The sequence below is a fragment of the Natronorubrum sulfidifaciens JCM 14089 genome (assembly GCF_000337735.1).
In the GTDB taxonomy this organism is placed as follows: Archaea; Halobacteriota; Halobacteria; order Halobacteriales; family Natrialbaceae; genus Natronorubrum; species Natronorubrum sulfidifaciens.
Map to the genome: position 1 here is coordinate 110,486 of NZ_AOHX01000025.1, position 112,030 is coordinate 222,515.

The 112,030-nt window shown below is 61.9% G+C and carries 116 protein-coding genes, 5 tRNA genes and 1 pseudogene (1 of these 122 only partly in view); 70 read left to right on the forward strand and 52 right to left on the reverse strand.

Annotated features, from left to right (window positions below):
- Positions 1 to 906, forward strand: partial view of a beta-CASP ribonuclease aCPSF1 gene (locus tag C495_RS01720; protein ID WP_008159438.1) — the end only. Its footprint begins 1,032 nt before the window's first position; only the last 906 of its 1,938 coding nucleotides appear in the window; its start codon lies beyond the left edge, outside the window; it ends in the stop codon at positions 904 to 906.
- Between the two features lie 18 nt (positions 907 to 924).
- Here C495_RS01720 and bluB read toward each other — a convergent pair whose 3' ends face one another.
- Positions 925 to 1,593, reverse strand: a complete 669-nt coding sequence (bluB, locus tag C495_RS01725; RefSeq protein WP_008159440.1) for a 5,6-dimethylbenzimidazole synthase — start codon at positions 1,591 to 1,593, stop codon at positions 925 to 927.
- Positions 1,594 to 1,676: 83 nt separating this feature from the next.
- A complete protein-coding gene (locus C495_RS01730; RefSeq protein WP_008159442.1) occupies positions 1,677 to 2,489 on the reverse strand; it encodes an endonuclease III domain-containing protein in 813 nt (270 codons plus the stop codon).
- 96 nt (positions 2,490 to 2,585) lie between these two features.
- On the opposite strand from C495_RS01730, the gene C495_RS01735 reads away from it, so the two are divergent.
- Positions 2,586 to 3,290, forward strand: a complete 705-nt coding sequence (locus C495_RS01735) for a DUF2270 domain-containing protein (protein ID WP_008159443.1) — start codon at positions 2,586 to 2,588, stop codon at positions 3,288 to 3,290.
- A 29-nt stretch (positions 3,291 to 3,319) separates the two neighbouring features.
- Here the strand turns inward: C495_RS01735 and C495_RS01740 are convergent, their stop codons facing one another.
- The 4 genes from C495_RS01740 to C495_RS18450 all read right to left on the reverse strand — a co-directional run bounded on the left by C495_RS01740 (position 3,320) and on the right by C495_RS18450 (position 6,379).
- Positions 3,320 to 3,733: a DUF371 domain-containing protein gene (locus C495_RS01740; protein ID WP_006064368.1), complete on the reverse strand. Its 414-nt coding sequence runs from the start codon at positions 3,731 to 3,733 to the stop codon at positions 3,320 to 3,322.
- A gap of 151 nt (positions 3,734 to 3,884) precedes the next feature.
- Positions 3,885 to 4,577, reverse strand: a complete 693-nt coding sequence (locus C495_RS01745; RefSeq protein ID WP_241430572.1) for a DUF6498-containing protein — start codon at positions 4,575 to 4,577, stop codon at positions 3,885 to 3,887.
- A 139-nt stretch (positions 4,578 to 4,716) separates the two neighbouring features.
- Positions 4,717 to 6,060 (reverse strand): alkaline phosphatase family protein, encoded by a 1,344-nt coding sequence (locus C495_RS01750; RefSeq protein WP_008159446.1) that lies wholly within the window; start codon positions 6,058 to 6,060, stop codon positions 4,717 to 4,719.
- Between the two features lie 190 nt (positions 6,061 to 6,250).
- Positions 6,251 to 6,379, reverse strand: a complete 129-nt coding sequence (locus C495_RS18450) for a hypothetical protein (protein ID WP_008159448.1) — start codon at positions 6,377 to 6,379, stop codon at positions 6,251 to 6,253.
- Between the two features lie 344 nt (positions 6,380 to 6,723).
- On the opposite strand from C495_RS18450, the gene C495_RS01760 reads away from it, so the two are divergent.
- A complete protein-coding gene (locus C495_RS01760; protein WP_008159450.1) occupies positions 6,724 to 7,083 on the forward strand; it encodes a PadR family transcriptional regulator in 360 nt (119 codons plus the stop codon).
- Between the two features lie 23 nt (positions 7,084 to 7,106).
- Here C495_RS01760 and C495_RS01765 read toward each other — a convergent pair whose 3' ends face one another.
- Both C495_RS01765 and rnhA read right to left on the reverse strand, forming a co-directional pair.
- Complete coding sequence (locus C495_RS01765; RefSeq protein ID WP_008159451.1) at positions 7,107 to 7,739, reverse strand: DUF7108 family protein; 633 nt, start codon at positions 7,737 to 7,739, stop codon at positions 7,107 to 7,109.
- 67 nt (positions 7,740 to 7,806) lie between these two features.
- A complete protein-coding gene (gene rnhA, locus C495_RS01770) occupies positions 7,807 to 8,400 on the reverse strand; it encodes a ribonuclease HI (RefSeq protein WP_008159453.1) in 594 nt (197 codons plus the stop codon).
- 162 nt (positions 8,401 to 8,562) lie between these two features.
- Here rnhA and C495_RS01775 point away from each other — a divergent pair, with 162 nt between their 5' ends.
- Positions 8,563 to 9,525, forward strand: coding sequence for a transcription initiation factor IIB (locus tag C495_RS01775; protein WP_049890092.1), 963 nt, complete (start codon positions 8,563 to 8,565; stop codon positions 9,523 to 9,525).
- A 72-nt stretch (positions 9,526 to 9,597) separates the two neighbouring features.
- Here the strand turns inward: C495_RS01775 and gfcR are convergent, their stop codons facing one another.
- Complete coding sequence (gene gfcR / locus C495_RS01780; protein WP_008159458.1) at positions 9,598 to 10,254, reverse strand: transcriptional regulator GfcR; 657 nt, start codon at positions 10,252 to 10,254, stop codon at positions 9,598 to 9,600.
- A 276-nt stretch (positions 10,255 to 10,530) separates the two neighbouring features.
- Here gfcR and C495_RS01785 point away from each other — a divergent pair, with 276 nt between their 5' ends.
- Positions 10,531 to 11,820 carry an HAD family hydrolase gene (locus tag C495_RS01785; RefSeq protein WP_008159459.1) on the forward strand — a complete coding sequence of 430 codons (1,290 nt, stop codon included), beginning with the start codon at positions 10,531 to 10,533 and terminating at the stop codon, positions 11,818 to 11,820.
- Between the two features lie 81 nt (positions 11,821 to 11,901).
- On the forward strand, positions 11,902 to 12,441 hold the full coding sequence (locus C495_RS01790) for an HAD family hydrolase (protein ID WP_008159460.1): 540 nt from the start codon (positions 11,902 to 11,904) through the stop codon (positions 12,439 to 12,441).
- 16 nt (positions 12,442 to 12,457) lie between these two features.
- Here C495_RS01790 and C495_RS01795 read toward each other — a convergent pair whose 3' ends face one another.
- The gene (locus tag C495_RS01795) at positions 12,458 to 12,691 is read right to left on the reverse strand and encodes a DUF5822 domain-containing protein (protein ID WP_008159463.1); all 234 of its coding nucleotides are present in this window, start codon (positions 12,689 to 12,691) and stop codon (positions 12,458 to 12,460) included.
- Between the two features lie 123 nt (positions 12,692 to 12,814).
- Here C495_RS01795 and panB point away from each other — a divergent pair, with 123 nt between their 5' ends.
- Positions 12,815 to 13,627 (forward strand): 3-methyl-2-oxobutanoate hydroxymethyltransferase, encoded by an 813-nt coding sequence (panB, locus tag C495_RS01800; RefSeq protein WP_008159464.1) that lies wholly within the window; start codon positions 12,815 to 12,817, stop codon positions 13,625 to 13,627.
- Between the two features lie 173 nt (positions 13,628 to 13,800).
- Positions 13,801 to 14,025 (forward strand): DUF7511 domain-containing protein, encoded by a 225-nt coding sequence (locus C495_RS01805; protein ID WP_008159465.1) that lies wholly within the window; start codon positions 13,801 to 13,803, stop codon positions 14,023 to 14,025.
- 33 nt (positions 14,026 to 14,058) lie between these two features.
- Here the strand turns inward: C495_RS01805 and C495_RS01810 are convergent, their stop codons facing one another.
- Positions 14,059 to 14,841 (reverse strand): alpha/beta fold hydrolase, encoded by a 783-nt coding sequence (locus C495_RS01810; protein ID WP_008159466.1) that lies wholly within the window; start codon positions 14,839 to 14,841, stop codon positions 14,059 to 14,061.
- A 176-nt stretch (positions 14,842 to 15,017) separates the two neighbouring features.
- Between C495_RS01810 and C495_RS01815 the strand changes: the two genes are divergently transcribed.
- Positions 15,018 to 15,314, forward strand: coding sequence for an Hsp20/alpha crystallin family protein (locus tag C495_RS01815; RefSeq protein WP_049890094.1), 297 nt, complete (start codon positions 15,018 to 15,020; stop codon positions 15,312 to 15,314).
- The gene (locus C495_RS01820; protein WP_008159472.1) at positions 15,311 to 17,575 is read left to right on the forward strand and encodes a CDC48 family AAA ATPase; all 2,265 of its coding nucleotides are present in this window, start codon (positions 15,311 to 15,313) and stop codon (positions 17,573 to 17,575) included. Before C495_RS01815 ends, C495_RS01820 begins: the two co-directional genes overlap by 4 nt.
- 146 nt (positions 17,576 to 17,721) lie before the next feature.
- On the opposite strand, the gene C495_RS01825 is transcribed toward C495_RS01820, so the two are convergent.
- The 5 genes from C495_RS01825 to C495_RS01845 all read right to left on the reverse strand — a co-directional run bounded on the left by C495_RS01825 (position 17,722) and on the right by C495_RS01845 (position 22,364).
- Complete coding sequence (locus tag C495_RS01825) at positions 17,722 to 19,005, reverse strand: MFS transporter (RefSeq protein ID WP_008159474.1); 1,284 nt, start codon at positions 19,003 to 19,005, stop codon at positions 17,722 to 17,724.
- A 101-nt stretch (positions 19,006 to 19,106) separates the two neighbouring features.
- Complete coding sequence (locus C495_RS01830) at positions 19,107 to 19,586, reverse strand: peroxiredoxin (protein WP_008159476.1); 480 nt, start codon at positions 19,584 to 19,586, stop codon at positions 19,107 to 19,109.
- A gap of 62 nt (positions 19,587 to 19,648) precedes the next feature.
- Positions 19,649 to 20,617 carry a DNA replication complex subunit Gins51 gene (locus C495_RS01835; RefSeq protein ID WP_008159477.1) on the reverse strand — a complete coding sequence of 323 codons (969 nt, stop codon included), beginning with the start codon at positions 20,615 to 20,617 and terminating at the stop codon, positions 19,649 to 19,651.
- A complete protein-coding gene (priS, locus tag C495_RS01840) occupies positions 20,614 to 21,789 on the reverse strand; it encodes a DNA primase small subunit PriS (protein ID WP_008159478.1) in 1,176 nt (391 codons plus the stop codon). The genes C495_RS01835 and priS overlap by 4 nt, the downstream gene beginning before the upstream one ends.
- 98 nt (positions 21,790 to 21,887) lie before the next feature.
- Positions 21,888 to 22,364, reverse strand: coding sequence for a GNAT family N-acetyltransferase (locus tag C495_RS01845; RefSeq protein ID WP_008159481.1), 477 nt, complete (start codon positions 22,362 to 22,364; stop codon positions 21,888 to 21,890).
- Positions 22,365 to 22,481: 117 nt separating this feature from the next.
- Here C495_RS01845 and C495_RS01850 point away from each other — a divergent pair, with 117 nt between their 5' ends.
- Entirely contained in the window at positions 22,482 to 22,931 is a 450-nt protein-coding gene (locus C495_RS01850; RefSeq protein WP_008159487.1) for an archease, read from the forward strand.
- Between the two features lie 183 nt (positions 22,932 to 23,114).
- Here C495_RS01850 and C495_RS17920 read toward each other — a convergent pair whose 3' ends face one another.
- Positions 23,115 to 23,483: a hypothetical protein gene (locus C495_RS17920; protein ID WP_008159488.1), complete on the reverse strand. Its 369-nt coding sequence runs from the start codon at positions 23,481 to 23,483 to the stop codon at positions 23,115 to 23,117.
- Between the two features lie 177 nt (positions 23,484 to 23,660).
- On the opposite strand from C495_RS17920, the gene C495_RS01860 reads away from it, so the two are divergent.
- Positions 23,661 to 25,127: an RtcB family protein gene (locus C495_RS01860; protein ID WP_008159489.1), complete on the forward strand. Its 1,467-nt coding sequence runs from the start codon at positions 23,661 to 23,663 to the stop codon at positions 25,125 to 25,127.
- 48 nt (positions 25,128 to 25,175) lie between these two features.
- Here C495_RS01860 and C495_RS01865 read toward each other — a convergent pair whose 3' ends face one another.
- Positions 25,176 to 25,388: a hypothetical protein gene (locus C495_RS01865; RefSeq protein ID WP_008159490.1), complete on the reverse strand. Its 213-nt coding sequence runs from the start codon at positions 25,386 to 25,388 to the stop codon at positions 25,176 to 25,178.
- Positions 25,389 to 25,540: 152 nt separating this feature from the next.
- Between C495_RS01865 and moaA the strand changes: the two genes are divergently transcribed.
- From moaA to C495_RS01950, 18 genes are all read left to right on the forward strand, one after another.
- Positions 25,541 to 26,530, forward strand: a complete 990-nt coding sequence (gene moaA, locus C495_RS01870) for a GTP 3',8-cyclase MoaA (protein ID WP_008159491.1) — start codon at positions 25,541 to 25,543, stop codon at positions 26,528 to 26,530.
- Between the two features lie 203 nt (positions 26,531 to 26,733).
- Positions 26,734 to 26,816 (forward strand) — tRNA-Ser (locus C495_RS01875).
- Positions 26,817 to 26,889: 73 nt separating this feature from the next.
- Complete coding sequence (locus C495_RS01880) at positions 26,890 to 27,411, forward strand: 30S ribosomal protein S13 (RefSeq protein ID WP_008159492.1); 522 nt, start codon at positions 26,890 to 26,892, stop codon at positions 27,409 to 27,411.
- Positions 27,411 to 27,932, forward strand: coding sequence for a 30S ribosomal protein S4 (locus C495_RS01885; RefSeq protein WP_008159493.1), 522 nt, complete (start codon positions 27,411 to 27,413; stop codon positions 27,930 to 27,932). The genes C495_RS01880 and C495_RS01885 overlap by 1 nt, the downstream gene beginning before the upstream one ends.
- Position 27,933: 1 nt before the next feature.
- A complete protein-coding gene (locus tag C495_RS01890; RefSeq protein ID WP_008159494.1) occupies positions 27,934 to 28,323 on the forward strand; it encodes a 30S ribosomal protein S11 in 390 nt (129 codons plus the stop codon).
- 4 nt (positions 28,324 to 28,327) lie between these two features.
- On the forward strand, positions 28,328 to 29,077 hold the full coding sequence (locus tag C495_RS01895) for a DNA-directed RNA polymerase subunit D (protein WP_008159495.1): 750 nt from the start codon (positions 28,328 to 28,330) through the stop codon (positions 29,075 to 29,077).
- Between the two features lie 130 nt (positions 29,078 to 29,207).
- Positions 29,208 to 29,292, forward strand: a tRNA-Leu gene (locus C495_RS01900).
- Between the two features lie 147 nt (positions 29,293 to 29,439).
- The gene (locus C495_RS01905) at positions 29,440 to 29,793 is read left to right on the forward strand and encodes a 50S ribosomal protein L18e (protein ID WP_008159497.1); all 354 of its coding nucleotides are present in this window, start codon (positions 29,440 to 29,442) and stop codon (positions 29,791 to 29,793) included.
- Complete coding sequence (locus C495_RS01910; RefSeq protein ID WP_008159498.1) at positions 29,790 to 30,239, forward strand: 50S ribosomal protein L13; 450 nt, start codon at positions 29,790 to 29,792, stop codon at positions 30,237 to 30,239. The genes C495_RS01905 and C495_RS01910 overlap by 4 nt, the downstream gene beginning before the upstream one ends.
- Complete coding sequence (locus C495_RS01915) at positions 30,233 to 30,631, forward strand: 30S ribosomal protein S9 (protein WP_008159499.1); 399 nt, start codon at positions 30,233 to 30,235, stop codon at positions 30,629 to 30,631. The genes C495_RS01910 and C495_RS01915 overlap by 7 nt, the downstream gene beginning before the upstream one ends.
- A gap of 12 nt (positions 30,632 to 30,643) precedes the next feature.
- Positions 30,644 to 30,838 carry a DNA-directed RNA polymerase subunit N gene (locus C495_RS01920; RefSeq protein WP_008159500.1) on the forward strand — a complete coding sequence of 65 codons (195 nt, stop codon included), beginning with the start codon at positions 30,644 to 30,646 and terminating at the stop codon, positions 30,836 to 30,838.
- Position 30,839: 1 nt separating this feature from the next.
- Positions 30,840 to 31,019, forward strand: a complete 180-nt coding sequence (locus C495_RS01925) for a DNA-directed RNA polymerase subunit K (protein ID WP_008159502.1) — start codon at positions 30,840 to 30,842, stop codon at positions 31,017 to 31,019.
- A complete protein-coding gene (gene eno / locus C495_RS01930) occupies positions 31,016 to 32,221 on the forward strand; it encodes a phosphopyruvate hydratase (protein WP_008159503.1) in 1,206 nt (401 codons plus the stop codon). Before C495_RS01925 ends, eno begins: the two co-directional genes overlap by 4 nt.
- Positions 32,218 to 33,015: a 30S ribosomal protein S2 gene (gene rpsB / locus C495_RS01935; RefSeq protein WP_008159504.1), complete on the forward strand. Its 798-nt coding sequence runs from the start codon at positions 32,218 to 32,220 to the stop codon at positions 33,013 to 33,015. Before eno ends, rpsB begins: the two co-directional genes overlap by 4 nt.
- A gap of 93 nt (positions 33,016 to 33,108) precedes the next feature.
- Positions 33,109 to 33,234 (forward strand): hypothetical protein, encoded by a 126-nt coding sequence (locus C495_RS18455; RefSeq protein WP_008159508.1) that lies wholly within the window; start codon positions 33,109 to 33,111, stop codon positions 33,232 to 33,234.
- 262 nt (positions 33,235 to 33,496) lie between these two features.
- Positions 33,497 to 33,997 (forward strand): DUF7285 family protein, encoded by a 501-nt coding sequence (locus tag C495_RS01940; protein ID WP_008159511.1) that lies wholly within the window; start codon positions 33,497 to 33,499, stop codon positions 33,995 to 33,997.
- Positions 33,998 to 33,999: 2 nt separating this feature from the next.
- Positions 34,000 to 35,178: a DUF7284 family protein gene (locus C495_RS01945; protein ID WP_241430573.1), complete on the forward strand. Its 1,179-nt coding sequence runs from the start codon at positions 34,000 to 34,002 to the stop codon at positions 35,176 to 35,178.
- The gene (locus C495_RS01950; RefSeq protein ID WP_008159513.1) at positions 35,175 to 38,195 is read left to right on the forward strand and encodes a DUF7286 family protein; all 3,021 of its coding nucleotides are present in this window, start codon (positions 35,175 to 35,177) and stop codon (positions 38,193 to 38,195) included. The genes C495_RS01945 and C495_RS01950 overlap by 4 nt, the downstream gene beginning before the upstream one ends.
- Positions 38,196 to 38,275: 80 nt before the next feature.
- Here C495_RS01950 and C495_RS17145 read toward each other — a convergent pair whose 3' ends face one another.
- Positions 38,276 to 39,529, reverse strand: a complete 1,254-nt coding sequence (locus C495_RS17145) for an outer membrane protein assembly factor BamB family protein (protein WP_161605548.1) — start codon at positions 39,527 to 39,529, stop codon at positions 38,276 to 38,278.
- 94 nt (positions 39,530 to 39,623) lie between these two features.
- Here C495_RS17145 and mvk point away from each other — a divergent pair.
- Positions 39,624 to 40,613, forward strand: a pseudogene (mvk, locus tag C495_RS01955) (mevalonate kinase); the annotation flags it as partial.
- Positions 40,610 to 41,344, forward strand: coding sequence for an isopentenyl phosphate kinase (locus tag C495_RS01960; protein WP_008159515.1), 735 nt, complete (start codon positions 40,610 to 40,612; stop codon positions 41,342 to 41,344). The pseudogene mvk and the gene C495_RS01960, both read left to right, overlap by 4 nt.
- Positions 41,345 to 41,658: 314 nt before the next feature.
- Here C495_RS01960 and C495_RS01965 read toward each other — a convergent pair whose 3' ends face one another.
- Positions 41,659 to 43,962, reverse strand: coding sequence for an amino acid permease (locus C495_RS01965; RefSeq protein WP_008159516.1), 2,304 nt, complete (start codon positions 43,960 to 43,962; stop codon positions 41,659 to 41,661).
- Positions 43,963 to 44,415: 453 nt separating this feature from the next.
- Between C495_RS01965 and C495_RS01970 the strand changes: the two genes are divergently transcribed.
- Entirely contained in the window at positions 44,416 to 45,768 is a 1,353-nt protein-coding gene (locus tag C495_RS01970; RefSeq protein WP_008159518.1) for a ribonuclease J, read from the forward strand.
- Position 45,769: 1 nt separating this feature from the next.
- Positions 45,770 to 46,867 (forward strand): geranylfarnesyl diphosphate synthase, encoded by a 1,098-nt coding sequence (idsA3, locus tag C495_RS01975; protein WP_008159519.1) that lies wholly within the window; start codon positions 45,770 to 45,772, stop codon positions 46,865 to 46,867.
- 286 nt (positions 46,868 to 47,153) lie between these two features.
- Here idsA3 and C495_RS01985 read toward each other — a convergent pair whose 3' ends face one another.
- Entirely contained in the window at positions 47,154 to 48,350 is a 1,197-nt protein-coding gene (locus C495_RS01985) for a Cdc6/Cdc18 family protein (RefSeq protein WP_008159522.1), read from the reverse strand.
- A 629-nt stretch (positions 48,351 to 48,979) separates the two neighbouring features.
- Here C495_RS01985 and C495_RS01990 point away from each other — a divergent pair.
- Complete coding sequence (locus C495_RS01990) at positions 48,980 to 50,710, forward strand: glutamate--tRNA ligase (protein WP_008159524.1); 1,731 nt, start codon at positions 48,980 to 48,982, stop codon at positions 50,708 to 50,710.
- A gap of 100 nt (positions 50,711 to 50,810) precedes the next feature.
- Here C495_RS01990 and C495_RS18010 read toward each other — a convergent pair whose 3' ends face one another.
- Both C495_RS18010 and C495_RS01995 read right to left on the reverse strand, forming a co-directional pair.
- The gene (locus C495_RS18010; protein ID WP_169330512.1) at positions 50,811 to 50,984 is read right to left on the reverse strand and encodes a zinc ribbon domain-containing protein; all 174 of its coding nucleotides are present in this window, start codon (positions 50,982 to 50,984) and stop codon (positions 50,811 to 50,813) included.
- A gap of 93 nt (positions 50,985 to 51,077) precedes the next feature.
- Positions 51,078 to 51,563 (reverse strand): DUF456 domain-containing protein, encoded by a 486-nt coding sequence (locus tag C495_RS01995; RefSeq protein WP_008159527.1) that lies wholly within the window; start codon positions 51,561 to 51,563, stop codon positions 51,078 to 51,080.
- 170 nt (positions 51,564 to 51,733) lie between these two features.
- Here C495_RS01995 and C495_RS02000 point away from each other — a divergent pair, with 170 nt between their 5' ends.
- Positions 51,734 to 52,453: an SDR family NAD(P)-dependent oxidoreductase gene (locus C495_RS02000; RefSeq protein WP_008159529.1), complete on the forward strand. Its 720-nt coding sequence runs from the start codon at positions 51,734 to 51,736 to the stop codon at positions 52,451 to 52,453.
- 21 nt (positions 52,454 to 52,474) lie between these two features.
- Here C495_RS02000 and tmcA read toward each other — a convergent pair whose 3' ends face one another.
- Positions 52,475 to 54,751 carry a tRNA(Met) cytidine acetyltransferase TmcA gene (gene tmcA, locus C495_RS02005; protein WP_008159532.1) on the reverse strand — a complete coding sequence of 759 codons (2,277 nt, stop codon included), beginning with the start codon at positions 54,749 to 54,751 and terminating at the stop codon, positions 52,475 to 52,477.
- Positions 54,752 to 55,137: 386 nt separating this feature from the next.
- On the opposite strand from tmcA, the gene rpl7ae reads away from it, so the two are divergent.
- The 11 genes from rpl7ae to C495_RS02060 all read left to right on the forward strand — a co-directional run bounded on the left by rpl7ae (position 55,138) and on the right by C495_RS02060 (position 63,499).
- A complete protein-coding gene (rpl7ae, locus tag C495_RS02010; RefSeq protein ID WP_008159534.1) occupies positions 55,138 to 55,500 on the forward strand; it encodes a 50S ribosomal protein L7Ae in 363 nt (120 codons plus the stop codon).
- An 11-nt stretch (positions 55,501 to 55,511) separates the two neighbouring features.
- Positions 55,512 to 55,736, forward strand: coding sequence for a 30S ribosomal protein S28e (locus C495_RS02015; RefSeq protein ID WP_008159535.1), 225 nt, complete (start codon positions 55,512 to 55,514; stop codon positions 55,734 to 55,736).
- On the forward strand, positions 55,736 to 56,056 hold the full coding sequence (locus C495_RS02020; protein ID WP_008159537.1) for a 50S ribosomal protein L24e: 321 nt from the start codon (positions 55,736 to 55,738) through the stop codon (positions 56,054 to 56,056). The genes C495_RS02015 and C495_RS02020 overlap by 1 nt, the downstream gene beginning before the upstream one ends.
- Positions 56,053 to 56,517, forward strand: a complete 465-nt coding sequence (ndk, locus tag C495_RS02025) for a nucleoside-diphosphate kinase (protein WP_008159539.1) — start codon at positions 56,053 to 56,055, stop codon at positions 56,515 to 56,517. The genes C495_RS02020 and ndk overlap by 4 nt, the downstream gene beginning before the upstream one ends.
- 336 nt (positions 56,518 to 56,853) lie before the next feature.
- The gene (locus C495_RS02030; protein ID WP_008159541.1) at positions 56,854 to 57,234 is read left to right on the forward strand and encodes a DUF7344 domain-containing protein; all 381 of its coding nucleotides are present in this window, start codon (positions 56,854 to 56,856) and stop codon (positions 57,232 to 57,234) included.
- Positions 57,235 to 57,429: 195 nt separating this feature from the next.
- Entirely contained in the window at positions 57,430 to 58,032 is a 603-nt protein-coding gene (sod, locus tag C495_RS02035) for a superoxide dismutase (protein ID WP_008159543.1), read from the forward strand.
- A gap of 189 nt (positions 58,033 to 58,221) precedes the next feature.
- Positions 58,222 to 58,488, forward strand: coding sequence for a DUF5827 family protein (locus tag C495_RS02040; RefSeq protein WP_008159545.1), 267 nt, complete (start codon positions 58,222 to 58,224; stop codon positions 58,486 to 58,488).
- Complete coding sequence (locus C495_RS02045; protein WP_008159547.1) at positions 58,485 to 59,315, forward strand: hypothetical protein; 831 nt, start codon at positions 58,485 to 58,487, stop codon at positions 59,313 to 59,315. The genes C495_RS02040 and C495_RS02045 overlap by 4 nt, the downstream gene beginning before the upstream one ends.
- A 141-nt stretch (positions 59,316 to 59,456) precedes the next feature.
- The gene (locus tag C495_RS02050; protein ID WP_008159549.1) at positions 59,457 to 60,542 is read left to right on the forward strand and encodes a thiamine ABC transporter substrate-binding protein; all 1,086 of its coding nucleotides are present in this window, start codon (positions 59,457 to 59,459) and stop codon (positions 60,540 to 60,542) included.
- Positions 60,543 to 60,551: 9 nt separating this feature from the next.
- A complete protein-coding gene (locus tag C495_RS02055; protein WP_008159550.1) occupies positions 60,552 to 62,447 on the forward strand; it encodes an ABC transporter permease in 1,896 nt (631 codons plus the stop codon).
- On the forward strand, positions 62,444 to 63,499 hold the full coding sequence (locus C495_RS02060; RefSeq protein ID WP_008159552.1) for an ABC transporter ATP-binding protein: 1,056 nt from the start codon (positions 62,444 to 62,446) through the stop codon (positions 63,497 to 63,499). The genes C495_RS02055 and C495_RS02060 overlap by 4 nt, the downstream gene beginning before the upstream one ends.
- Before the next feature lie 56 nt (positions 63,500 to 63,555).
- Here C495_RS02060 and C495_RS02065 read toward each other — a convergent pair whose 3' ends face one another.
- Positions 63,556 to 64,134, reverse strand: a complete 579-nt coding sequence (locus C495_RS02065; protein WP_008159554.1) for an MBL fold metallo-hydrolase — start codon at positions 64,132 to 64,134, stop codon at positions 63,556 to 63,558.
- 157 nt (positions 64,135 to 64,291) lie between these two features.
- On the opposite strand from C495_RS02065, the gene C495_RS02070 reads away from it, so the two are divergent.
- Entirely contained in the window at positions 64,292 to 65,545 is a 1,254-nt protein-coding gene (locus tag C495_RS02070; RefSeq protein ID WP_008159555.1) for a helix-turn-helix transcriptional regulator, read from the forward strand.
- A 103-nt stretch (positions 65,546 to 65,648) separates the two neighbouring features.
- Positions 65,649 to 65,723, forward strand: a tRNA-Glu gene (locus C495_RS02075).
- A 55-nt stretch (positions 65,724 to 65,778) separates the two neighbouring features.
- Here the strand turns inward: C495_RS02075 and C495_RS02080 are convergent.
- Positions 65,779 to 67,287, reverse strand: a complete 1,509-nt coding sequence (locus C495_RS02080) for an amidase (protein WP_152418846.1) — start codon at positions 67,285 to 67,287, stop codon at positions 65,779 to 65,781.
- A 60-nt stretch (positions 67,288 to 67,347) separates the two neighbouring features.
- Positions 67,348 to 68,871 (reverse strand): amidase, encoded by a 1,524-nt coding sequence (locus tag C495_RS02085; protein ID WP_008159559.1) that lies wholly within the window; start codon positions 68,869 to 68,871, stop codon positions 67,348 to 67,350.
- A gap of 319 nt (positions 68,872 to 69,190) precedes the next feature.
- On the opposite strand from C495_RS02085, the gene C495_RS02090 reads away from it, so the two are divergent.
- Both C495_RS02090 and ppc read left to right on the forward strand, forming a co-directional pair.
- Positions 69,191 to 69,475, forward strand: a complete 285-nt coding sequence (locus C495_RS02090; RefSeq protein WP_049890095.1) for a hypothetical protein — start codon at positions 69,191 to 69,193, stop codon at positions 69,473 to 69,475.
- 425 nt (positions 69,476 to 69,900) lie between these two features.
- Positions 69,901 to 72,591 carry a phosphoenolpyruvate carboxylase gene (gene ppc, locus C495_RS02095; protein ID WP_008159564.1) on the forward strand — a complete coding sequence of 897 codons (2,691 nt, stop codon included), beginning with the start codon at positions 69,901 to 69,903 and terminating at the stop codon, positions 72,589 to 72,591.
- On the opposite strand, the gene C495_RS02100 is transcribed toward ppc, so the two are convergent.
- On the reverse strand, positions 72,592 to 73,125 hold the full coding sequence (locus C495_RS02100) for a DUF7097 family protein (RefSeq protein WP_008159567.1): 534 nt from the start codon (positions 73,123 to 73,125) through the stop codon (positions 72,592 to 72,594).
- Between the two features lie 350 nt (positions 73,126 to 73,475).
- On the opposite strand from C495_RS02100, the gene C495_RS02105 reads away from it, so the two are divergent.
- On the forward strand, positions 73,476 to 73,868 hold the full coding sequence (locus C495_RS02105) for a DUF192 domain-containing protein (RefSeq protein ID WP_008159568.1): 393 nt from the start codon (positions 73,476 to 73,478) through the stop codon (positions 73,866 to 73,868).
- Positions 73,869 to 73,875: 7 nt separating this feature from the next.
- On the opposite strand, the gene hpt is transcribed toward C495_RS02105, so the two are convergent.
- A complete protein-coding gene (gene hpt, locus C495_RS02110; protein ID WP_008159571.1) occupies positions 73,876 to 74,436 on the reverse strand; it encodes a hypoxanthine/guanine phosphoribosyltransferase in 561 nt (186 codons plus the stop codon).
- Positions 74,437 to 74,675: 239 nt separating this feature from the next.
- On the opposite strand from hpt, the gene C495_RS02115 reads away from it, so the two are divergent.
- A complete protein-coding gene (locus C495_RS02115; RefSeq protein WP_008159572.1) occupies positions 74,676 to 76,208 on the forward strand; it encodes a (R)-citramalate synthase in 1,533 nt (510 codons plus the stop codon).
- 38 nt (positions 76,209 to 76,246) lie between these two features.
- Here the strand turns inward: C495_RS02115 and C495_RS02120 are convergent, their stop codons facing one another.
- The 4 genes from C495_RS02120 to C495_RS02135 all read right to left on the reverse strand — a co-directional run bounded on the left by C495_RS02120 (position 76,247) and on the right by C495_RS02135 (position 78,748).
- Positions 76,247 to 76,444, reverse strand: a complete 198-nt coding sequence (locus tag C495_RS02120; RefSeq protein ID WP_008159575.1) for a hypothetical protein — start codon at positions 76,442 to 76,444, stop codon at positions 76,247 to 76,249.
- A 67-nt stretch (positions 76,445 to 76,511) separates the two neighbouring features.
- A complete protein-coding gene (locus C495_RS02125) occupies positions 76,512 to 78,095 on the reverse strand; it encodes a 4Fe-4S ferredoxin N-terminal domain-containing protein (RefSeq protein ID WP_008159576.1) in 1,584 nt (527 codons plus the stop codon).
- A 268-nt stretch (positions 78,096 to 78,363) separates the two neighbouring features.
- Positions 78,364 to 78,448 (reverse strand) — tRNA-Ser (locus C495_RS02130).
- A gap of 102 nt (positions 78,449 to 78,550) precedes the next feature.
- Positions 78,551 to 78,748: a DUF5800 family protein gene (locus tag C495_RS02135; protein ID WP_008159579.1), complete on the reverse strand. Its 198-nt coding sequence runs from the start codon at positions 78,746 to 78,748 to the stop codon at positions 78,551 to 78,553.
- Between the two features lie 126 nt (positions 78,749 to 78,874).
- Here C495_RS02135 and C495_RS02140 point away from each other — a divergent pair, with 126 nt between their 5' ends.
- Together C495_RS02140 and C495_RS02145 are read left to right on the forward strand one after the other, a co-directional pair.
- Positions 78,875 to 79,729, forward strand: a complete 855-nt coding sequence (locus C495_RS02140) for a polymer-forming cytoskeletal protein (protein WP_008159581.1) — start codon at positions 78,875 to 78,877, stop codon at positions 79,727 to 79,729.
- A 164-nt stretch (positions 79,730 to 79,893) separates the two neighbouring features.
- The gene (locus C495_RS02145; protein WP_008159583.1) at positions 79,894 to 80,115 is read left to right on the forward strand and encodes a hypothetical protein; all 222 of its coding nucleotides are present in this window, start codon (positions 79,894 to 79,896) and stop codon (positions 80,113 to 80,115) included.
- Between the two features lie 57 nt (positions 80,116 to 80,172).
- Here the strand turns inward: C495_RS02145 and phoU are convergent, their stop codons facing one another.
- From phoU to C495_RS02175, 6 genes are all read right to left on the reverse strand, one after another.
- Positions 80,173 to 80,844 carry a phosphate signaling complex protein PhoU gene (phoU, locus tag C495_RS02150; protein WP_008159585.1) on the reverse strand — a complete coding sequence of 224 codons (672 nt, stop codon included), beginning with the start codon at positions 80,842 to 80,844 and terminating at the stop codon, positions 80,173 to 80,175.
- 175 nt (positions 80,845 to 81,019) lie between these two features.
- Positions 81,020 to 81,883 (reverse strand): phosphate ABC transporter ATP-binding protein PstB, encoded by an 864-nt coding sequence (gene pstB, locus C495_RS02155; protein ID WP_008159587.1) that lies wholly within the window; start codon positions 81,881 to 81,883, stop codon positions 81,020 to 81,022.
- A 231-nt stretch (positions 81,884 to 82,114) separates the two neighbouring features.
- Positions 82,115 to 83,818, reverse strand: a complete 1,704-nt coding sequence (locus tag C495_RS02160; RefSeq protein WP_008159589.1) for a sensor histidine kinase — start codon at positions 83,816 to 83,818, stop codon at positions 82,115 to 82,117.
- A gap of 69 nt (positions 83,819 to 83,887) precedes the next feature.
- The gene (gene pstA / locus C495_RS02165) at positions 83,888 to 84,790 is read right to left on the reverse strand and encodes a phosphate ABC transporter permease PstA (RefSeq protein WP_008159591.1); all 903 of its coding nucleotides are present in this window, start codon (positions 84,788 to 84,790) and stop codon (positions 83,888 to 83,890) included.
- Positions 84,787 to 85,707 (reverse strand): phosphate ABC transporter permease subunit PstC, encoded by a 921-nt coding sequence (pstC, locus tag C495_RS02170; RefSeq protein WP_008159593.1) that lies wholly within the window; start codon positions 85,705 to 85,707, stop codon positions 84,787 to 84,789. The genes pstA and pstC overlap by 4 nt, the downstream gene beginning before the upstream one ends.
- A complete protein-coding gene (locus C495_RS02175) occupies positions 85,704 to 86,738 on the reverse strand; it encodes a PstS family phosphate ABC transporter substrate-binding protein (protein WP_008159595.1) in 1,035 nt (344 codons plus the stop codon). Before C495_RS02175 ends, pstC begins: the two co-directional genes overlap by 4 nt.
- Before the next feature lie 194 nt (positions 86,739 to 86,932).
- Between C495_RS02175 and C495_RS02180 the strand changes: the two genes are divergently transcribed.
- A complete protein-coding gene (locus tag C495_RS02180) occupies positions 86,933 to 87,928 on the forward strand; it encodes a phosphate uptake regulator PhoU (RefSeq protein WP_008159598.1) in 996 nt (331 codons plus the stop codon).
- Between the two features lie 88 nt (positions 87,929 to 88,016).
- On the opposite strand, the gene C495_RS02185 is transcribed toward C495_RS02180, so the two are convergent.
- Positions 88,017 to 88,388 carry a 30S ribosomal protein S8e gene (locus C495_RS02185; RefSeq protein WP_008159600.1) on the reverse strand — a complete coding sequence of 124 codons (372 nt, stop codon included), beginning with the start codon at positions 88,386 to 88,388 and terminating at the stop codon, positions 88,017 to 88,019.
- A gap of 230 nt (positions 88,389 to 88,618) precedes the next feature.
- Between C495_RS02185 and C495_RS17810 the strand changes: the two genes are divergently transcribed.
- Both C495_RS17810 and C495_RS02190 read left to right on the forward strand, forming a co-directional pair.
- On the forward strand, positions 88,619 to 88,765 hold the full coding sequence (locus C495_RS17810; protein ID WP_161605549.1) for a hypothetical protein: 147 nt from the start codon (positions 88,619 to 88,621) through the stop codon (positions 88,763 to 88,765).
- A 2-nt stretch (positions 88,766 to 88,767) separates the two neighbouring features.
- Positions 88,768 to 90,267 carry a right-handed parallel beta-helix repeat-containing protein gene (locus tag C495_RS02190; RefSeq protein WP_008159601.1) on the forward strand — a complete coding sequence of 500 codons (1,500 nt, stop codon included), beginning with the start codon at positions 88,768 to 88,770 and terminating at the stop codon, positions 90,265 to 90,267.
- A 5-nt stretch (positions 90,268 to 90,272) separates the two neighbouring features.
- Here C495_RS02190 and C495_RS02195 read toward each other — a convergent pair whose 3' ends face one another.
- Positions 90,273 to 92,528, reverse strand: coding sequence for an NADP-dependent malic enzyme (locus tag C495_RS02195; RefSeq protein ID WP_008159603.1), 2,256 nt, complete (start codon positions 92,526 to 92,528; stop codon positions 90,273 to 90,275).
- Positions 92,529 to 92,678: 150 nt separating this feature from the next.
- Here C495_RS02195 and C495_RS02200 point away from each other — a divergent pair, with 150 nt between their 5' ends.
- Positions 92,679 to 93,164 (forward strand): phosphopantetheine adenylyltransferase, encoded by a 486-nt coding sequence (locus C495_RS02200; RefSeq protein ID WP_008159605.1) that lies wholly within the window; start codon positions 92,679 to 92,681, stop codon positions 93,162 to 93,164.
- 111 nt (positions 93,165 to 93,275) lie between these two features.
- Here the strand turns inward: C495_RS02200 and C495_RS02205 are convergent, their stop codons facing one another.
- Positions 93,276 to 93,584 (reverse strand): transcription initiation factor IIB family protein, encoded by a 309-nt coding sequence (locus tag C495_RS02205; RefSeq protein ID WP_008159606.1) that lies wholly within the window; start codon positions 93,582 to 93,584, stop codon positions 93,276 to 93,278.
- A 259-nt stretch (positions 93,585 to 93,843) separates the two neighbouring features.
- Here C495_RS02205 and C495_RS18020 point away from each other — a divergent pair, with 259 nt between their 5' ends.
- The 4 genes from C495_RS18020 to C495_RS02225 all read left to right on the forward strand — a co-directional run bounded on the left by C495_RS18020 (position 93,844) and on the right by C495_RS02225 (position 96,048).
- The gene (locus C495_RS18020; RefSeq protein WP_169330513.1) at positions 93,844 to 94,017 is read left to right on the forward strand and encodes a hypothetical protein; all 174 of its coding nucleotides are present in this window, start codon (positions 93,844 to 93,846) and stop codon (positions 94,015 to 94,017) included.
- 46 nt (positions 94,018 to 94,063) lie between these two features.
- Positions 94,064 to 94,148 (forward strand) — tRNA-Leu (locus tag C495_RS02210).
- Between the two features lie 321 nt (positions 94,149 to 94,469).
- The gene (gene dacZ, locus C495_RS02220) at positions 94,470 to 95,282 is read left to right on the forward strand and encodes a diadenylate cyclase DacZ (RefSeq protein WP_008159608.1); all 813 of its coding nucleotides are present in this window, start codon (positions 94,470 to 94,472) and stop codon (positions 95,280 to 95,282) included.
- A 1-nt stretch (position 95,283) separates the two neighbouring features.
- Positions 95,284 to 96,048 carry a mechanosensitive ion channel domain-containing protein gene (locus C495_RS02225; protein ID WP_008159609.1) on the forward strand — a complete coding sequence of 255 codons (765 nt, stop codon included), beginning with the start codon at positions 95,284 to 95,286 and terminating at the stop codon, positions 96,046 to 96,048.
- Positions 96,049 to 96,056: 8 nt separating this feature from the next.
- Here the strand turns inward: C495_RS02225 and C495_RS02230 are convergent, their stop codons facing one another.
- The 5 genes from C495_RS02230 to C495_RS02250 form a co-directional block, all read right to left on the reverse strand.
- The gene (locus tag C495_RS02230) at positions 96,057 to 96,881 is read right to left on the reverse strand and encodes a nucleoside phosphorylase (protein ID WP_008159610.1); all 825 of its coding nucleotides are present in this window, start codon (positions 96,879 to 96,881) and stop codon (positions 96,057 to 96,059) included.
- Between the two features lie 282 nt (positions 96,882 to 97,163).
- Entirely contained in the window at positions 97,164 to 97,385 is a 222-nt protein-coding gene (locus tag C495_RS02235; RefSeq protein ID WP_008159611.1) for a hypothetical protein, read from the reverse strand.
- Positions 97,385 to 99,172 carry a b(o/a)3-type cytochrome-c oxidase subunit 1 gene (locus C495_RS02240; RefSeq protein ID WP_008159612.1) on the reverse strand — a complete coding sequence of 596 codons (1,788 nt, stop codon included), beginning with the start codon at positions 99,170 to 99,172 and terminating at the stop codon, positions 97,385 to 97,387. Before C495_RS02240 ends, C495_RS02235 begins: the two co-directional genes overlap by 1 nt.
- On the reverse strand, positions 99,165 to 99,962 hold the full coding sequence (locus C495_RS02245) for a cytochrome c oxidase subunit II (RefSeq protein WP_008159613.1): 798 nt from the start codon (positions 99,960 to 99,962) through the stop codon (positions 99,165 to 99,167). Before C495_RS02245 ends, C495_RS02240 begins: the two co-directional genes overlap by 8 nt.
- The gene (locus C495_RS02250; protein ID WP_008159615.1) at positions 99,962 to 100,156 is read right to left on the reverse strand and encodes a hypothetical protein; all 195 of its coding nucleotides are present in this window, start codon (positions 100,154 to 100,156) and stop codon (positions 99,962 to 99,964) included. The genes C495_RS02245 and C495_RS02250 overlap by 1 nt, the downstream gene beginning before the upstream one ends.
- Positions 100,157 to 100,255: 99 nt before the next feature.
- On the opposite strand from C495_RS02250, the gene C495_RS02255 reads away from it, so the two are divergent.
- Together C495_RS02255 and C495_RS02260 are read left to right on the forward strand one after the other, a co-directional pair.
- Entirely contained in the window at positions 100,256 to 100,459 is a 204-nt protein-coding gene (locus tag C495_RS02255) for a hypothetical protein (RefSeq protein WP_008159617.1), read from the forward strand.
- Between the two features lie 173 nt (positions 100,460 to 100,632).
- Positions 100,633 to 103,092: a heavy metal translocating P-type ATPase gene (locus C495_RS02260; protein ID WP_008159619.1), complete on the forward strand. Its 2,460-nt coding sequence runs from the start codon at positions 100,633 to 100,635 to the stop codon at positions 103,090 to 103,092.
- 33 nt (positions 103,093 to 103,125) lie between these two features.
- Here C495_RS02260 and cdd read toward each other — a convergent pair whose 3' ends face one another.
- The 3 genes from cdd to C495_RS02275 all read right to left on the reverse strand — a co-directional run bounded on the left by cdd (position 103,126) and on the right by C495_RS02275 (position 105,828).
- On the reverse strand, positions 103,126 to 103,518 hold the full coding sequence (gene cdd / locus C495_RS02265) for a cytidine deaminase (RefSeq protein ID WP_008159621.1): 393 nt from the start codon (positions 103,516 to 103,518) through the stop codon (positions 103,126 to 103,128).
- A 46-nt stretch (positions 103,519 to 103,564) separates the two neighbouring features.
- Positions 103,565 to 104,989, reverse strand: coding sequence for a phosphohexomutase domain-containing protein (locus C495_RS02270; protein WP_008159623.1), 1,425 nt, complete (start codon positions 104,987 to 104,989; stop codon positions 103,565 to 103,567).
- A 203-nt stretch (positions 104,990 to 105,192) separates the two neighbouring features.
- Positions 105,193 to 105,828: a MaoC family dehydratase gene (locus C495_RS02275; RefSeq protein WP_049890097.1), complete on the reverse strand. Its 636-nt coding sequence runs from the start codon at positions 105,826 to 105,828 to the stop codon at positions 105,193 to 105,195.
- 268 nt (positions 105,829 to 106,096) lie between these two features.
- On the opposite strand from C495_RS02275, the gene C495_RS02280 reads away from it, so the two are divergent.
- The 5 genes from C495_RS02280 (at position 106,097) to C495_RS02300 (ending at position 109,958) form a co-directional block, all read left to right on the forward strand.
- Positions 106,097 to 106,408 (forward strand): AbrB/MazE/SpoVT family DNA-binding domain-containing protein, encoded by a 312-nt coding sequence (locus tag C495_RS02280; RefSeq protein ID WP_008159629.1) that lies wholly within the window; start codon positions 106,097 to 106,099, stop codon positions 106,406 to 106,408.
- 4 nt (positions 106,409 to 106,412) lie between these two features.
- A complete protein-coding gene (locus C495_RS02285) occupies positions 106,413 to 106,898 on the forward strand; it encodes a hypothetical protein (protein ID WP_008159630.1) in 486 nt (161 codons plus the stop codon).
- A gap of 52 nt (positions 106,899 to 106,950) precedes the next feature.
- Positions 106,951 to 107,499, forward strand: coding sequence for a poly(R)-hydroxyalkanoic acid synthase subunit PhaE (locus C495_RS02290; protein WP_008159632.1), 549 nt, complete (start codon positions 106,951 to 106,953; stop codon positions 107,497 to 107,499).
- On the forward strand, positions 107,496 to 108,977 hold the full coding sequence (gene phaC / locus C495_RS02295) for a class III poly(R)-hydroxyalkanoic acid synthase subunit PhaC (protein ID WP_008159633.1): 1,482 nt from the start codon (positions 107,496 to 107,498) through the stop codon (positions 108,975 to 108,977). The genes C495_RS02290 and phaC overlap by 4 nt, the downstream gene beginning before the upstream one ends.
- 237 nt (positions 108,978 to 109,214) lie before the next feature.
- Entirely contained in the window at positions 109,215 to 109,958 is a 744-nt protein-coding gene (locus tag C495_RS02300; protein ID WP_008159634.1) for a beta-ketoacyl-ACP reductase, read from the forward strand.
- A gap of 86 nt (positions 109,959 to 110,044) precedes the next feature.
- On the opposite strand, the gene moaC is transcribed toward C495_RS02300, so the two are convergent.
- Positions 110,045 to 110,554 carry a cyclic pyranopterin monophosphate synthase MoaC gene (moaC, locus tag C495_RS02305; RefSeq protein ID WP_008159635.1) on the reverse strand — a complete coding sequence of 170 codons (510 nt, stop codon included), beginning with the start codon at positions 110,552 to 110,554 and terminating at the stop codon, positions 110,045 to 110,047.
- Positions 110,547 to 111,974, reverse strand: a complete 1,428-nt coding sequence (locus tag C495_RS02310) for a bifunctional ADP-dependent NAD(P)H-hydrate dehydratase/NAD(P)H-hydrate epimerase (protein ID WP_049890119.1) — start codon at positions 111,972 to 111,974, stop codon at positions 110,547 to 110,549. The genes moaC and C495_RS02310 overlap by 8 nt, the downstream gene beginning before the upstream one ends.
- Between the last annotated feature and the right edge of the window lie 56 nt (positions 111,975 to 112,030).

Below are 112,030 nucleotides of genomic sequence, written 5' to 3' on the forward strand. Positions count from 1 at the left end.
GGCCTCTACAACGTCGCGTTCTCCGGCGACATTCATTACGACGACACCCGCCTGTTCAACGGTGCCGTCAACGACTTCCCCCGCGTCGAGACGCTCGTCCTCGAGTCGACCTACGGCGGTCGCAACGACTATCAGACCGATCAAGCGGATTCCGAAGAGCACCTCAAGAAAGTCATCAACGAGACCTACGAGAAAGGCGGCAAGGTCGTCATTCCCGCCTTCGCTGTCGGCCGATCACAGGAGATCATGCTCGTCATCGAGGAGGCGATGCGCAGCGGCGACATTCCCGAGATGCCGGTCCATCTCGACGGGATGATCTGGGAGGCCACCGCGATTCACACGACCTATCCCGAGTACCTGCGAGACGACCTCCGCGACCGGATCTTCCACGACGACGAGAACCCCTTCCTCGCCGAAGAGTTCAACCACATCGACGCCGGTGAGGAAGAGCGCCAAGACGTCGCCGACGGCGAGCCCTGTATCATCCTTTCGACGTCAGGGATGGTCACCGGCGGCCCGATCATGTCCTGGCTCGGCCACATCGGCCCCGACCCGGACTCGACGCTCGTCTTCGTCGGTTACCAGGCCCAGGGAACCCTCGGTCGCCGCATCCAGAACGGCTGGGACGAGATCCCGACCAGCGAAGTCGGTGCCATGGGTAACAACGGCGGTGGACGTGGCACCCTCTCGCTGAACATGGACGTCGAAACCGTCGACGGCTTCTCCGGCCACGCCGACCGAGCCGGCCTCGAGAACTTCGTCAAGACGATGAACCCGCGCCCCGAGAAGGTGCTCTGTGTCCACGGCGACGAACGCTCGACACAGGACCTCTCGAGCGCACTGTACCACGACTACAACATTCGGACGTTCGCGCCGAAGAACTTAGAGACGTTCCGCTTCCTCTAACGCTGCGGAGGCGACCGGTCACTCGTTTTCGGCAGACTCCATCGACTCCCAGCGGCCCTCGTGGACGAGCGCGTCGACGTCTATGCGCTCGCGCCACCCTTCCTGCTGGAGCACGGGCTCCTCGGGGAAGCCGTCCTCGGGGTAGCCCAGACAGAGGTACGCGACCGGTTTGACGTGGGGCGGAATCCCGAGTACCTCCTGTACCTCGTAGGGGTAGAGCACGCTCACCCAGCCGACGCCGACGCCTTCTGCGCGAGCGGCCAGCCAGAGGTTCTGGACTGCCAGACACGTCGAGTAGACGTCCGTCCGTTTCATCGAACTCCGACCGAGCACGTGGGGTGCCCCGCGGGTCGGGTCGCAGGTCACGCAGATGTTGATCGGCGACTCGCGGATCCCCTCGAGTTTCAACGCGGCGTACTCCGATCGCGTCGGCTCTTCGTACCCCTCTCGGGCGGCCGCGATGGCGCGGTCGGCGATCTCGGCGATCTCGGTTTTCGTCTCGTCGTCTCGGACGACGATAAGGTCCCAGGGCTGTGAGAAGCCGACGCTCGGGGCGTGGTGGGCCGCCTGAATGAGTCGCTCGAGGATATCCTCGGGGATCGGGTCGTTTCGAAACCGGCGAATGTCCCGACGGGCGTAGATGGTCTTGTAGACTGCGTCTCGCTCGTCGTCGGTGAATGAAACCATCGTTTCAGCGGACAAATCAGAGTTGCATAAAGACAGTGATCGGGTGCGGACAGCGACGGAGGACCCCGAACGCGGGAACGCGTTCAGTCCGCCGTCTCGGAGGGATCGACGACCGCCCCCGTTTCGGGGTAGACGCCGACTTGCTCGCAGATATCGCCCATCGGACAGGCGTCAGGGTCCTCGAGGCAGGCGGGCGTGCGGGCCGTACAGTACTCGCGGCCGAACTGAATCGACGCCGTGTGGCCGAAGCCACATTTGGCCGCGGGCACGTCTCGCTCGAGGACGGCGCGAACGGCCTCGTGGTCGGCATCGGGTGGGGCGATCCCCATGCGTCGATAGATGCGGTGGACGTGCGTGTCGACGGGAAAGACGCCGCCGCGACCGCCCGCAAAAAGCAGGACACAGTCGGCGGTCTTGGGACCGACACCCCGGACGGAGAGGAGCGTATCACGAACCGTCGACGGCGCTTCGTCTTTGACGAACGTATCGAACGCGGCGGCAGAGCCGAACTCCTCGAGGACCCACGCTGCTGTGTCGATGATCGTCTCGGACTTTTGGTTGTACAATCCGGCACCACTGATCGTTTCGGCAAGGATTGACTGCTCGGCGCTTGCAAGCGACTCGGCGAGGTCGATGTCGTCGCCCCCGTATGTACTCATCAGTTCGTCGTGGGCCGGCTGGCTCGCCTTGTCGCTCGTGTTCTGACTCAGGATCGTCCGGACGAGACAGACGAACGCATCCTGGCTGCCGCCGGTCTGGTCCCAGAATATCGACTCATCATCGTCGATCGTGACGGCGTTCTGTCCGCCGTCGATATTGTGTTCGGGAAAGCCACGATCGCCATAGCGATGGGCGAGGCGATTCACGACGGTTTCTGCGCGAGAGTCTGTGGCCATCAGTAGAAGGTCGTGGATCGGTCGAACTAACGGTTGTGATCGACTGGCCGACAGGATCACCACGTTCTTTCGCCCTCGAGTCGCACGTAGGAGACGATGGCGAAGCGATCCGCAAAAGACATCGATCCAACCGACGCCGAACACCGCGAGGTCGGCGCGGGCCTGCTCGAGGAACAGATGGGGCCGAGTTCGTCGCTGGCACACCTCTACCGCGGCGAAGTCCACCGGATGCAGGTCTGGCGGGAACGGCTCGATCAGACGACGAACTGGGCGGTAATCGTCATGAGTGCAATTCTTACGTGGGCGTTCTCGAGTCAGAACAACCCCCACTACATCATCTTGCTGGGTACGACGGCACTCGTCGCGTTCCTGTTCATTGAGGCCCACCGCTATCGTGGCTACGACATCTGGCGGGGGCGAGTCCGTATGTTCCAGCGAAACGTCTTCGCGTACGGCCTCGACGCCTCCGGCGGACTCGAGGACCCTGACTGGCGGAGCAAGCTCGGCCAGGACTACCGCAGACCGGTCATCAAGATCTCCCTCGAGGAATCGATCGCACACCGACTGCGACGGATCTACCTGTTTCTGTTCACAGTCATGCTCGGGGCCTGGGGGACCCACGTCGTCTCGTTCGCGCCCCAGCCGTGGCCGGACAGCGCAGCGATCGGCCCGCTGCCAGGGCTACTGGTGACTGGCATCATCGTCGCACTCTACCTCGTCGCCGTCGGAATTGCGTTCCGACCCCGCACGTGGCAGGCAGAAGACGAACTCCACGAACAGGCCGTGGGCAGTCATCGGTGACAGCACCGAAATATCGACCTAAATCGCGCTCACTCCACGGTGATCGTCACCGTCGCCTCGGCCCCGTCGGCGAGAGCGGCGACGAGGTCGCGGTCGAATCCCTCGGCCGCGAAGGGGGCGTCGTTCATGATCGTCCGGTCGTCGACGTACTCGCTCGTTCGGCCGACCAGACTCCGCTCGTTCGTCAACTCGAGGTCGGGATCGCCCCGTCCCGACACCGAGTCCGTGTGGCCGCCGGCCTCGATCGTAACCGTAATCGTCGCCTCCCGATCCTGGCAGGCCGCAATAAAGTCGGGATCGAAGTCGGCGGGTGCGCGGTCGGCCTCGATTGCGAGGATGCAGTCTCCGGCGGGAGTGAGAAAGTCGTCGGTCGTGACCTCGAACGTGCTCGAGTGCTCGGCGGTGACGTGCTCGTGACCTCGAGCGTGGATAATTTCTTCCATGCTCGAGGGTTCGGTGCCGGGCGGAAAACGGACTCGAATCACGGCCGCCCTGCTCGAGGCCGGGCACACCGATCTCGGACGTGTCTGTCAGTGCCGGTGCGATCGCGACCCGTCTCCCGGTTGTGCCGACACATCGGTACAGGAGTCCGTCTCAGTTCGCCGTGGACGCCGTCGCTGTCCGCTGGCGGGCTCGTTCGTGCTCCCGCCGGTGGGCCTCGAGGTCGAAGGACGTCTTCACGAGCACCATCACGGCGACAGCGCCGGTCGGTGCGCCGAACCACTCGAGCGGGATCGAACCGAGGACGATCGTCACGTGCAAGACGACGATGCGCTCGAGAGGGTCGACCATGAGCGTTACCGGGCCGTTCCGCTCGAACTCCCGTGCACCGAGATAGTTGAGGCGGTAGGAGAGGACATGGTAAATGGCGAGGGAGACGGCCGCGACAACGACCGCGGACGGCGACGCGGTTGCCATATCCGGAAACTCGCTTGGCAGTCCGTACAACACGAACACGCCGTGGAAGAGCCAGAACGCGCCGAAATAGGTCCCAAAGTATCTCGCGATCGCCCGATTCGGCTTCCCGACGAACGACTCGAGCGTCCGTGGGGCCGTGTCGCCGACCGAACTGATCTCCCACGCGGGCAGTTCGTCGGGATCGTCCGTACCCTCAGCACGACGGATCTTCGCGACGTAGGCCATCCCCAAGACGCCGCTCTCGAGCCAGTAGATCACCAGCAGCGAGTGCAGCGTCCAGCCGAAGAAAACGACGCCGACCAGTGAAACCAGATTCGCGACGACCACTCCGGCGGCGGCGATCCGAGAGCCGGTCCGGGACGAGCGCATAGCGATCGATTCCCGTTCCTGAATGATAAACGGTCCGCCATGTTTCTGAGACTGCCGAAGCCGCTGTCGTCGAACACGGTGGGCTCGAGTCGAGAGCATTCCAAGCCCGAACGGCAAGGGTCGAGTCGGCGGGCGGGTACTAGACCAGGCTCGCGCCGTCGAAATCCCCGCGGCTGTACTCGATGTCCATCAGCTCGAGAATGGTTGGCGTGATGTCGAACAGGTCGGCGTCATCGATCGTCACATCGGCGTCGTCGATGTACAACGACGTGTTGTCGAAGCTGTGCATCCCGTTTCGGGGGCCGGTGGTGAAAATCTCCGAATCGGCTTTGAACCCGGATTTGAGGTCGAAGCCGTTGTTCGGGATGACGACCAGATCCGGCGCGATATCGTCGTGGTCACCGCGGAACGCGGCTTCCTTTTCGACGACTCGGTCGACGACTGTGTTCCCGTTTGGCCCTTCAAGTGCCTCGAGGTCGGCTTTGAGCTGATCGCGAACCTCGTCGTACTCCTCCTCGGGGACCGAGCCACGGGGTTCGCGTCCCTCGAGGTTGATGTAGAACCGACCGGGGATGAACGAGTAGGCTTTGGTGTCGTCGGCGATGTCGCCGAGTTCTTCGGGCTCGTCGGTCGCAAACGAGAGCCAGCCCTCCTCTCGGAGCCACTCGTTGAAGTGGACTTCATAATCGAGGCTGGTAAAGCCGTGGTCGGAGGCGACGATCATGGTGACGTCCTCCGGCAGCAACTCACGCAGCCGGCCGATGTAGTCGTCGATTTTCTGATAAAACTCGAGGAACTCGTCTTTGTACTCGCCGTCGCGCTCGTAGTCTTTGAACAGGAAGTGGTTGACCCGGTCGGTCGTCATGAACACGCCGAAAAACAGGTCCCAGTCGTCTTCCTCGATGTAGTGTTTAAAGGCCTCGAAGCGGGCGTCGACCGTCGCGTGGGCGTCCTCGATGAACTCGGCTTTCTCTTCTTGATGGCCGAGTTTCGGATTGACGTCGATCCGGTAGTCCAGCGTCTCGAGGTAGTCACGGACGTCGTCCGGATACGCTGCCTTGTCGAGTCCGGGAGAGAGAAAGCCCGAGACCATCCGCTGGACGTTTCGCTGTGGTGGAAAGGTCACGGGGACGTTCATGACGGTCGCCCGACGACCCGCCTCCTGAACGCGGTCCCAGACGCGGTCGGCCTGCACTTCACGACCCATTGGGACGTAGGTGTCGTAGGTGCCAACCTCGCGGTCCTGAAAGCCGTAGACGCCCGTCTCTCCGGGATTCATTCCGGTCGTCAACGACGGCCAGCAGGCGCTGGATTCGGGCGGCACGATACTCGAGATCTCGTTTGCCGTCCCGTCGTCGGCGAGGGCAGCGAAGTTCGGAAACAGTTCTTCGTTCTCCGAGAGGAGACTGTACGGCACGCCGTCGACCCCGATAAATGCGACTCTGGGGTCGCCGTCACCCCGTAATCGATCGAACAGACCCATGGACGGACGTAGTTCAACCGCATACAAGAAGGTTCGTTTCGAGACACTCTGTTGAGAATATCTACGACAGGACCACGACCACAGTGGCGATCAAACGGTGTCGACGCGACGGGGAGCCGCGACTCTGAGCAGTTGCCGACGTGGTGACTGCGACCCAGACGGCCGCGATATCTGCCACCTTCGAGTTCGCTTACTGGTCTCGTTCGTCGTCTTCGGTGGCGTCGAAGTTCGTGGGGACGACCGTCAGGTGGGCCATCCCGACGCCGGCGTCGGCGTCGTCCGCTCGAGGCGTTCGTGGGGACCGGTTGCGTGCTGCCATTACAGGTCAGTGTAGCACGTCGACCCAAATAAAATTACTCATGCTCATAATGCATGAGGCCAACGGCTGTAGATAACTCCCGTGAATCAGAGGGGCTGTTGTCCGATTTACCGCCGATCATGCAAACTGTTCACCCGTTTGCCGTTCCGTTTCAGTCCACGATCGATCAAAAAGTACTTTCATAATCGAGTTTCACTTTCGAGATGAGGGTCACCAGATGCGAACCCGTGAACCGAGTCCACCAGCGGTATTCGGTAGACAGCGGTCGATTAGCCACTGCTCGTTCGACGCGGCTGAACGAATAGTTGGCAAGTCTTAAATAGTCTGGTGACATTTACGAAACTATGTCAGAGGCACAATCAATCAGCGGTGAACAGAGTATTGCACGCGAACTTACCGCGTTCCAGAACAACATCCTCGTTATCCTCGCCAAAGAGCCGATGTACGGGCTGGCGATCAAACGCGAACTCGAGGACTACTACGGGACGGAAGTAAACCACGGGCGACTCTACCCTAACCTCGACGAACTCGTCGATCTCGGACTAGTCGAGAAAAGCGAACTCGACAAGCGAACCAACCAGTACTCGCTGACCGACGACGGCTACGAGGCCGTCCTCGACGGCATCCAGTGGACGCTCTCGAAGGTCGTCACGGGCGACGACCGCGCAGACGAGATCAGCGAGATCGTCGAAAACAGCTACTAACGACTCCACCAGATTCGTTTTCGTTACCGGACCTGCGCGTCAGGCTCCGGCTCGCCGGCCGTTTCGTAGACAAGCGTGATCGACTCGTCGAGCACCGCTTGTTGCTCGTCCGACGGCCAGCTATTCCGTACGAAGTACTCCGTTCGGAACTCCTCGAGTTCCGCGTTCGTTAGGTCTTCGACCTGCTTCGCGTAGTGGTTTCCGACGAAGTCGGCGAGCGCCGCCGCGTTGTCGCCGTGGACGTCGCCGTGGGCTGTTCGCACCTGTGCGACGAGTTCTCGGTTGTGTGTGTCGACGACATCCCAGTCGTCGGGGTCGGCAGTTCCCTCGAGTGGGATCTCGACCGCACGCGAGATGTCTTCGATGCGATCGGTTCTGATGACGCCCTCGTGGTCGTCGTGCCACTTCTCGGGATGGAGCACGAGCACGTCGTCACCGTCGTCGTCGCGGATTCGGGACGTGAACTCGTAGTCCTCGAGGAGTTCGTCCCGTCGCTGTGTGTGTGCCTGTGCCTCGCTGTCGTCGGGTACCGTTCGCTCGAGTCGCGTGAGGCGTTCGGCCTCGTCGACGACGTCATCGGGAAGTTCGTGGCTACCATCGGTCGGGTCGTCAGCTGCCGTCGCAGGATCAGCGTGGGACTCGTTCGAGTCGGTCATACCGACCCGTACGCACTCGAAGACTTTTCGCTTGCTGGTCTCGAGTCGACATCGGCCTCGAGTTCCGTCAGCCCTGATCCAGCACGTCGTTTGCGAGTCGGTCTGCACGGCCATTGACCTCACGTGGCACGTGCTCGAGTGTCCACTCGTCGAAGGAGGTGAGCAGTTCGTGGACGGTGACGCGCAGTTCGCGCAGTTCGGGGTTGTTCGTATCGTACTCTCCGTGGACCTGCTTGACGATCAGTTCGGAGTCGCCGCGGATATGAACCTCGTCGTAGCCGTAGTCGCGAGCGGTCTCGAGTGCCGAAATGAGTGCCGCGTACTCGGCCTGATTGTTCGTCGTCGTCCCGAGCCGTTCGCCGCCTTCGGCGACGATCCCGTCGCCGGTGACGATCACCCAGCCGGTGGCCGCGGGACCGGGGTTGCCCCGACACGCGCCGTCGAAGTAGACGTGCGCGCGGCCGCCGTCTTCGCGCAACAGCGCTTCGATGTCCTGTGGGTTCTCGCCTTGAATCACGATCTTGTCGTCGTAGGCGACCGCTGTTGCGCCCTCACGGCGTGCCCGCCAGCGTTCGTGGTCAGTGTTTCCCGATTCGACGGCTACTCCTGCATCCTCGAGTCGCTCTCGAGCGGCCTCGACGTCGCACTCGATAACCGGCATTCGTGGCTGTTGTCGGCCAGAGTCGGATAAAGTCTTTCCGGTTCCGAATCGTAAACCTTGGTGTTGAAGCGCTGTATGTGCCGATTTCGGCTGATTAGCATCAGTGGATGAAAACGCGCCCCAAGGATTTATATACGTTGGTGATACTCCTATAAAAGTGCGATGACACGGTCCACCCGCCAGCGGGAGCGCATGCGTGAGACGGACGAGACCGAGGATCAGGAAGGGGTTCGTGTGTGCCCCGAGTGTGAATCGGATAATCTCGTAAAAGACTCCGACCGGGGTGAGCTCATCTGTGAAGACTGTGGGCTCGTCGTGGAGGAAGAAAAGATCGATCCCGGTCCTGAGTGGCGGGCGTTCAACCACCAGGAACGGCAACAAAAGTCCCGCGTCGGTGCGCCGACGACTCAGACGATGCACGACAAGGGACTGACGACGACGATCGACTGGAAGGACAAAGACGCCTACGGCCGCTCTATCTCCTCGAAAAAGCGCAGCCAGATGCACCGGTTGCGCAAGTGGCAAGAGCGCATCCGAACCAAAGACGCTGGGGAGCGCAATCTGCAGTTCGCACTCAGCGAGATCGACCGGATGGCCTCCGCACTCGGCGTCCCGCGCTCGGTACGGGAGGTCGCCTCGGTCATCTATCGACGCGCACTCAAAGAAGACCTCATTCGCGGGCGATCGATCGAAGGCGTCGCGACGTCGGCGCTGTACGCCGCCTGTCGAAAAGAGGGCATCCCGCGCAGTCTCGAGGAAATCTCGGAAGTCTCCCGCGTCGAACGCAAAGAGATCGGGCGGACGTATCGGTACATCTCGCAAGAACTCGGCCTCGAGATGCGCCCCGTCGACCCGAAAAAGTACGTCCCTCGCTTCTGTTCCGAACTCGAACTCTCCGAAGAGGTCCAGACCAAGGCCAACGAAATCATCGAAAAGACGGCCGAAGAAGGTCTGCTCTCGGGCAAGTCACCCACCGGCTACGCCGCCGCTGCGATCTACGCTGCCTCGTTGCTCTGCAACGAGAAGAAGACCCAGCGTGAGGTCGCAGACGTGGCCCAAGTGACCGAGGTGACGATCCGGAATCGATACCAAGAACAGATCGAAGCGATGGGCATTCACGGCTAACTCGTCCGCTCACCAGTTTCGCTTTTTTGAGTCACACTACATCGAACCGAGCGGCTACAGCCGTGTGCGTGTCTACTCCTCTTTGCCGACGCTGATGACCTGCAACAGCGAGTACACCGGCACGCCCTCGAGTTCCTCGAGGCCCTGTTTGTCGGCGAGGACGATACACGCGAGGGGCTCGCCGCCTTCGGCACGAATCGCCTCGATCGTTTCGCGCATCGTGGTGCCGCTGGTGATCGTGTCGTCGACGATGTAGCACTCACGGTCGCGAATCCCGGCGAAGTTCCGGCTGAACGTGCCACCGAGCTCTTCGATGTCGCCTTCCTCCCACTGGTGTTTCGCGGGCGTGTACGTCCCGAGATCGGTCTCGAGTTCGCGCGCAACGAGGGTCGCGATGGGGCCGCCGGCTTTCTCGATGCCGATCGTGAGATCGACGTCTTCGCCGTGTTTGGCGAGCATGTCGGCCATCGCTTCCGCGATCGCGCCCATTCGTTTGCTGTCGCGACCGACCGCCGACCAGTCGACGTGGATGTCCTGTGGGCCACTCGGGGCGCTTGTAGCACCGTTCCGGTCCGCGGCGTCTGTCGGCTGTGCCGTCGCGCCGCTGCGTTCAACCAGCCAGCTCGCCGTCTCTCTGGAGACGTTCAGTTCGTCCGCGATCTCGCCTTTGGAGAGCCCGCGCGCGGCGAGCTCCGCTGCGCTCTCGATCAAGTCGTCGACGTTTTTCATATATCCGTGAATTCGATCGCTGCTTTTATAGTCGTGTCGTCGTCGGCGAATGCCTCGAGGCGATCGACCGACGATACAGTATCGTACCCCGTCGAGCCCGGTTCGTGTGAGACAGATAGGGACAATGCCGGCGGTTCTGCTCCACAGTACGTACCTCAACACAAAGATATTGACTTCAAGAATAGTTAATATATAGTTCACTATGTGTTGATGTCGGTGGATGCGGCCACGCGAACACTGAAAACGATTATCCCCCTGCCCCTGCCTGTAGCTGACATGGAACGGTACGATCTCATCTACCAACTGTACGACGAGTACGATACGAAGACGCTCCGGGAGTATCAAGCGTTCGTCGATGTCTTTCCGGCGGTCGACTCCCGCGTCGCTCTCGAGCACTGGCAAGGCGTCAACGACGACCTCGAGCAGCGCAAAGACGAGATCCGCTCGGCGTTTGCGGCTGGCGAGACGTTCGCCGAAGTCGCCTCGCGAGCCGACCGCGATCAGGCATTTACAGCGCTCGATCTCGAGGCCAAATACGGCCGTGCGGTGAACGTCCTCGTGTTGGACGTCGACGAGACGTTGCGGTCGGCTGGTGGCACCGACAACGAGATTCCGCGCGATACGCTGCATGTGCTGACGGAGTTTCACGAAGCCGGCGTGCCGATCGTCATCTGCACGGGTCAGACCTTGGAGAACGTCAAGGGCTTTGCGATCCAAGGGCTTGGAAGCGAGATCGTCCACTCGGGCGACCTCTCGATCGTCTATGAGGCCGGGACGGGCGTGTTCACGCCCGGCCACGGCGCACAGACGAAGCAACTGCTCTACGAGGACTTGGACGAAGAGATCCGAAACGTCTTCGACGACGTGCGTTCGCGGGTGCTCCCCGACGCCTCCGAGGAACTCCGCCGTGGCTGTCATCTGCAGGGCAACGAGTTCAACGTCACGATGAAACCCAACTACGAGACCGGCTCGACGAACGCCCGTGAGATCATCGACACGGCGCTGGTCTACCTGATCGATCTGCTCGCCGACGCGGTCGGAACCGCACTCGACATCCCCGGAAGTGAGAGCGACGGTGACGGCAACGGGAGCAAAGAACTCAGTGACGAGACGGTTACCGACTGGACGCGTGCGTTCTACGCTGCTCAAGACCCCGAGATCAGGGCCGTTCTCGAGAGCGAAGGGGCCTATCCCGACCTCGACGCCGACACGGTCCCCGACGCCCTCACGGACGTCTTAGAACGCATCGACGTCGCCTACTACGAGGCCGACGCAGCCGAGATCGGGAGCCTCGAGTTGAACAAGGTCGTCGGCGTCGAACGAGCGCTCGACGTGTTAGGCGTCGACGAGCCGTTCTCGCTCGTGATGGGTGATTCCAAAAGCGACCTGCGCGTGATGCAGTGGGTCGACGAGAACGACGCGGGGATCGCGGCCGCGCCCGAACACGCCTCGCAGGACACCTTAGAACACGTCCTCGAGACGGACGAACTCGTCTTCGACCGCGGGAAAAGCGTCGATGTCCTCCGGACGGTGTACGCGCTGAACCGGCTGGCTCGCCTCGAGTAAGTCGGACACTGCGTTCGACACCACCGGCGACGCGTCTCCGGGACCGAAGTCACTATTCGTCCACCACTCGTTTCGAGACGTGTGACAGACTACGACGCCGTCGTCTACGATCTCGATGGAACACTCGTCGACCTCGACGTCGACTGGGATGCCGTCGCCGAGGACGTCCGCACGGTGTACGAGGATGCAGGCATCGACCTGCCGAGTACGGAGCTGTGGGACTTACTCGAGGCCGCAGACGACGTGGGACTGACTGCAGCAGTCGAGACGGCGATCGCCGCCCACGAACGCGAGGGTGCGACGACTGCGCCGCGGCTGGCGCACGTGGACGAACTGCTCGAGCGCTCGGTGCCGGTTGCCGTCTGCTCGCTGAACTGTGAGGCGGCCTGCCGGATCGCCCTCGAGGAACACGGCCTCACCGACGCGGTCGACGTCATCGTCGGCCGGGATACGGTTGCGACACAGAAACCGCATCCGGAGCCGTTACTCGAGGCAGTCCGCGAACTCGAGGTCGACCCCGGTGCGGCGCTTTTCATCGGCGACTCCGCGCGAGACGAACTGACGGCGGAGCGAGCGGGACTGGCGTTCGAATACGTCAGCGACGGGCCGTCGGGGGTGTGAGGTCGGCGGATTCGGACTACGTCTGCTTGCGTTTCGCGTACGTGAAGACGGCGATGGCCGTAAGAAACCAGATCGGCGCGCCGACGCGAATCGCGAACTCGGCTCGAGCGCCCCAACTCGGCAAGTCGGCGTTTATCGAGAGCACGGCGACGATCGGTGCGCCGACGAGGATCGTGACGACGAACGTGGTCTGCATCACCCAGCCGTAGTCGACGCCCTCGGGCGTGGTTGTTTCGACGGGTTCTGGCACGGCTGACAGTGGCGGCCCAGTCCTCTTAACTACCGTGGATGCCGGTTTCGGTCGGTGTGTCTCGGGGCGTTCAGCCCGCTCGGAGAACGGTGACGTTTAATCGTCGGAGACGAAGGTGTGTGTATGCCTACCGTCCGGGATATCAGAGCGAAAGCGGGCGACGAACCGATCACGATGCTGACGGCCTACGACGCACCGACGGCCGGGATCGTCGACGACGCCGGTGTCGATATCGTTCTCGTCGGCGACAGCGTCGGGAACGCCACGCTGGGCCACGAGACGACGGTTCCCGTCACCGTCGACGGCATCGCCCATCACGTCGGCGCGGTCTCGAGAGCGACCGACGACGCGCTCGTCGTCGCCGACATGCCCTTCCTCTCTTTCGGCGTCGACGAGAAAGACAGTTTGGAGAACGCCGGGCGGATGCTCAAAGAAGAAGGCGCGCAAGCGGTGAAACTCGAGAGCGGTCCCCACACCGTCGACCTGACCGAGAAGATGGTTCAGTTGGGGATTCCGGTGATGGCCCATCTCGGGCTGACGCCACAGCACGTCAACCAGTACGGCGGCTATCCGCGACAGGGGACTGACCAGAAAGCGGCCGAGCGAATTCTCGATCTCGCGCGCGAACACGAGGACGCCGGGGCGTTCTCGCTCGTTCTTGAGCACGTCCCGTCGAATCTGGCGGCCGAGATCACCGACGCGCTCGACATTCCGACGATCGGGATCGGTGCCGGCCCGGACTGTGACGGACAGGTGCTCGTCGTCAACGACGCCGTCGGCTTGAGCGAGTGGTCGCCGTCGTTCTCCAAGCAGTTCGGGAACGTCCGCGAGGAGATGAAATCCGCGATCGACGACTACGTCGCGGCCGTCGAGTCGGAGTCGTTCCCCGCGGCCGAACACAGCCACGAAGAAAGCGACCTCGAGGACCTCTACTAACCCCACTCGACTACACGTGTTTCGGCTCGAGGATTCAGCTGTGGCGCGACCTGACGTCCTTCGACAAGAATATTAAGGACATATTATGGCCAACTAGGTATTTTATATATTAATCGGTGGCGTTTATATTCTTCGAACGAGAAGATAAGGGTACAGACGCGGTGACCGAGCACATGTCCGAACAGCCAGATACCATGATCGAACCGACAACGGAACCAGACGGCACGCGACACACGCCCGCGGATCGCTCGCCAGCGCTCCAGCACGTAACCGTCGAATACGACGCCGATATCGCCGTCTGTACGATGTTTCCCGAACACGTGGCCGAAGACGAGATCGCAACCCAGTGGCTCACGGCGACGGGCGACTCGTTTGTCTCGCTGGCGGACAGTCGGTAGCCGACTGCGACGCTCTTTTGCGCTGTTCCGGCCTTACAGCCGCTCGTAGACGATATCCAAAAATTCGGTGACAGCGGCGTTAAACGCCGTCGGCTGCTCGAGCATCGCGAGATGGGCTGCGGCCTCGAGTTCCGCGAGCCAGGCGTCGTCGATCTCGTCGGCGAGATACTCGTGATATCGCGGTGGCGTGAGTTGGTCGTGCTCGCCGTAGGCCGCGAGAACGGGGGCATCGATTCTCGAGAGGTCGGTTCGAACGTCGAACTCGTGGCACGTCAGGAAATCACGGCGGGTGACGTCTTGGCCGGTCTCGCGAAGCTGTGCCATTGATTCCTCGCGCAGTTCCGGCGTCGGGTCGTGAAAGAGCCGATCCGGCCCATGCAGGAACTCGACGGCGCGCTCGAAATCGTTCTCGAGCCAGTTGAGGAGATCCTCGAGGACGCCCAGCCGTGCGCCGGTGCCAGTGAGAACGGCTGCGTCGGGCTCGAACTCGCGTTCGATCAGGATATGCATGACGATGGCCCCACCAAGCGAGTTGCCGACCAGAACCCGACTGTCCGTCTCCTCGACGACGGCCAGTACGTCGTCGGCGTACGCTGAAAGGCGTGTATAGCCGGGTCGAGCATCGACGTCGTCGGAGTCGCCGTGACCGCTCAGATCGACTGTGACGACCGGATTCCGGTCGGCGAGGCGATGCTGTGCCCGCCAGATGTTGTCTGACCCCCCGCTTCCGTGAACGAAACAGATCGGCGCACCATCTCCACCACGATCAGCCACCTCGTAGGCCGTCTCCCGGCCATGATGTGTCACAACCTCCATACGAGCACACACGAGCGGGGTGGGCTTAAAGCTCGGAGTCGGATCTCGTTCTCGTTGATCGCACTCGAGCGAGTGTGAACTACGAACAACGTCCTTTCTCCGAAAACGATGCCTGCACCGGGTTATTCGGCGAAGGGTTTATATACTAGTGGTGCTTACCTTGGGTTAGTTACAGCATGACTCTCGAACAATTCACTACGGAAGCAGGGCAGATGGCCCGCCAGTACGAGTACGACGAGTGCTCGGTGCTGGCCGTTGACTTCGGGGTCGCCGAGACGGATGCCACCGTCGACCTCGTCGACGAGACGGTTATCGTCGTCGTCGATCGCGCGGACCGAGGCTCCGCTGACCGTTCGGACGGCTCGTTGCCCGAAGACGGCCAGTACGAGATCGATCTTCCCGATGGCGTGGATGACGCACACACGTTTATGAAAAACGGCGTCCTGACTGTCGAGATGGAGGGCGATCTATGAAACTCACCGTCAAACCACTGAAACAGAAGGACGCAGGGCGTGGACTGGCCGCGATCGACCGCGTCTCGATGCGCGAACTCGACCTCGAGAACGGCGATTACATCGTCATCAAGGGGAAAGGAGACAGTCAGTCCGTCGCCCGCGTCTGGCCGGGCTATCCCGAGGACGAAGGCCGCGGGATCGTCCGGATCGACGGCCGCCTGCGACAGGAGGCAGATGTCGGGATCGACGACCGTGTCGAGATCGAAGCCGCGGACGTCAACCCCGCGAAGTCGGTCACGGTCGCGCTCCCGCAGAACCTCCGCATTCGCGGCGACATCGGGCCGCTCGTGCGCGACAAACTCAGCGGGCAGGCCGTCACCGAGGGCCAGACGGTACCGTTCTCGCTCTCGTTCGGTCCGATGGCCAGCTCCGGCCAGTCAGTGCCGCTGAAGATCGCGAGCAGTTCGCCCTCGGGTACGGTCGTCATCACGGACTCGACGAACATCGAGATCTCCGAGACGCCGGCCGAACAGGTCAGTTCCGGGACGGGCGCGTCCGCAGAGGGCGTCCCGAACGTCACTTACGAGGACATCGGCGGCTTAGACAACGAGCTCGATCAGGTCCGCGAGATGATCGAGCTGCCGATGCGCCACCCCGAGCTGTTCCAACAGCTCGGTATCGAACCACCGAAAGGCGTCCTCCTGCACGGCCCACCGGGCACCGGGAAGACCCTCATGGCAAAAGCGGTCGCCAACGAGATCGACGCCCACTTCGAGACGATCTCCGGGCCGGAGATCATGTCGAAGTACTACGGTGAAAGCGAGGAGAAACTCCGCGAGGTGTTCGAGGAGGCCGAAGAGAACGCCCCCTCGATCGTCTTCATCGACGAACTCGACTCCATCGCGCCAAAGCGCGAAGAAGCCGGCGGTGACGTCGAACGCCGTGTCGTCGCCCAGCTGCTCAGCCTAATGGACGGCCTCGAGGAGCGCGGTCGCGTGACCGTCATCGCCGCGACCAACCGGGTCGACGACATCGACCCCGCGCTCCGACGTGGCGGACGCTTCGACCGCGAGATCGAAATCGGCGTGCCGGACAAGGAAGGCCGCAAGGAGATCCTGCAGGTCCACACCCGCGGGATGCCCCTGACGGACTCGGTTGATCTGGAACACTACGCGTCCAACACTCACGGCTTCGTCGGTGCCGACCTCGAGTCGCTCGCTCGAGAGAGTGCGATGAACGCCTTGCGTCGCATCCGCCCGGAACTCGACCTCGAGTCCGAGGAGATCGACGCCGACGTGCTCGACCGCCTGCAGGTCAACAAGCAAGACTTCAAGGAAGCGCTCAAGGGTATCCAGCCCTCGGCGATGCGGGAAGTCTTCGTCGAAGTCCCCGACGTCACGTGGAACGACGTCGGTGGCCTCGGCGACACCAAAGAACGCCTGCGCGAGACCATCCAATGGCCACTCGACTACCCCGAGGTGTTCGAGGCCATGGACATGGACGCCGCCAAAGGCGTCATGATGTACGGCCCGCCGGGCACCGGGAAGACGCTGCTCGCCAAAGCCGTCGCCAACGAGGCCGAATCGAACTTCATCTCGATCAAAGGCCCCGAACTGCTGAACAAGTACGTCGGCGAATCCGAGAAGGGCGTTCGTGAGATCTTCGAGAAGGCACGGTCGAACGCACCGACCGTGATCTTCTTCGACGAGATCGACTCGATCGCCGGCGAACGTGGCCAGCGACAGGGCGACTCCGGCGTCGGTGAACGCGTCGTCTCCCAGCTGCTGACCGAACTCGACGGGCTCGAGGAACTCGAGGACGTCGTCGTCATCGCCACCACGAACCGACCGGATCTGATCGACTCGGCCCTGCTGCGTCCCGGCCGACTGGATCGCCACGTCCACGTCCCCGTCCCCGATGAGGACGGCCGCAAGAAGATCTTCGAGGTCCACACCCGAAACAAACCGCTGGCCGATACGGTCGACCTCGACGACCTCGCTGCCAGAACGGAGGGCTACGTCGGTGCCGACATCGAAGCCGTCACCCGCGAGGCCTCGATGGCCGCCAGCCGCGAGTTCATCACCTCGGTCGATCCCGAGGATATCGGCGACTCCGTCGGCAACGTCCGCATCAGCACGGACCACTTCGACCACGCGCTCGAGGAAGTCGGACCGAGCGTGACCCCCGAGACGCGCGAGCAGTACGAGGAGCTCGAAGAGCAGTTCCAGCAGGCAGAACCGACCACGGAAAAAGACCAGCTCGGTCGCACCTTCCAGTAAGCAGCCACGACCGCCGGCGCGACGCTGCGCCCGCGGCAGTGAACGGTGTTTTTTGACGGCATCGAGTCGACCAGCGGCTGCACTGGTGCATGCGTTCGTCGGGCCACGTTGCGTCGCAGCCCTCGAAAGCGCCGACGTAAACCGTATCAGTCGTCGGCCGCCGTCGCCGACGCCGCCGACTGCGCACGATGCGGGTCTGACTTCGTCAGGAGCCGAACCGAGATTCCGGCACCGAGCAGCGCGATCACGGACAGCGTCGCGAAAAAGACGCCCATCGTCGTGTGATCCAGCAGATACCCGCCTAACGAGATACTGAGCGCGCCCAGTCCGAACATCCCGAGGTACGTGTAGCCGTAGGAGAGCCCGCGCGTGTCGGCGGGCGTGTAGACGGCGACAGCCTCCTGATAGAACGGTTCGATCGCGAACAGCGAGAACCCGAGGACGCCACAGTAGAACACGACCGCGCCGAGTCCCATCGAGGAGATCGGGACGAACGCGAGGGCGAGGGCTGCGAGGCCAAGGAAGACGACGACCAGCCCGCGAGCGACGGCCACGCGGGCGGTCAACTTGCCGGCGACATACTGGCCCGCCATGCCGGCGACGAGCAAGCCGACGTAGATGTAATCGCCGAGCGAGAGTTCCTCGAGCCCACCCGGCGGTTCGATGCCGGCCGTCGCCGGCAGTCCGTGAAGCAACTCCGGCAGATACGTGAGCACGCCGCGGTAGTAGAGGCCGACGAACGTGACGACGGCGAACACGAGGAGAAACGAACTGGCGAACAACGATTTGGAGTTCGCGACGAACGCCGATCCAGCAGCCGAGTCCGTCGTTGCGTCAGCATCGGTCGTCTGTGACCGGCTGTCGAGTGCAGCGGTCGGATCGAACTCGAGTCGAAGCCCGTAGATCGTCGCTATCAGACCGGGCACGGCGAGCGCGACGGCGACGAGTTGCCACTCGAAGACGAGCAACAGCGTCGCGGTGGCGAACGGGCCGAGCGCGATGCCGACGTTGCCGGCGATGCCGTGCCAGGCGAAGACTGTGCCGCGGTTTTCGACACCAGTGCTGATGAGCGCCAGCCCCGCCGGATGGTAGATGCTGGCGATGATTCCCCAGCACAGCAGGCTGGCCGCGACGGCGTAGATCGAGGGCGCAGCCGCGAGCGTGACGAACGAGCCACTCATCCCGGCGAGACAGAGCAGTATGAGCCGCTTCGGACCGTATCTGTCAGCGAGCAATCCCGCCGGGAGTGCACCCAGTCCGAACGGAGCGTACCCAAGCGCGACGACGAGTCCGACGAGGGCGACGCTAACGTCGAACGCGTCGAGCCAGACGACCAGAAAGATGGGAATCGCGAGTTCGAACCAGTGAACGATCGCGTGGGCGAGCATCGTAAACGTCGCAATTGCCTTGTCGTTATTCCCGAGAGACATTCAGTTTCGACCGTCGATACTGACAGATTCCACGCCGACTACTTATCAATACAGAAACGTTCGCTCTCGAAACGCAGTCACCCGCGGTCACGACCGACCGACTACAGCGTGCGTTTGGCCGACTGCTCACCGAGCCCCTCGAGAACCTCCTCGGCGTGTCCCTCTGGTGTGACACCCTCGTAAACGGCCTCGATCAGGCCATCGGGGCCGACGACGTACGTGTTGCGGAAGACGCCATCAAAGGTGTTCCCGAACAGTTGCTTTTCGCCGTAGGACTCATACAGCGTCGCGACCTCCCCGAGTTCGTCCGAAAGCAGATCGAACTCGAGGTCGTACTCGGCGGCGAAGGACTCGAGGTCGTCGACTGGGTCGTCACTGATCCCGATGACGTGGGTGTCTCGCTCGTCGAACTGCGGGAGTGCGTCGTTGAACGCACGAGCCTCGGTGGTACACCCATCGGTGTTCGCACGTGGGTAGAAGTAGATCACGAGCCGCTGACCCTCGAACGCAGAGCGGCGAACGGCGTCGCCGTGTTGATTGGGGAGTTCGAACTCAGGTGCGACATCGCCTACGTCGAGCATAGCCGTGTGTTAGCGACCGCTGTTGTATGTATTGTGATTCGACGCGGGGCTGCGAGCGTGAGCTACTCGAGCGGTTCGGCTGCGTCTCGTTCGACGAGCGGTGTCGCGTTCTGTGCCGGGAGCGTGACCACGTCGTCGGTCGAGAGGGTGTACTCGCGGTCGTCGACGCCGAGAATCGAGCCGATATCCTGCGTGATCTTGACGGTCACGCGATCGACGGCGCTGGTGTCGTCGACGGACGAATCAGACGCTGGCTCGTCCGTTGGTGGCGACGGCGGGTCGTCTGCCGGCGGCTCGGGTGGCTCCGGAGACGCATCGTCGATCGTCGGGCCGTTGCCACCCATAACGTCTGCCGGCGTGACGCCGCTCGAGCCGTCCGGTTCGCTCTCGGGTTCGACAGTCGGCCCGTCGGCGGCTGGCGCGGCATCCGCCGGTTCCTGCGGGGGGACCGGCGGCGTGTCGTCGGGCGCAGCCGGTGGCGCTGGCTCGTCTGCTGGGTCATCCTCGACCCTATCGTCGGGAACGGGATCACTCGAGTCCCGTATTTCGGACTCGACAGCCGAATCACGGGTGTCCACACCGGCGGGCGCGGTCCCGGCTGTGGCTCCGTCGACAGTTCCGGTTTCAGCCCCGGTCTCGGTGTCGATGCCTTCCAAGACATCGAGCACGCGGGATTTGTTCGCGCCGATACGGTCGACGAGGTCGTCGAAGAGATCGGCCTCTTCGGCGGTTAGACCCTCATCGTTGGCCGCCATTCCGGCCGCAGCGAGACTTGCCTGTTTGACGAGTTTTCCCATTCGGCGCTCGTAGATCGCCTCGACGACGTCTTTGGCGGTCTCGATCTCGTCGGTGAGACGACCGACTTCGGGTGAGGAAAACGGGTCCGCTACCTGGTCGGCCACGCGCTCGCGTTCGTCCTCGAGGTCGGCGATATACTCGCCGACCTCCTGGTAGAACGAGGGGCGAAGGTTCTGGAGGCTGTCTTTCTTTCGCTCCTTGCTCTGGACCGACCGCAACTCGTCTAGGTTCATTCTTTCTCCTTTTCAGCCCGGCCGCGTGCCATCAAGAACACGGCAACGTACTCTGGTAATGACTGGTCTCCCTCCGAGACCGTAAAACTATCCCCACCGAGTTCGACCTCGCCGCCGTCGGTGACGTCGACCGTGATCTCGTGCCCGCGGAACGTCTCCGGGACGGCATCATCGAGCGGGTCGAAGTCGGCGATCTCGTCGCGCTCGAGGCGCACCGTTTTGAGTCCACTCCCGCCGTGGAGACTCCCCGGCAAGCGGATGAGTCGGTTCGTGTCCGTGGTGACGGGTTCGTCGATCGGCGCGTTGTCCCGTTCGACCGCCCGGTCTGCGAACCGTTCTGCCAACTGGGCGATCGCCGTGTGGACGGTGACATTGCCCGCCTCGAGTTGTGCGCGGTTGTTGCGGGCGGCGTTGAGCGTCGCCGTCGCCTTCCCCTCGCCGATCCCGTCGAACGCCTGTAAGCGCTCGAGCGCGTCCTCGTCGTCGAGTGCGAGCAACTCGTCGAGAAAGTCCATCAGGAGAGCGTGCGTCCGCGCTCCCCACCCGCCTTCCGTCCTGAGTGTTCGGCGTTCGGTCGGCGTCTTTCGACCGATCCCGGCGACGGTCTCGGTCTCGATCACCGCGTCGAACTCCAGTCCGATCCCGCGAACGTAGTCGACGATCTCTCGGCGGTGTTCCCGTTCGAGATGCAAGACGTTCTCATCGCGGACGTGGACGTGATATCCCCGACCGCCCGAGAAGACGATCTCGAGATCCTCGAAACCGAAGTCGTCCTCGAGAAAGTCGAGGAGTCTCCAGAGCGCGTCTTTACACTTGGCGAGCATCTCGGCGTAGGAGTCCTCGCCGAGCGTAACACTCGGTAAGTGGTCGGCGTCTAAGTCGAAGACGAGATCGGCTGCCTGCCAATCTTTCTCGTGCATCGAACTCGCGCCGGGATCGCGAAACCGCCCCGCCGAGAAGTAGACGTGCTGTGGTCGCTTTCGGACGAGAAACTCCGAGATGTCGCCTAACTCGAGCAGCGAACGGTGGCGGACCATCGTTGTCTCCGGCCCCTCGGTCCACGGAATAAACCCCCACTCGCGTTCGTTGGCTCCCGGGGGCGGTGTGATCTCCGTCCGCCGATAATGATCACGAAATCGTCCCCGAAGATAGGCCCTCGTTCGCTCCTCCATGCACCTCGAGTCCTCGTCGGTGTGGGACTATAGATGTGCCGAACTGCCGCGCACACGCGGCGGTCTGTGTCAGGGCGACACAGACTGAACCAGAACCGTTACCGTCGCATCAGGTCCGAGATTTTATCAGCGATCCCGACGTCGGAGCCGAGTTTCAGATAGTAGGCATCGCCGTTGTCCTCGTAGTAGCCGTCGATGCGTCGTTTGATCTCGAAGCCGAGATGCTCGTAAAACTGAAGGGCGTTTTCGTTGGTCGTTCGGGCGTGACACGTGATCGTGTCGTGGTCCTCGGCGACGCGAGCGACGAGTTGCTTGCCGACCCCTTCTCCCCGAAAGTCGGGCGACACCGCCAGAAACAGGATGTAGCCATCGCGGCGGACGGCAGCGAATCCGATCAGTTCTCCCTCCCGAATATAACAGTGGACCTTGGAGCGGCGATAGGCGTCAGTAAAGAAATCGTACCGCTGTTTGAGCACGCCTTCCTGGCGATTGATCTCCTGTTTGAGGTGCCAGGCATCCTCAACGAGGTCGTCACTCCCCGGCGTGACGACCCGACTGTCGATATTGACGCTCACTATCACAGCGTAGCACTGTCGTCAATATAATTCCACCGGCACCCCGGTACACCACGTGAACGTGCGAGGAACCGACGAACATAGGACACTCACTGTCGAAGTCGTACCCAGTTCGCTATGACACCACACCAGGGCCAACGGTTCGAACTCCGCGAGCACACCGCCGACATCGCCGTCGAAGCCGCCGGCAACACACTCGAGGACGTCTTCGCTGCGGTTGCCGAGGGGCTCGCAGCCGCCTCGTGCGACGAGACACCCGACGCGTCCGGCGACCGGTTTTCGCTCTCGGTAACCGCCGAAAGCCGCGAGGCCTTGCTGTTCGATTACCTCGACGACCTGATCTACCTGCGAGACGTCCGCGTCGAACTCCCGGTCGACCATCGCGTCGAGACGATTTCCCACAGCGACGACGCCGACGAGACAGCGTGCTGGACGCTCGAGGCGAGCGCCCGCGGCGTCCCACTTGCCGAGATCGACGCCCGTGAGGTGAAAGCCGTCACCTACTCCGAGATGCGACTCGAGCGCGTCGACGACGAGTGGGAGGCGTACGTCGTCTTCGACGTCTGAGAGTTCTCTCAGACTGTCGGACAGCATCACTGATCGAGTCCGCTGAGAGTCGTCGAGTACGTGTCGCCGAAGACGTGGTGTTCGGTCACGGAAACGCGCCGGAGTAGGTCGTCGACGGTCGCCTCGACGCGATATAGTAACAACTGCAACGATTTACACACTGATCGCACAGCCGTCGTGCGATCAGGTGTGCATTGACTTGCAGTGGCTACTATAGCCGGCCTGGGCGAGATCGTCGGAGCAGTTGGTGGGAGCGCTCGAGTTGTCCGCAGCGACGACGAGCAGATCCAGCCGCTCCTGTGAGCGCTCGTAGGCGGCGTGTGCCAACTCGACTGTCCCACACTCGCTCGAGCCGTACTCGACCGTGCCGCGGGCCGTAACGGTGCCGTCGTCGACACGCACGTCCGGCCGGGCCGTGGCGTCGAACTCCGCCTCGACGAGTTCGAACGTGGTGTCCACGCTCGAGCCGACGACGGGAAGCCGACCGAGACAGCCGGCGGTGAAGCCGAGGCCGCTTCCCGCGACGCTCGCAAGCAGCGCCCGTCTGTTCATATTTCCAATACGATAGGGGCGAACAAAGCCGTTCCGGTGACCGAAGACATCGGTACCGGAGGTCCCGTTCCTGCGGGCTCCGGTCGCTCGGCGGGAGGCGCGACGGCCAGCGAGTGTGACTCGCGATATCGCCGGCAGAGACGAACATCTTTGGGCGTTCGGAGTGGAGTCGTTCGTATGAGCGATTCTACGTTCGACGCCGACGGCATCACGCTCGAGCAAGTGCGTGAGTACGTCTGGGAAATTCCACAGGAGGGCGATATGCGCACCCCTGCACGAGTCCTGGCGAGTGAAGCGCTGCTCGAGGAGATCAAAGAGGACAAGACGCTCCAGCAGCTCAAAAACACGACCCACCTGCCGGGGATCACGAAACACGCGATCTGTATGCCCGACGGGCATCAGGGCTACGGCTTCCCGGTCGGCGGTGTCGGCGCGCTCGACGCCGAGAACGGCTGTATCTCGCCGGGAGCGGTCGGCTACGACATCAACTGTGGGGTCCGCATGATGAAGACGAACCTCACCTACGACGACCTCAAAGGCCGCGAGACGGAACTCGTCGACTCGCTGTTCGCGAACGTCCCCTCGGGGCTTGGCGGGGGCGGCATCGTCGAGTCCGGCGTCGACACCGTCGACGAAATCCTCGCGCGGGGCGTCGACTGGGCGCTCGAGAACAGCTACGCCGTCGAGGACGACCTGCGCCACTGTGAGGACGAGGGCACCCGCGAGGAGGCCGATCCGTCGAAGATCAGCCAGAAAGCGAAAGACCGCGGGAAAAACCAGATCGGTTCGCTGGGATCGGGGAACCACTTCCTCGAGGTCCAGCGCGTGACCGACGTCTTCCACGACGAGGTGGGGTCAGCCTACGGCCTCGAGAAAGATCAGATCGTCGTCCTGATCCACTGTGGCTCCCGTGGGCTGGGTCATCAGACGTGTAACGACTACCTGCGGAAGATCGAAAAACAGCATCAGGGCCTGCTGAACACGCTCCCGGATAAGGAACTCGCGGCCGCGCCCGCGGGTTCACAACTCGCCGAGGACTACTACGGCGCGATGAACGCGGCGATCAACTTCGCGTGGGTCAACCGTCAGCTGATCATGCATCGCACGCGCGAGGTCTTCGAGCGCGTCTTCGATCAGTCGTGGGAGGACATGGAGATGGACCTGCTGTACGACGTGGCCCACAACATCGCGAAAAAAGAGGTCCACGACGTTGATGGGGAAAAACGAGAACTCTACGTCCACCGCAAAGGAGCGACACGGGCGTTCCCGGCCGGCCACCCCGAGGTGCCAAAGGCCTACCGCGACGTCGGCCAGCCGGTGATTATTCCCGGCAGCATGGGCACTGGCAGCTACGTCCTCCGTGGTGGCGAGAACTCGATGGAGTTGACGTTTGGCTCGACCGCCCACGGCGCAGGACGGCTGATGAGTCGCACGCAGGCCAAAAGCGAGTACTGGGGTGGCGACGTGCAGGACGAACTCGAGGAACAGGACCAGATCTACGTCAAAGCCCAGTCCGGCGCGACGGTCGCCGAGGAAGCACCGGGCGTCTACAAAGACGTCGACGAAGTCGTCCGCATCTCCGACGAACTCGGTATCGGCGACAAGGTCGCCCGGACGTTCCCCGTCTGTAACATCAAGGGGTGAACGAAGCGATCTTGAGAGGGTGACTCGAGCGATTCGGTCGCCGACGGCTCACTTCAGTCGAAACGGATTCTCGTCCTCACCGTCGTCATCGTCGTCGCTTGCGTACGGTTTTCGTGCCGTGATCGTCACCGTTGCCTCTGGGTCGTCTTCGTCAGCCCATGGACTGTCGTAGGCCGAAATCTCGAGATCGGTGACGTCCCAGCCTTCGTCCTCGATGAGTTCTACGAGGCGACGCTGGTCCGCGAGCATGTCCTCGTCCATACGACCCCGTTCGAGCGGCCACAGGGTAGTTCTTGCGCTGTACTCGAGTAGACACGGCAGGGAAACGGTCGGCCGAGCACGTAACCAGAACAGGTTTCGAAACGACGAAACCACCCGGGGTGTTTAAGCGGATCCACCTGCTATCAGGTGGCATGCTCGCCGACGATTTCGGGCGCGAGGTAACCGGGGTCAGGGTTTCACTTACCGACCGGTGCAATTTCGACTGCGTCTACTGTCACAACGAGGGGTTAGGGGACACGCGCGGCCCGATGGACCCACAGGACGACGAGATGTCGACCGATGACGTCGTTCGGTTTCTCGAGGTCGCAGCCGAGTTCGACGTCGAGGCGGTCAAGTTTACCGGCGGCGAGCCGATGCTGCGCCAGGACTTAGAGGAGATCATCGAGCGAACACCTGACCAGATGGAGGTCTCGTTGACGACCAACGGCACGTTCCTCCCCGGCCGGGCCGAGGCACTCGTCGATGCCGGCTTAGAACGGGTCAACGTCTCACAGGACGCCCTCGATCCGAAAGACTTCGCCGAGATTACGAAAAGCGGCGCGTACGAGAAAGTCATCGAAGGCGTCGAGGCGGCGCTCGAGGCCGGACTCGATCCGGTCAAACTCAACATGGTCGTCTTCGAGCACACGGCGGGCTATGTCCCACAGATGGTTGACCACGTCGCCGAAAACGAGGGGCTACAGCTCCAGTTGATCGAGTACATGCCGGAACTGACGGGAAAGCCGGAGTGGAACGTCGATATCGAACGAGTCCACGGCTGGCTGGCCGAACAGGCCGACGAGATCGAACACCGCGAGATGCACGATCGGAAACGGTACTGGATCAGCAACGACGAGGGCGACGGACGCGGCATGGTCGAGATCGTCGACCCCGTCGAAAACCCGACGTTCTGTGCGAACTGCCACCGCGTTCGGGTGACCCATCAGGGGTTCTTGAAGGGCTGTCTCAACCGCAACGACGACCTCAAATCGATGGGCGAGATGACCAAACCCGAGATCCGCGAGGCGTTTCGCGAGGTCGTCGCCAACCGCGTCCCCTACTACGGCGAGTACATGATCCGAAACGGCGACGGCGAGTGGGAACTCAACGACGAGTACGTTGGGACGTACGCCGAAATCTGACGCTGCGCTCTGTTATCCGATCGGCGGCACGTGACGGCAACAGTCCGTACGGACTGTTCAATCTCGGCGAGACACTCGAATGAGACGGGGTCTCGTTGCAGCTATCTTTCGTTGCCCTTAAGTACCCGTCGCGGGTAGGTTCGGGTGCAATACGTGTAGGGGAGCGATCCCCGAGTCCGAGAGGGCGATGATAGAGACACGGTGTTGTGGTAGCCAAGCGGCCCAAGGCGCATGGTTGCTAACCATGTGGCGTCAAGCCTCCGGGGTTCGAATCCCCGCCACAACGTCGGATTCAGGTGACTGACGTTTCCGCCAGTCACATTTGCAACGCGCGCACAACAGACACAGATACACGACACATGAGCGAGGAAGAACCTCAAGACCAACAAGACGACGAAGACCTTCAGTACTTCGTCCGCATCGGGCAGACAGACCTCGATGGGACGAAGTCCGTCGAGCGCTCGCTCTCGGAGATGAACGGGATCGGTCGACGAACCGCCCGACTCATCGCCGATGAAGCGGATGTTGATCGAACAGCGACGTTCGGTCGACTCGACGACGACGTCATCAACAAGGTCGTTGAAATCGTAGAGAACTACGCTGGAAACGTTCCAGACTGGCTCAACAACCGCCAGTCGGACTTTTACTCCGGGGAGACCACCCACGAGATCGGTAACGATCTCCAGCTCACCCGCCAGCACGACATCAACCGGATGAAGATGATCGACTCCTACAAAGGAACGCGCCACAAGCGCGGTCAGAAGGTTCGCGGTCAGCGAACCAAGTCCACCGGTCGTACGGAGGGCACCATCGGAGTCAACGTCGAAGAAATCCGTGAAGAGCAGGCAGAAGAAGCTGCTGCCGAGGAGGGTGACGAATAATGCCGCTCGGAACCGATACCAAACAGTACGAGACGCCAAACCACCCATATCAGGGTGAGCGAATCGCTGCCGAGCACTCCCTGCTCGACCGCTACGGGCTGTCGAACAAAGAAGAGCTCTGGCGAGCACAGTCCGAGCTTCGCTCCTACCGACGCGAGGCTCGAGAACTGCTCGGTCAGGCCCAGGACGACGACGCCGTCATCCGCCGCTCCGAGGAGTTCCTCGGACGACTCAAGCGCGTCGGTGTGCTTGACGAAAGCGACGAACTCGGCGACGTGCTGAGCCTCGAGATCGAGGACGTCCTCGAGCGCCGTCTCCAGACGGTCGCCTACCGAAAGGGGCTGGCCAACACGCCACAGCAGGCACGACAGTTCATCATCCACGGGCACGTTACGGTCGGCGAGCAGCGCCACTGCATCCCATCGTACGTCGTCGACGTCGATGAGGAAGACCTCGTTGCGTTCGACGAGAACAGCCCACTCGCAGACGAACTCCACCCGGAACGGGCGGAGGGTCAATAACATGAGTCAGGACGACGAGAAATGGGGCGTAGCCCACGTACACGCATCGTTCAACAACACCGTCATGACCGTCACGGACCTCACAGGTGCGGAGACGATCACCAAGTCCTCCGGCGGGACGGCGGTCAAACAGAACCGCGACGAGGCGTCGCCGTACGCGGCCATGCAGATGGCCGAGTCCATCGCCGAAGAGGTCAAAGCAGCCGGCATCACGGGTCTGCACGTTCGCGTCCGTGGTCCGGGTGGCAACCTCCAGAAGTCGCCTGGTCCAGGCGCACAGGCAACGATCCGCGCACTCGCCCGCTCGGGCATCGAGATCGGACGCATCGAAGACGTCACGCCGATCCCACACGACGGATCGCGCGCACCGAAAGGCAAGGGCGGCTACTAGATCCATGACAGAAGACTACGACGTCGAGTTCGTCGAACACGAGGACCGATACGCACGGTTCCTCGTCCGCGGTGTCACACCCGCGTTCGCCAACGGGCTTCGTCGCGCGATGCTCGCCGACGTTCCAACGTTGGCCATCGACACCGTCCGGTTCATCGAGAACTCGTCGGTCATGTTCGACGAGCAACTCGCACTCCGACTCGGGCTCGTCCCACTGACGACCCCACCCGAAGCCGAGTTCGCCGAGGGCGACACCGTCACTCTCTCGATCGACGTCGAAGGACCAGCCACCGCCTACTCGGGCGATCTCGTCTCGAGCGACGATCTCGTACAACCTGCAGACGAGAACGTTCCGATCATCGACCTCAAGGACGACCAGCGCCTCGAGGCCGAGGCTGACGCCGTCTTCAACCGCGGCAAAAACCACGCGAAACATCAGGGCGCAGTCTCTGCAGGCTATCGACATCTCCAGCGTGTGGAGGTCGTCGACGACCTGCCGGAGTTCGAAGAGCAGGAGTCCCGAATCATCCGTGGTGTCATCGAAGCAGACGGTGAACTGATCCAGACCAGCGAGTTCGACCACGATCTGTCGAACCGCTATCCTGGCAAACAAGTCGAGATCGAGGACGTCCCGAACGCGTTCGTCTTCAACATCGAGACGGACGGCTCGTTCCCAGTCGACGAACTGGTCACACGAGCCGCCGACTCGATCGAAGCACGCGCGGCCGAACTCGAAGACGCAGTACAGCTCTAGAAGACGATGAACTGCCCCCAATCCCACTGTGAGTCCGCGTTCGCTGGCGCCGTGAGCGACGAGACCGGCACGCACTCACGACTTGGAATCGAAAGGGGTTTGAAGGGGCAACGGATAGGAAGAAGTGCAAGCAGGGATAGCCAAGTCAGGCCAACGGCGCAGCGTTCAGGGCGCTGTCTCGTAGGAGTCCGCAGGTTCAAATCCTGCTCCCTGCATCCACTTCTGTACCGTCGAACAACGTTCGGCAGCAGTTCGGTCACGACCGACCGAACGGGCTTCCGATCCGTTCGACAGCCAACCGATTCCACGATCGGTGAGACGCTTCCTCGTCTCGCCGATACGACCGACTTTGGAGGAAATCAATGAGTAGCAAGACTAATCCGAGGCTCAACGATCTTATCGCCGAGCTCAAGTCGACGTCCCGCGAGGCGGACGCCGATGTCTGGCGAGACGTTGCTGACCGACTCGAGAAGCCCCGGCGCACCCACGCAGAGGTGAACCTTGGCCGTATCGAGCGATACGCACGCGAAGAAGAGACTGTCGTCGTTCCCGGCAAAGTGCTGGGCTCCGGCGCCTTACAGAAAAACGTCACCGTCGCAGCGGTCGACTTCTCCTCGTCCGCCGAGACGAAGATCGACGCCGTCGGTGACACAGTACCGCTCGAGCAAGTGCTCGAAGAGAACCCACAGGGATCCAACGTGCGGGTGATTCGATGAGTATCGCAGAGTTCGACGCGGACGTCGTCGTCGACGCCCGTGACTGTATCCTTGGCCGCGTCGCCAGCGAAGTGTCCCAGCGCGCCCTCGACGGCGAGCGTGTCGCGATCGTCAACGCCGAAGACGCCGTGATCACCGGCGACAAAGAGGACATCTTCGACACCTACCGCACGCGCATCCAGCTCGGCTCCGACAGCGGGCCGTACTACCCACGCCGACCGGACACGATCTTTAAGCGCTCGGTCCGTGGGATGTTGCCCTACAAGAAGCCACGTGGCCGCGAGGCGTTCTCGAACGTCCGTGTCTACCTGGGCAACCCATACGAAGACGACGATGACCGCGAGTCCGAGATCCTCGAGGGCACGTCGCTGGACCGACTTTCGAACATCCGCTTCGTCCACCTGGGCGAAGTCTCCGAACAACTCGGTGCTAACGTCACATGGTAACGAACACGAGTGGAAAGAAAAAGACCGCCGTCGCTCGAGCGACCGTTCGCGAAGGCGAGGGTCGCGTTCGAATCAACTCCAAGCCAGTCGAACTGGTCGAGCCGGAAATGTCCCGCCTCAAGATGCTCGAGCCGTTCCGCATCGCCGGTGAGGACCTCCGCAGCGACATGGACATCGACGTTCGCGTCGAAGGTGGCGGTATCAGCGGTCAGGCAGACGCCGTCCGCACGGCTATCGCCCGCGGAATCGTCCAGCACTCCAACGACGCCGAACTCCGTGACGCGTTCATGGAGTTCGACCGCTCGCTGCTGGTCAACGACGTTCGCCAGTCCGAACCGAAGAAGTGGGGCGGCCCGGGCGCTCGGGCTCGCTACCAGAAGTCCTACCGCTAAGGTGATTCAATCATGATGGTACCGGTCCGGTGTTTCAGCTGTGGGACTGTCGTCGGCGAACACTGGGAGGAGTTCGACGAGCGCGCACAGGAGGGCGACGAGGACCCCGAAGAAGTCCTCGACGAACTCGGTGTCGACCGCTACTGCTGTCGGCGCATGCTCGTTAGCCATACGGACCTCGTCGACGTCGTCTCTCCATACCAGTAACATGCAACAGGAACGTCACAACCGCTACGAGAAAGCACGCATCCTCGGTGCACGAGCGCTGCAGATCTCTTACGGCGCGCCGGTGTTGGTCGAGACGAACCAGTCCGAACCGATCCTCATCGCCGCCGAGGAGTACGACGCTGGGGTCTTACCCTTTACCGTCAAGCGAGGGAAGCAATGACACTGATCACGGACGTTCGACTCCGACGCATCCTCGACTCGCGTGGCAACCCCACCGTCGAGGCAGACGTCATCACCGAAAGCGGTGGCTTCGGTCGTGCTGCAGCACCAAGCGGTGCCAGCACGGGTGAGTACGAAGCCGTCGAGCGACCACCATCCGAGGCGATCGCTGCGGCTCGAGAGCACGCCGTCTCCCGACTCGTCGGCGACGCCTACGCGGGCAACCAGCGAGAAGTGGATTCGATCCTCCACGCCGCCGACGGCACTGACGACTTCTCGAAGATCGGTGCAAACAGCGCCGTTGCGATCTCGATGGCTGCCGCGAAAGCCGGAGCTGATGTCCTCGGTGCGCCACTGTTCCAGCATCTGGGCGGTGCGTTCCGTGGAGAGAACTTCCCGGTGCCACTCGGCAACGTCGTTGGCGGTGGCGAACACGCCGCCGACGCGACCGACATTCAGGAGTTTTTGGTCGCACCCGTCGGCGCACCGAGCGTCGAAGACGCCGTCTTCGCCAACGCCGCCGTCCACAGCACCGTCGCTGACCTCCTCGAGGAACGCGACGTTCCGTGTGGGAAAGGCGACGAAGGCGCGTGGGCTCCATCGATCGACGACAGCGAAGCCTTCGAAATCGTCGACGAAGCGGTTTCGATGGTCGAAGACGATGTCGGATTCACCATCGGCTTCGGACTCGACGTCGCCGGTGCGGAGCTGTACGATGCCGACTCGGAAACCTACGAGTACAGCGATACGAGTCGCGACACCGACGAACAGATCGCCTACATCGCGGAGTTGGTCCGCGAGTACGACCTCGTCTACGTCGAGGACCCACTCGACGAGAACGATTACGACGCGTTCGCAGACCTCACCGACGAGGTCGGCGACCAGACACTGATCTGTGGTGACGACCTGTTCGTCACGAACACCGACCGTCTCGTCGACGGGATCGACCGCGGCGCGGCAAACAGCATCCTGATCAAGCCAAACCAGATCGGGACGCTAACTGACGCCTTCGACGCGATCGAACTCGCGACGCAGAACGGCTACGACTCCGTCATCTCCCACCGCTCGGGCGAGACCGAGGACACGACGATTGCACACCTCGCCGTCGCAACCGATGCACCCTTCATCAAGACGGGTGCCGTCGGCGGCGAGCGAACCGCCAAGCTCAACGAGCTCATCAGAATCGCAGACGACGCGACATGACAGACAACGACGCAACCCAGGAAGGGCTCGACGCTGCCGAAGACGAGATCGACGAGGAGCCAGCCGAAGGGGCTGGCCCTGCCGCCGATCCCGAGGACGACGTCGAGCCAGTTGACGAACAGCCCGCCGACGCCACCGAGGCCGACGCTGACGCAGAACCAGCCGATGAAGACGCGGGTCCAACCCTCGACGACGACGTGATGTCCGACGAGGAGGCCGACCTGCTCATCCCCGTCGAGGACTACCTCGGCGCTGGTGTCCACATCGGGACCCAGCAGAAGACCGACGACATGGAGCGGTTCATCCACCGCGTCCGAACCGACGGTCTCTACGTGCTCGACGTCTCGAAGACCGACGGCCGCATCCGCACGGCCGCGGACTTCCTGTCGAACTACGACCCAGAGCAGATTCTGGTCACCTCGAGTCGACAGTACGGTCGCTTCCCAGCGGAGAAGTTCGCCGAAGCCGTGGGCGCTCGCGCCCGCACCGGCCGCTTCATCCCCGGAACGCTGACCAACCCCAAGTACGCCGGCTACATCGAACCCGACGTACTCGTCGTCACGGACCCGATCGGTGACGCCCAAGCCGTCAAAGAGGCCATCACCGTCGGCATCCCCGTCATCGCAATGTGTGACTCGAACAACCAGGTCAGCAACGTCGACCTGGTCGTCCCGACGAACAACAAGGGTCGAAAGGCCCTTTCGGTCGTCTACTGGCTGCTCGCCAACGAAGTCCTCGACCGCCGTGGTGCCGAGCCATCGTACTCGCTCGAGGACTTCGAGAGCATGGTCTAAGCCGTTTCACTGCCGCTGTTCGTTTTTCTCGATGGCATCGACACCGCAAGCGATGAGCAAAGGAGTTACGTACGCATCGGACCAACGACCGGTATGCTCGATTCGGTATTCAAATTCGAAGAGGAGAAGATGCCGCTGCCAGTGATCGCCGCAACGGCGGCACTGATCGCGATATTCGCAGTCGGGATTCCGTATCGCATTCTCGTGGGACTGTTCTAACGACGCGTCGCGCTGACCACACCGTGACCTTGCACCGTTCGTCTCAGGTTTAAGTACGAAGACGAGTCCAACCCGGGCATGGATTCGGTGGCCTCGCTCGAGGTAGAGAACACACGGTACCACCCCTCACGTTTCGGAATTGGAGCGACGAACAGCACACGCGATGTCGGGTCGGGACCTCCCCCGGAGTTCACACCACTCGCCGAGCCATCCGCGAGCGGGGGTGTACTGACTGTCAGTAACTCCTCTACTGGGCCGATCGATGGCTAGAGCCCAAACCGAACCGCTCGCTGCGCTGGTCGCCGTGATGGCACTGCTGGCTGGTGTCGGGATCTACGCCGTCTCTCTCGGCAGCGTGTTTCCCGGAATGAGCGATCGTGCCGTCGAGGAGACGACAATCGATCGTCTCTGGGATGATCTCGAAGACGACGGCTCCGGCGTCTTTCCTGCCTACGAGTACACCACCGAGATGGATCGAGAGATGCGCGAGACACTCGATCAGGCGTCACTCCCAAACGGCAAGAACAGCTACATCGAAATCAGGGCGTACAAAGACGGCAAACCAACCGTCCTCGCGTCGGCACACTTCGATTCCGACGGTGACGATCTGCAAGCACGCCAACTGGAATCGACACATCCCGATTACGGTCCGCCTCGAGGGGCTGGCGAGTCGATAGAGACCGGGATCGCGACTCGGCCGATCTCGATCGAGGTAACGAAAGCCGACGTTCGCGGCGGCACACTGCACGTGGAGGTCTGGTGATCGTGAGTCGGCAATTCGACGCCGAACGCGGTGTCAGCACTGTCGTTGACGTTACCTTGGCACTGTTGCTGATCACTGCGAGCGTGCTGATCATCGGCACCTATCTGGCGACCGCTCCTGACGAGCGGGCGAGCAGCGCCGCCGAGCCGGATTCGACCGTCACAATCCATTCCACCAGCGATATCGACAGCCGATCGTCAGCCCGAATGACCGAGGTTCTGAGCACGTCGACGGTCACCGTCACGTACAGCCTCGAGGACGTTCGTGATGAAGACACGTTCTCCGAGCCAGTTATCACGAACGAGCAGACGTACACACGAACCGACCACGGCTCGCCACTCGGACTGCTTGCTGACGCTGCAGTGACGAACCACCAGCTCGATGGCGAGCCCGTGCTGGCCTACGGCGACGAGTATGAGGAGGCCGTCGACTGGGCGATTCGACAGACGCTCTTGGGTGTTGACCGGAGCGTCTACATCGTCGCCACATGGGAGCCCTACGACGGGGCTCGTATCAACGGCACGGCAACGGCTGGCGAGCACCCACCGCCAACCGCGGACGTCTCCAGCACGACGACGACCGTTCCCAGTGGGTTTTCGCCAGTCGACGAGGCCGAACTCGAGTCGAACTGGCTCGAAGCCGACGACTGGTGGGACGAGTGGCTCGATGACATGGCCGATAGCCATCCGGATATCGACGACTCGTCGGACATGCCAAGACTGGATGGGAGTGACAACAAGTCGTACGCGGCGGCCGGCACTGTTATTGGGTACGAAATCGTCGACGGCCTCTTCCCACCCGAACCGTCGCAGTACGCACTAGAAGACCAGGGCATCCAGCGAGCACTCAAAGTCTACCACTACCAGTCGATGGTCGAGACTATCGGTGACTTCTCGTTCCGAAGTGCGGAGACACACCGACCACTGGCTCGCTCGCACGCACGGGCCGACGAAGCAAACCACAAGGTGCTTGTCGGACAGGACGGCGGCTACGACGTGACCGACGCAGACGCACTTGCCGCATGGATTGCGGCGGATATTCCGCGCGCGTTCGCCGACGAATTCGACGAAATCGATGCCCACTACGACGGCGACGCGCGTGACGAGCGGAAAGCCGAGCTCGTCGCCAATGCAGTGGCGACCGAAGACGTGACGATCACGATCCAGACCTGGAACGAATGAGACGCACCCGACCACACACGGTTTCGATCGCTGACGACGACCGCGCACGGGTCCCCTTCGCCGTTATCGGCGTCTTGCTCCTCATGAGCTCCGTGCTGATCGTTGCAACACTCCAGACGAGAACTGCTCCAGAAATCGATCGTAGCACGGAGTTAGCGATCGACCGCGCCGAAGCGTACGCGATCAGTGAACTCCGTCATGTGACCGTCCGCACCACCGACGAGGTCGTCCGCTCACCCGTGACGACCGTTAATTCCGATCTGGACGGCGTTCTCGACGACGAAACCGCGCTCGAAGATCAAACACGGATCACGATTCTCGCCGAGGCGACCGCCACACTCGACGGCCGCCAACAGCACGTCGGACAGGGACAGACCGTCGAGGTGTCACTACCCGCGGTCGATGACTGGACCGATACAGATGACCTCGAGGCAGCGCTCGAGCACGTCACACTCGAGGAAGACGATGGCATCATGGATGTGACCGTTGAAGACGTCGAGTTCACCGTGAGAGACGAGGACGGAACTATCGAGACAGTCGTCTCACGCGACATCTCCGTTTCAGTGGGGACGACCATGATGGCACTCCACGAACGCGTGGACGCATACGAAACGCATCTGAACACGGGCATGCTCGAGGGCGTCGACCAGCGCGAGGGGTACGGCTACGATCTCGCAAAGCGGCTGTGGCCGCTCGTCTGGGGGAAAGCCTACTACGACCGATTGTTCGGCGATCCAGCGGATCGAGCGTTTGAGAACGTGACGCCAAACGATCATACCGAAGTGATGGCCAACGACGCACGGTTGGCGGCCCAACAGGAAGTCTTCGGCACGCAAGACGAGTACGGCAATCGCGTGATGGCAGGGCCTGTGGTCTGTATGGCCTATGACCTCTCGGATAGTGCACTCGACCTCGGAGAGACGTACGATTTCGATGCGATCGCCGACGATCTCCACCCCGACGAGAACGTCAGTACCGTCGATGAACTCTGTGCAGCGGGCGTCATCTCCCCGGACGGCGACCTACCGGATATGCCGACCGTCGAAGAGATCGTGCTGGGGATGCTCGAGAACGTCGACAAGAACGGGACGACACAGGGCCATCCGTTCGCTGATATGGCGATGTACGAGATGGAAGCCGGGCTTGGACAGGACGTCCTCGAAAGCGAGATGCGAACAGCGCTCAACGAGACAGATCGGTTCAATGAGGCGTATCTCGAGGATTATTATGGTGATAGTGAAAGAGTAGAATTCGATCAGGACGCAGATCCAGATGCGCTGGAGGATATTCAAGGAAACCTTGGAAGTCTCAGAGATGAAGCTATTCAAGAAATCGACAATACAGATTCCGTCATCGACGACGTCTATACGGTGAACGGGAAACTCGGAACCGTAAAAAACACTCCGTCGATGGATGGTCTCAGACACCCGCTTCCTCCCCTGCCAGAGGAATACGACGCCAGCAATCATACGGAAGTTGATCGCGTGTACCTGACGACCAATACCGATGTAGAGGGAAGTATCGACAAAGTCACCGAAGACAGCAGTCGTTCTGGTCTCGAGCAGTCACTCGTTTCAGTCGATGTCGAAGTCGAGATGAGATACGAGACCTATCGAGCGTGGAACAACACAACGACCAACTCTTCGGTCGATGTCTGGGAACACGACAACCGATATACGGATTTTACTGCCTCGTTCGAACTTGATGGTGAGTTTGCACCCGGTTTAGAGACCGATCCGAACAGTATTGAGCACGTGCTCGATCAGGGTGGTTCTCCAGATCCATACCTTGGGGGACCAACCAACTGGGAAGACGCCGCTGATGAAGTGACGAGAGCGTTCTTTGGACAGGACTTCGACAGCGACTCCGAGTTCGAACGGTGGCTGAGTGGCAGAGTCAATAATATTGAGTCGCGAAACGACTTCAGGGATGCTATCAACTACGACAGCAGCTTCGACGAGGATATTCAACTCTCGCCGCGTAACGAGGGGATGCTGCATACTTACATTGTCTGGGAGGATCTGTTCGAGATCCATAACGAGACGGTAACCGAAATTGAACCGGTTGAGGCGGAGGTCATGGAGATGCTAACGGCTGACGAGAGTCCGATACGGGAGATGGACGAGAGTATCGCGGAAATGGAAGCGAAGCACGTGGATGGCCGTGATGATTTCGAGAACGCACCGGATGTCGCTAGGATGGAGGCTCGGAAGGTGTACTTCGACAATATGTATAAGTACGTTGATAAACTTGCCAGTGAACACGAAAGAATGACGACTGGCGGCGGGAATCTCATAGACAGCCTCCTTGGCGGATTTCTAGACTCTGTCAATGAAATTATCAGTGGCCCAATGAACCTCGTCGACGAAATGTTGGGCGCCGGTGAAGAACTGCTTCAGGACGAAGATGATCCCGAAATCGACACTCCGGACGTACTGAACGATGTTCATGTCACTGTCGACGGCTCGCCGACGTATCACACCTCACAGGTGGCGGTCAACCAGACCGAAGTGCCGGCCGTCCGAGCGGCAGGCGATGGCCCGCTCGAGATCGACGATGAGATGAATTTCGCACCGATGGGTGCCGGGTATGAAAACGAGATTGGTCACCCGGGCTTTCCATTGATTCCATGGCCACCGCTGTTCTATCTACAGGTAGATGCGTGGCAAATCGAACTCGAAGGAGAGTACGCTCGCTTCGAAGTCGAGGCGACCAGCGGCGATCCATCGGTAACCGACTCGACGACGTACGTCCGTGAGGACAAGGCTGTCACGCTTGAAACACCAGATGGTGACGAGCTCGGGTTGGGATCAACCGATCCGATCAGCTATGAGAATACCCAGACGATTCTCGCTGTCGTTCCAGCACCGCAGTTTCTACCACAGGGTGCTCCAGGCGTCGGTGATAATCAACATGGTGGGAATGCACCCGGTGAGATGTGCTCGCCATTCTGGGACGACACTGGTCCCGATGCTGGGGTGAACAGTACACAACCAAGCAGAGAAAGCTGTTTATGACCCATTATAGCCACATAATATAAACAATCGGATAACAGCCCGGTGAATAATCTCTCCTCTAAATTAGTCAATTTGTCGGGTCAGGCATCCTCAATCGCGTACAGTTTATTATCATTTGCTGGAATATATACGGTTCCATCAAACAGTGTTGGTGGTGCAGTGAAACCACCATCCAAAGAATCATCAACCGTATATGACCATTTTGGAGTTCCGGAACTCGCATTGAACGCAAAGATTCCGAACTGAGAGGAAGCATAACAAGTATCGTTTGATATGACAACATCCGAAGGTCTACCAGTGATGTTCTTGGTTGTTTCCCATTCAATGGTGCCATTGTTGTTATCAACGGCAATCAGACGATTAGTGTCTCCAATGTAAATGTGATTGCCTGAGACAGCAGGACTCGTTTTAATTTCACTCTTCGTATCGATTGACCATTCCTTCTCGCCGGAATCTGCGTCGATTGCGTACAATTGATTGTCTCGGCCAGTTCCAGTCAAATAAACACATCCGTTGGCGACGGCGGGGTTGCTGTCAGACAGCCGTCCTTCCTGCTCAGCTTTAAATGTCCACTCAATCTCCGACGTCTCGATATTCACTGCGTAAAGATTCGATGAACGGGCAATGTAGAACACATCGTTATGGAATGCTGGCCAGTCGGTTGATCCTCCAACAAAATCAGGTGTGGTAGTCACGGTAGTATACTCACCTGTATCGGGATCAATCTTCCAGATCCTTTCATGCGATGCAACAATAATTCCACTTTCGGTCGGAACAGGCCCTCCAAGTCCGATAATAGATTCGATTTCTTCCGATCTCCAGCGGTCACCAGTTTCAGCATCGAAACCATGTATCTGTCCATCACCAGTCGGACCATAGACAATACCGTCGTGAACATTCGGTGCCCCAAATCCCTCCTCCTCCCAGAGAATTTCTTCAGTGTCAAGGTCTACTGCATAGAGTTTAGCGTCCCCTGATACGCCACCAGTACTTGAGAGATAAGCTACTTTATCAGCAATAGAAAGCGGAAAGGGGACATGTCCGTCTATATTCATGACCGCTCGAGTGGTCACCGTCTCACTCTCTGGACCTCTTGCATTGGGATGATACCCCGTATTCTGTAGATCAACGCCATACATCGGCCAGTCACTCCCTAGCGACTCGTCCTCGTTACTGTCTTCTTCGCTCGAGGCACCGTTTTCGTCGCTTCCAGAACATCCTGCGATCGCAGTCATCCCTGCAACAGTTGCACACGTTTCGAGCCACCGGCGGCGTGTCTGTGACAGTTGAGTACCCATTGTCGGTTCGTTCAAACCAGACAGATAAATAACCATTGGTGTCTGAATTATGGTTTGAAACATAAGTCTAATAATGTTTTTGGCGTTCACTCGAGAAGATAGCTATTAACCGTCGTCGTACGAACGGCAGGATATGGCAGTCTCGAGCGCTCCCGGCAAGGTGTATCTATTCGGGGAGCACGCGGTGGTTTACGGTGAGCCCGCTGTTCCATGTGCTATCGAGCTACGGGCACGGGTCGGTGTCGAGAAACGGGCGGACAGCAAACTTCGCATTCACGCAGAGGACCTCAGTCTGGACGGGTTCACGGTGGAGTACGGTGGGACGGCCGATGGACCGCCGGACGTCGACGTTTCGGAGACGTTGTTGACTGCAGCGATGGGGTACGTCGACGGCGCAATCGAGCAGGTTCGGGACGTCACCGGCGAAACCGACGTCGGCTTTGACGTGACAATCGAGAGTGACATTCCGCTTGGAGCGGGGCTTGGCTCGTCTGCGGCCGTCGCCGTCGCCGCGATCGACGCCGGAACCCGCGAACTCGGGACGACACTCGAGATCAACGAACTCGCCGAGCGGGCCTACCAGACGGAGTACGAGGTACAAGGCGGGCAGGCCTCTCGAGCCGATACGTTTTGTTCGGCTACGGGCGGTGCTGTCCGGGTTGAAGGCGACGACTGTCGGTCGCTCGAGGCCCCCGACCTGCCCATCGTCATTGGATTCGACGGAGGGGCCGGAGACACCGGTGAACTCGTGGCGGGCGTACGACAGCTACGCGAGGAGTACGATTTCGCGGCGGATACGGTCGATTCGATCGGCGACATCGTCCGAAAGGGCGAGAACGCACTCGCAGTGGGCGATCTCGAGGAACTCGGCCGCCTGATGGATTTCAATCACGGCCTCCTCTCGGCGCTTGGTGTGTCTTCTCGCTCGCTCGATTCGATGGTCTGGGCGGCCCGCGATGCCGGTGCCGACGGCGCGAAGTTGACAGGTGCTGGTGGCGGCGGCTGTATCGTCGCACTCGATTCGACCGACGAGACGGAAACAGCTCTGTCGTACACGCCGGGCTGTAAGGACGCCTTTCGCGCCGAACTCGCCGAAACCGGGGTGAAGCGCCTCGAATGATCGTGCTGAAACTCGGCGGCAGCGTCATCACGGACAAAGAGCGGCCGGAAACGCTCGATGGGGGCTCACTCGAGCAGGCGACCGATGCCGTCGCGAACGCACTCGCCGATGAGAAGCTCGTGGTCGTTCACGGCGGCGGCAGCTTCGGGCATCACAACGCCAGCGAACACGGTGTGAGCACGACCGAGGGAACACATGACGCTGCGGCGCTCCTCGAGATTCACGGCGCGATGAAAACCCTCAATCAGTTCGTGCTGAGTCGGCTCCTCGAGCGCGATGTCGAAGCGGTCCCGGTCCATCCGTTCTCGACGGCCCATCGCGACGCCGACGGAACCCTCGAGTTGCCGACTGGACAGCTCGAAACGATGCTGGAAGAAGGGTTCGTCCCCGTCCTCCACGGCGATGTCATTGCCCACGCTGGTGCGGGTGCGACTATCGTGAGCGGCGACGAACTGGTCGCCGAACTGGCTCGCCGCCTCGAGGCCGATCGGATCGGACTCTGTTCGACGGTGCCGGGTGTGTTAGATGCAGACGATGCGGTTATCGACCGGATTAGGGCCTACGAGGATGTCGCGTCAGTCTTGGGAGCCAGCGATGCAACCGATGTCACGGGCGGGATGGCAGCGAAGGTCCGGGCATTACTTGCACTCGAGGCCGAGGCGTCGATCTTCGGACTCGAAGGACTGGCGTCGTTTCTCGACGGTGAGAACCCCGGCACGACGATCGAGTAACCCACTCAACCATCGGTTCGGACACAGTGACGACAGGAAACCGTCTGAACCGATGGACACACATCGCACAGCGCACAGGTCACGTCGTTCCCCGCTCGCCAGTTCGCGGTTCTCGCTCATGGGTCGTTCCTCCCCGTTCGCGTGTCCGCGGGTCTCGCTCACGCCGTTCGCTCACGGGTCGTACCTCTCCGTTCGCGTGTCCGCGGGTCTCGCTCACGCCGTTCGCTCCGACCCGCGCACGCTCCGACGGTCGCGTCGACCCGCGTTCCCGTCGTTCGATGCGGTGTGCAGTGACCTGCAGTGGCTACGATTGGTTAGTCGAACAGCACTCGCTCGAGGATCGGCCGCAGGAACGATCCACGACGCGTCTTTTTCGAGTGGACGAGCAACACCGGCTGTTCGATAGCTGCGGCGAGTCGATCGGAGCGCTGTTCGAAGACGAGGTCGGGAAGCCGCCGGTGTGTCATCGTACTCAACATCACGATATCGGACGATTCGAGCGCACCTGAGAGTCCCTCGACGGCATTGTTCGATCGAACGACAGTCGATTCGACGGGGACAGTACAGAGGGCATCGAGTTCGTCGTGGTACGTTTCGATCGTCTCGAGGAGCGCGTCGGGTGCACTCTCGTCGACGGCAAAGAGGAACCGAACACGGGCGTCGAGGACGTCTGCCATCGCATCCGCGAGTTCGACTTTGAGCGGATCATTGAACGGACTTCGATCAGTAACGACCGCGATTTCATCGACTGAGGTGCGCTGTGCGTGTTGGACGAAGACGACATCACAGGGGGCGTGATCTATGATCCAGTCAGTGTCCCGGCCGAACAGCGTCCCGAGCCGGCTGGTGGCCTCTTGGCGGGCCAAGATGAGGTCGGCCCCGGATCGTTCGGCAAAGTTGACAACTGCATGACGCGTGTCGTGGCTAACGATCTCGCCGACTTCGACGGGAACCTCGAGATACCGGACGAGGTCGTCGGTTCGTTGCTCGAACTCGATGTCGGCCTCGGAGAGTGCTTCGGCGGCAGTCTCGAGTGGCACCTGATCGGGCACTTCGTCGAATCGAACGACACGGATCCGTCCACCCCGGCGGTGAATGATCGGGGCGGCCATCTGGATCAGCGCGTCCTCTTGTTCTCGAGTGACATCTCGACGGATCGGAATGAGGACCTCGAACCGATCATCACGCTCGAGTTGATCTTCGGTGTCACGGACGAACTGTTTGCCAGCCTCGCGGCGGGCAAGCCCCTTAGCAGCCCCTTCGCGTTCGATCTTCGATTTGGCGTACCAGCGAAACCAGACGAAGCCGAAGATCACGATCGCGATCGAGCCGAAGATCTCCTGTGCATCCATCTGTGTGATGATGAACACGCCCGAGAGGATGCCGAACAGTTGGACCCAGGGGTAGCCCGGCGTCCGAAAGTCGGGATCGTACCACTCGAGGTCCCGTTCACGGAAGGCGATCAGGGCCCCACAGACGAGGATGTAGACGAGAATCTGGAACGCGCCGGCCATCTTGGCGATTTCATCGACCTCTTGCGTGGCGACGATGAAGATGATGATCGCTCCGGTAGTGAGGATAGCGACGAACGGTGTCGAGAACCGTGGATGGATGTACTCGAACTTCTCGAGAAAGAGGTTGTCTCGGCTGAGTGCAAGTGGGTATCTGGATGCGGTCAGAATCCCTGCGTTGGCCGTACTAACGAGTGCAAGCAAGGCTGCGAGGACGATTGCAACAACGGCGAGAGTCCCCAGTGGGAGGCCACCCCAGATCGTCAGGTCGCCAAAGAGGAGTGCCGTCGCCTCGGCCATCGGCTCTTCCGTTCCGGACAGTTCGGGACCGTCGACGACGCCGACGAGAACGAACACGAGCAGGGCGTAGAGAAAAGCCGTGGCGATGAGCGAGAGTAGCAAGCCGAGTGGAAGGTTTCGACCGGGATTTTCGATCTCCTCGGCGACGGCGGCGACTTTCGTCACGCCGGCGTAGGAGACCAAAACGAGCGCGGTCGCACTGAGGATTCCGTCGATACCCTCGGCGAAGAAGCCATCGAAGTTCGCCCCTTCGACCTGAACGATCGAGCCAGCGACGAACGCCGAGAGGATCGCGAGCATGACGACCACCATAACCAGCTGGAGGCCGCCGGTCTGTTTGACGCCGAAGAGATTGACGGCAATGAGAACGAGTGCAAACGTGATGCCAAGTGCACGGACGCCGGGAATCGTCAGTGCCATCCCGACGCCGGGAACCGCGAACTCCCACGTTGGTAGCTGATACACGAAATTGATGTAGAACATCCCACCATAGAGTGCCAGCGACCCTTTGAGCATGAGCATGAGCCACGTTCCGAGTCCGGCGATCGTCCCGAACGACGGCCCTAATCCGCGTTCGATAAAGACGTAGTCGCCGCCAGCTTCGGGCATCGCTGTCCCGAGTTCGGCGATACTCAGCGCGGCCGGCACGACGAGGATCGCTGCGATCACGAACGCCAGAATCACGGCCGGCCCCGCCTCGGCCATCGCAACGCCGGGGAGAATAAAGATCCCGCTGCCGATCATCGCCCCCATACTGATCGCAATCACGGCGGACAACCCAAGATCGCGCTCGAGATCTTTCGTCATCGGCCGGGGTTTCGGACGGTACCTACAAAAAACCACTATTAGCACAGTAATTGAAATAATAATGTGTGAAAAAGGACAGAATACTTCTGGAGAGGTAGCTAAAATAGCCCATTCTTCCGGTTTAGCCCGACTGGAAATCGTAGAAATCGAGCAACGTCGGCAAGGACGAGGGAGTCTCGAGTCCTGTGGTGACCAGCATCCGTACACACCACCTCACGAGCGTCGAGGAGTAACCCACTGCGTTTTTAACACCCGGGCGTGTATGAGCCACTAGCGAAACCCGCGGGCAAGTGCGTACGGTGCTTACACGTGTTGTAAGCCAGCGGGAGGGACGCTCCTCCCCGTGCGCATAGCGGGATGGCCGACGTGCTGTAAGACGCCGGGGCCGAACAACCGGGAGTCCGCGGACCGTTTCGATGAGAGTCCACCACGCGGCTTTCAGTACAACGAACCATGGAAATCGAAATCGCAACAATCGGCGGCTACGAAGAAGTTGGACGGCAGATGACTGCCGTCCGCGCCGGTGACGACGTCGTCATCTTTGACATGGGCCTGAACCTCTCGCAGGTTCTGATCCACGACAACGTCGAAACCGAACGGATGCACAGCTTAGACCTGATCGACATGGGCGCGATCCCGGACGACCGGGTCATGAGTGATCTCGAGGGCGACGTGCAGGCGATCGTCCCGACACACGGCCACTTAGACCACATCGGCGCCATCTCCAAGTTGGCCCACCGCTACAACGCGCCGGTCGTCGCGACACCGTTTACGATCGAACTGGTCAAACAGCAGATCGAAGGCGAGCAGAAGTTCGGCGTCGAAAACGACCTGATCAAGATGGACGCCGGCGAGACGATGTCGATCGGTGACTCCGGCAAGGTCGAACTCGAGTTCGTCAACGTCACCCACTCGATCATCGACGCGATCAACCCTGTCCTCCACACGCCCGAGGGGGCTGTCGTCTACGGACTGGACAAACGGATGGACCACACCCCGGTTATCGGCGACCCGATCGACATGAAGCGGTTCCGTGAGATCGGCCGCGAGGGCGAAGGGGTTCTCTGTTACATCGAGGACTGTACCAACGCGAACAAGAAGGGGCGAACGCCCTCCGAGAACGTCGCCCGCGAACACCTCCGTGACGTGCTCTACAGCATGGAAGACTACGACGGCGGGATCGTCGCGACGACGTTCTCGAGTCACATCTCGCGTGTGACGAGCCTCGTCGAGTTCGCCAAAGATATCGGCCGCCAGCCCGTTCTCCTCGGCCGATCGATGGAGAAGTACTCGGGGACTGCAGAGCGACTCGACTTCGTCGACTTCCCGGACGATCTCGGGATGTTCGGCCACCGCAAATCCGTCGACCGCACGTTCAAGCGGATCATGAACGAGGGCAAAGAGGACTACTTGCCCGTCGTCACCGGCCACCAGGGCGAGCCACGAGCGATGCTCACCCGGATGGCCCGCGGCGAGACGCCGTACCAACTGGACGACGGCGACAAGGTCGTCTTCTCCGCGCGAGTCATTCCGGAGCCAACCAACGAGGGCCAGCGCTATCAGGCCGAAAAGCTGCTCGGTATGCAGGGCGCTCGCATCTACGACGATATTCACGTCTCGGGCCACCTGAATCAGGAAGGCCACTACGAGATGCTCGATGCGCTCCAGCCCCAGCACATCATTCCCGCACACCAGGACCTGAAGGGACTGTCGGGCTACGTCAGCCTTTGTGAGAGCGAGGGTTATCAGCTCGGACGGGACGTCCACGTCACGCGCAACGGGAACCTCATCCAGCTTGTCGACTGATATGACAACCCCAGAGGCACGAGAAAAGGCGGTGCTCGAGGCGGTCCGCAAGCGTCGCGAGCGAGTTAACGAGGCCATCCCCGAGGAGCTGCCGATCCAGCGACCGGAACGGCTCTACGAGGCATCACGGTACCTGCTGGATGCTGGCGGCAAGCGGCTCCGACCGACCGTCTTACTCACGACGGCGGAAGCACTCGCGGATGTCGAACCGCTCTCGACCGATTACCGAGAGTTCCCCACGCTCGATGGGGAGCGCGCGGAACCACGTTCCGCGGATAGTTCGAGCGGCTCGCCGCGAGATACGATCGACATCATGGACGCTGCTGTCAGCGTCGAGGTCATCCAGTCGTTTACGCTCATCCATGACGACATCATGGACGACGACGACCTTCGGCGTGGAGTCCCCGCCGTCCACAAAGAGTACGACCTCGAGACGGCAATTCTCGCCGGCGATACGCTCTACTCGAAGGCGTTCGAGATCATGCTCGAGACCGGCGCGAAACCCGAGCGGGCAGTCGAAGCGCTCGAGGTGCTCGCGACGACGTGTACGAAGATCTGTGAAGGCCAATCACTCGACGTCACCTTCGAGAACCGCGTAGACGTCTCCCCCGAGGAATACCTCGAGATGGTCGAACAGAAGACGGCCGTCCTCTACGCTGCTTCGGCCTGTCTGCCCGCAATCTTGCTCGGTGCCGACGACGAGACGATCGACGCGCTGTACGGCTACGGACTCGACATCGGCCGTGCGTTCCAGATCCAAGACGACGTACTCGATCTGACCGTCCCAAGCGAGAAACTCGGCAAACAGCGCGGCAGCGACTTAGTCGAGAACAAACAGACGCTGATCACCGTCCACGCCCGCGACCAGGGCGTCGACATCGAAGGGCTCATCGACACGAACGACGTCGACGCCGTCACCGAGGCCGAAATCGACGACGCCGTCGCCGAACTCGAGACCGCCGGCTCGATCAGCTACGCGAACGAGACCGCTCAAGAGCTGGTCGAACAGGGCAAAGCGCGACTCGAGGTCCTCCCGGACAACGAGGCCCGTGACCTGCTCTGTGACATCGCAGACTACCTGATCGAACGCGGCTACTAACCGCGGTTGGGCTCGCGTTCACGCGGCTCGAAGACCGTCTTTTGTATTGTCACCCGATATATCGGGTTTGTTCGCTGCAGATCCGACTCGAGCGTTCGACGATATCCGACTCGGTTTCGGGGGCGTCGTGGTGTATTCGCTGCTCGGAACGATCGGACTCCCCGTTCAGATGAGTAGTGTCGTGTTCGTCGTGCTGTTTCTGGTGTTGATGGGCTGTGCGTGGCCCCTGTTCAGAAACGCACAACCGCGCCATAACCAGCCAGAGCGGAGCTGAACTCGAGAGCCGCTAGATCGACTTACAGGCTTTGAGCACCAGTTCCGGGTTGTCGACGAGTTCGTGGATCGTGTGTGCGCCTTTCCCATGGCCGCGTCCTTTCCGAGTCTGCTCGATGATCGAGAGAAACGCCAGTTCGCTGAGTAGCTCACGGACCCGTCGAATTCGAAGCGGGTCCGACCCCTCCTGCTCGCAGAGCACTTCGTACGTCGAGTAGATATCCGCTGTCGGAATCGCCGGGTCGTCGTCGGGTGCCTGTTGGGTCCGGAACGCAAGCGCCTGTAAGAGCAGTTTCGAGTGTGGCGGCTGTTTCGAGATGAGTTCGGCCAGCCGGTTCTGTTCCTCTCGAGTATGGGCCTGATTGACGTGTTCTTCAGTGACGGTTTCGGCGCCGGTCTCGTCGGCGATTTCCCCGGCGTAGCGGAGGATGTCGATCGCCTTGCGCGCGTCGCCGTGTTCTTTCGCGGCCAGCGCTGCCACGCGTGGGATGACCGAATCCTCGAGGACGCCGTCTTGGAACGCGTCTTTGCGCGACTCGAGGATCGCCCGGAGTTGGTTGGCGTCGTACGGTGGGAAAACGTAGTCGCGCTCGCTCAGGCTGGATTTGACGCGCTCGTTGAGTTCCTCTTTGTACCGGATCTTGTTACTGATCCCGATGATCCCAAGCGTACTCTCCTCGAGTTTGCCGGATTCGACGGCTCGAGAGAGTTGCATCAGAATGTTGTCGTCACCGATCTTGTCGACTTCGTCCAGAATGATGATACCAACGTCAAATCGTCCATCGAGGACGTTCCAGAGCCGCCGGTAGTACTCCCCTGTGCTCAGCCCGGAGGCGGGAATCGTGATCCCCGTCTCGGCTTCGTCGTTGAGTTCGCGGGCGATCGTCCGCACCGCCTGTGTCTCCGTTGCGTGCTGGAGACAGTCGATGTAGGCGACGCCGATCGAAACGTCGTTTTTCGCGGCGCTCGAGCGGAGGTCCTTCGTAATATACTTCGAGCAGAGCGATTTGCCCGTTCCCGTCTTGCCGTAGATCAGGACGTGATTCGGCGTCTGTCCCTGGACGGCGTCTTTGAGTGCCTGTGCGAGACTGTTGAGTTCGTCCTGTCGGCCGATGATTCGATCGCCTTCGACGAGATGGGAAATGCGGAGCAGATCCTTGTTCGCAAAGATGTAGTTTTGATTGTCGAAAAACGACTCTGAGCCGGACATACGTCGGCAATGTCCGAGCGGCTACTTAACGCTAACTCCTCAGTGCCGGTGTAAACACACCGCAGTGCCGATGTAGATTTGTAAAACGACCGTTTCAGGCGATTTAGAGAGGTTTTGTCCACTCCCTAGTGCCAGTGTAAGTGGACCGGAGTGCCAGTGTAACACGGGAGGATGGAACACACCCACCCCGGAGTGCCGATGTAACTGTTCCGAACGTGTCCACGAGAAACGCTGGGAAATCCGAGACAGCAACGTGGAATCGAACGGAAAGCCGGAAGACGAGTCACACGCGTTTCGGCTGGACACGTTGTGACCGATGTCACAACTCAATTGTCGTGACTCTCGTATGACCGGTATCGAAGGTCCATTATTTATATGCTTTGGTATTGCTGTATGAAGAACGTCGAACGAAATCCCTATTTCTCCGGGAGAATCGCTGTTGGACTCACTCTCGGACGATTTACATCGGCACTCCGGGGTGTGTCTGCCTCATCTGGATATGCAGTGATCCGCTCTCGAACACTCTCGAGTAGAACACCGCTATAGCTGTCAGTAACTCGGCTCTCGAGTGTCGTCTATGCGGGCAGACATCGCGGAGGTTTTGGTTCGGGGACGAATACGTCTCGGTAATGGACGACGAGTTACGAGAGCGCGTCGAGCGCGAGACAGAGAAGCACGCGCTGTTGAACGCCGTCAAACACGAGAGCGATGCCGCTGTCGGCGCGATCATGGGGCCGCTGATGGGCGACAACCCCGAGTTCCGCGAGCACGGCGACGAGATTCCGGGGATCGCTGGTGGCGTCATCGGCCGGATCAACGACCTCACATACGAGGAAAAGCGGGCCCGACTCGAGGATCTCGCTCCCGAGGAACTCGCCGAAATCGAGGCCGAGGACGAGGAAGACGAACACGACCTGCCGGAACTGCCGAACGCCGACGACTATGACGAGATCCGAATGCGGTGTGCGCCGAACCCGAACGGGCCGTGGCACGTCGGCCACGCACGGATGCCCGCCGTCATCGGCACCTATCGCGAGCGCTACGACGGCTGGTTCTGCGTCCGCTTCGACGACACCGACCCCGAAACGAAACGGCCTGACATGGAGGCCTACGACGCGATCCTCGAGGATCTGGACTATCTCGGCTTCGAGCCCGACGAGATCTACCGGGCCAGCGACCGACTCGAGACCTACTACGAGCACGCCCGCGAGCTGATCGAGATGGGCGGCGCGTACACGTGCTCCTGTAGCGGCGAGGAGTTTAGTGAGCTGAAAAACGCCGGCAAGCCGTGTCCACACCGCGACAAGGACGTCGAGACCGTTCTCGAGGAGTTCGAGGACATGATCGACGGCGAGTACAGCAGTGGCGAGATGGTCCTCCGCGTAAAGACCGACATCGAGCACAAGAACCCAGCACTGCGTGACTGGGTCGCGTTCCGGATGATCGACACGCCACATCCCCGTGCGGAAGCCAGCGAGTATCGCTGCTGGCCGATGCTGGATTTCCAGTCGGGCGTCGACGACCACCTGCTCGGGATGACCCACATCATTCGCGGGATCGACCTGCAAGACTCCGCGAAACGCCAGCAGTTCGTCTACGACTACTTCGACTGGGAGTACCCGGAAGTCGTCCACTGGGGTCACGTCCAACTCGACGACTACGACGTGAAGGTAAGTACTTCCACGATTTCAGCGCTGATCGAGGACGGCGAACTCGACGGCTGGGATGACCCTCGCGCGCCGACACTCAAAAGTCTCCGGCGGCGTGGTATCCGTGGGGAGGCCATCGTCGATTCGATGGTCGAGTTGGGAACCTCGACCAGTGACGTCGATCTCGCGATGAGTTCGATCTACTCGAACAACCGCGATCTGATCGACGAGGAGACCGATCGCCGATTCTTCGTTCGCGAAGGGACCGAAGTCCCACTCACCGAGAGCCCGCCAGCAGAAGCCAACCCGCCGCTGCATCCCAACCACGAGGACCGCGGCGTCCGGGAGATCCCATCCGGCGACGCCGTCTTGCTCGAGGCCGACGATATCCCGGCGGCCGAAAATCGCGTCTGGCTGAAAGGCCTCGGCTGCTTCGAGCACACCGACGACTCGCTCGCGTACACCGGCGACGACATCGACGTGGTCCGCGAAGGCGACGTCGACGTCATCCACTGGGTGCCAGCAGCGGAGAGCGTCCCCGTCCGTCTGCGGACAATGGACGGCGACGTGAGCGGCCGAGCCGAACCCGGTGTCGCTGCCCTCGAGGCCGACGAACTGGTCCAGTTCGAACGCGTCGGCTTCGCGAGGATCGACCACCACGAGAGCGACGGTGGCGAGGAACGGACGGTCGCCTACTACACGCATCCCTGAACTCGAGAGCACTACTGGTGTTGGCTCTCTGAACTGAGGTTGAGACAATCAGTTCCCGTCTCGAGGGAGAAGTCGACTGGCGCGTCTTCGGACGGGGACGTTACTCCTCGATCCGTCCGACCTCGGCACTTCCACAGTCGGGACACGTCTCTTGCTCGCGGTGGAACCTTTCGCCACACGCACGGCACCGATAGTCGATGCGGTCCGCCCGGCCGGCTTCGGCTTCCTGCTTCAACCGCTCGACTTTCTCGCCGAGCCGTTCGAACATGCTCATGGAGATGATATCGTCCTGTACACGGATAAGTACCGCCGTCAGTAAACGGACGATCCACGTCCAGAGCAGCCACAGTGCCAGTGCTCGTGCTCGTTAGAGCAGAAAGACGGCCACGAGAAAGCCAACCAGAATCGAGCCGGTCAACAGGACCTGTGTCGCCGTCGAGGCGAGCACGCCAACGGTCGCGTAGAACGCAGATCGCGTGCTGGCCTCGAGTTCGCCATCTCGAGCGAACTCGAGGAGAAAGACGGTGCCGAACAGACCCACAAGTAGCCCGATCGGGCCGGTGACGATCATCATGACGATGCCGACGGCTGCGGCGGCAGCGGTCGTTCGCCAGGATGCACCGCCGGCTTTCGCGGCGATCGAACCACCGAAGAACTCGACGACGACCGTCAGCACGCCGAGCAAAGCGAGGACAGCGACCACGACCGTCCCCGGTTCGGTGAAGCCGGAGTGCCACCAGTAGAGGCCAAGCCCGGCGAGCGAAAAGAGACCGCCGGGGACCAACGGGATAACCGTCCCGACGACGCCACCGATCAACAGCGCGATGGCGATAACTGCGATTGCATCGACCATTATCCCTACAGAGGCGTGGCGACACCAAAATCGTGCTGCCAGCGTCACCGTCAGCCGCTCAGTGTAACGCCAGCCGACAGCGTTGCCAGAAGCGGCGACGTCACTCTCGTCTCGAGCAGACGAGACTGCGCGAGCGGTACCATTACCCTCTGTCGACGAAACGAATAGGTATGACAGACGGTGCGATCGTCGTCGGTGCATCTTCGGGAATCGGCGAGGCAGTGGCTCGAGAACTGGCAGCCGAGGGCTACGAGGTCGGACTCACGGCTCGCCGGACGGAGCGCTTGACCGAAATTGGCGCAGCGCTCCCCACGAACGCGTACGTCGCGACGATGGACGTCACCGATGTCGACGACGCCCGCGAGGGCTTCGACGAACTCGTCGACGCGATGCCGTCGGTCGACCTCGTCGTACTCAGCGCCGGCGTTGGCCACCTGAACCGCGACCTCGAGTGGGAACCCGAACGCGAGACGATCGACGTCAACGTCCGTGGCGTTACCGCGATCGCGACGGCAGCGATGGCCCATTTCGACGACCGCGGCGCGGGACACCTCGTCGGAATCTCGTCGGTTGCGGCCGTCTTCGGCAACGGTGGCGCACCCGCCTACAACGCGTCGAAAGCGTTCGTCTCGACGTATCTCGAGGGGCTGCGCTATCGGCAGGCGGGCCGTGAGGGCGACGTGACGATTACGACGGTCGAACCCGGGTTCGTCGACACCGAGATGGCGATGGGCGAGTTCTGGATGTGTTCGCCCGAGACGGCGGCAAGACAAATCCGGCGCGCAATCGACCGCGAACGCGATCACGTCTACGTGACGCGTCGGTGGCGACTCGTTGCTTGGGTCCTGAACGCGCTTCCCGAACGCATCCTGCAGCGACTGTTCACCTGAGTGGCACTCTACTGGAACACGCTACCGAAACCGGTCGCGAACCTCGAGCGCGGCCGCCGACCCGTAGTAGTCGACCAGCGGGCAGACGGCATCTCCGAGCGCGCGCATACACTGACTCGTCGAGTGGTACTCGAGGCGATCCGCCACTCGTTCCCATTCGCGGGCCTGCAGGGCACGCATGACGAGCAGCCGCTCTTCGCGGGCCGTCAGCTCGATTTCAGCCGGGTCCTCGAGGAAGTAGCGGCTGACGAGCCGGCGAAACGGCCCCGGGTCGATATCGAACAGCCCGGGGCCGTAGGCGGCACCCGCGACGAGTCGCCACTCGTGGGCCGATAACTCGCGGTCGTCGACGTCGGCATCGACGCTTCGAAGCACCGCACGGGCGACATCGGGCTCGAGGTCGTTGAGGGCGTCCGTACAGAGTGCGCGAAAGCGGCGGGCGAACCAGCCGGCGTGGCGGTCGTGCAGTTCCCGACCCGTGTCGCTCACCGGCGCGAGCATGAGCGCGGAGTACTCGCCGCTGGCGTCGTTGCGCGTCGTCGAGACGTGGACGGTTCGATAGCCGTTCTCACGCCAGAACGCGAGGAGGCCGGGAGTCGTACCGAAGCCGGTGCCGAGCCAGTCGACCGAGGATTCGAACTCCTCGCGGACACACTCGAGCAGCCGCGAGCCGAGTCCCCGGGAGCGCGCCGCGTGGTGGGTCGCGATGCGCACGATGCGGAGGCCAGCCGGTTCGCCGGCGGCTTCGTCACGGAGCTGGCTCGTGAGGATGTCAGGGAGCATGTTCCCGCGCACGCGGCCACCCTCGTACATCATCGCTCGTGTCTCCGCCGGAAGCGTCCCCTCGTGAGCCAGCAAGGCGACGCTGACGACGCGGCCGTCGTGGACGAGCGCCCGTGCCTCGAGGTTCGGCGCATCGAGCAGCCGCGCGAGGTCGTTGGGTTCCGTGCGGTAGTGGGCGAGTACGAGCAGGCCGAACGCCTCCCGGAGCAGGTGCTCGTCGGCCAGCAGGGCGTCGGGCTCGAGTCGCCGATACTGCACTGCGTCGGGCGTGGCGTCGGCGATCAGCGAGTCGACGGGTGGCCGCGCATCGAGCAACAGCGCCCGAAACGCCCACACTTCGACGGGGTCGCCCGCCGCATACCGGATCGGCTCGAGGAGCGTTCGGTCGACCACGTCGTGGTCGCTTTCGGCGAGTCGGTCCCGGAACCGAACTGAAAAGCCCCGACCGGTCCCCTCGTAGCCGTGGATCGTCGTCGCGAACGCGACGCGGTCGGCCGAGAGCAGCGACTCGAGCACCGAAACGGGCAGCGCCGCGGCCTCGTCGACGATGACGACATCCGCGTCCTCGAGGCGGCCGGCGGCGACGGCGGGCTCAAGAAAGCGGATGGAACCGCCGGCATCGGTCTCAAGTCGGCGAGTGTCGACAGTGGTCACACAGTCGAGGGCCGCACAGAGTTCTCCAGCGCGGTCGAACAGTTCTGCAGCGTTTCGAGACCGTGGAGCCGTGACGAGGACGTCCAGCCCATCGGCGGCGAACGCCCCGGCAGCCAGCCCCGCAGCGCTTGATTTTCCCCGGCCACGGTCGGCCTCGAGGACGACGGCTCGAGATTGCCCGTCGTCGCCGCCACTGTCCGCGAGCAGCGACTCGAACGCGGCGACGGCGTCGACCTGATCGGCCGTCAAACAGGCGTCGTAGACGGCGGTCGGAAACCGGCTGTCCGTCGGTGGCTCGAGCGCCGTCGCATCCTGTTCGTCGCTTCCTCGCGGTGTTGGGTTCGTCAGCCCGCTGTCGACGATCCGCTCGGTGTCGACGTCGACGATGCCGACACCGCGATGTGCGCGCAGCGTCTCGACGAGCCGCCGTCTGAACCGGCCAGTGACGGCCGACAACGGGAACGGCGGAACGGCAAGCGAGTCGTCGAACGCGTCGTGGCGGTCGGGCCACGCCTCGAGCAGCGGCGTCAGCAGAATCAGCAACCCACCGCCGTCGACCGTACCAACGACTTTGCCGAGCGCGTTCGGCCGGAGTTCGTCGTGGGCGTCGAGCGTGACGATCTCCCGCGTCGTCCCGAGCAGTTCGCTCGCGTTCGCCTGTGGCAGCTGTTCACACCGCAGGCGGTCGTCGGGACCGACGAGCGTCGTCGCGGTGATCGGCACCGATAGCGTATCGAGGATCGACTCGAGGGCGTCGTAGCCACGCGCACGATCGCCAGCGAGGACGAGCAGTCGTCGCTCGTTGGTTCGCGTCGCCTCCTCGAACAGCGACTCGGCGAGCGAAACGACGTCTTCGTACATAGCTTCGTCTTGGGGACGCGAGAGTAATAGCCACCGGAACGCTGCGTGTCACGCCCGCCGTCGGAAACCGATTGCCGCGCCGACCTCACCCGGCTCGGGCTCGGCTTGGATTCGCTGTGTCTGATCGGGTCAAGCCCCGACACAGCGAGCCGAGCCGACCGTCTCCGATGACCTACTCGAGTCGATCTGTGCGGACCTCTCGCACAGCCTCGACCGTTTGAACACGCTTTTAAGGAGGGCAACGCTACAGCGTAGTACACCCTACGCGGGGTTGATGATGCTCCTAGCCTTACAGGACTTCCGCCGGAATCTGATCCGGCACGGGGTACCCAGTGCCCCGGACGGCAGGGGAGCGCGAGCCCACGTGTAGGAGAGGTGAACAACCAATGTCAGTCTACGTAACCACCGACATCCCAGCCGACCTCGCAGAGGACGCCCTTGAGGCCCTCGAGGTCGCACGAGACACCGGACGAGTAAAGAAAGGAACCAACGAAACGACGAAAGCGATCGAGCGCGGCAACGCCGACCTCGTGTACGTCGCCGAAGACGTCTCCCCCGAGGAGATCGTCATGCACATCCCCGACCTCGCCGAGGAGAAGGGCATTTCCGTCGTCTTCATCGAAACCCAAGACGACGTCGGCCACGCTGCCGGCCTCGAGGTCGGCTCGGCCGCCGCGGCGATCGTCGACGCCGGCGAAGCCGGTGACGACGTCGAAGACATCGCCGGCAAGGTCGAGGACCTCGACTGAGGTGATCAGAGATGAGTGCTGAAGAGGAAGAAAGCGGCTCTACGCCCGCCGAGGTCATCGAGATCGTCGGCAAGACCGGCATGCACGGTGAGGCCATGCAGGTCAAATGCCGGATCAAGGAGGGCGAGAACCAGGGACGAATCATTACCCGAAACTGCCTCGGGCCAGTTCGTGAAGGGGACATCCTCCAGCTTCGCGAGACTGCCCGCGAGGCAGACTCCATCGGAGGTCAATAATGGTCGAGAAACGAACCTGTGATTACACGGGCGAAGAGATCGAACCCGGCACGGGCATTATGTACGTCAAAAACGACGGCTCCGTGCTCCACTTCGTCGACTCGAAGGCGGAGAAAAACTACAAGCTCGGTCGCGAACCACGCGACCTCGAGTGGACCGAAGAAGGTCGTCGCGACAAGGGTCCTGCACAGCCAGCAGTCGAGGAGACTGCCGACGACGAGGAGTCCGAAGACGAGGACGCCGAAACGGAGGCTGACGCCGACGAGGCCGACGCCGACGACGAGGGTGCAGAAACCGACTCCGAGGAGGACGAGGAATGAGCGACCACGAGCGAACGTTCGTGATGGTCAAGCCCGACGCCTTCGCGCGTGGGCTTGTGGGCGAGGTCGTCTCCCGACTCGAGGACCGCGGGCTCAAACTCGTGGGCATCAAGGTCATCAACATGCCCGAAGAGCGCGCTCAGGAACACTACGCAGAGCACACTGACAAGCCGTTCTTCGACGATCTGACCGACTTCATCACGTCCGGCCCGGTCGTCCCGATGGTCTGGGAAGGACAGGACGCGACGCGACAGGTCCGACAGATGATCGGCGAGACGGATCCACTCGAGGCACAGCCGGGAACGATCCGCGGCGACTACGCGCTTGATCTCGGTCGCAACGTCGTTCACGCTGCTGACCACGAAGACGAGGGTGCAAACGAACGCGAGATCGCAATCCACTTCGACGAGGACGAGCTGATCGACTACGATCAGCACGACGCCGAGTGGCTCTACGAATAAGACGCCACTAGCAGCCGCGATCAGCACCGTTTTGTTGCCGCCTATTATTCGATAGCGTCGCCGCTCTCAGTTCAGCGGTCAGCTGATACGCCCATTACTCGAGCGCACTCGAACGGTATCGGTTTCTCCGACTGGCGTCCAGCAGGGCGGCTACGGACTCCGGTCCGTGTAACTCGAGGAACTGGTCGACCGAGACAGTGGTATCTAGTCGGTTCGTACGCGCCCAACCAGAACGGACTGCAGTGGATTGTTATCGTAGACGTAACATCTAATGCAGTGGCTGCAGTAGTCATCAGCGGTGGTTTCGAATGGTAACATACGGTAGGTGGTTCGTGGATGCGTGAAAGCGAGGGAGAATCGACGGCAGCCACGGCGCAGGTCACCCCGTCGCTGGACCTGATTTTTGATCTCCTCTCGAACCGTCGTCGCCGGTATGCGCTGTATTATCTGTACGATCAACCCGACGGTGTCGCAACGCTAGAAGAAATCGCGGACGCGGTCACCACAGATCTGAAACGGTTCTCCGAATCGGACGGTGAAACCAACCCCGAGCAACAACGGGGGCGGGTCCAGATGGAACTGCAGCACACGCATCTCCCACGGCTCGAGGACGCAGGGATACTCGAGCACGATCATCGGAGCGAGACGGTCAGATACTGGACACAGCCGTCGCTCGAGGAGTGGCTCGAACACGCCCATCACAAAGAGCAGTCGTAGAATCCACACCGCCGAACAGCGACGCTATTGTCAGCCGGCGTGGGAGTGCTGAAAGATTTAACACGCGATGCGTGGTGTGTCGACTCGAAGCGACAAATCACGGGAAGAGACGCCGGTCGATCGTGCCGCATGATAGCGTCTCTTTCCTCAAAACTTAACACGAACGCTGCCGAGATAGCAGACAGGTGAAATCCAATGACTGACCACGAACTTCCACCACTGCCGTACGATTACGACGCACTGGAACCATCAATCTCCGAACAGGTCGTGACCTGGCATCACGACACGCACCATCAGGGCTATGTAAACGGCCTCAACGCCGCCGAAGAAACCCTCGCAGAGAACCGCGAGTCCGGTGATTTCGGCTCGACGCCCGGTGCGCTGGGTAGTGTCACTCACAACGGCTGTGGACACTATCTCCACACGCTGTTCTGGGAGAACATGTCCCCGAACGGCGGCGGTGAGCCCGAAGGCGACCTCGCCGACCGCATCGAGGAGGACTTCGGTTCCTACGAGGGTTGGAAAGGCGAGTTCGAAGCCGCTGCCGGCGCAGCCGGTGGCTGGGCACTGCTCGTGTACGACCCGGTTGCAAAACAGCTGCGAAACGTTGCGGTCGACAAACACGACCAGGGCGCACTCTGGGGCTCGCACCCAATCCTCGCACTGGACGTCTGGGAACACTCCTACTACTACGACTACGGTCCAGACCGTGGCGACTTCATCGACGCGTTCTTCGATGTCGTCAACTGGGAGAAGGCCGCAGAAGAGTACGAGAAGTGCCTCGACCACTTCGAGTAAGCTGAACGCAGCAAGACGCGACGAGCGAGTCAACTCCGATATTTTTTGCGACCGACGACCCGCCCAGCGACGGCGCAGTCAGGGACACCGATCACACGACCCGCGAGCGAGCGGGGTCGCCGCTGTGACGATGCTCCGCTCCCGTGTGGAAACGAACGATTTAGGCGGCTGAGAGCGATAGCGATGAGTATGCCCGTTCCCAAGTCCGAGTTCGACAGCCTGCCGCCGTGTGACTTCTATACGCCCGCGGAACTGCTCGAGGACGACCAGATGTACTCCGTCTACGAGATTGCCCGCCTGCTGCAGGGCCTCGAGCCCGACGCGGATATCGACCGCGAAACCGAGGATATCCTGCTCGACTGGGCGATTCCGTGGGTGATGACCAACGCCGATGACCTCGTGGTCGCCGAACCACGCAGCGACGACGAGCCCGGCTACTATGGCCTGAAAGAATGATTCTCCTCGTGGTCGGTGCCGATCGTGTCGACGCCGGCAAGACCACGTTCTCGGTTGGCCTACTCGAGCGAACCGGCGCGGGTGGCTACAAACCCCGTGCCGGGAACGACTTCTGGTTCGACCACGACGACTGCCAGCGAGCGCTTTCGACGGGACGACTGTATGGCAAAGACGCCGCCCGACTCGCAACGGCGGAAGACCGTGGTCGGCCCCCCGAAGCGCTCAACCCCGTGCACCGACTGTGGCGGCCAACCCCCGGTGGCGGGACTGGACTGCTCGGCAAGTCGGATCGGGAGTTTCTGGTCGATCGCATCGGTCGCCCGGACGACACCGCACCGACGTACGTTCACAACGCGACCGCCGACATTCCGGACGCCGTCGCCGACGCACTGCCGCTCGAGGACGCGATCCCGGTCGAAACCGTCGAGGAGTGCAACGAACTCGCCGAACAGCGGCACGTCCCCGCCTTCGAGGAACTGGCTGCTGAAATCGAATCGTCGCCCGTTGCTGTCGTCGAATCCTACAGCGACATCGCCCGGCCGCTGCAGTCGCTCGACCCCGCAGCGATCAGCGCCGTCGCGGCCGTCGAACCCGGCCGTGCGAGCATCTACCCGGGTGATCGCTACTGTCGGGCCGCCGAGATCGCTAGCTCGAGTCCGAAAGACGGGACCCTCGAGAAACGTGTCCCTGACGTGCTCGACTACCTCGAGCCACTCGAGCGCGTTCGCCTGCCGGCGCTTGGCAGCGACGACCGGGCGGAGCCAGCACGGATCGCGAGCGCGTACGGCGACGCTTACAACGCGTTGTTGGATGCAGCCACGCCCTGACGAAACTCAACGGCGGCTCTCAGCGCTCTGTTCTCGGTATTCGGTGTCGAGCTATCGCCGCCCAAATCGAACGGTGACCGGGCTGAAAACTGACGTTCGTCGATCACAGTGGTTAAGACTACCCAGTGTAACAACCGAGTAATGAGGCGACGAACGTTCGTCAGTACGATCGGGAGTGGGGCAGCACTTGGGTTGGCTGGCTGTCTGACACAGGACGGCGATAGCGACGACACCGACGACGGGACGCTCACCGTCGTCACCTACGAGTCGATGGTCGACGGTGAGAACCCAGCGGGGCCGTGGCTCAAGGAGGCGTTCGAAGCCGAGTATCCTGACGCCGAACTCGAGTGGGAGTTGCTTCCGGATCAGGGTATCAGCCACTATATCGGAGAGGCCGAGCGGGACATCTCGATCGAGGCCGACGTCTATCTCGGACTCAACATCGACGATCTCGTACGCATCGATGACAATCTCGACGAGGGTGGGTTGTTCCGCGAACTCGACCACGATCGGATCGAACGAGCGAGTCGTATCCGAGATGGGCTCGACATGGGTGACCCACACGGGCGTGTCCTTGCGTACGACACAGGATACATCAGCCTCGTCTACGACGAAAGCGAGGTCGACGAACCGGAAACCTTCGATGCCCTGACCGAACCCGAATACGAGGATGCGTTGCTCGCCCAGAACGCCCAGAGCTCCGACCCGGGGCAGGCGTTCTTGCTGTGGACGATCGACGCCTTCGGCGAGGACGGCTATCTCGACTACTGGCAAGCCCTCGAGGAAAACGGTGTTCGCGTTCTCGAGGACTGGACCGAATCGTACTACGGTGCGTACATGAACGAGGAGCGTCCGATGGTCGTCTCCTACTCGACTGATCAGGTGTTTGCGAGCGCGGAAGGCAACGACCTCACCCGCCACCAGATCGCGTTCCCGAACGATCAGGGATACGCCAACCCGGAGGGGATGGGAATCTTCGAAGACGCAACGAGTGTCGATCTCGCCTACGAGTTCCTCGATTTCGTCCTCACAAACGATGCGCAGGCCGAAATCGCCCAGAGAAACGTCCAGTTCCCTGCCGTCGAAGACGAGTACGTCGACTTAGACGACGAGTTCGATCAGTACGCCCACGTCCCGCCCGAGGCGGTGACAGTCGGCTACGACGAGCTTCAGGGCAACCTCGATGGCTGGGTCGACGACTGGGCACGCGAGTTCGCCAGCCAGTAACGGTCGACCGTGTCTCTCGGAGATCGAATCGCCGCCGACCGTGGTCGCCTCAGTGCCTTGCTCGAGCGCCACGTCCTCTGGCTGACCGCGCTCCTCATGGCGGGAGTCCTCGGCGTGATGTTGTACGTCCCCGTCGGTGTCGTCTTCGGCAACGCCGTCCTCGAGGACGGCGTCCCGACGCTCAGTCACGTCGCCGATGTCCTAACGGATCCGTTCTACTTCGGGGCCGTCGCGGACGTCTTCGCGGACCCTCTCGCTATCGGCACCCATCTCGGCTCGCTTGCCGCCTGGCTCGGGGCCGTCTCGATCACGCTCTCGCTCGAGTACCCACTCCCTGGCGTCGACCTCCCGGTGCCGTGGCTCGCCCTCGAGACGCCCGGCGTCCGGAAAGGACTGTTCGGCTTTACGGCCTATCAGGCCGCGCTGTCGACGGTCGCAAGCGTCGCACTCGGACTGCCAGCCGCGTACATCCTCGCGAATTACGAGTTCCACGGCCGTCGAACGCTGCGGTCGCTGACTATTCTGCCGTTCGTCCTGCCGGGGATCATGGTCGCTGTCGGCTTCTATGCGATGTTCGGCCAGACGGGGACGCTCAACACGCTGTTGGGTACCGTCGGACTGGGACCGTTCGCGTTCATCGAGACCAACCCACTGGCGATCGTGATCCTCGCTCACGCCTTCTACAACGCCCCTCTCGTCGCCCGCCTGACTGTCGCCGCGTGGGAGTCCGTCGACGTCAGGACCGTCGAAACGGCCCGCAGTCTCGGAGCTAGCAAGCGACGGGCGTTCCGTGACGTCGTCGTGCCACAACTCGCGCCGGCCGTGCTGACGGGTGCGCTGTTGACGTTTATTTTCACGTTCATGACGTTCCCGATCGTGCTCGCACTCGGCGGCCTCCAGCTTGCGACTGTCGAGGTCTGGATCTACGACCGTATCCAGCGACTCGACTACACCGAAGCCGCCACGCTCGCGATCCTCGAGACGATCCTCTCGCTCGGGTTGACCTACGCCTACCTCCGCTATGAGTCGGCACAGGCCGGCTTCTCGCAGGCTGCCTCACGACCCACTCGAGAGTCACTCGTCCCCGATCTACGGACAACGCTCTCACCACGGCGGCTTGCGATCTTCACCTACGGACTCGTTGCCCTCGTCGTCTTCGTTGGGCCGATGGCGAGTCTCGTCGTCGGGAGTTTCACCGACGGCTCTGGCGTTACGCTGCGAAACTACGCGTTCTTGCTCGAGCGCCAACTCGAGGGAGAGAGCTTCCAGACGCTGCCGTTGCCCGCCATCCGGAACTCGCTGGTGTTCGGTGTCGCAACGCTCGTGATCGCGGTGCCGATGGGGGTCGTGCTCTCGGTGCTGACGGTCCGTGCTGGCCGGAGTGGCACGGTTATCGACACCCTCGCGATGTTGCCACTCGCCGTCAGCGGTGTCGTCTTCGGAATCGGGCTCTTACAGGGGCTCGTGTTCGGCATCTCGCTGCCGGGTGGCTGGCGACTCCAGATGACGGGTGCCGTCGCAATCGTCGTCGCCCACGCGGTCGCAGCCTATCCGTTCGTGACCCGAAACGTCTCCCCGATGCTTGCGAACCTCGATCCCGCGATGGTCGAATCCGCCCGCGCGCTCGGGGCCTCGCGGTTCCGGGCGCTGGTCGATGTCGAACTGCCGCTGGTCGTAAACGGCATCGTCGCCGGCGCGGCCTTCGCCTTTGCTATCTCGATCGGCGAGTTCTCTTCGACGGTGATTTTGGCCAGCGGCAGCGAGAGCTACACCATGCCCGTCGCCGTCGAGCGCTATCTGGGTCGTCGCTCCGGTCCCGCGATCGCCATGGGGACCCTGCTATTGGCCGTCACCGCAGCGAGTTTCGTCGTCATCGACCGCGTCGGTGGGAGGGCCGACCGATGACCGAGCTTCGACTCGAGGGCGTCTCGAAACAGTACGGCACGGACGCGGGCGGGACGACCGCGTTAGCGGGCATCGACTTGACCGTCCGCGACGGCGAGTTCTTCACCCTCGTCGGCCCGTCGGGCTGTGGGAAAACGACGACGCTCCGGACGATCGCCGGCTTCGAGGAGCCGACCGACGGCACTGTCTCTTTCGACGGGACGCCGATGACTGGCGTCGCCCCCGAGAAGCGAGACGTCGGGGTCGTCTTCCAGAGCTACGGACTCTTTCCCCACATGACCGTCGCTGAAAACGTCGGCTACGGGCTTCGGTTTCGCGACCCGCCCGAGGGAACGACAGTCGACGAACGAGTCGCCGCCCTCCTCGAGTTAGTCGACCTCGAGAGGATGGGCGAGCGCAACCCTGACCAGCTTTCGGGCGGCCAACAACAGCGGGTGGCACTCGCTCGAGCGCTCGCCCCCGAACCCGACTTGCTGTTGCTCGACGAGCCGATGAGCGCCCTCGACGCTCGCTTGCGGGAGTCGCTGCGCCGACAGCTTACACAGATCCAATCGACACTCGGGGTCACGACGGTGTATATCACCCACGACCAACAGGAAGCGCTCGCGATTTCCGACCGTGTCGCCGTCATGTCCAACGGACGGATCGAACAGGTCGCGACGCCACAGGAGATCTACCGCGAGCCGAGCACGCGGTTCGTCGCCGAGTTCGTCGGGGAGAACAACGTCTTCGACGGCACCGTCCGCACTCGAGACGGCGACCGGGCGCACGTCGATGTCGACGGAACCACGTTCGAACTCGCCGGGCCGAGCCTCCCCGCCGATGGACAGCAGACGAGCTTTTGTGTTCGGCCGACAGCACTCACTCGAGGTGTCGAACAGAACCAGCTTTCGGTGACTCTCGAGACGTGCGAATTTCGTGGCGAACACGTCCGTGCGTACGGGCGGTGGAACGGGACGGCAGTCGTGCTCCAACTCGATACCGTTCCGGAGGGTGAGGCGGTTTCGGTCGGTTTCGAGCCGGCTGCCGCCCACGTCGTTACGTCCCAGTGATCAGGTGCCGGTGTCGCCGGTCTCGAATCGGCAACCGACACCGGCGCGGTCCGTTCTCAGGCCTGCCGAGCCATCTGTGACGACAGCTCGACGTGGCCGTAGGGTTGCTTCGAGACACTCGGCCCGTGGCCCGTATGCATCACCGTGAGATCCTCGTCGATCACGCCGAGCACGCGGTCGATGCTCTCGATGAGCGCCGGTCGATCCCCCTCCTCGAGGTCCGTCCGACCGAAACTCCCGTTCTGGAAGATCAAATCACCCGCAAAGAGCACGCCGGCGTCGGCTGCGTAGAAACAGAGATGGTCGTTTTTGTGCCCCGGCGTGTGGAGGGCGACGTACTCGTGATCGCCGAGTTGGACCGTCTCCTCGTCGGCGATGGCGTGGTCGACACCATCGACCGACGTGTCGTACCCCCACGCATCGACGTCGAAGGCGGTTTTGACTGCCTCGAGGTTGCCGACGTGATCGCGGTGGGTATGTGTGAGGACGACGGCATCGAGTTCATCGACCCGTTCCCGGATGGGTCCGACGACGTCGAAGTTCGCCCCAGTATCGATGAGGACGGTTCGGTCGCCGGTGACGAGGTAGACGTTGCTCGTAAACGCTTGCACACCTTGTGCGAGATTCGCGATCATGGGCCACGGTATGTCGGCGATCGGTTTGTGCGTATCGACACAGCCCCATGTGGGTGCTCGTCGTTGGTGTCGAGCCGAACCGACGGCACCGTCGTGGCTTCGTCTCCCCCATCCCCATTCACAAGCATTTTTAGCTGCGGCACGTAGTGGGTGACGAATGAATCGGTCGGTTTCCGTTGCTCTGGTCGTTCTCGTCGTTGTGTCTATCGCCGCGATCGGGTCGCCGATGACGGCTGCCGGAACCGAGGCTGTCGACCGGAGCCCATCCAATATGCAATCGACACAGCTGTCACAGCCGGCTGTGGACGATGTCGTCTTCCAACAGCAGGCTCCGGATACGGAACCGACACTCGCTATCGCCAACGAGACGCCTGATTTCGACCGGACGACGTTCGAGATCACCGTCCACGAAGATGGCAGCGCGACGTGGACATTCCGGTACGAACAGCGGTTCGGGACCGGTGACGAGTCGGTATCCGACGACCGCGAGGCCTTCGAAACCTTTGCCGACGACTTCGACTCGGACGAGAACGAACTCTATGACCGGTTTGTCGAGCAGGCACTCGCCATGACCGACAGCGGTTCCGAACTGACCGATCGGGAGATGGACGCGACGGGATTCGAGCGCGCGACGACCGTCGAAGACCAGTTCGGCGAGCGCGGCATCGTCGAAATGTCGTTCACCTGGCACGGATTCGCCCACGCCGAAGACGGTCGTATCGAAGTCGGTGACGTCTTCGAGGACCTCTATCTCGGACCCGATCAGGCGATCGAGATCAATGCCGGGGACGACCTCACCTTCGACCGTGTCGAGCCCGCGGAGAGTGCCCAACATCCCCGTTCCGAACTCGAGGATGCAGATTCGGTTCGCTGGAGCGGTGAACACGAATTCCTCGACGGCCAGCCGTGGGTCGTCCTCTCCGAGGACGGCGCTGCGAATCAAAGCAGCTTCCTCAGCGGTGGAAACGCCGCGTGGTATCTCGCCATCGCCGCCATCGTCGCACTGGGAGTCACCGGAGGCATCCTCTGGTCGCGGCGGCGACAGTCAAGCGACGGTAGTACCGAAGACCGTCCGGGATCGACCCAGACCGACAGCCCCGACACGATGTCGCCGCCAGCAGCCGCTACGGACGACCACAGCGACGCTGCCACGGCAGGTACGGACCCGCTTCCCGACGAGGAACTACTGACTGACGAGGACCGAGTCATCAAACTCATCCGTGAGAACGGCGGTCGGATGAAGCAGGTGAACATCGTCGACGAAACCGGCTGGTCGAAATCCAAGGTCAGTATGCTCTTGTCAGATATGGCCGATGAGGGCACGATCAGCAAACTCCGTGTCGGCCGCGAGAACATCATCAGCCTCGAAGGATATGAACCCGAGGCGACGAAATCACCGTTCGACGAATAACGCAGCTACTGGTTCTAACACCCATGATATACGGAGACACTGTCGTGCTGAAACGGAACCCTTAAACATCGAAACGCACAACGATTGAATGTAGACGAAGCCCGCTCCGATAGTGTAGTCCGGCCAATCATATTGCCCTCTCACGGCAATGACCAGGGTTCGAATCCCTGTCGGAGCATCTTTTTCGGTCGTCGTTCAACTCAAGTAGCACGCCGCCCATGTCGTCGACCCTGTCAGTCTGCCAACGGTGGCGTCGTCGCCGGCGGCTGGCGATGATCCGTCGCCTGTTCGAACGCGTAGCCGAGTTCGAGCAGCGTTGGCTCGTCGAAGGGACGTCCAAGGAACTCGAGGCCAACCGGCAACCCGTCGTCGGTGAATCCGGCGGGAATCGAGACGGCACTACACAGCGACTGGGAGGCGATGATCGTGTTCGTCGCGAACGTCATCGTTTCGTACTCACCATCTCGGATTTCGTCTTCCGTCGGCGGCACGACCTGCACGTCAGGATAGACGATCGCATCGAGGTCGTGGCTCGCGAACACGTCCAGAATGTTCTGCTGGAACTCATACTGCGCGTTTCGACATTTCCAGTACGCGAGGTTATCCGTGAGATCCTCGGGTCCGTCTTCGGCGAACCCGATAAACAGATCCAGAATGTCGTGGTACTGGCCGTTTTCGTACAGTTCGGCGACGGAGTCAACCGGCGTCTCGCGGTCCTCGAGGAACGCGTTGAGATCACGTTTCGACTGCAGGATGTACAGCATCGTCTCCTCGAGCGACGACTCCAGGTCGGGAATCTCCACGGGGTCGACGAGCGTCGCGCCGAGGTTCTCCATCGTCGTCAGCGCCCGTTCGGTGACCTGATTGACCGGTGCAGCATCGGGATTTCCGTCATCACCAAAGCCGGCACGCAACACGCCGATACGGGTCCCGTGCAAGCCATCGGCAAGGAGGTGGTTGGTGTACGAGCCGCGGCCGTCGATCAACTCGGTTTTGCCGGTGAGGTCGTCGCGGGCGTCGTAGCCGACGAGAACGTCGAGTAGTTTCGCCGTGTCGCGGATGGACCGGGTCATCGGCCCAGCCGTGTCCTGCTGTGAGACCAGCGGGCTGACGCCAGTGCGACTGATCAGGCCCGGTGTCACACGAAACCCGACGAGATTGCTAAACGACGCGGGGACGCGAATCGAGCCCCCACAGTCCGTTCCGATGCCGACGGTTCCCAGATTCGCCGCAACTGCCGCACCCGTCCCGCTGCTCGAGCCACCCGGATCGCGACTCAGCTCGTATGGATTCTTTGTCCGCCCGGCAACCGAGGAGAACCCGAACCACGAGGTGGCCCAATCCGGCAGATTCGTCTTCGCGAGCACGATTGCGCCGGCATCGCGCAATCGTCGGGTGACTTCCGACTCGGTCTCGGGAATGTATCCGTCGAACGCTTCCGAGCCGTACGTCGTTTCCATGTCGGTCGTCTCGAGGTGGTCTTTGACGAGCACCGGAACGCCGTGCAGCGGGCCGACGAACGTTCCCGAGTCGGCGAACGACTGATCCAACTCGGCCGCCCGCTTAGTCGCCTCGTCGTTGACCGTGATGATCGAGTTGAGTTCGGGCCCGTTGTGGTCGTAGGCGTCGATGCGTTCGAGATACCGGTCGACGAGCGATTCGCTCGTGAGCGTTTCAGCCTCGAACGCACGATGAATCTGGCCGATCGTCGCCTCCTCGAGCGCGAACTCTGTGCTTGTCATACCCATACACGTTCTCGAGGCACGGGTATCAATCGTTCCCCGCGCTGGCTCCCTTGCGGGTTACGACGATTCGACGTGCTGTTCGAACGCGTGTGCACTCGAGAGCACCGTCGCATCGTCGAACCGCTCCCCGACCAGCATGAGACCAACCGGGAGGCCGTCCGACCGGCCAGCGGGCACCGAGACCGCCGGGTGGCCGGTCACGTCGAACGGAGCCGTGTTGTGGAGCATGTTGAGGGCGCGCTCGATCGCCTCGAGCCGCGAAATCGTCCTGTCGACCTCGTGTGCGGTTTGGGGCGTCGTCGGCATCGCGAGCACGTCGACGTCCGCCAGTGCGTCGTCGTATTCGGCGGCCAGTTTCCGACTGAGGTTCTGTGCTTTCGCGTAGTAGCGTCCCCGATACTCGTCGGCCATGTACTGGCCGAGCACGAGGGTGAATTTCAGCGTCGTCAGGTAGTCGTCTGCTTGTGCACGCCGCGCCCGCCCGAACGCATCGGCCAGTTGGGTGTCGTAGAAGCCCTTGCCGTAGTGGCCGACGCACTCGCCGTTGACCGTCGCAGCCGTTTCCTCGAGCGCGATGGCGTTCCAGATCGTGAGCCCGTCGAGATGCATCGGGATCGAAACCTCCTGTACCGTCGCGCCGGCGTCTTCGAACGCCGCGATCGCGTCGCGAACGGTGTCGTCGACGCCCGCCTCGCTGGTCTCTCGATCGAACCCCTCCGTGACGACGCCGATGGTCACGTCCGAGGGATCGTCCGAGAGCGCCTCGGGATACTCCGTGGTGGGAACGGCCCCCTGTCGCGGGTCGAGGCCGTCTTCGCCGGCAATGACATCCAACACGCGCGCACAGTCCTCGACAGTCGAACAGATTGGGCCGGCGTGGTCGAACGACCGGCCGAGGCCGGCGATACCCGTGTACGGAACCAGCCCGTGGGTCGGCTTGTGGCCGACAAGGCCACTCCAGGCGGCCGGAATGCGGATCGAGCCGCCCTGATCGCCGCCGATGGCGACGTCGACGTCGCCGGTTCCGACGGCCGCGGCCGACCCGGAGGACGACCCGCCCGCGATGTGATCCGAATCGACGGGGTTCAACACCGGCCCCGTCGCGGAGAGTTCGCCGCTCCCGGAGAAGGCCATATCCTCCATGTTGAGCTTGCCGGTGATCGTCGCACCGGCCTCGAGGAGCCGGGTCACGATGGTCGCATCGGTCGACGGCACGTAGCCCTCGAAGAGCTTCGAGCCGAGGGTTAGTTCGACGCCGGCCACGTTGACGTTGTCCTTGAGGCCGACGTCGTAGTCGGCGAGCGGGCCGTCGTCCGCGCCCCGGACCTCGCATTTGGTGACGAAGGCGTTGAGCGGGTCCTCGTCCGGCCCCGGTTTGTAGCCGGGGTCGCGGTCGGTGTACTCGACTCGAGGCCGATAATCCGGGAGTTCGTCTAACCGCTCGTAGCCGGCGAGCGTTTCGGCGATGACGGCTTCGAAGTCCTCGACTTCCGAGTCAGCCAGGTCGATGTGGTGGTGGGCCGCGTACTCCCGGATTTCCTCCGGCGTGAGCGGCTGCACGTTCGGTGGTGATTCTGACATCAGTTCTGGTGGTTGCTAACAATAGACAAAAGCGTTCGCCAATAGTTCCGAGGGGATGCTGTTGAATACTATCGTCGCCACTGACTTTCTGTGGCGACTATCATTCCGCGCGCGTATCGAACAAGACGATTCAGTTTCAGCTAACAGTGTGAGTGCCGAAATCGTCGTGGTCGCGCTCCCGACGTGGCCGGTCGTTGGATGCATCACCGAGGACGGGCAAAACGTCCAAGCTGTTCCCTGATGGACAGGACGTGCTGTGCAGTTCCGGCTGTGGACGTCGGTCGAATCGTTTTCCTTCCGCGCATACGTTCGATCGGGTATGGCAGACCTCAACCCGATCGGCAAGCGGATTCACAACATCTCACCCGACCCTGTTCGACTGACCCTCGAGGACGGCACCGAGGCGGTCTTTCACATCTCCGGCGCGGAGTTCTTCCAACAGGAGTTTCAGGCCGAAGGCACGCGCGACGACGAGGATGCTGCGTATCGATTCGTCTCGAGTGCCGATAACACCTCGATTCTCGTCGGTCGACAGGGACCAGACGAGGATGGGTGGTCGATGATCGGCGCGGTCGAAGCGGTTGAACCCGCAGACTCGAACTGAGACGGGCTGTGGTTCCGGGTACGGGACTTCTCGACCAAGGCAACTCTGCAGCGATCACTGCCCGCGGTCGATACCCACGATGACCATCGGCGCGCGCGAGCGGTTTCGCGATGGTTACCAGAGCGTAACAGATCTCGATCGCTGGCATATTATGCATTATTAATACTGAAAGTAACTGGTAGTGTGCTCTGTGGCTTCTGTTCGTGATCCGGCTCCTGAGAACACCGTTCGATTTCGGCGGCGATATCCCGGAGAAGATGGAGTCACACGTACATCTCTCGAGCGGTGTGGTGTTTGTCGACCAACGACTCGACTAGCGCCCCTGAATAATTACTCGAGTACCAGTAACTATCATTGACGACGATGTAGTACTGTGTGACAGATCGACACGGGGATTTTTACTGTCGAACACGTACCGCCGGGAAATGCCATTGCATAACAGGGACGTTCGACAGGACGTCCGTGAACTGGGTGCATTGCTCGGAGACGTCCTCGAGGAACAGACCTCTCGACGGGCCTTCAGGACGGTCGAGTCGTGTCGACAGGACGCAATCGACTACCGGTCGGGTGAACTCGACTCGCGCCAGCCACTGATCTCGGATCTCGAGGGGCTTTCGCCACATCAACAGCGGATCGTCGCCCGTGCGTTTACGAGCTACTTCGAACTGATCAACCTCGCCGAAGAGCGCGAGCGGGTGCGCACGATCCGAACGGGATCGCAGGAAGGAACCCTCGAGGACAGCCTCGAGACGGCAGCCGCGGAGTTAGCGGAGAGCAACGTCGACACCGTCGAGCAAGTGCTGGACGACGTCCTGATCGAACCAACGTTTACCGCACATCCGACGGAAGCCCGGCGCAAGACGGTCAAATCGAAGCTACGAACGATCTCGACCCAACTCGAGACCTTAGACGAGCGACTGCTGACGGACAAAGAGGAAGGACAGGTCTGGCGGGACGTCGACGCCGAGGTGACGAGCCTCTGGCAGACGCCACAGGTTCGAAACCGGCAGCCTGAACCGGAAGACGAGGCCCGAAACGTCCAGTGGTACCTCGAGAACACGCTGTTCGACGTCGTCGGCGAGGTCTACGACGAACTCGCCGATGCGATCACCGGGGAAGTCGGAGACGACCTCGAGATTCCCAAACTCTTCGAGTTCCGCTCGTGGGCGGGCGGCGACCGGGACGGCAACCCCTACGTGACCCCCGAGGTGACGGCCAACACACTCGAGCAACAGCGCGAGGTCGTCCTCGAGAAGTACCGCGACCAGCTCAAGCGCCTGTCAGGCGTGTTGAGTCAGGACGGCAGCCGGATCGACGCCGGTGGGGCGTTCGAGCGCACGCTCGAGGACGACCGCGACCGACTACCCGGTAGCGCCCGAACCGCCGAGGAACGGTATCCCGACGAGCCATACCGCCAGAAACTCAAGCTCATGCGCGAACGCCTCGAGCGAGTTGGTGACGTCCGGCCCGGCGGCTACGAGGACGTCGACGAACTGCTCGCCGACCTCGAGGTCATCGCAAAGAGCCTACGGAACAACGGCGCCGAAAGCGTCGTCGAAGCCCACGTCGACCCGATTCGCCGGCAGGTCGCCACGTTCGGCTTCTCGCTCGCGAGTTTGGACCTGCGCGAACACCAGCAGAATCACACCGACGCCATCGCGGCTGCACTCGAGGGCGAAGGAATCGACTACCACAGCCTCGCCGAGGACGAGCGCACCGAGTTGCTCACCGACGCGATCTTGCAAGACGAGCCGATCATCGACTGTACCGACACCGAGGGTCTCTCCGAGGAGTCGGCCCGCGTCCTCGAGTTGTTCGCCAGCCTCGGCGACTGGCAGTCGGAGTACGGCGTCGAAGCGATCGACACCTACTGCATCTCGATGACCGAGGAGCCGAGTCACGTCCTTGAGGTACTCTTTCTCGCCGATCAGGCCGGCGTCGTCTCGCTGCCCGAACACTGCGGCATCGACGTCGTTCCGCTGCTCGAGACCGAGTACGCCCTCTCGGGTGCTCGCCGAATCATGGGCACGCTGTTCGAGAACGACGCGTACAGTCAGGCGCTCGAGGCCCGCGGGCAGACCCAAGAGATCATGCTCGGCTACTCGGACTCGAACAAGGAAAACGGCTTCCTCGCGGCGAACTGGTCGCTCTATAGAAACCAGCGGCGACTGGGCGAGATCTGTGCCGACTACGACGTGACGATGCGGCTGTTCCACGGCCGTGGCGGCTCGATCTCCCGCGGCGGCGGGCCGATGAACGAAGCGCTGCTGGCGCTGCCCAACAGCACGGTGACGGGACAGGTCAAGTTCACCGAACAAGGCGAGGCGATCGCCGAGAAGTACGCCAATCCACGCATCGCCGAGCGCAACATCGAACAGATGCTGAACGCCCAGCTCCGGGCGCGCCTGCACGCCACAGACCAACCCGAAGAGGCCGTTCGTGAGGAGTGGATCGACGCCATGGAGACCATGGCAGACGCCGCCCGTCGGGAGTACCGTGATCTCTTAGAGAGCGACGGCTTCGTCCAGTACTTCGAGCAGGCGACGCCGATCACCGTCATCGAAGACCTCGATCTCGGCTCGCGGCCCGCCTCGAGAAGCGGCGAGCGAACCGTCGAGGACCTGCGGGCGATCCCGTGGGTGTTCTCGTGGACCCAGTCGCGGTGTATCCTGCCCGGCTGGTACGCCCTCGCGACGGGACTCGAGACCTATCTCGACGAGGGTGGCTCGATAGAGACGCTCCAGGAGATGTACGCCGAGTGGCCGTTCTTCCGGACGACGCTCGACAACGCCGCGCTCTCGCTGTCCCGGACCGAACTCGAGATCGCCGAGCAGTACGCGAATCTGGCAGACGACGACCTCGAGTCGACTTTCTTCCCGCGGATCACCGACGAGTACCAGCAGGCAACCGATCTGATTACCGAAATCGGCCAGCGCGACCAGCTACACACGCGTGACTGGCTCGGCGAGAACCTCGAGCGACGCAACCCCTACGTCGATCCGTTGAACCTGCTGCAGGTCTACCTGCTCGACCAAACCCATCGGACGGACATCGAGGAGCGAACGCTTCGGCTGACGGTCAAAGGTGTCGCTGCCGGGATGAAGAACACGGGGTAATCAGCGGTCGCCGTCGGTGTCGTATCGCTCCGCTGCTGACTCGAACCCCAGTTCCTCGTGTTCTCGTCCCCGGCGCTGTTCGAGTTCGGCGATCGCCGCCGGATCGCGGGCCGCGTCGTCGGTGATCCGCGCCCACGAGGTGTGGACCTTCGAATGGCACCACCGACAGAGATACACCGTGATCTCGTGGCTCAGTTGCTCCCCATCGCGAGCATAGGAGAGGTGATGTTCCTCGAGCAGCGGGCGCTCGTCGTCGTGGGCCAACCGTTTTTTCTCGAGGCCACAGCGGACGCACTCGCGGTCCCGGTTGCGCGAGCGGAAGTGCGGGCAATCGGCCCACGTCTCGTCCGTGTCGGGATCGACGACGGGACAGGCGTACTCCTCGCTGGCGCGTTCGCGGGCGAACTCGGGGTCGTGTGCGTAGTGCTCGAGGGCGTACCGACACTGGCCCTCGCCGGTGAGATGGTCACAGAGACCCGCGAACTCGTAGGGGTCGTCGACGCCGACCGACGTGCCCTGTGGCGTTTTCTCCATGCGCAGTTGCTCGGTCTTTGGCCGGCGAGCAGTTGAATCTCACGGGGACTGCTCGCGACGAGGTATCGTAGCCACTGAACGTCACTGCACACCTGCTCGCACGACGGGAGCACGGTTCGGAGCGTGCGCGGGTCGAAGCGTGCGCGGGTCGAAGCGAACGACGTGAGCGAGACCCGCGGAAATGCGAACGGGGAGGAACGACGTGAGCGAGAACCGCGGAAACGCGAACGGGGAGAAACGACCCGTGAGCGAGGGCTCGATCGAGAACCGCGGACAGTGCGATCAGTGTGTGAGTCGGTTCAGTTGTTACTATAGGAGGACTTTTGAGATCATCCACCCGACTCGAGAACGTGCGGCTGGTCCACCATTCGACGGTTGGCAGCGAGACGGAAGGGAGCACGGTCACTGACCGAACTGCCACGCCGAACGTAGTGGCGACGGACGTCGACCTCGCGGACTCGTTGGTGCGTCAGACGCGCGGACTGATGTTTCGGCGTTCGATCCCTGACGACTACGCGCTCGCGTTCCGCTTTGGCTCCGTCAAAACCCGCGACGTCCACATGCTGTTCGTCTTTTTCCCCATCGACGCCGTCTGGATCGTCGACGACATCGTCCAGCGCGTCGAGCGCCTGCGGCCGTGGCGGAGCTTCGAACGCGAGCGGTGTGATCTGCTCGTCGAACTGCCCGCCGGCGCTGGAAGCGACATCGAACCGGGTGACCGGCTCGTTCTCGAGTCGGCCTGATTCGGCCTCACTCGAGGACGTCGACCTGTCCATCCCGAACGCGGACGTCGAGCAGACTCGTCACGTCTCGAGAGACGTCTGCGTGATCGACGTCGACCCGTCGGAGGACGACCACGATATCGACGAGTTCGGCTTCGACGGCCTCGAGGGCGTCACAGACAGCCTCGATTGTGCCACCCGAGGAGAGGACGTCGTCGACCAGCAGCACGCGGTCACCGGCGTCGACACCGTTGAGATAGAGTTCGCTCTCGCCGTAGCTGGTCTCCTGATGGACCGCGACCTCTTCCGGAAAGCCATAGGAGCGCTTGCGGACGACGACCAGTGGCACGTCAGTCGCGATCGACAGCGCCGTCCCGTGGTGAATCCCCATCGCTTCCGGCGCGACGATCTTGTCGACGGACTCGAGGTCGACGCGCTCGCGGATGCCGTCGGCGACGGCGCACAACACCGCCGGCTCGAGCGGCGGAATCCCGTCGGTGACACCGTGAACGAAGTACTCGTAGCCGTCTCGGTCGACGACGGGGGCCTGTCGAAGCGATCGCGCCAGCGGCTCCAGCGTTGGGTCCATACTCGAGTCGGGCTACGCGGAGGAGGCGAAAGGTTGTTCCGGTGTGACACACTCGAGAGGGACGCCGCGACATCGCGCCGTCGCTTCGGGACCGGCGGATTTAAGTCAGCATAATCCATTAGGATCTGATACCATGGCACGAGATTCGTTCTCAACGCCGGAGTCCGAGGATAGAGGAAGTCGGGGCAACCCGGCTGGGCGTGAAATTCCACGACGAACCTAATCGCAGTGTATCACTCTTGCCTGTAACTCACTCCGCCGAACAGACGATTCCATCTGATCGTACAGTCCGCCTTCTCGACACGACGCTTCGCGATGGCGAACAAGCACCGGGTGTCTCGCTTTCACCCGACGAAAAAGTCGAGATCGCCAACGCCTTAGAGCGAGCCGGCGTCTCCGTCATCGAGGCCGGCAGCGCCTGTACCGGGGCGGGCGAACGCCAAGCGATCTCGCGGGTCACCGACCTCGATCTCGACGCCCGCGTCACCAGCTTCTCTCGCGGGATCCAGACCGATATCGATCTCGCACTCGACTGTGACGTCGACGGCATCCACCTCGTCGTCCCCTCGAGCGACCGCCACGTCGAGGACAAGGTCGGCACCTCCCGCGAGGCCAACCTCGAGAAAACCGCCGAACTCGTCGAGTACGCCACGGCCCACGATCTCTGGGTCGAGGTCATCGGTGAGGACGGCTCCCGAGCCGACCTCGACTACCTCGAGGAGCTGATGGGGACCGCCCTCGATGCTGGTGCCGACCGGGTCTGTTTTGCCGACACCGTCGGCCACACCGGCCCCGAGCGCACCGCCGAAGCCGTCTCCCGACTCGCCGAACTCGGTCCAGTCAGCGCCCACACGCACGACGATCTTGGACTGGGTGTCGCGAACGCACTCTCGGCGATCTCCGCCGGGGCCGACCTCGTTCACTGTACCGTCAACGGGCTCGGCGAACGGGCCGGCAACGTCGCCCTCGAGGAAGTTGCGATCGCCCTGTCGCACGTCTACGGCGTCGACACGCTCGAGCTCACGGAACTGTACGGGCTCGCCCAGACCGTCTCCCGGGCGACCGGCATTCAGCTGCCGCCGAACAAGGCCGTCATCGGCGAGAACGCCTTCACCCACGAGAGCGGCATCCACACCGACGGCACGCTCAAAGACGACAAGATGTACGAGCCCTACGCCCCCGAGACGGTCGGCCGCGAGCGCCGACTCGCTCTCGGCAAGCACACGGGCCGGGCTGGCGTCAAAGCGACACTCGAGGAACACGGCGTCGAGGCCAGCAGCGACGAAATCGCGACGATCGCGAACCGCGTCACGGAACTCGGCGACCGCGGTCGCCGGGTCACGGACGCCGATCTGCTCGCGATCGCCGAAGACGTCACCGGCGACGACCGCGACCGCGTCGTCGAACTGCTGGATCTCACCGCCACGAGCGGCGGTGCCGTCCCGACCGCGAGCATCCGACTCGCCGTCGGCGGCGAGGAACGCGTCGCCAGCGGCACCGGGTCCGGCCCCGTCGACGCCGCCGTCTCCGCCGTTCGTGAAGCACTTGGCTCGATGGCCGATGCCGAACTCGAGTCCTACCACGTCGACGCCGTGACGGGCGGCACCGACGCCGTCGTCACTGTCGAAGTGACGATGGTCCGCAACGACCGCTCGGTCACCGTCGCCCGCAGTGAAGCCGACATCACGCGCGCAAGCGTCGAGGCAATGGTCGATGCGCTCGACCGACTCCTCGCGTCCGATCCACAGCCGCTCACGCCGGCAGACGACTGAGACGGCCCGAAACCACTCTCTTCGGATTCTACGCTGTGTTAGTGAAACGGCTGTCGACTGAGGATCCCCCACGGATCGAACAGATAGACGACGGCCAGAAACAGTGCGACGATGACGACGAACAGTCGGGCGAACGCATTGAGCGAGTCAGGAACGCCCGGCTCGAGGGTGATCGCCATCAACGCTGCGACCCCGATCCAGAGACTCCCGACGACCAGCCGTTGGCGAGTGTCCATATCGGGGTGTACGTCCCAGCCGTTATCAAGCCGACGAGTCGATTCGACGGCTCGTCATCGACACCGATCAGAAGTCGGGGCCGACGGTCCCCTCGTCGAGAACGTCCTTGCGGTTGTCCGTCTGGCCGACCTGATCGTAGGCCACCGGTCCCTCGACCTGTTCGGCGTCCGGTCCGGGCTCGTTGCCGAGATAGACGATATTCGGGTCGGTGCCGACGTCCTCGAGGAGCTTGAACCGCGAGTGGGGAGTCCCAGCGAACTCCTCGAGCCGTTCCTGTGCAAGCGTCTCGCTGGGGCCGTCGAACGCCTCATCCTCGTCCGGGGCGTCGGCAAGGTCGAGTTCGACGAGGACGTCTTCGCTCTCGAGGTCGAGCCCCGCGTCCTCGAGGACGCCCACCAGTTCGACGACCGCTGCTTCCTGCTCGGGCAAGGTGTCGTTCGACTCGAGTTCGGGCGAGTCCTCGTCGGCGAGGATCTCGACGGCTTTGAGGAGTGCGATCGTTTCCGCATCGAGATCCTCGACGGCCTCGACGACGGCCTCCAGATCGTCGCCGCTCCCGACTGCATCCTCGACCTCCTCGGTCGCCGGGAGCTGGGCCTCGAGTCGGACGATCGTTCGACTTTTCGCGGTGTTGTCGATATACCGCTGTGGGTCGCTGTCGGGGTCGTTCATATCCCCGAACTGGATCACTTCGGGCGGACAGGCGTCCTCGCAGGCGGTCCTGCCGACGAACTCCTCGCCTTTGGTCCCGTCCTGGCGGGTCGCACAGAACGTGCATTTCTCCATGACGCCTCGCGGGCCACGGCTGTTGACCGGCCGGCCGCGCTGGTCGTAGACGTGTTCGTCGTCGAGTTCGTCATCCGAGACGGTCGGTTCCTCCCACTGGAAGTAGTTGACACCGTAGGGACAGGCGACCTGACAGTACCGACAGCCGATACAAACGCCGTAGTCGGTCAGGACGAGCCCGTCCGAATCGCGGGTGTGACGGGCCGTCGTCGGGCACACTTTCTCACAGGGTGCATCCGTACAGTGTTGACACGGCCGAATGAGCCGGTTCGGGAACTCCTCGCTCGTCGTCTCGTCCTCGTAATCGAGGACATACATCCAGTTTGCACCCTGATCCCAGTTGTGTTCGTCGGCACAGGCAACGACACAAGCGAGACAGCCGTCACAGTACTCGAGGTCGAGTGCCATCCCCCACTGGACGCCTTCGTCCGACTCGTCCGTGTCCTGTATCGCGGCCGTCTCCGGCCCGTCCCCATCGCTACCGCCTGCGGCCGTTCCCCAGACGCCGAGACCCACGGCGCTGGCACCGCCCATCTTCTTCATGACCTCCCGACGTGACTCCCCGTCGACACCGAAGCGTGAGAGGGTGTGCTCGAGTCGCCCCGACTCTCGTTCGGCCTCGATTTCGTCCGCCATCGGTCGATCGTCCTCGCCGAACTCCGCGACGACAGCGTCGTGATACCGGTCGTAGAACGCCTCCTCCGTGAGCTCGCCTTCTGTGACACGCAGTGCATCTTCGGCCATCTCGAGGCCCAGCTCCGCATCGTATCCGGTCTCCTCGATCGCGTCCTCGAGTCGGTCTTGCCACGCATCGCCGAGTGGGTGAAACGTGTCGTCGTCGACAGGCCACTCGTCCTCGCTCATCGTTTCTCACCTCCCGCTGTGTCACGCTGGTCACGGTCGGTCATCATTGGAAAGTAGTGACTGTACCGGACCGACGTCGATAAAAATCATGCTTGCGAATAACACACAGTGACTGCCCACACAGCGACGATGATCGTTGTCCCGGTGCCTCGAAGCCGCTGTCGTGACAGGCGTTACGCGTCGCTTCCGTTAGGCAGTGTCGCTCTCGGCGTGCAGGCCGTGTCTGACACGGACAGGTCTATCGCTCCAAGAGTGAGATTATGAAAAGCGCCGAGAGGGAGATTTGAACTCCCGAGTCCGTGAGGACAGCAGATTTCGAATCTGCCGCCTTGGCCGGGCTAGGCTATCTCGGCTCATCCATACCTACCCGGGTGATGTTTTTACCCGTTTCGATTCCTCGCCGTGATTGTGACTCCGTCACGTCCTGCCGCCCATGATCGGGACCGCAGCCCGTCTCAATCGAGGATGTCGCCGACTCGTCTCGGTTCCCCCTGAAGGGTCGGCTGTTCGGCGACGATTTTCAGGACTTCGTGGTCAGTCACGTCGTAGTAGGATTTCTCCGTGGCCTCCTCGATCAGGGCTTTCTCGAGGCGAAACTCGGTACCTTCGTAGACGACGTCGACGCCATCGTCGTCGAACGCAAGGGTTGTCATGGACACGTGTATGCGACGGGCAACTAAAAGGGAGGCGACCTGCGACGGGACACCGTACGACGAGCGTCAGACGAGTGGCAGACGACGCGCGAGGGTTATTAGTCGATAACTCCTTTGGACTGAAATGTGGCCTTCAGCAGGGATCCGCTCGACGAACTGGTCGTGCCCGATGGCACGGAAGCCAAAGAAGTCGACCTCGTGACCGACGGCGACGTCTTCGTCGGTGCCCGATCGACCGTCGAGTTCGGCGTCCGCGGTCGAAACGTACTTGCCGGCGAGAGCGTCGCGTTCGGCGGTGCCATCGAGGCCGAAGGAGACTGTCGACTCGATATGTGGTGTGACGTCGCCGAGAACGTCCTGGTCGGACAGGACGCCTACATCGGCGAACGAGTCCACGTCGCCGGCGAGATGAAAGTTGCCGGCGATCTGGATATCGGAGATGATGTCGAGATCGAAGAGGGGTTCGAGGCAAACGGCTGGATCGTGATCCGGAATCCGATGCCCACGATCGTCTTCCTGTTCGTCTACCTCAAACACCTCTTGCTCATCGGCGAGGACGAAACCGCCCAACAGCTCGTCTCCGAACTCGTCGACGACGACGAGCAAGCGGACGTCGAGCCGCTGGTCATCCCCAAAAACGCGACGGTCAGCGACGACGCATGGCGCGTTTCGACGCCCGCCACGATCGGCGACGACTGTCGACTCCACGGGAACGTCCGCGCTGAAACGATCGACGTCGGCGAGAACACGACGATTTTCGGCAGTCTTCGTGCCCGCGGTGATGTCGCTGTCGATGATGGGAGTCGTATTCACGGCGATTTGACCACCCGCGACGGGAACGTCACCATCGAGGGGGACGCCCGAATCCTCGGTGACGTCTCGTGTGCCGACCTCGAGATCGGCCCGGATGCCGAAATCGATGGGACGATCCGCGCGGACGGCACGATCACGATGGGGACGACCGAACGCGACCCGGAGTAACGGACACTCGAGTGTCGTACACAACGCTATTGCTCGATTGGAGACCGGCCTTCGTGGTTGCTACTAGTACCATGTTTAACGGGCACGCAAGTGATGGGGAGTCCACCATTCGTTTCGAGAACCGCCGTTGGCGTATGGATCATGACTAGTTATCCCGTCGGTGGGTGCTCCAGCTAGCAGGTGCCACCGCGGAAACGACGGGCGTCACAGGGTGTCCAGACGGGGACGAGGAAGACGATGCCGAGCCCGAAAACGGAAAGGCAGAGTCCGAAAACGGTAACGGCGAAGTGATCGATCCCGACGAGGAGATCGAACTCGAGACCGGGAATAGCGAGGACGAGGAGAACGGTGACGAAGAGGAAAACGGCGAGGACGAAGATGCATGAGGAACCGACCGATCGACTGCTGTTTGACGGCCCATCAAGCGACCTCGAGCGCAGTGATCAGTAAATAAGTTCGTCGTCGTTTTCGACCATGTACAGCGTCCGTGCGGCGATGTTCACCGCGTGGTCACCGACGCGCTCTAAGTCACGGATCGTCAACAGCAGCCGCGACACGTCCTGAAGCAGCGCTTCCACTTCAGCAGGGGACTCGAGTTCGCGCTCGATCAGGTCCCGGACGACGATTTCGCTCGCTCGTTCGGCGAAGTGGTCGAGGTCGTCATCACGGTCGGCGAGTTCTCTGCAGGCGTCGGTGTCTTCGGTATCGTACGCCATCATCGCGTCTTCGATCATTGCCAGCGTCAGGTCGCCCATCTCCTGGACGTCGACGTCGGGAAAGAGATCCTCTTTGGCGTTGAGGGTATAATCGCCCAGATTAACCGCGAGATCGGCAATCCGCTCGAGGTCGGTGATAATCTTGAACGAGGCGGCGATAAACCGGAGGTCGCTTGCGACTGGCTGTTGGAGTGCGAGCAGTTCGATACAGTCTTGCTCCAGATCGAGATACATCCGGTTGATCTCGCCGTCGCCCTCGATCACTTCGCGGGCAAGTGCATCGTCTTTTTGCTCTAGAGCATCCAGCCCCATCCGCATCCGCTCCATGACAACTTCACTCATATAGAGGATATCCTCACGAAGCTCCGTGAGTTTCTCCTGATACGATTTTCGAGCCATACTCCAGAAAGCTTGCCCGACAGTCATTAGACTTGTGCTCAATCGAGACACCGCAGTGACCGGTTAGAGCAGCGGTGACACACTCGAGTCCGACAGTATGAACGTCGATGACTGCGCTCTCGACGCGGAGATGAGAACGCGACGATATTCGTATCGAACGGCCGAGAAAAGCGCGTTATCCGAACTTGCCGGTGATGTAGTCCTCGACGCGGTCGCTCTCGGGGTTCTCGAAGATCTTGTTCGTGTCGTCGAACTCGACGAGATGCCCGCCCGTGAGGAAGACCGCAGTTTTGTCCGAGATGCGGGCCGCCTGTTGCATGTTGTGGGTGACGATGACGACCGTATACTCCTCGGAGAGCTCCTCGACTAAGTCCTCGATCTTCGAGGTCGCCACGGGGTCGAGCGCCGACGCTGGCTCGTCCATCAGGATGACTTCCGGATCGGGCGCGATCGCGCGAGCGATACAGAGGCGCTGTTGTTGGCCACCAGAGAGATCCAGTCCGGACGAGTCGAGTTGGTCTTCGACTTCGTCCAGCAGGGCTGCTCGCTCGAGTGCGGTCCGAACTTTCGCATCGACATCGCCGTCGTCTTTGCCCTGTACGCGGAGCCCGTAGGCGACGTTATCGCGAATCGATTTCGGGAACGGGTTCGGTTTCTGGAACACCATGCCGATCTTCCGTCGCAAGGCGACGGGGTCGACATCATCGTCGTAGACGTTCTTGCCGTGGAAGCGAAGATCACCCTCGACACGAGCGATGTCGATGAGATCGTTCATCCGGTTGATCGAGCGCAGGAACGTCGATTTGCCACAGCCCGAGGGGCCAATGAGTGCGGTCACCTTTCGCTCGGGGATGTCCATGTCGATTCCGTGGAGTGCCTGATCGTCACCGTAGAACACGTCGAGACCACGGGACTCGATGACGGCATCGTCGACTCGCGGCGAGCCGAGTGGGGCGTTGTCGGTCATCGTCGCGTCCGAACGGGAGCCGGATGATTCGGGCGTCGATACGGTTCGTGAGCCGCCACCGTTCGTGGTCATATGAGGTAGTTGAATCTTGGGACTCACGCAGTTACTTGTTGCGAAACGGACGCCCGACCGGTTGACACCGTATCCGGGCCGATGCGTGAGTGCCTTGGGAAACGTAGGTGACTGGCCGGATAAATAGGATACTATGACGCCTCTATTGAGGGTCTGTCTGCTAAATAGCACTATATAGATTTGGCTGCTGGTTGTGAGTGCAGTCCGTCGCTGGTGGTCGTGGCCGACGTGTCACATGCCGGCGTCAGTCTCGTCGATCGACTCCGGGTTTGGGGCTCGTGGGAACTCGAGAACGATCGTCGCCCCATCGCTCGTCTCGGCTTCGTGCTGGGACCCGTCGGCATCGGATCGATCGACAGCGTCAGTAGCGCCCGAATCGGTCGACGGGATCAACAGTCGACCATCGTACCGGCGGACGATCCAGTCGACCAGCCACAGTCCGATGCCGCCGGTGTGTGTCACCTGTGAGATCGAACGGGTACCCGTGATGATCGCTGCCTCGTCGTCCGGGATTCCGGGACCGTCATCATGGATTCGAATCCGGACGTGGTCGGTCGTCGTCTCCACGGTAACGGCCACGGTCGGCTCCGGACCGGCGTGGCTGGCGGCGTTGGCGAGCAGTTCGTCGACTGCAGCCTCGACTTCCGGCCCGCAGGCCGCGATCGCGTGGGCAGGTGCCGTCACGGAGATATCGGCGTTCGTTCCGTCGTCCTCGGTTGTAAACTCAGCGACCCGGTCGCGAACCACGGCCGCAAGGTCCGTTTGCGGCACGGGTTCGCCGACTGGGTCGAGCAGGTCCTCGGTCATCCGTGCCCTGTCGGCCAACTCGAGCAGTTCTGTCGTCACCAGTTGGATCTCGCGGGCCGACTCCCGGTCGTCGCCGTCGAGTTTCGACTCGAGATCCGTGGCTCGGCCCGCGATGATGTTGAGCGTGTTCCGGAGGTTGTGTCGCAGGATTCGATTCAAGACGAGTAACATCTGTTCGCGGTGAGCCAGCGTGCCCGCGAGCCGATCGAGGGCGCCGTCGATCCGTTGCCACTCCGCCGGTCCCTCGAGAGATGGGCCGGCGTCGTACTCCCGTCGCTCGAGCGCTCGTACGCGGTCGACGAGGAGGCCGATGTGGCGAATCTTCGATCTGTACACCCAGCCGCCAAAGATCATGATCGAGCCGAGCAAGGCGGCCGCCGAAACGATCTGAAAGAGGACGAGTCGATTGATTCGTGCGTCGACAGCCGCCTGATCACGGTGGGCCGTGACCGTCCAGTCGACGACCTCGAGTGAGACGCTGTGGGAAACGGTGTCGTCGAACCGATCCGCAGTCGTATACAGTGTCCACGAATCCGATTCGACAGTAATCGCGTCTCGGTTATCCGTGCCGGCCAGCGAATCGAAGAGCCCGGTTTCCTCGAGATGGTAGGCCCCGTTGATCGTGCCGACGACCTCGCCGTCTTCGACGAGCGGAGCACTGATGACGACGATCGTGTTCCCCGTCTGTGCGCGAAACGGGTCGCTAATGTACTGTTCGCCATCGAGTGCAGCCCTGACGTACGCTTGCTCGCTCAGGTCGGTTCCAACGATCGGCTCGGTCTCGTGTGGCTGTCTCGTCGTCGTAAACGACCGCACCGTGCCCGTGTCGTCGACGACGGTCGCACCGTCGAACGCCGACGACGAGACGAACGCCTCGAGGGCCTGATCTTGCTGAGCCGTCTCGTGTGCCACGAGGTCCGGGTTGGTCGCAGCGACGGCGACGGTCCGTCGTTGTTCGCTGAGTCGCTCGTCGAGGACCGACGCGGACTGCGCTGCGCGATCGACGACCGACAGCTCGGTGTTCTCGTCGACATCGGCTCGGTGTGCGTCGAACGTCGCCACGAGGACACCGCCGGCTACGAGCACGACGACGAGAAAGGCGATCCCGAACCGATATGCGAGTCTCACTCGAAGACGCCTCGCTCAAAGATAGAGAGAACGCAGTTATTACACTGTCGGAGAGCGCTCAGAAAACGTTCAGCTTCGGGGGTCGTACTTGTTCCGGATCAAGATCGCGACCGCGTTCATCAACAACAGGATCGTCAAGAGCACGACGATCCCAGCGGCAGCGACGTGCTGGAACTCGGGTTCGGGCAGCGTCGCCCACTCGAAGATCATCATCGGCATCGCACTGAACGGTGCCGTGAGGCTGTCGGGAGAGACGAACAGCGACGTTGCCGCGCCGACCATCAGGATCGGTGCCGTTTCGCCGATCGCACGCGACAGCGAGAGGATCGTCCCGGTCATGATTCCCGGCAGCGCCCGTGGCAGGACGACGTCACGAATAACCTGCCACTGGGTCGCGCCGACCCCGTAGGCAGCCTGTCGCTGTGAGTCAGGGACAGAGCGCAACGACTCCTGTGTCGAGACGATGACGATCGGGAGGATCAACAGCGTCAGCGTCAGTGCACCGGCGATGAGACTCGAGCCCAGCTGTATCCCCCGGACGAAAATCGCCAGACCGAGCAGCCCGTAGACGATCGACGGGACGCCCGCGAGGTTCGCGATGTTCGCCTCGATGAACGATTTCAGCTGACTGTCAGCCGCGTACTCCTCGAGGTAGACTGCTGCGCCGACACCGAGGAAGATGGTGAAGACGGCGGTCAGCGCGATGAGGAAGATCGAGCCGACGATCGCAGGATAGATCCCGGCCCCACGGCCATCGGGCAGGAAGTTCTCGACGACCTGCGACGGCGGATACGTCAGGAACTCCCAGGTGACCCAGCCCCACGACTCGTAGATGACGTCGGCGAGCAGGGCGACGAGTGCGACGATGCCGACGAGCGTGGAGGCGAAACAGATCCCGACGAAGACGCGGCCGATCTGTCGCTTCCGTTCGATGTCGTCCGTGCCGTCGGCGAACGGATTGTTCGTGCTCATTGGTACTCCTCCCGGTAGCGCGATTTAACCCATAGGCTGATCATGTTCATCGCCAGTGTCAGTATAAACAGCGTCAGGCCGACAGCGAACAGGCTCTGGTAGCCGATCGAATCGACCGAGACGTCACTGATCCCGATCTGGACCATGTACGCAGTCATCGTCTGGATCGAATCGAGCGGATTCGCCGTGATTTGGGGAGTCATCCCGACGGCGAGTGTCACAGCCATCGTCTCCCCGATCGCCCGCGACAGCGCGAGAATGTAGGATGCGACCACGCCCGACAGCGACGCTGGAACGACGACGTTCGTCGACACCTCGAACTTCGTCGCGCCGAGTCCATAAGCCGCGTTCCGCAGTTCGTCCGGCACCGACGACATCGCGTCTTCGCTCAGACTCGAGACCATCGGGATGATCATGATCCCGACGACGATTGCCCCCGAAGCGGCGTTGAACGTCCCCGTCTGGGGGAACACGAACTGGATCACCGGCGTAATAAACGACAGGGCGAAGAAGCCGTAGACGATCGTTGGGATACCCGCAAGGATCTCGAGTGTCGGCTTGATGACCTTGCGGACCCGTGGCTCTGCGTACTCGCTGAGATAGATCGCCGTGGCTGTGCCGACGGGAATCGCGATGAGCGCCGAGCCAACCGTGATGATCAACGTCCCCCAAACCAGCGGCAACACGCCGTAGCTGTAGGGCTGGATCACCGGCGACCAGTTCGTTCCGGTGAGATATTCGACGATCGAGACGTGTTGGAAGAACTCGATCGAGCCCTGAATGAGGACGAGGATGATTCCAAGCGTCGTCAACACCGTGACGAGCGCACAGGAGAAGAAGACGTACTTGATGAAACCGTTCTTTCGGTCGTCGATACTACTCCCACCTGTAGTAATCGTTGTGTCGGCCTGACTCATGCTGTCGCCTCGTCGATCGCGTCCTCGAGTTCCTGCCGGCTGTCCTCGACCTGCTCGCTGGGAATTGCGTAGTACCCCACTCGGCGGGCAGCCCACTCGGTCCAGGTCAGTGTCTCTCCAGATTCGACGATGTCGGCGTCCGTCGCCTCGCCGTCGATCTCCTCGAAATAAAAGCGAGCGAACGCACGCACTTCCTCGCGTTCGAACGCGTCCGTCCGGAAGTAGGTGTACAACGGTCGCGTCAGTGGCTGATACTCGCCGCTTTCGATCGTCTCTCGATCCGGCTTGACACAGCCATCGCCGTTGTCGACGGCGATGAGTTTGAGATCGTCTTCGTTCTCGTAGTAGTAGCCGGCACCACCGAAACCGAGCGTGTACTGCCCACCACGGACGCCGCGGACGATCACGTTCGTGTCCGCACTCGCGGAGTAGTCGGATCTGATGTTCCCGATATCGCCGTTGATCTCCTCGGTGAAGTAGTCGAACGTCCCTGAGGCGGGATCACGGCCGTAGAGGTCGATTTCCTCGTCGGGCCACTCATCGCGGACGTCACTCCAGGTCTCGACGTCCGACCCTGACTCCCAGATCTGCTGGAGTTCCTCGACGGTGAGACAGTCACACCAGTCGTTGTCCGGATTGGCGAAGACGGCCAGTCCGTCGAGTGCCGTCTCGAGTCCGATGTAGTCGATCCCGTTCGACTCACAGAGCGTCTGTTCGTCCTCGAGGATCGGGCGACTCGCGTTCTGTGCGTGGGTATCCCCGTTACAGAAGCGCTGAAACCCCGCGCCCGTACCCGAACCACGAACCGGAATGATGACGCGGTTGTTTCGCCACTGGAACTCCTCTGAGACCACGGCTCCGTGGGGCAACACCGTGTTGCTGCCGTCCATCCGAATCTCCCCTTCGAGCCCGCTGTCCTCACCTCGGACGAGACAGCCTGCAAGTCCCATCAGGCCAGCACTGGCGGTGCCGAGTAGAACACGACGGCGAGAAATCGTGCCGTCTGAACCGGATTTCGGTTCGTTACCCATCATAGTACTCTATAGCAGATTCCATCTAAATACCCTGCTATGTTATCTATATACTTCTATGTTTGTGGGGCACTGTCGCAGTCGATCATTCGGTTACGACCGCCTCAAATGCTGTCGGCTGACACCAGACGGCCGGACTGATCCCCTCTATAGAGGAAGACGGATTTATAGGTATCCGATCGAAACTGGATCGTATGGAGACGCGCAAGGTCCAGGTAACAGGCGGGTCAACGTATACTGTTTCACTTCCGAAATCCTGGGCGACCGAAAACGGCGTCAGCGCCGGGACGATCGTCGAGTTTTATCCTGAAAACGATTCCCTCCTGTTGACGCCACAGAGCGAGTCAGACCGACAGGAAGGCACACTCGAGATCACGGATCTCGAGGGCGAACGACTTACCCGGGCCGTGATGACGATGTACGTCAGCGGCTTCGACATCATCCGTCTCGAGGCGAGCCGGATCACGACCGGCCAGCGCAGCGCAATCCGGAGTGCAACCCAGAGCCTCGTCGGCGTCGAAGTGCTCTCGGAGACGACCGATAGCGTCGTTATTCAAGATCTACTCGACTCCTCTGAGCTGTCGATCGTCAACGCCGTCTCGCGGATGCGCCTGATCGCTCGGTCGATGCTCGAGGACGCTGTCACCGCGCTCATCGAGAACGATGACGATATCGCGACAGATGTCATCGAGCGCGACGACGACGTCGACCGACTCTGGCTGGTCGTGTCACGGATCTTCCGGGCGACGCTGCGTTCACCACGGGCTGCCGAAGAGCTCGGCGTGCCCAGAGAGGACTGTTTCGACTACCACTCGAGTGCGCGCCAACTCGAGCGCGTCGCAGACCACGCGGCCAAAATCAGCAATCTCGCGCTCAAACTCGACGACATCCCCGACGACGTCGCTGACGCGCTCGTCGACCTTCATGCGGACGCGTCGGACGTCCTCGAGAAGTCGATGGATGCACTGGTTGCCGACGATTCCGAGGAGGCGAACCGATTGGGACACGCCGCTCGCGAAGCCGTCCTCGAAATCGACGAACACACCCGGCTGATCGACGACATGCTCCGGAGACTCGATCCGGTCCAAGCCCAGTCGCTTGGCCTGATCGTCGACTCGCTCTCTCGCAGTGCCGATTACGGCGGCAACATCGCTGAGACGGCGCTGCAGAAGGCTGCCCCACGGCCATAGCCGCCGACTTCGGGTTTCGGTTCGACGACGCTCGTCGACAGCAGTGGCTATCGGAACTGAAAACAGCAGGAGCTCAGTCGTGCTGCAGTTACTCGAGGAGAACGGCGTTGACCTGCCCGGTCTGGCCGGGGCGGGACATGACGCGTGCCTGACCTTCGGACGTCTCGATGACGGCGCCTTTCGTGATGATGTTTCGGCGGACGTAGTTGGGGTTGGCGTCGTTCTCGACGACGTCTTCGATATCGGCGGAGACCGTCTCCGCACCTTTGTTGACGCTCGCGACGTTCGTCGCAAGCGCGCGAACTTTCGTTTCGTTGCCTCGAGCGTCGACGGCACGGAAGCGTGGCTCGCCGACCTGCGTCTCGGTTGGCAGGCGACCGAGTTCGTCTTTACGGCGTTTGCGTACGTTCTTCAGTCGGCCACCGGTTCGCTTTCGCGTAGAGCGTCCCTGGTTTTGCATACTCGATCAAACTGCTGGCGTATACTTGAATCCACTGCTATGCGCTTTTCTGGTGAGTGGGCGTGCTGTGCGCTCTCACTCCAGTTCATCCGTCTTCGACCGAACAGTACGCGTGGCCCGGTTCGTCCAACGTCGTCTCCTGATCGTCACCGTCACGGGTGCAACGAGGGTGGTGTCCGCTCCCGCGGTCGAAGCAGTATTTTTATACAACGGTATGACAGTCTGTGAGTATGACACATTCAGGCCCCCGGCGACGGGACGTTCTCGTCGCGGTCTCGAGCACCTCCCTCCTACTGGCAGGCTGTACGGAAAGCGATGCGTCGACGTCAGGCTACGGAACCGCCTACGGGCGCGGATACGGGTCCGGAGGCGAGTAGTCGTGGGCGACCGAACGCCACGACTCGGACTGGGAACGTTCGAGGAAGGCGAAGCGTGGGACCACACCGACACGGTCGAAGCCGTCGACGAGCACGCGATCGTTCGGGGACCGATCGCCGACCGGCCGGCGTCGGGCGAGTACGACGACGAACTGTACCATGCGACCGATCAGGGGATCACCTGGCGCTGGGATGTCTCGAGCGAGGACTGGGTCTATTTCGGCGGGCAAGGGTGTTCGGACCAGCCCGTGCCGGGAACGAGTCACTTCGACGCGGCACAACTCGTCCACGCGCGTACCGCGGAGACCCCGGTCTGGAACGTCGAGGCCCACGGGATCGAAGGCGACGGCAAGACCGAGGTCGGCCAAGACCTCCACGAACTCCTCACGAAAGTCGAATCGGCCGGCGGCGGAATCGTCTACGTCCCGCCCGGCCGGTATCTCCTCGAACGGACGCCGCTGATCGGCGACGACACGATCTTGCTGGGTGCGGGTCGCGCGACGGTTCTCGAAGGGACGCGCCCCGACGGCGGGGAAGGCCGAGCACTCCTCTCCAACAGGGGCTACGACACGGTCGGGTACGGTGGCGCATCGAACTGGGGAGTCTGTAACGTCCGCATCGATTCGCCGTCGTCGAACGGGATCATGCCTGCCCACGCCGAGAACGTCCGGCTCGAAAACGTCTACGGCGACCGCATCTACTATCACCACATCGACGTCGTGTCGTCCAAAAACGTCGTTATCGACGGCTACTGGGCGACTCGAGGCGGCGACGGCGGGTCGGATGCACCGATCCAGTTCGACAACCAGACCTCGGAGATCGCATCGAACAGCGTCTGGAACGGAACCGACGAGTTACTGTCCGGGAGCGATGGGACCCCGACACGGAACTGTACCCTCAAGAACTTCGAGATCGACCCCGGGAACGGCCCCGACTACGGCGTCCACATACACCGGAACGGGAACGAGTCGATCACGATCAGCGATGGCTACATCACCGGCTGCCTGTCCGCGGCGATCAGGGCCGATACCGGCGACGAGATTGCCGATCTGACGATCGACTCCGTCTCGTGTATCGAGAACGCGAGAGGCATCTCGCTCGGTCAAATCAAAAGCGGCCGGCGAGAGCTGACGATCAACAACGTCACGATCAGAACCGACAATAGAGGGCTGGCCGCCGGATCGGGAATTTATGCGGGCGGGTTCGACGGCGCCGAAATCGCAAACACCATCGTCGACGGCGAGTTCACGAACTCGATCCTCTTCGACGATATGGATGACCTAAAGCTGAGTACTGTCACCGCCACGGGAGCGGACAGTCAGGCGTTCCGGTTCCGGGAGAACGTCGACGCGACCCTGACGACCGCCCGCGCAGCGGACTGTGGCGGCGCGGGCGTCTACTCGGGACCCGGCTGCAGCGTCGCCTACGGTGGCGTCTCGTTCAAGAACGTGGGACGCGAGGTCGTCGTCGCCGGGGAGCTGCGGGAGTGGGCGTCTTCGTAATCGGGCTACTCTTTTTGGGCGTCGACGACGGCCACACCAGCCAGATTGACGATGTCTTTGACCTCGTCGCCTCGCTGGAGGACGTGGACCGGCTCGTCCATGCCGACGAGCATCGGACCGATCGCGTCCGCGCCGCCGAGACGCTGGAGCAGTTTGTAGCCGATGTTCCCTGACTCGAGGTTCGGGAAGACGAGCACGTTCGCCGGCTCATCGAGTTCGGAGAAGCCGTAGGTTCCCTCGAGGATGTCCTCGACGACGGCGGTGTCCGCTTGCATCTCGCCGTCGACGGGGAAGTCGATCTCGGGGTCGTCCTGTAGCATGGCCGCGGCCCGGCGTGGCTTGCGGGTGCCTTCGTTGTTGACGCTGCCGAAGTTCGAGTACGACAACAGTGCGGCGCGTGGCTCGACGTTGAACCGGCGGGCGAGTTTGCCCGTCTGTCGGGTGACCTCTGCGAGGACGTCCTCGTCGGGGTCCTGATTGACCGTCGCGTCGGCCACGAAGATCACGCGGTTTTTGAACGTGAGCATGTAGACGCCGGCCGCGTAGTCGACGTCATCGTCGGTGCCGATCACCTGCAGCGGCGGGCGCAGCGCCGAGGGGTAGTGATGGGAGAGTCCAGTGAGAAGCGCGTCGGCGTCGCCCTGCTCGACCATCACGCTCCCGAAGTAGTTCGAGTCACGTTCGATGAGTTCGCCCGCTTCGGTTCGCGTGACGCCTTTTCGCGCACGCAGTTCGTGCAGGCGGTCGGCGTAGCCTTCGTAGTCGCCGACGGAGGGGTCCGCGACCTGCGGATCGAAGTCGAGGCCGAGATCCGTTGCCGTCTGTCGAATCTCGTGCTCGTCGCCGATCAGGATCGGGAGCGCGATTCCCTGCTCCTGAATCTGGTAGGCTGCCCGGATCATCTTCTCGTTTTCGCCCTCCGCGAGCGCGACCGTCTTGGGGTCGCTTTTCGCCTTGTTGAGGACGACACGCATCATCTCGCGGGATTTGCCCAGTCGGGCCTCGAGTTCCTCCTCGTAGGCCTCGAGGTCGATCTCGGTCCGGGCAGCGCCGGAGTCCATCGCGGCTTCGGCGATCGAAGGGGCCACACGGAAGAGCACGCGGGGGTCAACCGGCTTCGGGATGATGTAGTCGGGGCCGAACTGAAGCGGATCGTCGCCGTAGGCCTTGACGACCGCGTCGGGAACGTCCTGCCGTGCGAGGTCGGCAAGCGCCTCGGCACAGGCGACTTTCATCTCCTCGTTGATCTCCGTCGCGCGGACGTCGAGTGCGCCGCGGAAAATGAACGGGAATCCGAGGACGTTGTTGACCTGATTCGGGTAGTCCGAGCGTCCGGTCGCCATGATGACGTCGTCGTCGCGGGCCGCTTTGGCCTCCTCGTAGCCGATCTCCGGGTCGGGGTTGGCCATCGCGAAGATGATCGGGTTGTCCGCCATCGACGCGACCATCTCCTGAGAGACGATGCCGCCGGCCGAAAGCCCGACGAACACGTCGGCATCCTCCATCGCATCCGCGAGGCTGCCGTCGGAAACGTCACGGGCGAACTGCTGTTTGTACTCGTTGATGTCGCCCGATTCTGCGCGCTCGTCGGTGATGATTCCCGTCGAGTCACACATCGTGATGTTCTCTTTCCGGACGCCAAGCGAGACGTAGAACCGCGCCGTCGCGATGGCACTCGCACCCGCGCCGGAGAACGTAATCTCGAGGTCCTCGAGGTCCTTGCCGGCGACGTCAGCGGCGTTGAGGAGTGCGGCCCCGGAGATGATCGCGGTGCCGTGTTGGTCGTCGTGAAACACCGGGATGTCGAGTTCCTCGCGCAGGCGCTCTTCGACGGTGAAACACTCGGGCGCTTTGATGTCCTCTAAGTTGATGCCGCCAAAGGTTGGCTCCATCATCTTGACGGCTTCGACGAGCTTGTCGGGGTCGGCTTCGTCGAGTTCGATGTCGAAGACGTCGATATCCGCAAAGCGCTTGAACAGGACGCCTTTTCCCTCCATGACGGGTTTCGACGCCTGTGCACCGATGTCTCCCAGTCCGAGCACGGCGGAGCCGTTCGAGACGACCCCGACGAGGTTCCCCTTAGCAGTGTAGGTGTAGGCGTCGGCTTCGTCCTCGTCGATCTCTAAACACGGCGCGGCGACGCCGGGTGAGTACGCAAGCGAGAGGTCACGCTGCGTATTCGTCGGTTTCGTGGTCGAAATCTCGATTTTTCCAGGAGGGTCCGTTCGGTGGTACTCCAATGAATCCTCATCTAGTCCCATACCGTGGACACTGTCGGGGACTACTAAAAACAATGTGAAGGTGACTTTCGTCAATTGTCGACTTTCGGCTGCAGTGGGATCTGCACTCGCGGCGACGAGAGAGTCCATCGATTCGACCGTTTTATACGCACCGCGACAGTGTGGTGGGGTATGGACGTCGCGCTTGGTGGGACGTTCGACCCCGTTCACGATGGCCATCGCCGGCTGTTCGAACGGGCGTTCGAACTCGGGGACGTGACTGTCGGATTGACAAGTGACGACCTCGCACCGAAGACACGACACGTCGAACGGCGTGTGAGATCGTTCGACGAACGCAAAGCACAACTCGAGACGGAACTCGAGCCACTCGCCGCTGAACAGGACCGTGAGTTCGAGATTCGGCGACTCGACGAACCGACGGGAATCGCGACCGAGCCGCAGTTCGACTATCTGGTCGTTTCGCCGGAGACCCGCGACGGCGGCAAACAGATCAACGACATCCGCCGCGAACGGGGCTACGAGCCGCTCGACGTCGTCGTCGTACCCCACAAACTCGCGGCGGACGGCGATATCATCTCGAGTACCCGAATCGTACACGGCGAGATCGACGAACACGGGGCCGTCCTTGAGGACGACGAATCGGAGAACACACCGTAGCGGTCGGAAGCCGACAGTCGACGGACTGTTACACTCGATTTCGGCTCCGTATCACAGTGTTACTATGGTACAGTGTACCACTTTTGTAAGAAACCGACTGAAACAGTCAGCTTACCACCGTGGTGGCTCGAGTCCCGCCCGTTCAAGCAGGTCCTTCCACCGGGACTGGATCGAAAGCCGCGACACGTCGGCGGCATCGGCGACAGTGCCCTGTGTTCGGCCGTCGCCGGCGACGAGCGACCCGGCGTAGACACTTGCGGCGAGCACCGCTCGTTTCGACCGATCGTCTTCGGGCACATCGGCGAGAAAGAGGTCCACCGCACACGACCGCGCCTCGGTCGACAACTCGAGGCGCTCGGCGACGGTCTCGAGTTCCTCGAGCCACTGTTCGTACTCGATCCGATCCCGAGCGCTGTGCATACACGGGGTATCGTTCCAGTGTGAATAAATCCACAGGGTTGACGCTCTCGTTTCGGTGTCAGTTACTACTGCGATAGCTGATAGTTTCGATGGTCCTGTATTCCAATCCGGTACTACGTGGGGACAACGTTTCGATACAAACGGCTAAACAAATCGGCTGTTCACTGTCAGGATCACTAGGATACGACTACTAAAGCCCTGGTCGACCGACAGTCGAACCGACGCCGAGTGGCCGGCTTCGGTTCACGCGTCCGTGCCCATGAAAGAGCCTACCTGCAAACTCGTCTGTACCGGTTGCGGCCTCGAGATGCCGTACCGGGATCGTTCGCTGGCCGAACAGGCCGCAGAACTCCACCAGCTCCGTGATTCGGAACACGTGACGTTCATCGTGCCACCGGATTGGTCGCCCGAGGAGCCGGTGACGCAGTGCTGACGCGGACCGACAGGTACTTACTCGATTCGTGAAAACTCGAAGACGAGCGCGGGTAGCCAAGCCAGGCCAACGGCGCAGCGCTTAGGACGCTGTCTCGTAGGAGTCCGCCGGTTCGAATCCGGTCCCGCGCATTCTCCGCGAACAATATCGTGAGCGGAGACTTTGGTCAGTGGTTCGAACCCTGGAAACCGAACGAAGTGAGGTTTCCTTCGGTTCGAATCCGGTCCCGCACATGAGCGAACGGAATGAGCGAAGAGCAGGACCGGATTCGCGGCCCAGAGGACGAGCGAAGCGATGTCCTCGCGGTTCGAATCCGGTTCTTGACACGGCCGGAACAGCCACCAGCATCGCTCCCGACCCGACACGCCGTCGCCAGCTCCACCACCACGGAGAGCAGACACACGTCAGACGCTCCACAACGCTTATTCGCGCGGGAACAGCTTGTATGATTAATGGCCGGGTTAGACGACGTGTTCGGGGATCTCTTTCGGAGTGTCGATGCAGTCGTCCTCTTTTCGCCCAGTGGCTCGTACTACGAGCGCTGTTCGGACATCGAGGACCTCGATCTGATCGTCATCGGGACGGAAAACGCCGTCGGTGCGGAGACGTTCGTCGAACTCCCACTCGCGTTCGATGATATCAGAGACCGAATCCGTTTCGGACTCGAGGGCGCGTTAGAACAGGACTTAATCGAGGACGGCGACGAACTCGCCTGTGCGACGAGCGTCTTCAGTGACGGCATCGATACGGTCTCACGGGTCCGTGCAGACGCCGAAACGCATACGGGAATCTACGATCTGTTCGTCAAATCCCGTGCGGAGCCGGAAGTGGTCAAGGCAATCCTCGAGTTGGCGATTGAACTGGGCAAGAAAGGACAGAAAGGCAAGCCCGTCGGAGCGCTGTTCGTCGTCGGCGATGCGGGGAAAGTGATGAACAAATCCCGCCCGCTATCGTACAACCCCTTCGAGAAGTCCCACGTTCACGTCGGCGATCCGATCGTGAACGTCATGTTAAAAGAGTTCTCGCGGCTCGACGGCGCGTTTATCATCTCGGATGCGGGGAAGATCGTCTCGGCGTACCGCTACCTCGAGCCGTCCGCGGAAGGGGTCGATATTCCGAAAGGGCTCGGTGCACGCCACATGGCTGGCGGTGCGATCACGCGGGATACGAACGCGATTGCGATCGTCCTCTCCGAGAGCGACGGGCTCGTCCGGGCGTTTAAAGCCGGTGAGCTCATTCTGGAGGTCGATCCGGAGGCGTACTAATATGGACTGGCAGACCCTCATCGACGAACCAGCCGTCATCGCAGCAGCGGTGTTGGTACTCGGACTCGTCGTCGGCTATCTCGTCGGGCGGCTCAACGAAGAACTCCTGTCTGCATCCGGGGTGCCCGAAGCCGTCGAGGGAACGCCGTTCGAGCGGACCGCACAGTCGATCGGAACGTCGACAGTCGAAATCGTCGCACGATTGAGTTCGTGGTTCATTTACGGCATCGCCGTCCTGACGGCGATTCACATCGCGCAGTTGCTCGATACAGACGCGTTCTGGTTACGGGTGACGGAGTTCATCCCGCAAGTGTTTATCGCTGTTCTCGTACTCATTCTCGGCTTTATTATCGCCGACAAGGCGGAACTGGTCGTCGGCGAATACCTTCGTGGCGTCAAACTCCCCGAGGTCTCGATCATCCCGAAACTGATCAAGTACTCCGTGCTGTACGTGACGCTTATCATCGCACTGGGCCAGATTGGGGTCCACGTACTGGCGCTTTTGATTCTGCTTACGGTGTACGCCGTGGGTGTTGTCGTCGTCGGCACCGTCGCGTTCAAAGAGTTCCTCGTCTCGAGTGCGGCCGGGATCTACTTGCTGCTCAACCAGCCCTACGGAATCGGTGACCGGATCAGGGTCGGCGATCAGACGGGAATCGTTCAGGAAGTCGATCTGTTCGTCACGAAAATCGAAGACGACTCCGAGGAGTATATTGTACCGAATCGAAAGGTGTTCGAGAACGGCATCGTCCGGATTCGAGAGTAGGCGAGGGACTACTCCTCGAGTGAGAGGCCAGCGTGCCAGCGGTCCGCGCCGGCCTCGCGTTTGATCGCGTCCATCTTCGCGAGCAGGTGTGTCGCAAGCGTCGCGGTTTCGGCAGCGCGTGACTCGCCTTCGGTTCGGAACTCGCCGGTCTCTCGGTTGGCATAGACGGTGCAGACGGCTCCCGCACGGAGCCCGTAGACGGTTGCGAGTGTCAGGATTGCACTCGCCTCCATTTCGATGTTTTTGACGTTCGCGGCCTTGAGTTGGTCGACGAGGTCGGCCGATCCGGCGGCTTCGAAGCCCTCGAATCCCGGACGCCCCTGCCCCGCATAGAAGGAATCCGCGCTCATCGTGACGCCAGTGTGATACTCATAGCCGAGTCGCTCTGCTGCGGCGACGAGCGCGCTGACGACCTCGTAGTCGGCCGTGGCGGGATAGTCCGCCCGGACGTACTCCTCGCTCGTCCCCTCCTGTCGAACCGCCCCGGTCGTGATTACGAGATCCCCGACGGCCATCTCGGGCTGGATCGCCCCACAGGAGCCGACTCGGATGAACGTCTCACAGCCAACACGGGCGAGTTCCTCGACGGCGATCGCCGCCGAGGGGCTCCCGATTCCGGTCGACGTCACGGAGATCGGCGTTCCCTCGTACGTTCCCGTCGCAGTCCGGTACTCGCGATGGCGGGCTTTGTTGTCGTGGTCGTCCCAGTGAGCGACGATCGTCTCGAGTCGGTCGGGGTTGCCCGGAAGGAGCACGGTCTCGGCGACGTCGGCGGGCCCGACCTCGAGGTGATACTGTACGTCGGCGTTCGGATTTTCGCTGTCGCCCGTCATCGAGTAGCGGCGATTCGCGCCGGCACCGTATATAAATACGGGGCGACCTGATCGCCGATCTGACTCGCGAGACCGGGATCGGAGCCACTGAGTTACGATCGGACGCGTGTCGAGTACGGGATCGGCCCCATGGAGACAGACGAGTCTGCAGCCGGAACGCAGGACTGTCTCGTTCGAGATGGTCTCGAGTACGGGCGACGAGGCCGATGATCAGCGGTCAGTGCCGACCGCAGACCGTATGCGGGACGTGAAAAAACGATCGAGGCGTGTGTACCGCTCGAGTTACAGCTCCGAGTTCGAGACGTCCCGATCGGACGTCGTCTCGTCGCCGTCTTCGGGCAAGAACGCCCAGAGCAAGAGCCCAGCGGCGATGATTGCGCCGACGAACACCGTTTCGAGGACGCTCAGATGGATATCTGCCCAGGCGAGCACCGTCCGTAACTCGACGAGAATCGGTGCGAGAAACGCCAGCGCAACTAGCAGCCCTGCTTTCGAGATCCGCATTAGTTGATCACCCCCGAGAGCGCGGTCTGTGCGAAGTTACCGGCCGATTCGAGTGCGACAGTTGCGACGTGTTCGACGGCAAACGCGAGGAACGTCACTGACTCGAGGCTAACCGGAAGCGGGGGGATGTCGGGGCCGAAGAGCCCGCCACGGTCGACGATGCTCAACAGCGGAAGCGAGTACGCGAAGATCACGAGCACGATCGCGATCGCGGTCCAGAGTTTGAGGTTGTCGAGCACGCGCGGTGCATCATCGGAGCCGGACAGCGCCTCGGCGTACCCGTTGTCTGGAAGGGTGTCGCTGCGACTGCCGAATGCCGTGCCGATGATGTTGGCAAAGAACAACACCAGCGAGAGGGTGAGCAACACGCCACCCAGTGCGATCTGGGCGTCAAGCTCACCGACAGAGCCGACGGCCGTTTCGAACTCGAAGCCTTCGTACTGTGGTTCGGCAGTCCGGCGTGGCATCCCGATCAATCCGGCGCGGTGCATCGAGTTCGTCATAAACGTCATCCCGATGAACCAGAGGACGACCTGGACCAGCGCGACGGAGCGGTTCCAGAGTTCCTTGCCCGTCACCTGTGGGATGAACCAGTAGGAGACGGCCATAAACGTCAGCGCAACGGCAGTGCCGACGGTGAGGTGGAAGTGACCGACGACCCACAGGGAGTTGTGGACGAGATAGTTGATGTTCATCCCGGCGTTGACCATCCCTGAGAAGCCAGCGGCAGCGAACAGCAGGCCAGCAAGCGCCATCCCGGCGAAAACTGGGTCACGCCATGGAAGGGCTTTGAGCCAGCCGAAGTAGCCCGTGCCGCCGCGCTGGCGGGCACCGTGTTCCATACTGGCGACGACGGTAAACGCCGTCAGCAGGCTTGGTAACAGCAGGAACATCGTATTGGTCATCGCGATGAACTTGAACCCTTCCGAGATCCCGGGGTCGAGATACTGGTGGTGGATCCCCACCGGCGTCGACAGCAACAGGAACAGGACGAACCCGACGCGGGCCAGCGGGTCACTGAACAGTTTCCCACCGGAGAACTTCGGCAGCATGACGTACCACATCATGTACGCCGGCATCAGCCAGAAGTAGACGACTGGATGACCGAAGAACCAGAACAGCGTTCTGGTAAGCAGCGGGTTGACGGTCTCGATCCAGCCGAGCGACCACGGCAGCAAGAAGACGAGAATCGACGTGGCAACGCCCATCGTGGCGATATACCACATGATCATCGTCGTCAGCACCATGAACGTCGGGAGCGGAATTCGCGCGTCGGGGTTTTCTTTCTTCCAAGCCCACCAGGACCGGAACCAGTCAGCCCCGGCGACCCAGGTCCCGACGACGAACAACACGAGACCGAGATAGAACAGGGGATGACCCTGTAGCGGTGCGTAGAACGTAAACAGCACCGCTGCGCTCATGTCGATCGAATCAGTCAAGCCAGCGAGGATCGGCACGGCGGCCATCACCGTTCCGATCGACATCAGTGCAACCCACGCCCAGGTGAATCGGATATCCTCGACTTCCCTGTCGAGACTGGTCGTCACAGCCCAGGTGAATACGCCCACGAGGAAGAAGATCGTGAACGTGATCACCATGAACACACCGTGTGCAGTGAGGACGGAGTAGTAGTTCGCCGAGTCGATAAACCGATAGATATCCGTTCGGTGAAGCGTCTGAATAATTCCGAACACGCCACCGAGTGCGAGTGCGACAAAGGAGCTGTAGAACAGCGCCTTGACTACTTTCGCTTCTGCAGGGAACTGGTCAATGTATGCGTTACTCATCGTTGTTGCCTCCGTCGTTTTCTTCCTCGAGTTCGTCAACCACGGTCAGCGTCCCGCTCTCTTCGTAGTCGTCGACCGTGATCGTCCAGTCGTGGTCGCCCTCACCGAGATCCGACGAGTCGACGGTAAACGTCGTCTCTTCGGTGCTCTCCCCGGCGACGGTGATCTCCTCTTCGACCGTCTCGTCGCCGATCTCGAACGAAGCCGTCGTCTCGAGATCGTCGAGCATGCCGTTTTCGACCGAGACGTTGAACGTCGCCTCGTCGCCGAGTTCGACCTCGTCGTCGGCCTCGACCGAGAGTTCGGTCATGTCGAACTCGTCTTCAGGAACGACATGTAGCTGTCCCTCCATCGTGTGATGGAAATCCCCACAGTACTCGTTACAGACGATCCCGTACTCGCCGGGGTCGTCGAACTCGACCGTCATCGACGAGACTTCCCCGGGGATGACCATCGTGTTAACGTTGGTCCCGACGACGCTGAAGCTGTGAATGACGTCACGGCTTGTCACATAAAAGGTGACTTCACTGTCTGCCGGCACCTCGATCGGATCGGGCCGATACGTGAACGTTTGGGCGATGACGTACGCCTCATACTCGTTTTCACCCACGTGCTCGACGCGAGGTTCGCCGAAGTCTTCATCGAGAGAGCCGGGGTTGACAGTATCTTCACTGTCGTCGATCATCGCGATGCCGAGTCCGACTGACCCGTACGTGATTGTTGCGATGAACCCGACGATCAACAGCAATGCGGCGATCAACCACAGTTTCTCGTAGGAGTGAATGTTCATCAGGCTATCCCCCCAATCAACATCGTCCCGATAACTGTCGGGTCGTTTCCAAGGAACTCAACGAAATACACGAACAACCAGAGGAATACCAGAATAAGAAAGTACAATCCAATCAGTGCGAGTGTTCCGACTGGATCGTACTCATCGTGGCCGATCTCCTGTAGTTGCTCTGACTCTTCTGTCGCCTGACCCATACGCCCGTGTTAGGATAGTTATTGCTTAACAGCTTGATTCATTCTCAGTCCGTAGGAACAGTGGGTGTTATTATACAGTCCTGCTGCTACCTGTTCAGTATGGAACTCGAGGAACTCTCTCCACGAGTTGGACTCGTGGTCGGATTGCTGGCGCTTCTGCCGGTCTCGTGGTACGCGTTCGGGAGTTCGCTGCCCGCTGGTGCCATCTCTGCACTCAACGTCGTGATCATCATCACGAGTCTCTATATCGCGTTTCAGCCCGTCCCGGACCATCACGCCCACGGTTCGAACAAGCCGTCGTAGACAGCTGGACTCGCGTTGGAATCGTTACGTGTCCGGCTCAGTCCCCAAACCGAACACTCGTTGTGTCACGATGACCACGTGCTGACCGTCCTGCTCGTGGACAAGCGTATGTGTCCGCATCGACTAGTGTCGCGTTACTAGCCACTGTAAGTCTTCGATACCGCCTGTAGGTCATGAGTCGATTCCCGCCACACTCCGAACCCGATACCGCCGTCGAAACCCCCTCCAATGAGCCAGCCACAGGCACTCATCAGGCAGATGCTAACGACGAGTGTACGCTCTGTTCGTTCCCGACACCGGCCGATCCGATCACAGCAACCGATGTCGACGGGCGTTTTTGCTGTCAGGGCTGTCTCGAGGTCCACCGAACGCTCGAGACGGTCGACGACACCGACGCCGACGCCGTCCGTGATCGACTCGACGACGACGGCCCCGACATAGACGAGTTCGACGGCGAAGATGCGTTTCTCGCCGTCGACGGAATGCACTGTTCGACCTGTGAGGCGTTTCTCGAGACGCGGGCGACTGCCACTGACGGTATCAAGGGCGCAGAAGCCAGTTACGCGACGGATACACTCCGGCTGGTGTACGACCCCGACTCGCTCGAGGCGGAGACGCTTCCGGAACTCGTCTCCGGCTATGGCTACGACGCTCGCGAACGGAGTGAAAGACGCAGCGACGAGCCTCGAGACGCGGCGCTAGTAAAGTTCCTGATCGGCGGCGGGATGTTCGGCATGATGGTGATGGTCTGGTATGCGCTGTTTCTGTATCCGACGTACTTCGGCTACGAGCCGTTGGCCGAGTTCGGCAGCTACGATGGCTATTACGTCGTTGCGAACATCTGGTTGATGACGTCGTTCGTCCTCTTTTATACCGGCTACCCCATCCTGCGTGGCGCGTACGTGAGTCTTCGCGCGGGCATGCCGAACATGGATCTGCTCGTGACGCTCGCTGCAACCGGCTCGTATAGCTACAGCACGCTCGCGATGGCCCTCGGTCGAACGGATCTCTACTTCGACGTGACAGTCGCGGTGATCCTCGTCGTTACCGCCGGCACCTACTACGAAGGGCTGATCAAACGCCGCGCCGCCGGCTTGCTCTCTGATCTCACTGAGTCACAGGTCGACGAAGCCCGTCGTGCGGACGACGGGACAGTCGTTGCACTTTCGGCTGTCGACCCCGGCGAACGCCTGCTCGTCAGACCCGGCGAACGTGTGCCACTCGATGGGGGCGTCGTCGACGGACAGGCTGCCGTCGACGAATCGCTGGTTACAGGCGAGTCACTGCCCGTCGAAAAACGGCCGGGCGACCCGGTTCGTGGCGGGACTGTCGTCACCGACGCTCCGCTGGTCGTCGAAGTCGGCGACGACGCCGAGAGCACCCACGACCGACTCGTCTCCCTGCTCTGGTCGATCCAGAGCGCCCGACCCGGTGTTCAGCGGCTCGCAGACAAGTTGGCGACGATCTTCGTCCCACTGGTCGTCGCCCTCGCCGTGCTCGCTACGGGTTTCTTGCTTGTGACCGGCTCGAGCCCCGCCAGGGCGTTTCTCATCGGACTGACGGTCGTCATCGTCTCCTGTCCCTGTGCGCTCGGCCTCGCGACACCACTTGCGATCGCCTCGGGTGTGCAGACGGCCGCACGACGGGGGATCGTCGTCGCCGCGGAGACGATTTTCGAGGATGCGCCGGCTATCGACATCGTCGTCCTCGACAAGACTGGCACACTCACTGAAGGTCGGATGTCCGTCGAGGCCGTCCACGTCACCACGGACACGGATTCGACAGCCACAGCCGTCGACACCGACACGATCTTGCGGCGTGCCGGAGCCGTTGAGGCACTCTCGGAACACCCCATCGGACAGGCCATCACCGAGGCGGCGTCCGAAGACCACGCCCTCGAGGCCGTCGGCGCCGACGGGTTCGAACGATACTCCCGCGGCGTCAGCGGGATCATCGACGGCGAACGGGTGTTCGTGGGTCACCCCGACTTGCTTCGCGAACACGGACTTGCACTCCCCGACCCACTCGAGGACCGGATCGACCGCGTCCGAGCAGCTGGCGACGTTCCGGTCGTCGTCGGCTGGAACGATCGAGCCCACGGCATTGTCGTCGTCGGTGACTCGCCGCGCGAAGACTGGGAAGCCGCCGTCGAGACGCTCGCCGAGGGTCGGGAGGTCGTCGTGCTGACCGGTGACGAAGGCGCATCGGCAGACCGGTTCCGGGCCGTCGACGGCGTCGACGACGTTTTCGCCGGGGTCCCACCGGAGGCGAAAGCCGAGACCGTTCGGCGACTCCGCGCACGCGGGACGGTCGCGATGGTCGGCGACGGGAGCAACGACGCGCCGGCGCTGGCCGCCGCAGACGTCGGTATCGCGATGGGAAGTGGAACACAACTCGCAACTGACGCTGCCGACGCCGTCATCGTCGGCGACGACCTGAACTCAGTCGTCGACACCTTCGATATCGCTTCGGGAACCTACTGGCGGATTCGACAGAATCTTGGCTGGGCGTTCCTGTACAACGCGATCGCGATTCCGATCGCGATCCTCGGCCTGCTGAACCCGTTGCTCGCGGCGGTGGCGATGGCGGCAAGTAGCCTGCTGGTCGTGCTCAACTCCTCACGGTCGCTGTGAGCGCTCGCGGCACGCAGGAACCGTCGGCAACGGCTACTCGAGGGTTTCTTCGGAGATCGTATTCGGCAACAGTTCGCCAAGCGTGTACTCCGTCGGCGGTTCGCCCTCGCCTTCATCACAGATGACGAGCAGATCGTCATCACAGAACTCGGTCAGCGTCTGGCGACACATCCCACAGGGAGTGACGCCGTCCCGGCGACTGGAGCTGACGGCGATCCGTGTAAACTCGCGGTGGCCGGTTTTGACCGCCTCGGCGATCGCGACCTCCTCAGCGTGAAGGCTGTTGCTGTAGTTGGCGTTCTCGAGGTTACAGCCGACGAAAACTTCGCCGGAGTCGGTCTCGAGCGCAGCGCCGACGGCGTACTCCGAGTAGGGGACGTGGGCAGCCGACTGGACGTTACGAGCAGCCTCGATCAGGTCGTGCATGGCGGAGAGTGACTCGGGCCGAACGCAAGAATCTGCCTACTATGGGCTATCTCGAGTCGTCGATCGTCGACTCGACGACGGCGCGTGTCGCGTCGACGAGGTCGTCGACGGTGTCGCTTTCGGCGTAGATTCGGACGTATGGCTCGGTGCCGCTAGGTCGGACAAGCACCCACGAGGCGTCGTCGAACTCGAGGCGAATGCCGTAGTCGGTGTCGACCGTCGCGTCGGGGAAGGCATCGGGGAGTGCCGTCTCGAGGGCGGCCATCGCGTCGGTTTTGGTGTCGTCGGGACAGTCGACGCTCACCTTTCGGTACGGCCGTTCGGTGACGGGTGCTCGGAGGGCGTCCGTTCCGTCGGCGGCCGCGACGAGGGCAGCGACGACGGCAGCGCTGACGACGGCGTCGATCCAGCCGCCGAAGGCGGTGTGGATGTGTTTCCACGGCTCGGCGGCGAAGACGACTTCGGTGTCGTCACCACCGTGGCGTCGTTCGCGGGCGATCCCCTCGTGAAGGGCACCGAGGCGAACCCGCTCGACGCGGCCACCGGCGTCGCGGACCAGTTCGTCGATGCGTGCGGAGGCGTTTGGCGTGGTGACGACGACGGGGTCGGCGACATCGGCTGCTGCAGTGTAGTGGGCCGCGACGACGGCGAGGATCGTATCCTCGTGGATGACCTCGCCGACCGAATCGAGCACGACGAGCCGATCGGCGTCGCCGTCGTGAGCGATGCCGAGGTCGAACGCACTTGCGGCTCCACCGCTCTCATCGGCCATCTCGCTCCCTTCCTCGAGAAACGCTGTAAACGCCGATAGCGTCTCCGGCGTCGGCTTGCTCTCGCGGGCGACGAAATGGCCGTCGACGTTCGCGTTGATCGCGACGACCTCGGCACCGAGACGATCGAGGACCTGTGGTGTCACAATCGAACCCATCCCGTTGCCACAGTCGACAGCGATCGAGAGCCCGGATAACGGGGCCGACGCCGTCGACTGTCCGGAAAGGTCGTTTTCGAACTGCTCGCGAACGTACGAGACGACGCTGTCACAGTACTGCTCGAGGATGTCGAGCGTCGACGACTGGCCCCACTCGTCCCACGATGCGAGGGGTGTCCCACCCTCGAGGCGGTCGTCGATAGCCCGCTCAGCCTCGCGGTCGTACTCGACGCCGTCAGCGAAGAGTTTGATCCCGTTGTCCTCGGGCGGGTTGTGGCTTGCGGTGATCATCACGCCCTGCCGTCCGCGCGATGCGAACGCGAGCGTCGGCGTGGGGACTTTGCCGAGCCGGCAGACGTCAGCGCCAGCGCTCTCGAGGCCGGCTTCGATCGCCGCAGCGAGTGCGGGGCCGGTTTCTCGACCATCGCGTCCGACGACGAACGTCTCACCGGGCTCCCCGGCGGCTTGGCCGACAGCGAGGGCCAGCGACGGGGTCACCTCCTCGACTGGACCACGGATCCCTGCAGTCCCGAATACGGTCATACGGGTCCGTTCCGCGAGGAACTACTTATACTGTCGGAGAACGCCACTCGCTGCTCGAGCCAGTTCGAGTGGGGCGTTCAGACACAGAAACAGACGCCGTGACCGATCGGGTCCCGGCTGTCGCGACCCGTCGGTGACGGCCGGTTCGGGGACTCGTGTGTGCCGTCGAGCTGACTTCCGTCGCTCGAGCGGTGTCGGAGTGACTACGCTTCCGGCAGGTCGTCGATCAGGACGACGGCTTCGCCGTTGATGACGGTCGCGTCGTCGTCTTCGTTTCGGATAACCGTCTCGAGTCGGTACTGTCTGTTGCCGAGGTCTTCGACGACTTCCACGCGGGCGGAGACGCGGTCGCCGATGCCGACGGGGCCACTGAACTCGAGGTCCTGGGAGAGATAGATCGTCAGGCCGGGGAGCCGAGCCAGCGCGGCGCTGATGAGCCCGGAGACGAGCGTGCCGTGGACGATCCGTTCACCGAATCGGGTGTCGCTGGCGAACTCCTCGTCGAGGTGCAGTCGGTTCGTGTCGCCGCTTACGTGGGCGAACGCACGGACGTCCTCTTCGCTGAGGACTTTTTCGAACGTGACGGTGTCGCCGACGCTGATGTTTTCGGTGTCGTCGACGGTTCGGTCGAACTGCCAGTCGAGACGAGAGTGATCGATCGATGGGATCGACGGCGCGACGGTCTCGCTTTCCGACCCGTTCGCGAGGCTCGGAGCCAGCATCGCGGACATGGCCGCACGGTTTGCCGCGGTTGCACTCTGGAGGACGGTCTGTGTCATTGTCGCCCACGCGTTAGTCATTGCAGCGAAATTTCCTTTCGCAGTGTTCTGGTGGGACATCTAGTCTGTCTGTAGGTGTGTGATGGTTATGACTTCTTTGGCTTACCCAAGCAGAAATTACCCTATATATTGGCTGGTAATTTATCGGTAGAGCGATTCACAGTGCATATTTCGTCCAAATTGTAGTTTTGCTAGAAAATTTGGTGGAATCGGCTGTCCATCCAAGCCGAAACATCTAGTGGTGACTTGCTGCAACTCAGACCATTCGATGGTAGCAGATGGTATTTCGTGGAAACACTTATACATGTGCAGTCCGTTGGTACAGGTGATGACGGACGACTCCGACCGAACGCCCTGGTTCCCACCTGCGATGTTCACCGAACAGATGCAGGAGGCAGGCGAGCAGGTTGCCGAATCCCAGCAGGAGATGTTACGGAAGATGATGCAGGCAGGCGGCTCGAACCCGTTCGACACGGGATCGGCGCTTGGCCCGATGAACATGGGAACGGCGACGTTCAAAGCTCGCGTCCAGAGTGGTGGTCGGATCAGTATTCCCGGTCCGGAACGGGAAGCCCTCGACATCGAAGAGGGAGATATCGTCCAGACGATCGTCGTACCCGTCAAACGCAACCGAGAGTAACACCATGACCCAGAACCCATTCACCGCCGTCTTCGACGCCCAGCGCACCGCAGTTGAACAGTCCCAGAACCTCACCCACGACGCCCTCGAGGCACAGAAGGCCTCGATCAGCGCCTTTAGCGACGCGATGGAGTCCTCGAGTTCGATGTTCGAGTCCAACACCGAGATGACCAAAGGTGCCGTCCACGCCTACTTCGACGCCCTCGAGGCCTCGATGCCCGAGGACGCCGCCGACTTCGACGAGATGCGTGCGCTCGTCGACGACGGCTTCGACTCCGCGACCGAAGCCCAGACCCAGTCGATGGAGTCCATGCTCGAGATGCTCGATGAGTCCGAAGCGGCCTACGACGAGTTCGCAGCCACCTACTCCGAGATGGTTGACAGCTCGTTCGATGCCGTCCTCGAAGCCCACGACCAGGTCGAAGAGAACGTCACCGCCGTCGCCGAGAACGTCGAAGAGGCCACCGACGAGTTCGACGTCTCCGCGTAGAGCGTTGACATAGGCCGTAGCCTTTTGACAGTTGATCCCCAATTTTATGCCAATGACAGATTCACAGCCCCAGATGCAAAACTGGAACGCGTTTGTCGAACAGTGGAACGAACAGTTTCTCGACGCACTCGAGGAGAACATGGAAGCCCAAGCCGAGTTCGTCGAGAGCTGGTCAGAGACCGTCGGTGAAGTCAGCGACGACAACGAAATCTCCGACGGCGTCGAGGGCTATGCTCGCGCCTACGAGACGTGGATGAACGCCTCACAGCAGATGGTCGAGCGAATGAACGACACGCTCGAAGGCGAAGATGTCGACGTCGCGGAGTTCCGTGATATTTGGCTGAACACGGCCAACGAGGCGTTCAAAGACGTCATGTCGACGACTGCTTTCGCCAAGATGACCGGCGAGACCGTCGGCGACGTGCTCGAACTCCAACAGCAGGCCGACGAGACGTCTCAGGAAACCCTGCGGTCGCTCGGCTTTGCAACCGAAGAGGGTGTCGTCGAGGTCGGCGACCGCCTCGTCGAACTCGAGCGCCGGCAACACGCCGTCGAGAAGAAACTCGATCGTGTGCTCGAGCATCTGGACGACGAACAATGAAAAACCCGTACGCAAGCGTCTTGGATCTGCAACGGGAGGCCTGGGAGGCGACAGCCGATCTGGCCGAGAAGAGTCAGGTCGCGCCCGACCGAACCGAGACCCTCGAGAACGTCGAGGTCGGCCAGACGCCAAGCGAGGTCGTCTACGAGGAGAACAAGCTGAGACTCCTCCACTACGAGCCGATGACGGAGGAGCAACACGACGTTCCGATCCTCATCGTCTACGCGCTGATCAACAAGCCCTACATCCTCGATCTGCAGCCCGACCGCTCGGTCGTCCAGACGCTGCTCGAGGCCGGCTTCGACGTCTACCTCATCGACTGGGGCGAGCCATCGAAGCTCGATCGGAAGCTGTCGCTCGACGACTACGTCAACCGCTACATCGACAACTGTGTTGACGTCGTAAGCGAGCGGTCCGGACAGGATGCGATCAACATCCTCGGCTACTGTATGGGCGGCACCATGTCGGCCATGTATGCGTCGTTACACCCCGAGAAGGTCCAGAACCTGGCTTTGATGGCCGCTGGACTCTGCTTTGCCGGCGACGGTGGGGTGCTCGAACTCTGGGGCGACGACGACTTCTACGATCCCGAGACGGTGACAGACACGTTCGGTAACGTTCCCGCCGAGTTCTTGGATGTCGGCTTCGCGCTGATGGACCCCGTCGCGAACAACGTGACGAAGTACGTCCGATTCTACGACAACATGGAAGACGAGGACTTCGTCGAGAACTTCGCCCGCATGGAGCGATGGCTCGACGAAGGGATCGACGTCGCTGGCGTCGCCTACGAGGAGTTCATCCGCGACATCTACCAGGAGAACAAGCTGATCAACAACGAACTCTATCTGGACGGCAAACACGTCGACCTCGAGAACATCGACATGCCGTTGCTCCAGATCGTCGCGGAGTACGACCACCTCATCCCGCCGGAGGCCTCTAAACCGTTCAACGAGTTCGTCTCGTCCGACGATACCGAGATTCTCGAGTTCGCGACGGGCCACATCGGCATGTCCGTCTCCTCGCGCAGCCACGACGAACTTTGGCCGGACGTCTGTGAGTGGTTCGAGGCACGCTCGAACGGGACCGAGGCCGCCGACGAAATCACGGCCGAAACAGGCCCACAGACGGATACATCGGTCGCTGCCGATGCTGGCGACCAATCCAGTCTCGAGGACGTCACTGACGGCGGGACGGGCATCGAGTCCGAACACGTCGACGACCTCGAGTCCGAGCCCACAGCGCCGGCTCCGACGACTGCCGACGAGGTGGCCGTCGACGACCAGTCCGAACCCGACGCTGACGCGGACGATCTCACCGACCTCACCGGTGTTGGACAGGCGTACGCGGACAGTCTGGCCGACGCTGGTATCGAGACGTTCGACCAGCTTGCCGCAGCCGACGTCGCAGACCTCGCCAGCGAGACGGGCATCTCGCCGAGTCGAATCGAAGACTGGATCGGGCAGGCACAGAACCGCTGAGACGGATTGCTGTCCCGATGTCCCACCCGTGCTGGTGATCGGCGGGCAGTGACGACAGGAAACCGTATGACGCCGTCGCCGGCCACGACTCGTTTTTCACTCGAGTGTCGCCGTGTCTCCTGACACTGCTGTCCAGCAACGGTCCCTGTCAGTGACAACGCCCGTGGGGCCGAACTAGTTCGGTTACAATATTTAACAGGTTGTTATTTACCATCGGAGCTACAATAGGTATGCATCATGTCGATGGAAGGACGCACCTGCGTCATCACAGGTTCGGCACGCGGTATCGGACGGGGAATCGCACAGCACCTCGGTGAAAAGGGTGCAAACGTCGTGATCAACTACCGTTCGTCAGAGGGCTCTGCTCATGAGGCCGTCGAAGCGATCGAAGCAGCGGGCGGACAGGCGGTTACGGCGCGTGCAGACGTCTCCGATCGGGCAGAGGTCGAACACATGCTCGAGGTCTGCCACGAGGCGTTCGGGCCGGCGGACGTGCTGGTCAACAACGCCGGCATTACGGCTGACGAACAGTTTACGGACATGAGTCGTGAGGAGTGGGATCGAGTTATGGACGTCAACCTCGGCGGGATGTTCAACTGCACGCAGGTGTTTTTCGACGACATCTGGAACGCCGACGAGGGTCGGTTGATCAACATCTCGAGTGTCGTCGGGAAACAGGGTAATTTCGGACAGGCCAACTACGCCACCGCCAAGAGTGGGATGTTCGGGTTCACCCGGACGATCGCGCTCGAACTCGCCAAAGGCGGCTCGACGGCAAACTGCGTCGCACCCGGTTTCACCGCGACCGACATGCTCGAGAGCGTCCCGGATGCGGTCTTAGAACGGATCATCTCGGGAATCCCCCTCGAGCGACTCGCGGAAGTCGAGGACATCGCCGCTGTCGTTCGCTTCCTCGCCAGCGAGGAGTCCTCCTACGTCACCGGCGAAGTGATCGACGTCAACGGCGGGATGGACCTCTAACGCCGATCGACAACTCTGTCGAACCGTTCGCCCTGCATATCGCGTCCTCGATCCTCCTTCTCGGAACGGCCCTCCGAAGCGGCCAGCTACGACTCCGTTCGGTGTTTCTCCTTCGTGAGCACCCGCACGTTCTCGATACCCGTGTCGGGATACTGACCATCGTCGTCTTTCTCGACGGCTTTGACCATATCCCAGACGACGTTGAGCCCGGTCGTAACTCCCTCTAAGGCCTCCATCTCACAGCCCGTCTTCCCGGTCGTCTCGACGGCGACCTCGAGTTCGACCCGATCCTCGCCGAGGTCGAAGTGGGTGTCGACGTTCGTGATCGGGATCTGGTGACACATCGGGATCGTCTCCCAGGTGTGTTTGACGGCCTGAATCGCGCCGATACGGGCCGTTGCGAGGACGTCACCCTTGCCGATCTCGTCGGCACGGATCGCTTCGATCGTCGACGGCTGGAGCCGAATCTCGCCGGCCGCGACCGCGCGTCGGTCGCTGTCTGGTTTGTCACCGACGTCGACCATCTGGACGTCGCCCTCGTCGGTGGTGTGGGTCAGGTCGTCGGCGCTTCGCGTGGATTCCGGATCGTCACTCATCGGTCTTACTCCAGAGTGTCGCGGGTAGTTCCCTAAGCATGTCGGAGGCGAGCAGGCCGTGTTCGTCGCGCTCGGCGAGGCGCTCGCCGGCGCGGCCGTTGACGTGGGCCCCTGCGGCGGCCGCCTCGAGTGGATCGGCGTACTCGAGCAGCGCCGCGACGATCCCCGCGAGGGTGTCGCCGGTGCCGCCGACTTTCATGCCGACGGTGCCCGAGCGGCTGATACGGGTCCGCTCGCCGTCGGTGATGACGTCGTTCGCCCCCTTTGCGAGGACGACGTGGCCGAGATCGGCCGCGAAGGACTCGATCTCGTCGGCGGCCGCCGCGAGGTCGTCGGTGTCGGGGCCGCCCATTCGCGCGAGTTCGCCCCGATTGGGCGTACAGACGAGCGTCGCGTCGGTCTCGACGTCGGCGACGACCGCAAGCGCGTCGGCGTCGACGACCACTCGACCGGCGTAGGACTCGAGGAACCACCGAACGGCCTCGAGAGTCTCGTCTTTCGTTCCGAGTCCGGGACCCAACACGACGACGTTGTCGTACTGCTTGGCGGTCTCGAGGAGGGCTGTGGCTCGCCCGGGCGTGAGGATGTCCTCCTCGTAGGGCTGGACGATGAGGTCTTCGCTGTACCCCTGAATCTCGGGCGACACGGCGTCGGGCGCGGCGACGAAGGCCAGTTCTGCGCCGGCCCGGAGTGCAGCCTGTGCGGCCAGCGCCGGCGCACCTGTGTACGGACCGCCGCCGATGACGTACGGCCGTCCCTCACGTCCGTCGGGCCGTGCGAGACGAACGTCGCCGGGACCGACGAACCGTTCGGCCGCGGCGGGGATACCGATGTCGGCGACAGTCACCTCGGCCGCGAGGTCCTCGAGTCTCGGCTTCGTGTCGTGGAAGGTAACGACGTGGTCGGCCGTGACGCCGTTTTCGGCGTGGTCGCCGTCGTCAGCGTCGAAGCCGGAGGGAACGTCGACCGAAACGACGGTCGCGTCGGCGGCATTGATTTCTTCGGCTGCGGTGGCAGCCGGCTCCCGGAGATCGCCACTGATCCCCGTCCCCAACATCGCGTCGACGACGACGTCGGCCTCGGGGAAGTCGACCGCGCTCGAGTCCGGGCACTCTCGCGTGTCGTAGCCGGCCCGCTGGAGGGTATCCCAGTTCTCACGAGCGATCTCGGTTCCGATATCGCTGGCACGACCGAGCAGAAGGGTCGTGACGTCGTACTGATCGAGGAATCGGGCGGCGACGAACGCGTCCCCGCCGTTGTTCCCCCGGCCGGCGACGATGACGACACTCGAGCCCGACTCGGCGACGTTCTTGACCGCACGGGCGACGGCATTCCCGCTTGACTCCATCAACTGCTTTCGCGGCACGCCGAGCGCCGCGGCGTTCTCGTCGACGGCGGCCATTCGCCTGCCTGTGATCATGCCGGATCGTTCGCTCGCCGTCGCGTTAAGCGTGTGGGAGTTCCGTTCACGTGCTG

Coding starts and splice junctions, on each gene's coding strand:
- C495_RS02255 (WP_008159617.1), top strand. CDS start 100,256: ATGGAACTCGAGGAACTCTCTCCACGAGTTGGACTCGTGGTCGGATTG.
- panB (WP_008159464.1), top strand. CDS start 12,815: ATGCCTACCGTCCGGGATATCAGAGCGAAAGCGGGCGACGAACCGATC.
- C495_RS17145 (WP_161605548.1), bottom strand. CDS start 39,529: ATGGTTATTTATCTGTCTGGTTTGAACGAACCGACAATGGGTACTCAA.
- C495_RS02250 (WP_008159615.1), bottom strand. CDS start 100,156: ATGGGTCAGGCGACAGAAGAGTCAGAGCAACTACAGGAGATCGGCCAC.
- C495_RS01880 (WP_008159492.1), top strand. CDS start 26,890: ATGAGCGAGGAAGAACCTCAAGACCAACAAGACGACGAAGACCTTCAG.
- C495_RS01970 (WP_008159518.1), top strand. CDS start 44,416: ATGGAAATCGAAATCGCAACAATCGGCGGCTACGAAGAAGTTGGACGG.
- C495_RS02065 (WP_008159554.1), bottom strand. CDS start 64,134: ATGATCGCGAATCTCGCACAAGGTGTGCAAGCGTTTACGAGCAACGTC.
- C495_RS01775 (WP_049890092.1), top strand. CDS start 8,563: ATGACACGGTCCACCCGCCAGCGGGAGCGCATGCGTGAGACGGACGAG.
- C495_RS02270 (WP_008159623.1), bottom strand. CDS start 104,989: ATGACCGTATTCGGGACTGCAGGGATCCGTGGTCCAGTCGAGGAGGTG.
- C495_RS18450 (WP_008159448.1), bottom strand. CDS start 6,379: ATGGCAGCACGCAACCGGTCCCCACGAACGCCTCGAGCGGACGACGCC.
- C495_RS01965 (WP_008159516.1), bottom strand. CDS start 43,962: ATGACGAAAGATCTCGAGCGCGATCTTGGGTTGTCCGCCGTGATTGCG.
- C495_RS01745 (WP_241430572.1), bottom strand. CDS start 4,577: ATGCGCTCGTCCCGGACCGGCTCTCGGATCGCCGCCGCCGGAGTGGTC.
- bluB (WP_008159440.1), bottom strand. CDS start 1,593: ATGGTTTCATTCACCGACGACGAGCGAGACGCAGTCTACAAGACCATC.
- C495_RS01920 (WP_008159500.1), top strand. CDS start 30,644: ATGATGGTACCGGTCCGGTGTTTCAGCTGTGGGACTGTCGTCGGCGAA.
- C495_RS02245 (WP_008159613.1), bottom strand. CDS start 99,962: ATGAACATTCACTCCTACGAGAAACTGTGGTTGATCGCCGCATTGCTG.
- C495_RS01895 (WP_008159495.1), top strand. CDS start 28,328: ATGACAGAAGACTACGACGTCGAGTTCGTCGAACACGAGGACCGATAC.
- pstA (WP_008159591.1), bottom strand. CDS start 84,790: ATGAGCACGAACAATCCGTTCGCCGACGGCACGGACGACATCGAACGG.
- C495_RS01825 (WP_008159474.1), bottom strand. CDS start 19,005: ATGTCTCTCGGGAATAACGACAAGGCAATTGCGACGTTTACGATGCTC.
- C495_RS01815 (WP_049890094.1), top strand. CDS start 15,018: ATGACTCTCGAACAATTCACTACGGAAGCAGGGCAGATGGCCCGCCAG.
- C495_RS01910 (WP_008159498.1), top strand. CDS start 29,790: ATGAGTATCGCAGAGTTCGACGCGGACGTCGTCGTCGACGCCCGTGAC.
- C495_RS02050 (WP_008159549.1), top strand. CDS start 59,457: ATGAGGCGACGAACGTTCGTCAGTACGATCGGGAGTGGGGCAGCACTT.
- C495_RS17920 (WP_008159488.1), bottom strand. CDS start 23,483: ATGAACAGACGGGCGCTGCTTGCGAGCGTCGCGGGAAGCGGCCTCGGC.
- C495_RS01750 (WP_008159446.1), bottom strand. CDS start 6,060: ATGGGTCTGTTCGATCGATTACGGGGTGACGGCGACCCCAGAGTCGCA.
- pstC (WP_008159593.1), bottom strand. CDS start 85,707: ATGAGTCAGGCCGACACAACGATTACTACAGGTGGGAGTAGTATCGAC.
- moaC (WP_008159635.1), bottom strand. CDS start 110,554: ATGAGTGACGATCCGGAATCCACGCGAAGCGCCGACGACCTGACCCAC.
- C495_RS02185 (WP_008159600.1), bottom strand. CDS start 88,388: ATGCAAAACCAGGGACGCTCTACGCGAAAGCGAACCGGTGGCCGACTG.
- C495_RS01830 (WP_008159476.1), bottom strand. CDS start 19,586: ATGCTCGACGTAGGCGATGTCGCACCTGAGTTCGAACTCCCCAATCAA.
- C495_RS01890 (WP_008159494.1), top strand. CDS start 27,934: ATGAGTCAGGACGACGAGAAATGGGGCGTAGCCCACGTACACGCATCG.
- C495_RS01785 (WP_008159459.1), top strand. CDS start 10,531: ATGGAACGGTACGATCTCATCTACCAACTGTACGACGAGTACGATACG.
- cdd (WP_008159621.1), bottom strand. CDS start 103,518: ATGCACGACCTGATCGAGGCTGCTCGTAACGTCCAGTCGGCTGCCCAC.
- C495_RS02205 (WP_008159606.1), bottom strand. CDS start 93,584: ATGCACAGCGCTCGGGATCGGATCGAGTACGAACAGTGGCTCGAGGAA.
- sod (WP_008159543.1), top strand. CDS start 57,430: ATGACTGACCACGAACTTCCACCACTGCCGTACGATTACGACGCACTG.
- C495_RS18455 (WP_008159508.1), top strand. CDS start 33,109: ATGCTCGATTCGGTATTCAAATTCGAAGAGGAGAAGATGCCGCTGCCA.
- C495_RS01810 (WP_008159466.1), bottom strand. CDS start 14,841: ATGGAGGTTGTGACACATCATGGCCGGGAGACGGCCTACGAGGTGGCT.
- C495_RS02240 (WP_008159612.1), bottom strand. CDS start 99,172: ATGAGTAACGCATACATTGACCAGTTCCCTGCAGAAGCGAAAGTAGTC.
- phoU (WP_008159585.1), bottom strand. CDS start 80,844: ATGGCTCGAAAATCGTATCAGGAGAAACTCACGGAGCTTCGTGAGGAT.
- gfcR (WP_008159458.1), bottom strand. CDS start 10,254: ATGAAAAACGTCGACGACTTGATCGAGAGCGCAGCGGAGCTCGCCGCG.
- C495_RS01850 (WP_008159487.1), top strand. CDS start 22,482: ATGACACCACACCAGGGCCAACGGTTCGAACTCCGCGAGCACACCGCC.
- C495_RS17810 (WP_161605549.1), top strand. CDS start 88,619: ATGACACATTCAGGCCCCCGGCGACGGGACGTTCTCGTCGCGGTCTCG.
- rpl7ae (WP_008159534.1), top strand. CDS start 55,138: ATGTCAGTCTACGTAACCACCGACATCCCAGCCGACCTCGCAGAGGAC.
- C495_RS02060 (WP_008159552.1), top strand. CDS start 62,444: ATGACCGAGCTTCGACTCGAGGGCGTCTCGAAACAGTACGGCACGGAC.
- rpsB (WP_008159504.1), top strand. CDS start 32,218: ATGACAGACAACGACGCAACCCAGGAAGGGCTCGACGCTGCCGAAGAC.
- C495_RS02015 (WP_008159535.1), top strand. CDS start 55,512: ATGAGTGCTGAAGAGGAAGAAAGCGGCTCTACGCCCGCCGAGGTCATC.
- ppc (WP_008159564.1), top strand. CDS start 69,901: ATGCCATTGCATAACAGGGACGTTCGACAGGACGTCCGTGAACTGGGT.
- C495_RS02235 (WP_008159611.1), bottom strand. CDS start 97,385: ATGCGGATCTCGAAAGCAGGGCTGCTAGTTGCGCTGGCGTTTCTCGCA.
- C495_RS02280 (WP_008159629.1), top strand. CDS start 106,097: ATGACGGACGACTCCGACCGAACGCCCTGGTTCCCACCTGCGATGTTC.
- C495_RS01730 (WP_008159442.1), bottom strand. CDS start 2,489: ATGGCCACAGACTCTCGCGCAGAAACCGTCGTGAATCGCCTCGCCCAT.
- tmcA (WP_008159532.1), bottom strand. CDS start 54,751: ATGTACGAAGACGTCGTTTCGCTCGCCGAGTCGCTGTTCGAGGAGGCG.
- C495_RS02310 (WP_049890119.1), bottom strand. CDS start 111,974: ATGATCACAGGCAGGCGAATGGCCGCCGTCGACGAGAACGCCGCGGCG.
- C495_RS01985 (WP_008159522.1), bottom strand. CDS start 48,350: ATGTCCGGCTCAGAGTCGTTTTTCGACAATCAAAACTACATCTTTGCG.
- C495_RS01865 (WP_008159490.1), bottom strand. CDS start 25,388: ATGGACGAGGACATGCTCGCGGACCAGCGTCGCCTCGTAGAACTCATC.
- C495_RS01950 (WP_008159513.1), top strand. CDS start 35,175: ATGAGACGCACCCGACCACACACGGTTTCGATCGCTGACGACGACCGC.
- C495_RS01805 (WP_008159465.1), top strand. CDS start 13,801: ATGTCCGAACAGCCAGATACCATGATCGAACCGACAACGGAACCAGAC.
- C495_RS01885 (WP_008159493.1), top strand. CDS start 27,411: ATGCCGCTCGGAACCGATACCAAACAGTACGAGACGCCAAACCACCCA.
- idsA3 (WP_008159519.1), top strand. CDS start 45,770: ATGACAACCCCAGAGGCACGAGAAAAGGCGGTGCTCGAGGCGGTCCGC.
- C495_RS01940 (WP_008159511.1), top strand. CDS start 33,497: ATGGCTAGAGCCCAAACCGAACCGCTCGCTGCGCTGGTCGCCGTGATG.
- C495_RS02200 (WP_008159605.1), top strand. CDS start 92,679: ATGGACGTCGCGCTTGGTGGGACGTTCGACCCCGTTCACGATGGCCAT.
- C495_RS02030 (WP_008159541.1), top strand. CDS start 56,854: ATGCGTGAAAGCGAGGGAGAATCGACGGCAGCCACGGCGCAGGTCACC.
- C495_RS02040 (WP_008159545.1), top strand. CDS start 58,222: ATGCCCGTTCCCAAGTCCGAGTTCGACAGCCTGCCGCCGTGTGACTTC.
- dacZ (WP_008159608.1), top strand. CDS start 94,470: ATGGCCGGGTTAGACGACGTGTTCGGGGATCTCTTTCGGAGTGTCGAT.
- C495_RS02135 (WP_008159579.1), bottom strand. CDS start 78,748: ATGACAACCCTTGCGTTCGACGACGATGGCGTCGACGTCGTCTACGAA.
- C495_RS02125 (WP_008159576.1), bottom strand. CDS start 78,095: ATGAGCGAGGACGAGTGGCCTGTCGACGACGACACGTTTCACCCACTC.
- C495_RS02000 (WP_008159529.1), top strand. CDS start 51,734: ATGACAGACGGTGCGATCGTCGTCGGTGCATCTTCGGGAATCGGCGAG.
- C495_RS02100 (WP_008159567.1), bottom strand. CDS start 73,125: ATGGAGAAAACGCCACAGGGCACGTCGGTCGGCGTCGACGACCCCTAC.
- rnhA (WP_008159453.1), bottom strand. CDS start 8,400: ATGCCGGTTATCGAGTGCGACGTCGAGGCCGCTCGAGAGCGACTCGAG.
- C495_RS02070 (WP_008159555.1), top strand. CDS start 64,292: ATGAATCGGTCGGTTTCCGTTGCTCTGGTCGTTCTCGTCGTTGTGTCT.
- C495_RS02225 (WP_008159609.1), top strand. CDS start 95,284: ATGGACTGGCAGACCCTCATCGACGAACCAGCCGTCATCGCAGCAGCG.
- priS (WP_008159478.1), bottom strand. CDS start 21,789: ATGGAGGAGCGAACGAGGGCCTATCTTCGGGGACGATTTCGTGATCAT.
- C495_RS02290 (WP_008159632.1), top strand. CDS start 106,951: ATGACAGATTCACAGCCCCAGATGCAAAACTGGAACGCGTTTGTCGAA.
- C495_RS02300 (WP_008159634.1), top strand. CDS start 109,215: ATGTCGATGGAAGGACGCACCTGCGTCATCACAGGTTCGGCACGCGGT.
- C495_RS01765 (WP_008159451.1), bottom strand. CDS start 7,739: ATGACCGACTCGAACGAGTCCCACGCTGATCCTGCGACGGCAGCTGAC.
- C495_RS02090 (WP_049890095.1), top strand. CDS start 69,191: ATGGCAGACCTCAACCCGATCGGCAAGCGGATTCACAACATCTCACCC.
- C495_RS01960 (WP_008159515.1), top strand. CDS start 40,610: ATGATCGTGCTGAAACTCGGCGGCAGCGTCATCACGGACAAAGAGCGG.
- C495_RS02180 (WP_008159598.1), top strand. CDS start 86,933: ATGGAGACGCGCAAGGTCCAGGTAACAGGCGGGTCAACGTATACTGTT.
- C495_RS01820 (WP_008159472.1), top strand. CDS start 15,311: ATGAAACTCACCGTCAAACCACTGAAACAGAAGGACGCAGGGCGTGGA.
- C495_RS01905 (WP_008159497.1), top strand. CDS start 29,440: ATGAGTAGCAAGACTAATCCGAGGCTCAACGATCTTATCGCCGAGCTC.
- C495_RS02260 (WP_008159619.1), top strand. CDS start 100,633: ATGAGTCGATTCCCGCCACACTCCGAACCCGATACCGCCGTCGAAACC.
- C495_RS02020 (WP_008159537.1), top strand. CDS start 55,736: ATGGTCGAGAAACGAACCTGTGATTACACGGGCGAAGAGATCGAACCC.
- C495_RS02230 (WP_008159610.1), bottom strand. CDS start 96,881: ATGACGGGCGACAGCGAAAATCCGAACGCCGACGTACAGTATCACCTC.
- C495_RS01760 (WP_008159450.1), top strand. CDS start 6,724: ATGTCAGAGGCACAATCAATCAGCGGTGAACAGAGTATTGCACGCGAA.
- ndk (WP_008159539.1), top strand. CDS start 56,053: ATGAGCGACCACGAGCGAACGTTCGTGATGGTCAAGCCCGACGCCTTC.
- C495_RS18010 (WP_169330512.1), bottom strand. CDS start 50,984: ATGAGCATGTTCGAACGGCTCGGCGAGAAAGTCGAGCGGTTGAAGCAG.
- C495_RS02120 (WP_008159575.1), bottom strand. CDS start 76,444: ATGGACACTCGCCAACGGCTGGTCGTCGGGAGTCTCTGGATCGGGGTC.
- C495_RS01740 (WP_006064368.1), bottom strand. CDS start 3,733: ATGGAAGAAATTATCCACGCTCGAGGTCACGAGCACGTCACCGCCGAG.
- C495_RS02195 (WP_008159603.1), bottom strand. CDS start 92,528: ATGGGACTAGATGAGGATTCATTGGAGTACCACCGAACGGACCCTCCT.
- C495_RS01925 (WP_008159502.1), top strand. CDS start 30,840: ATGCAACAGGAACGTCACAACCGCTACGAGAAAGCACGCATCCTCGGT.
- C495_RS02285 (WP_008159630.1), top strand. CDS start 106,413: ATGACCCAGAACCCATTCACCGCCGTCTTCGACGCCCAGCGCACCGCA.
- C495_RS01995 (WP_008159527.1), bottom strand. CDS start 51,563: ATGGTCGATGCAATCGCAGTTATCGCCATCGCGCTGTTGATCGGTGGC.
- C495_RS18020 (WP_169330513.1), top strand. CDS start 93,844: ATGAAAGAGCCTACCTGCAAACTCGTCTGTACCGGTTGCGGCCTCGAG.
- hpt (WP_008159571.1), bottom strand. CDS start 74,436: ATGGACCCAACGCTGGAGCCGCTGGCGCGATCGCTTCGACAGGCCCCC.
- C495_RS02175 (WP_008159595.1), bottom strand. CDS start 86,738: ATGGGTAACGAACCGAAATCCGGTTCAGACGGCACGATTTCTCGCCGT.
- C495_RS01835 (WP_008159477.1), bottom strand. CDS start 20,617: ATGAACCTAGACGAGTTGCGGTCGGTCCAGAGCAAGGAGCGAAAGAAA.
- C495_RS01860 (WP_008159489.1), top strand. CDS start 23,661: ATGAGCGATTCTACGTTCGACGCCGACGGCATCACGCTCGAGCAAGTG.
- C495_RS01990 (WP_008159524.1), top strand. CDS start 48,980: ATGGACGACGAGTTACGAGAGCGCGTCGAGCGCGAGACAGAGAAGCAC.
- phaC (WP_008159633.1), top strand. CDS start 107,496: ATGAAAAACCCGTACGCAAGCGTCTTGGATCTGCAACGGGAGGCCTGG.
- C495_RS01915 (WP_008159499.1), top strand. CDS start 30,233: ATGGTAACGAACACGAGTGGAAAGAAAAAGACCGCCGTCGCTCGAGCG.
- C495_RS01735 (WP_008159443.1), top strand. CDS start 2,586: ATGGCGAAGCGATCCGCAAAAGACATCGATCCAACCGACGCCGAACAC.
- pstB (WP_008159587.1), bottom strand. CDS start 81,883: ATGACCACGAACGGTGGCGGCTCACGAACCGTATCGACGCCCGAATCA.
- eno (WP_008159503.1), top strand. CDS start 31,016: ATGACACTGATCACGGACGTTCGACTCCGACGCATCCTCGACTCGCGT.
- moaA (WP_008159491.1), top strand. CDS start 25,541: ATGCTCGCCGACGATTTCGGGCGCGAGGTAACCGGGGTCAGGGTTTCA.
- C495_RS02275 (WP_049890097.1), bottom strand. CDS start 105,828: ATGTCCCACCAGAACACTGCGAAAGGAAATTTCGCTGCAATGACTAAC.
- C495_RS02085 (WP_008159559.1), bottom strand. CDS start 68,871: ATGTCAGAATCACCACCGAACGTGCAGCCGCTCACGCCGGAGGAAATC.
- C495_RS02080 (WP_152418846.1), bottom strand. CDS start 67,287: ATGACAAGCACAGAGTTCGCGCTCGAGGAGGCGACGATCGGCCAGATT.
- C495_RS02045 (WP_008159547.1), top strand. CDS start 58,485: ATGATTCTCCTCGTGGTCGGTGCCGATCGTGTCGACGCCGGCAAGACC.